The organism is Bradyrhizobium sp. 186 (assembly GCF_023101685.1).
Taxonomy (GTDB): domain Bacteria; phylum Pseudomonadota; class Alphaproteobacteria; order Rhizobiales; family Xanthobacteraceae; genus Bradyrhizobium.
Map to the genome: position 1 here is coordinate 115,343 of NZ_CP082165.1, position 115,343 is coordinate 230,685.

General features: G+C 59.9%; 95 protein-coding genes and 6 pseudogenes (2 of these 101 running past the window's edge). 73 read left to right on the top strand and 28 right to left on the bottom strand.

What is annotated here, in order from left to right; all coding sequences use genetic code 11:
• Positions 1-300 carry the 5' portion of a hypothetical protein gene (locus IVB18_RS50305; RefSeq protein ID WP_247992199.1) on the bottom strand. The gene continues 228 nt to the left of window position 1, outside the view, so the window shows 300 of its 528 coding nt (coding positions 1-300); its start codon is at positions 298-300; its stop codon lies beyond the left edge, outside the window.
• Positions 301-1,004: 704 nt separating this feature from the next.
• Here IVB18_RS50305 and IVB18_RS50310 point away from each other — a divergent pair.
• Positions 1,005-1,958 carry an integrase core domain-containing protein gene (locus tag IVB18_RS50310; protein ID WP_247992200.1) on the top strand — a complete coding sequence of 318 codons (954 nt, stop codon included), beginning with the start codon at positions 1,005-1,007 and terminating at the stop codon, positions 1,956-1,958.
• A 647-nt stretch (positions 1,959-2,605) separates the two neighbouring features.
• On the opposite strand, the gene IVB18_RS50315 is transcribed toward IVB18_RS50310, so the two are convergent.
• On the bottom strand, positions 2,606-3,670 hold the full coding sequence (locus tag IVB18_RS50315) for an IS110 family transposase (RefSeq protein ID WP_247992201.1): 1,065 nt from the start codon (positions 3,668-3,670) through the stop codon (positions 2,606-2,608).
• Positions 3,671-3,916: 246 nt separating this feature from the next.
• On the opposite strand from IVB18_RS50315, the gene IVB18_RS50320 reads away from it, so the two are divergent.
• On the top strand, positions 3,917-4,312 hold the full coding sequence (locus IVB18_RS50320) for a cupin domain-containing protein (protein WP_247992202.1): 396 nt from the start codon (positions 3,917-3,919) through the stop codon (positions 4,310-4,312).
• A gap of 415 nt (positions 4,313-4,727) precedes the next feature.
• Positions 4,728-5,569 (top strand): annotated as a pseudogene (locus IVB18_RS50325) (IS5 family transposase).
• Positions 5,570-5,740: 171 nt separating this feature from the next.
• Here the strand turns inward: IVB18_RS50325 and IVB18_RS50330 are convergent.
• Positions 5,741-6,976 carry an IS701 family transposase gene (locus tag IVB18_RS50330; protein WP_247983558.1) on the bottom strand — a complete coding sequence of 412 codons (1,236 nt, stop codon included), beginning with the start codon at positions 6,974-6,976 and terminating at the stop codon, positions 5,741-5,743.
• Positions 6,977-7,101: 125 nt separating this feature from the next.
• On the opposite strand from IVB18_RS50330, the pseudogene IVB18_RS50335 reads away from it, so the two are divergent.
• Positions 7,102-7,943 (top strand): annotated as a pseudogene (locus IVB18_RS50335) (IS5 family transposase).
• A 27-nt stretch (positions 7,944-7,970) separates the two neighbouring features.
• Here IVB18_RS50335 and IVB18_RS50340 read toward each other — a convergent pair.
• From IVB18_RS50340 to IVB18_RS50360, 5 genes are all read right to left on the bottom strand, one after another.
• Positions 7,971-9,422 (bottom strand): aldehyde dehydrogenase family protein, encoded by a 1,452-nt coding sequence (locus tag IVB18_RS50340; protein ID WP_247992203.1) that lies wholly within the window; start codon positions 9,420-9,422, stop codon positions 7,971-7,973.
• Complete coding sequence (locus IVB18_RS50345; RefSeq protein WP_247992204.1) at positions 9,371-9,799, bottom strand: nuclear transport factor 2 family protein; 429 nt, start codon at positions 9,797-9,799, stop codon at positions 9,371-9,373. The genes IVB18_RS50340 and IVB18_RS50345 overlap by 52 nt, the downstream gene beginning before the upstream one ends.
• 39 nt (positions 9,800-9,838) lie before the next feature.
• Positions 9,839-10,858 (bottom strand): alcohol dehydrogenase catalytic domain-containing protein, encoded by a 1,020-nt coding sequence (locus IVB18_RS50350; RefSeq protein ID WP_247992205.1) that lies wholly within the window; start codon positions 10,856-10,858, stop codon positions 9,839-9,841.
• 266 nt (positions 10,859-11,124) lie between these two features.
• Positions 11,125-12,048: an AraC family transcriptional regulator gene (locus IVB18_RS50355; protein ID WP_247992206.1), complete on the bottom strand. Its 924-nt coding sequence runs from the start codon at positions 12,046-12,048 to the stop codon at positions 11,125-11,127.
• 70 nt (positions 12,049-12,118) lie between these two features.
• The gene (locus IVB18_RS50360; protein ID WP_247992207.1) at positions 12,119-12,520 is read right to left on the bottom strand and encodes a hypothetical protein; all 402 of its coding nucleotides are present in this window, start codon (positions 12,518-12,520) and stop codon (positions 12,119-12,121) included.
• A 255-nt stretch (positions 12,521-12,775) separates the two neighbouring features.
• Between IVB18_RS50360 and IVB18_RS50365 the strand changes: the two genes are divergently transcribed.
• Positions 12,776-12,940, top strand: coding sequence for a hypothetical protein (locus tag IVB18_RS50365; RefSeq protein ID WP_247992208.1), 165 nt, complete (start codon positions 12,776-12,778; stop codon positions 12,938-12,940).
• A 62-nt stretch (positions 12,941-13,002) separates the two neighbouring features.
• The gene (locus IVB18_RS50370) at positions 13,003-13,329 is read left to right on the top strand and encodes a hypothetical protein (RefSeq protein WP_247992209.1); all 327 of its coding nucleotides are present in this window, start codon (positions 13,003-13,005) and stop codon (positions 13,327-13,329) included.
• A 182-nt stretch (positions 13,330-13,511) separates the two neighbouring features.
• On the opposite strand, the gene IVB18_RS50375 is transcribed toward IVB18_RS50370, so the two are convergent.
• A complete protein-coding gene (locus IVB18_RS50375; RefSeq protein ID WP_247992210.1) occupies positions 13,512-14,456 on the bottom strand; it encodes a GlxA family transcriptional regulator in 945 nt (314 codons plus the stop codon).
• Between the two features lie 111 nt (positions 14,457-14,567).
• Between IVB18_RS50375 and IVB18_RS50380 the strand changes: the two genes are divergently transcribed.
• The 5 genes from IVB18_RS50380 to IVB18_RS50400 all read left to right on the top strand — a co-directional run bounded on the left by IVB18_RS50380 (position 14,568) and on the right by IVB18_RS50400 (position 18,046).
• Positions 14,568-14,954, top strand: coding sequence for a hypothetical protein (locus IVB18_RS50380; protein ID WP_247992211.1), 387 nt, complete (start codon positions 14,568-14,570; stop codon positions 14,952-14,954).
• 39 nt (positions 14,955-14,993) lie between these two features.
• The gene (locus tag IVB18_RS50385) at positions 14,994-15,440 is read left to right on the top strand and encodes a nuclear transport factor 2 family protein (protein WP_247992212.1); all 447 of its coding nucleotides are present in this window, start codon (positions 14,994-14,996) and stop codon (positions 15,438-15,440) included.
• A gap of 111 nt (positions 15,441-15,551) precedes the next feature.
• Positions 15,552-16,136 (top strand): NAD(P)H-dependent oxidoreductase, encoded by a 585-nt coding sequence (locus IVB18_RS50390; RefSeq protein ID WP_247992213.1) that lies wholly within the window; start codon positions 15,552-15,554, stop codon positions 16,134-16,136.
• A 218-nt stretch (positions 16,137-16,354) separates the two neighbouring features.
• The gene (locus tag IVB18_RS50395) at positions 16,355-17,239 is read left to right on the top strand and encodes an enoyl-CoA hydratase/isomerase family protein (RefSeq protein WP_247992214.1); all 885 of its coding nucleotides are present in this window, start codon (positions 16,355-16,357) and stop codon (positions 17,237-17,239) included.
• 57 nt (positions 17,240-17,296) lie between these two features.
• Positions 17,297-18,046, top strand: coding sequence for an SDR family oxidoreductase (locus IVB18_RS50400; protein WP_247992215.1), 750 nt, complete (start codon positions 17,297-17,299; stop codon positions 18,044-18,046).
• 477 nt (positions 18,047-18,523) lie between these two features.
• Here IVB18_RS50400 and IVB18_RS50405 read toward each other — a convergent pair.
• Positions 18,524-18,782, bottom strand: a pseudogene (locus IVB18_RS50405) (ABC transporter substrate-binding protein); the annotation flags it as partial.
• Between the two features lie 352 nt (positions 18,783-19,134).
• On the bottom strand, positions 19,135-19,770 hold the full coding sequence (locus IVB18_RS50410) for a flavin reductase family protein (RefSeq protein ID WP_247992216.1): 636 nt from the start codon (positions 19,768-19,770) through the stop codon (positions 19,135-19,137).
• Between the two features lie 234 nt (positions 19,771-20,004).
• Here IVB18_RS50410 and IVB18_RS50415 point away from each other — a divergent pair, with 234 nt between their 5' ends.
• Positions 20,005-20,889, top strand: a complete 885-nt coding sequence (locus IVB18_RS50415; protein WP_247992217.1) for a LysR substrate-binding domain-containing protein — start codon at positions 20,005-20,007, stop codon at positions 20,887-20,889.
• Positions 20,890-21,124: 235 nt separating this feature from the next.
• Here IVB18_RS50415 and IVB18_RS50420 read toward each other — a convergent pair whose 3' ends face one another.
• Positions 21,125-23,515: a crotonase/enoyl-CoA hydratase family protein gene (locus IVB18_RS50420; RefSeq protein WP_247992218.1), complete on the bottom strand. Its 2,391-nt coding sequence runs from the start codon at positions 23,513-23,515 to the stop codon at positions 21,125-21,127.
• A 177-nt stretch (positions 23,516-23,692) separates the two neighbouring features.
• On the opposite strand from IVB18_RS50420, the gene IVB18_RS50425 reads away from it, so the two are divergent.
• From IVB18_RS50425 to IVB18_RS50445, 5 genes are all read left to right on the top strand, one after another.
• Complete coding sequence (locus IVB18_RS50425) at positions 23,693-24,091, top strand: LysR family transcriptional regulator (protein ID WP_247992219.1); 399 nt, start codon at positions 23,693-23,695, stop codon at positions 24,089-24,091.
• 4 nt (positions 24,092-24,095) lie between these two features.
• Complete coding sequence (locus IVB18_RS50430) at positions 24,096-24,467, top strand: VOC family protein (protein ID WP_247992220.1); 372 nt, start codon at positions 24,096-24,098, stop codon at positions 24,465-24,467.
• A gap of 114 nt (positions 24,468-24,581) precedes the next feature.
• Complete coding sequence (locus tag IVB18_RS50435; protein WP_247992221.1) at positions 24,582-25,241, top strand: LysR substrate-binding domain-containing protein; 660 nt, start codon at positions 24,582-24,584, stop codon at positions 25,239-25,241.
• Positions 25,242-25,992: 751 nt separating this feature from the next.
• A complete protein-coding gene (locus IVB18_RS50440; RefSeq protein WP_247992222.1) occupies positions 25,993-26,730 on the top strand; it encodes an SDR family NAD(P)-dependent oxidoreductase in 738 nt (245 codons plus the stop codon).
• Between the two features lie 606 nt (positions 26,731-27,336).
• Complete coding sequence (locus IVB18_RS50445) at positions 27,337-27,999, top strand: Fic family protein (protein ID WP_247992223.1); 663 nt, start codon at positions 27,337-27,339, stop codon at positions 27,997-27,999.
• A 448-nt stretch (positions 28,000-28,447) separates the two neighbouring features.
• On the opposite strand, the gene IVB18_RS50450 is transcribed toward IVB18_RS50445, so the two are convergent.
• On the bottom strand, positions 28,448-28,948 hold the full coding sequence (locus IVB18_RS50450; RefSeq protein ID WP_247992224.1) for a helix-turn-helix domain-containing protein: 501 nt from the start codon (positions 28,946-28,948) through the stop codon (positions 28,448-28,450).
• Between the two features lie 206 nt (positions 28,949-29,154).
• Here IVB18_RS50450 and IVB18_RS50455 point away from each other — a divergent pair, with 206 nt between their 5' ends.
• The 10 genes from IVB18_RS50455 (at position 29,155) to IVB18_RS50500 (ending at position 39,123) form a co-directional block, all read left to right on the top strand.
• Positions 29,155-29,793 (top strand): 2-hydroxychromene-2-carboxylate isomerase, encoded by a 639-nt coding sequence (locus IVB18_RS50455; protein ID WP_247992225.1) that lies wholly within the window; start codon positions 29,155-29,157, stop codon positions 29,791-29,793.
• 126 nt (positions 29,794-29,919) lie between these two features.
• Complete coding sequence (locus IVB18_RS50460; RefSeq protein ID WP_247992265.1) at positions 29,920-31,401, top strand: class I adenylate-forming enzyme family protein; 1,482 nt, start codon at positions 29,920-29,922, stop codon at positions 31,399-31,401.
• A gap of 45 nt (positions 31,402-31,446) precedes the next feature.
• Positions 31,447-32,184, top strand: a complete 738-nt coding sequence (locus tag IVB18_RS50465) for an SDR family oxidoreductase (RefSeq protein ID WP_247992226.1) — start codon at positions 31,447-31,449, stop codon at positions 32,182-32,184.
• 12 nt (positions 32,185-32,196) lie between these two features.
• Complete coding sequence (locus IVB18_RS50470) at positions 32,197-33,378, top strand: acyl-CoA dehydrogenase family protein (protein WP_247992227.1); 1,182 nt, start codon at positions 32,197-32,199, stop codon at positions 33,376-33,378.
• A 24-nt stretch (positions 33,379-33,402) separates the two neighbouring features.
• Positions 33,403-34,533: an acyl-CoA dehydrogenase family protein gene (locus IVB18_RS50475; protein ID WP_247992228.1), complete on the top strand. Its 1,131-nt coding sequence runs from the start codon at positions 33,403-33,405 to the stop codon at positions 34,531-34,533.
• Positions 34,534-34,548: 15 nt separating this feature from the next.
• The gene (locus IVB18_RS50480) at positions 34,549-35,739 is read left to right on the top strand and encodes an acetyl-CoA C-acyltransferase (protein ID WP_247992229.1); all 1,191 of its coding nucleotides are present in this window, start codon (positions 34,549-34,551) and stop codon (positions 35,737-35,739) included.
• Positions 35,740-35,760: 21 nt separating this feature from the next.
• Positions 35,761-36,774, top strand: coding sequence for a nitronate monooxygenase family protein (locus IVB18_RS50485; RefSeq protein WP_247992230.1), 1,014 nt, complete (start codon positions 35,761-35,763; stop codon positions 36,772-36,774).
• An 11-nt stretch (positions 36,775-36,785) separates the two neighbouring features.
• Positions 36,786-37,556, top strand: coding sequence for an enoyl-CoA hydratase (locus IVB18_RS50490; protein ID WP_247992231.1), 771 nt, complete (start codon positions 36,786-36,788; stop codon positions 37,554-37,556).
• A 38-nt stretch (positions 37,557-37,594) separates the two neighbouring features.
• Positions 37,595-38,392 (top strand): glutathione binding-like protein, encoded by a 798-nt coding sequence (locus IVB18_RS50495; protein ID WP_247992232.1) that lies wholly within the window; start codon positions 37,595-37,597, stop codon positions 38,390-38,392.
• Positions 38,393-38,412: 20 nt separating this feature from the next.
• A complete protein-coding gene (locus IVB18_RS50500) occupies positions 38,413-39,123 on the top strand; it encodes an SDR family NAD(P)-dependent oxidoreductase (protein ID WP_247992233.1) in 711 nt (236 codons plus the stop codon).
• Between the two features lie 533 nt (positions 39,124-39,656).
• Here IVB18_RS50500 and IVB18_RS50505 read toward each other — a convergent pair.
• Positions 39,657-40,034 carry a hypothetical protein gene (locus tag IVB18_RS50505; RefSeq protein ID WP_247992234.1) on the bottom strand — a complete coding sequence of 126 codons (378 nt, stop codon included), beginning with the start codon at positions 40,032-40,034 and terminating at the stop codon, positions 39,657-39,659.
• Positions 40,035-40,082: 48 nt separating this feature from the next.
• Between IVB18_RS50505 and IVB18_RS50510 the strand changes: the two genes are divergently transcribed.
• The 4 genes from IVB18_RS50510 to IVB18_RS50525 are packed head-to-tail and all read left to right on the top strand — an operon-like array spanning position 40,083 to position 42,576.
• The gene (locus IVB18_RS50510) at positions 40,083-40,616 is read left to right on the top strand and encodes a hypothetical protein (protein ID WP_247992235.1); all 534 of its coding nucleotides are present in this window, start codon (positions 40,083-40,085) and stop codon (positions 40,614-40,616) included.
• On the top strand, positions 40,613-41,629 hold the full coding sequence (locus tag IVB18_RS50515) for an integrase core domain-containing protein (protein ID WP_247992236.1): 1,017 nt from the start codon (positions 40,613-40,615) through the stop codon (positions 41,627-41,629). The genes IVB18_RS50510 and IVB18_RS50515 overlap by 4 nt, the downstream gene beginning before the upstream one ends.
• A 40-nt stretch (positions 41,630-41,669) precedes the next feature.
• Complete coding sequence (locus IVB18_RS50520; protein ID WP_247992237.1) at positions 41,670-42,182, top strand: hypothetical protein; 513 nt, start codon at positions 41,670-41,672, stop codon at positions 42,180-42,182.
• The gene (locus IVB18_RS50525; protein WP_247992238.1) at positions 42,124-42,576 is read left to right on the top strand and encodes an HlyD family efflux transporter periplasmic adaptor subunit; all 453 of its coding nucleotides are present in this window, start codon (positions 42,124-42,126) and stop codon (positions 42,574-42,576) included. The genes IVB18_RS50520 and IVB18_RS50525 overlap by 59 nt, the downstream gene beginning before the upstream one ends.
• 363 nt (positions 42,577-42,939) lie before the next feature.
• Here IVB18_RS50525 and IVB18_RS50530 read toward each other — a convergent pair whose 3' ends face one another.
• Positions 42,940-43,323: a hypothetical protein gene (locus IVB18_RS50530; RefSeq protein WP_247992239.1), complete on the bottom strand. Its 384-nt coding sequence runs from the start codon at positions 43,321-43,323 to the stop codon at positions 42,940-42,942.
• 179 nt (positions 43,324-43,502) lie between these two features.
• Between IVB18_RS50530 and IVB18_RS50535 the strand changes: the two genes are divergently transcribed.
• Positions 43,503-44,507, top strand: coding sequence for a transporter (locus IVB18_RS50535; protein ID WP_247992240.1), 1,005 nt, complete (start codon positions 43,503-43,505; stop codon positions 44,505-44,507).
• A 488-nt stretch (positions 44,508-44,995) separates the two neighbouring features.
• Here IVB18_RS50535 and IVB18_RS50540 read toward each other — a convergent pair whose 3' ends face one another.
• Entirely contained in the window at positions 44,996-45,784 is a 789-nt protein-coding gene (locus IVB18_RS50540) for a GntR family transcriptional regulator (RefSeq protein WP_247992241.1), read from the bottom strand.
• A gap of 124 nt (positions 45,785-45,908) precedes the next feature.
• Between IVB18_RS50540 and IVB18_RS50545 the strand changes: the two genes are divergently transcribed.
• The 11 genes from IVB18_RS50545 (at position 45,909) to IVB18_RS50595 (ending at position 56,084) form a co-directional block, all read left to right on the top strand.
• Entirely contained in the window at positions 45,909-46,340 is a 432-nt protein-coding gene (locus IVB18_RS50545) for a heme-binding protein (protein WP_247992242.1), read from the top strand.
• Positions 46,341-46,450: 110 nt separating this feature from the next.
• Complete coding sequence (locus IVB18_RS50550; protein ID WP_247992243.1) at positions 46,451-47,293, top strand: aldolase/citrate lyase family protein; 843 nt, start codon at positions 46,451-46,453, stop codon at positions 47,291-47,293.
• 35 nt (positions 47,294-47,328) lie between these two features.
• A complete protein-coding gene (locus IVB18_RS50555; RefSeq protein ID WP_247992244.1) occupies positions 47,329-47,862 on the top strand; it encodes a cupin domain-containing protein in 534 nt (177 codons plus the stop codon).
• 70 nt (positions 47,863-47,932) lie between these two features.
• Positions 47,933-49,303, top strand: a complete 1,371-nt coding sequence (locus IVB18_RS50560; protein WP_247992245.1) for an MFS transporter — start codon at positions 47,933-47,935, stop codon at positions 49,301-49,303.
• Positions 49,304-49,885: 582 nt separating this feature from the next.
• Positions 49,886-50,377, top strand: a complete 492-nt coding sequence (locus IVB18_RS50565; protein ID WP_247992246.1) for a MarR family winged helix-turn-helix transcriptional regulator — start codon at positions 49,886-49,888, stop codon at positions 50,375-50,377.
• A 148-nt stretch (positions 50,378-50,525) separates the two neighbouring features.
• Complete coding sequence (locus IVB18_RS50570; protein ID WP_247992247.1) at positions 50,526-51,692, top strand: LLM class flavin-dependent oxidoreductase; 1,167 nt, start codon at positions 50,526-50,528, stop codon at positions 51,690-51,692.
• A gap of 12 nt (positions 51,693-51,704) precedes the next feature.
• Positions 51,705-52,502 carry an alpha/beta hydrolase gene (locus IVB18_RS50575; protein ID WP_247992248.1) on the top strand — a complete coding sequence of 266 codons (798 nt, stop codon included), beginning with the start codon at positions 51,705-51,707 and terminating at the stop codon, positions 52,500-52,502.
• Between the two features lie 52 nt (positions 52,503-52,554).
• On the top strand, positions 52,555-53,772 hold the full coding sequence (locus IVB18_RS50580) for an ABC transporter substrate-binding protein (RefSeq protein WP_247992249.1): 1,218 nt from the start codon (positions 52,555-52,557) through the stop codon (positions 53,770-53,772).
• 10 nt (positions 53,773-53,782) lie between these two features.
• Positions 53,783-54,586 (top strand): SDR family NAD(P)-dependent oxidoreductase, encoded by an 804-nt coding sequence (locus IVB18_RS50585; protein WP_247992250.1) that lies wholly within the window; start codon positions 53,783-53,785, stop codon positions 54,584-54,586.
• 13 nt (positions 54,587-54,599) lie between these two features.
• Complete coding sequence (locus tag IVB18_RS50590; protein WP_247992251.1) at positions 54,600-55,418, top strand: SDR family NAD(P)-dependent oxidoreductase; 819 nt, start codon at positions 54,600-54,602, stop codon at positions 55,416-55,418.
• A 42-nt stretch (positions 55,419-55,460) separates the two neighbouring features.
• A complete protein-coding gene (locus IVB18_RS50595) occupies positions 55,461-56,084 on the top strand; it encodes an NAD(P)H-dependent oxidoreductase (protein ID WP_247992252.1) in 624 nt (207 codons plus the stop codon).
• Between the two features lie 269 nt (positions 56,085-56,353).
• Here the strand turns inward: IVB18_RS50595 and IVB18_RS50600 are convergent, their stop codons facing one another.
• Positions 56,354-57,304 carry a LysR substrate-binding domain-containing protein gene (locus IVB18_RS50600; protein WP_247992253.1) on the bottom strand — a complete coding sequence of 317 codons (951 nt, stop codon included), beginning with the start codon at positions 57,302-57,304 and terminating at the stop codon, positions 56,354-56,356.
• A gap of 265 nt (positions 57,305-57,569) precedes the next feature.
• Here IVB18_RS50600 and IVB18_RS50605 point away from each other — a divergent pair, with 265 nt between their 5' ends.
• The 12 genes and pseudogenes from IVB18_RS50605 to IVB18_RS50660 all read left to right on the top strand — a co-directional run bounded on the left by IVB18_RS50605 (position 57,570) and on the right by IVB18_RS50660 (position 71,533).
• Positions 57,570-58,718, top strand: a complete 1,149-nt coding sequence (locus IVB18_RS50605) for a spermidine/putrescine ABC transporter substrate-binding protein (RefSeq protein ID WP_247992254.1) — start codon at positions 57,570-57,572, stop codon at positions 58,716-58,718.
• Positions 58,719-58,782: 64 nt separating this feature from the next.
• Positions 58,783-59,658: an ABC transporter permease gene (locus IVB18_RS50610; RefSeq protein ID WP_247992255.1), complete on the top strand. Its 876-nt coding sequence runs from the start codon at positions 58,783-58,785 to the stop codon at positions 59,656-59,658.
• A gap of 56 nt (positions 59,659-59,714) precedes the next feature.
• Positions 59,715-60,449 (top strand): ABC transporter permease, encoded by a 735-nt coding sequence (locus IVB18_RS50615; protein WP_346732699.1) that lies wholly within the window; start codon positions 59,715-59,717, stop codon positions 60,447-60,449.
• Positions 60,450-60,477: 28 nt separating this feature from the next.
• On the top strand, positions 60,478-61,566 hold the full coding sequence (locus tag IVB18_RS50620) for an ABC transporter ATP-binding protein (protein ID WP_247992257.1): 1,089 nt from the start codon (positions 60,478-60,480) through the stop codon (positions 61,564-61,566).
• A gap of 201 nt (positions 61,567-61,767) precedes the next feature.
• Positions 61,768-63,092: pseudogene (locus IVB18_RS50625) on the top strand (amidohydrolase family protein).
• Positions 63,093-63,511: 419 nt separating this feature from the next.
• Positions 63,512-64,705: an ABC transporter substrate-binding protein gene (locus IVB18_RS50630; protein ID WP_247992266.1), complete on the top strand. Its 1,194-nt coding sequence runs from the start codon at positions 63,512-63,514 to the stop codon at positions 64,703-64,705.
• Positions 64,706-64,886: 181 nt separating this feature from the next.
• The gene (locus tag IVB18_RS50635) at positions 64,887-65,762 is read left to right on the top strand and encodes a branched-chain amino acid ABC transporter permease (RefSeq protein WP_247991982.1); all 876 of its coding nucleotides are present in this window, start codon (positions 64,887-64,889) and stop codon (positions 65,760-65,762) included.
• A complete protein-coding gene (locus IVB18_RS50640) occupies positions 65,759-67,552 on the top strand; it encodes a branched-chain amino acid ABC transporter ATP-binding protein/permease (protein ID WP_247991983.1) in 1,794 nt (597 codons plus the stop codon). The genes IVB18_RS50635 and IVB18_RS50640 overlap by 4 nt, the downstream gene beginning before the upstream one ends.
• The gene (locus IVB18_RS50645) at positions 67,549-68,307 is read left to right on the top strand and encodes an ABC transporter ATP-binding protein (protein ID WP_247991984.1); all 759 of its coding nucleotides are present in this window, start codon (positions 67,549-67,551) and stop codon (positions 68,305-68,307) included. The genes IVB18_RS50640 and IVB18_RS50645 overlap by 4 nt, the downstream gene beginning before the upstream one ends.
• Positions 68,308-68,309: 2 nt before the next feature.
• Complete coding sequence (locus tag IVB18_RS50650) at positions 68,310-69,008, top strand: cyclase family protein (protein WP_247991985.1); 699 nt, start codon at positions 68,310-68,312, stop codon at positions 69,006-69,008.
• Between the two features lie 104 nt (positions 69,009-69,112).
• Positions 69,113-70,519 (top strand): amidase family protein, encoded by a 1,407-nt coding sequence (locus tag IVB18_RS50655; protein WP_247991986.1) that lies wholly within the window; start codon positions 69,113-69,115, stop codon positions 70,517-70,519.
• A 525-nt stretch (positions 70,520-71,044) separates the two neighbouring features.
• The gene (locus tag IVB18_RS50660; protein ID WP_247991987.1) at positions 71,045-71,533 is read left to right on the top strand and encodes a GAF domain-containing protein; all 489 of its coding nucleotides are present in this window, start codon (positions 71,045-71,047) and stop codon (positions 71,531-71,533) included.
• Between the two features lie 425 nt (positions 71,534-71,958).
• Here IVB18_RS50660 and IVB18_RS50665 read toward each other — a convergent pair whose 3' ends face one another.
• Positions 71,959-72,312, bottom strand: a complete 354-nt coding sequence (locus IVB18_RS50665) for a cytochrome b/b6 domain-containing protein (protein WP_247992267.1) — start codon at positions 72,310-72,312, stop codon at positions 71,959-71,961.
• Between the two features lie 298 nt (positions 72,313-72,610).
• Here IVB18_RS50665 and IVB18_RS50670 point away from each other — a divergent pair, with 298 nt between their 5' ends.
• The gene (locus IVB18_RS50670; protein WP_247991988.1) at positions 72,611-73,180 is read left to right on the top strand and encodes an NAD(P)H-dependent oxidoreductase; all 570 of its coding nucleotides are present in this window, start codon (positions 72,611-72,613) and stop codon (positions 73,178-73,180) included.
• Between the two features lie 123 nt (positions 73,181-73,303).
• A complete protein-coding gene (locus IVB18_RS50675) occupies positions 73,304-73,702 on the top strand; it encodes a hypothetical protein (RefSeq protein ID WP_247991989.1) in 399 nt (132 codons plus the stop codon).
• A 687-nt stretch (positions 73,703-74,389) separates the two neighbouring features.
• Here IVB18_RS50675 and IVB18_RS50680 read toward each other — a convergent pair.
• Positions 74,390-75,487, bottom strand: a complete 1,098-nt coding sequence (locus tag IVB18_RS50680) for a helix-turn-helix transcriptional regulator (RefSeq protein ID WP_247991990.1) — start codon at positions 75,485-75,487, stop codon at positions 74,390-74,392.
• A 427-nt stretch (positions 75,488-75,914) separates the two neighbouring features.
• On the opposite strand from IVB18_RS50680, the gene IVB18_RS50685 reads away from it, so the two are divergent.
• The 12 genes and pseudogenes from IVB18_RS50685 (at position 75,915) to IVB18_RS50740 (ending at position 100,060) form a co-directional block, all read left to right on the top strand.
• On the top strand, positions 75,915-91,964 hold the full coding sequence (locus IVB18_RS50685; protein ID WP_247991991.1) for a cadherin domain-containing protein: 16,050 nt from the start codon (positions 75,915-75,917) through the stop codon (positions 91,962-91,964).
• Positions 91,965-92,482: 518 nt separating this feature from the next.
• Complete coding sequence (locus IVB18_RS50690; protein ID WP_188106852.1) at positions 92,483-92,827, top strand: transposase; 345 nt, start codon at positions 92,483-92,485, stop codon at positions 92,825-92,827.
• Positions 92,824-93,171, top strand: coding sequence for an IS66 family insertion sequence element accessory protein TnpB (tnpB, locus tag IVB18_RS50695; RefSeq protein WP_082758020.1), 348 nt, complete (start codon positions 92,824-92,826; stop codon positions 93,169-93,171). The genes IVB18_RS50690 and tnpB overlap by 4 nt, the downstream gene beginning before the upstream one ends.
• 44 nt (positions 93,172-93,215) lie before the next feature.
• Complete coding sequence (locus IVB18_RS50700) at positions 93,216-94,952, top strand: IS66 family transposase (protein WP_247991992.1); 1,737 nt, start codon at positions 93,216-93,218, stop codon at positions 94,950-94,952.
• 121 nt (positions 94,953-95,073) lie between these two features.
• Complete coding sequence (locus IVB18_RS50705; RefSeq protein ID WP_247991993.1) at positions 95,074-96,291, top strand: hypothetical protein; 1,218 nt, start codon at positions 95,074-95,076, stop codon at positions 96,289-96,291.
• Complete coding sequence (locus IVB18_RS50710) at positions 96,260-96,508, top strand: hypothetical protein (RefSeq protein WP_247991994.1); 249 nt, start codon at positions 96,260-96,262, stop codon at positions 96,506-96,508. The genes IVB18_RS50705 and IVB18_RS50710 overlap by 32 nt, the downstream gene beginning before the upstream one ends.
• A 94-nt stretch (positions 96,509-96,602) precedes the next feature.
• Positions 96,603-97,067, top strand: a complete 465-nt coding sequence (locus IVB18_RS50715) for a hypothetical protein (protein WP_247991995.1) — start codon at positions 96,603-96,605, stop codon at positions 97,065-97,067.
• Positions 97,068-97,175: 108 nt separating this feature from the next.
• A pseudogene (locus IVB18_RS50720) lies at positions 97,176-97,552 on the top strand (alanine racemase); the annotation flags it as partial.
• Between the two features lie 317 nt (positions 97,553-97,869).
• Positions 97,870-98,283 carry a WGR domain-containing protein gene (locus tag IVB18_RS52105; protein WP_346732694.1) on the top strand — a complete coding sequence of 138 codons (414 nt, stop codon included), beginning with the start codon at positions 97,870-97,872 and terminating at the stop codon, positions 98,281-98,283.
• 341 nt (positions 98,284-98,624) lie between these two features.
• Positions 98,625-99,083 (top strand): helix-turn-helix domain-containing protein, encoded by a 459-nt coding sequence (locus tag IVB18_RS50730; RefSeq protein ID WP_247320916.1) that lies wholly within the window; start codon positions 98,625-98,627, stop codon positions 99,081-99,083.
• Between the two features lie 2 nt (positions 99,084-99,085).
• Complete coding sequence (locus IVB18_RS50735) at positions 99,086-99,676, top strand: PIN domain-containing protein (protein WP_247991996.1); 591 nt, start codon at positions 99,086-99,088, stop codon at positions 99,674-99,676.
• Positions 99,677-99,832: 156 nt separating this feature from the next.
• The gene (locus IVB18_RS50740) at positions 99,833-100,060 is read left to right on the top strand and encodes a hypothetical protein (RefSeq protein WP_247992268.1); all 228 of its coding nucleotides are present in this window, start codon (positions 99,833-99,835) and stop codon (positions 100,058-100,060) included.
• A gap of 273 nt (positions 100,061-100,333) precedes the next feature.
• Here IVB18_RS50740 and IVB18_RS50745 read toward each other — a convergent pair whose 3' ends face one another.
• A complete protein-coding gene (locus IVB18_RS50745) occupies positions 100,334-100,744 on the bottom strand; it encodes a hypothetical protein (protein WP_247991997.1) in 411 nt (136 codons plus the stop codon).
• A 14-nt stretch (positions 100,745-100,758) separates the two neighbouring features.
• Positions 100,759-100,959 carry a hypothetical protein gene (locus tag IVB18_RS50750; protein ID WP_247991998.1) on the bottom strand — a complete coding sequence of 67 codons (201 nt, stop codon included), beginning with the start codon at positions 100,957-100,959 and terminating at the stop codon, positions 100,759-100,761.
• A 467-nt stretch (positions 100,960-101,426) separates the two neighbouring features.
• Between IVB18_RS50750 and IVB18_RS50755 the strand changes: the two genes are divergently transcribed.
• The 3 genes from IVB18_RS50755 (at position 101,427) to IVB18_RS50765 (ending at position 106,491) form a co-directional block, all read left to right on the top strand.
• The gene (locus IVB18_RS50755; RefSeq protein WP_247991999.1) at positions 101,427-103,061 is read left to right on the top strand and encodes an NAD(P)/FAD-dependent oxidoreductase; all 1,635 of its coding nucleotides are present in this window, start codon (positions 101,427-101,429) and stop codon (positions 103,059-103,061) included.
• Positions 103,062-103,137: 76 nt separating this feature from the next.
• Positions 103,138-104,331: a serine hydrolase domain-containing protein gene (locus IVB18_RS50760; RefSeq protein ID WP_247992000.1), complete on the top strand. Its 1,194-nt coding sequence runs from the start codon at positions 103,138-103,140 to the stop codon at positions 104,329-104,331.
• A gap of 189 nt (positions 104,332-104,520) precedes the next feature.
• Entirely contained in the window at positions 104,521-106,491 is a 1,971-nt protein-coding gene (locus tag IVB18_RS50765) for a sigma-54-dependent Fis family transcriptional regulator (RefSeq protein WP_247992001.1), read from the top strand.
• A 724-nt stretch (positions 106,492-107,215) separates the two neighbouring features.
• On the opposite strand, the gene IVB18_RS50770 is transcribed toward IVB18_RS50765, so the two are convergent.
• From IVB18_RS50770 to IVB18_RS50780, 3 genes and pseudogenes are all read right to left on the bottom strand, one after another.
• Positions 107,216-108,559 (bottom strand): HipA domain-containing protein, encoded by a 1,344-nt coding sequence (locus tag IVB18_RS50770; RefSeq protein WP_276581235.1) that lies wholly within the window; start codon positions 108,557-108,559, stop codon positions 107,216-107,218.
• Positions 108,549-108,869 (bottom strand): helix-turn-helix transcriptional regulator, encoded by a 321-nt coding sequence (locus IVB18_RS50775; protein ID WP_247992003.1) that lies wholly within the window; start codon positions 108,867-108,869, stop codon positions 108,549-108,551. The genes IVB18_RS50770 and IVB18_RS50775 overlap by 11 nt, the downstream gene beginning before the upstream one ends.
• A gap of 705 nt (positions 108,870-109,574) precedes the next feature.
• Positions 109,575-110,417: pseudogene (locus tag IVB18_RS50780) on the bottom strand (malate synthase G); the annotation flags it as partial.
• Between the two features lie 195 nt (positions 110,418-110,612).
• Between IVB18_RS50780 and IVB18_RS50785 the strand changes: the two are divergent.
• Entirely contained in the window at positions 110,613-110,789 is a 177-nt protein-coding gene (locus tag IVB18_RS50785) for a hypothetical protein (protein WP_247992004.1), read from the top strand.
• A gap of 534 nt (positions 110,790-111,323) precedes the next feature.
• Here the strand turns inward: IVB18_RS50785 and IVB18_RS50790 are convergent.
• The 4 genes in view from IVB18_RS50790 to IVB18_RS50805 are tightly spaced (at most 40 nt apart) and all read right to left on the bottom strand, a layout consistent with a single transcriptional unit that may run on beyond the window.
• Entirely contained in the window at positions 111,324-112,541 is a 1,218-nt protein-coding gene (locus IVB18_RS50790; protein WP_247992005.1) for a sugar ABC transporter substrate-binding protein, read from the bottom strand.
• A 40-nt stretch (positions 112,542-112,581) separates the two neighbouring features.
• Positions 112,582-113,595, bottom strand: coding sequence for an ABC transporter permease (locus tag IVB18_RS50795; RefSeq protein ID WP_247992006.1), 1,014 nt, complete (start codon positions 113,593-113,595; stop codon positions 112,582-112,584).
• Positions 113,595-114,536 carry an ABC transporter permease gene (locus IVB18_RS50800; protein WP_247992007.1) on the bottom strand — a complete coding sequence of 314 codons (942 nt, stop codon included), beginning with the start codon at positions 114,534-114,536 and terminating at the stop codon, positions 113,595-113,597. The genes IVB18_RS50795 and IVB18_RS50800 overlap by 1 nt, the downstream gene beginning before the upstream one ends.
• A 32-nt stretch (positions 114,537-114,568) precedes the next feature.
• Positions 114,569-115,343, bottom strand: partial view of a sugar ABC transporter ATP-binding protein gene (locus IVB18_RS50805; protein ID WP_247992008.1) — the 3' portion only. Its footprint extends 764 nt past the window's final position; only the last 775 of its 1,539 coding nucleotides appear in the window; the start codon falls outside the window, past its right edge — the gene reads right to left on this strand; the stop codon is at positions 114,569-114,571.

Consider the following 115,343-nt stretch of genomic DNA (forward strand, 5'->3'; position numbering starts at 1 on the left):
GAGTCTCCAAGTCGATCCCTGAGCAGGACGGCTAGGCAGATCGATGCCGATGTAGAAGCTGAAAGCTCCGTAGAGCATCATCAACAAGATGAACCAGCCGCTTCCAAACATTTCGTTTCCTAGGCGCATCAATGCTGCGGCCACGTAAAGGCCGCACGCCCCTCCAACCGCAGCGAGTCCAATCCTTTCAAGGAGATGCGCCGATTTGATGAGAGCAGACGGAGCTGCCCATATGGTAGCCGCGACATAAGTGTACTTTGCCACAGATAATGCATTGGGAACTACATTGCTCATTTTCATGTTGTTCCTCCTTTAACAGGTAGCCGACGGCGCGCGACGGGTCAGCAGACTGCGGGGATGGGTGCACTTCACATCTTTGGAACAGCAACTTTGGAAAGAGTTTGCCGATCAACGGCACTGGCTGCCATTTAAATGGAGGCGGTGACTTCGGTGCGTCGCCGTTTTGGGCAGCTATCAGGCAAGGAATCCGCTTGCCCGCTAAAGGAGTCCTACTCCGCTTCAGGTCCAACGCCTAATGAATAGTGACTGCTAATCGAGGCGGTGTGAAAATTCTGCCGGTGTAACGCCCCCTATCGACGAAACTCTATTCAAGGCATCGCGGCGCGAGTTCGTTCGCTTTGCACCCAGCGGCCGATCCGTAGGCTCGCTGCAATTCCCACGAGCGACATTGCTGCCCCCTTGGCTTGCGGAATGGTTTGAGGCGGCGCCGCCAATGCGTTGAGCTGCACCGGTTGTTAGCCACCGGACTGAAGCAAAAACGGATCCACGGACTGAGCTAATCGGGTCGCCAATTGGGTGGCGGCCGGCGTAGACTGCTGTTCAGCGGGCAGCGAACCGACAGAATAGACCGCCAGACCGGTCCCTGTCGGAAACCTAATCCGGCTGGCACGTGAGGCCGAAGCGCGCAATGCTTCTGTCTCATGAGAGAAGCTTACAGCCTAGTCTGTTCGATGCTGGTCTTATTGTTCCGGTCGCGAGTCTCGTTGGAAGCTGAGATCCTGATCCTTCGTCATCAACTTAACATCCAGCGACGGCACCTGCCGAAGAGAGTGGCCTTCAGTGCCATGGATCGCCTGATCTTTGTTGCGTTGTATCGTTTGGTGCCGAATACCATCAAGGCGCTGACGATTGTGAAGCCGGACACCGTGATCCGTTGGCACCGTGCTGGTTTCAGATTGTATTGGCGCTGGAAATCGCGGCATCGCTGCGGTCGACCGACTGTACCGTTGGAAATTCGCCGGCTGATCCGCGAGATGAGCATCGCCAACCCGTTGTGGGGAGCGCCGAGAATCCATGGAGAGCTTCTCAAGCTCGGCATCGAGATCGGCCAGACCAGCGTCGCCAAATATATGGCGCGGAGGAGGGGCCCTCCCTCGCAGGGATGGAAGACGTTCCTTCGCAACCATGCGGATGGCATTGTCGCAATCGACCTGTTCGTCGTGCCGACAATCTCGTTCCGGCTGCTCTACGGTTTGCTGATCATGGGCCATGGCCGGCGGCAGATCCTGTGGTTTGGGGTGACCGCGCACCCGACGACCGAATGGATCGCCAATCAGCTCACGGAAGCCTGCGGTTGGGAGCAAATCCCTCGTTACTTAGTCAGGGACCGCGATCAAGCCTATGGCGCGATCTTTGTCCGCCGGGTTCGGTCGATCGGCATTCGAGACCGCCCGACGTCTTTCCGCTCACCTTGGCACAACGCCTACGCAGAACGGTTGATCGGCTCAATCCGGAGGGAATGCATTGATCATGTCGTAGTCTTCGGCGAACGCCATCTGCGCCACGTTCTGCTGTCGTACCAAGACTACTACAACGACACGCGCACTCATTTGTCATTGAACAAGGATGCCCCAGTCCCTCGCGGCGTTGAGTGGGCCGGGAATGTCGTCTGCCGCCCGATCTTGGGCGGACTGCACCATCAATATGGCCGGATGTGATTTACGGCAGGCACAGGCGTTGAAAAGCGACGCAGCTGCGGAGAAGTCCAAAGATCAACTTTCGCGAGATTTTCCGGGTCGCTCGATTTTCGACTTTTGCAACAATATCGGCACATTTGAGACATGCCGGCGCAAGGTAACGATGTCTGTTTATAGGAGTAGAGCGGAAGTCGTCGGTACGCGGTCAGCCCGACGCGAATGCCCCAATGTATGGTCCGGCCGCGCGTTGCAAGAGGTTTCGTCAACCTGGCAGATGCGGTCTTGCATCAATGCATCCGGCCTCTGATTGGAGCGTGTTGTGCTCCGGGCCATCATGGATATCAGCGCGCATTCGAGCTAATTAGCGGACAGGCCTCGAAGGGGCCATTCGGGTCACCAGTGTTCGCATGCGCCGGGAAGACCGATCCTCCATCGTCGTCTCATCCTCTCGCAGACCTCGGCGGGGTAAGGGATGTTGGTTACGTCATCGATAGCTCCTCACTTCGCACTGTTCCTTTGTTCGTGCCTGGCGGTCGTTCCTTCGTCCCGGCCTGCGCGCGCAGACGCGCCGCGCGCAAGGGCCGTCAAGGCCGGCCGTCGTGCTGTCCTGACGGCTTGCTCGACCGCTGCCAGGCTGCGCCTTGACGGCCCCGAGCACGGCGCGAGGATCAAGCAGGTCGGGACGCCACCTCATCTGTCTTGACGCACTCGAAGGCGCGCCCCTTGTTGAGAACCGCCCAGGCGATGCGGGCGAGCTTGTTGGCGAGCGCAATCGCCAGCACGTTGTGGTGCAATCGTTTCTTGGCGGCTTCGATCCAAGATTTGAGGCCATAGCGCTCCCAACACTTGACCTTGACCAGCACAACCCACGCGGCTTGCACGAACAGAACGCGCAGGTAGCGATTGCCGCGCCTTGATATCTTGCCGAGGATCGTGCGGTCGCCTGTCGATATCTGCTTCGGCACCAGTCCAAGCCAGGCGCCGAAGTCGCGGCCTTTCGAGAACACGTCTCCAGTGCCGATCGCGGCTACCATCGCGCTCGAGATGATCGGGCCGATGCCCGGGACCGTCATCAGTCGCTCGCAGCCTTTGTCTTGACGAGCCAATGCTTCGATCTCGCTGGAGAGGTCCTCAATGCGCGCGTCCAGTCGGCGCCAGTCTCCTGCCAGGTCCTCGATGATGCGCAACATGCGAGGCGCGAGGACATCGGTGCGCGTCGCGAGGATACCCGGCAACTCGGACCGCAGCGAACGCAGGCCTTGCCGCACGGCGATGCCCCGCTCCAGCAGGAACGCACGGCTCTGATTGATGACGCCGGTACGCTGACCGACCAATCGCTCGCGCACGCGGTGCAGCCCCTGCAGGTCGAGCTGGTCGGCGGTCTTGGTCGCGACGAACTTCATGGTCGGGCGTTGGACAGCCTCGGCGATGGCTTCCGCATCACGGAAGTCATTCTTCTGCCCCTTCGAATAGGGGCGCACGTATTTCGCGGGCATCAGTCGGGCGTCGTGGCCGAGCATTTGGAGCTTGCGACTGAGATGATGCGCGCCGACGCAGGCCTCCATACCGATTAAGCACGCTGGCAGGTTGGCGAGCCGTGCTTCTACCTGGCCGCGTGACCACTTCTGCCGCAGCACGATTGCGCCGCGCTGATCGTGGCCCACGATGTGGAACGAGTTCTTGCCGATATCGATGCCTATCACGGCGATCGCTGAGCTGAGTTTCTGAGACATGGCGTGCTCCTTGTCTTGGGCGCCCCTTGCCAGCTTGTCGTGCTGGCAGGGCCGGAGCACGGCCGGACCATTCCATTAGCGGACGTCCGGTCCGGAAGATCCCGTTCCCGCACAAACTTTGACATGTTCGGGAGATGTTTTCTAAGATTTCTCGTATGTTCCTATGTCCGGGCGGGTACTGGCCTGTTTCCGACCTCAATGGCCTAAGTTGAAATAAGAGCTGGGCATGACAAAGGGAAGCCACTGATGGAAATCAAACGAAGCGGCTCACAGCCTTCAGGTAAAGGACCATCCCAATGGTTCACGGGCGCGGTACGAATCGATCCGCTCCTTAGTCCGCCAGAGCCGTCGCAAGTGATGGCGGCTCTCGTTACCTTTGAACCTGGCGCGCGCACCGTATGGCATACCCACCCCCTAGGACAGACGCTTTTTGTCACCGCCGGGTGCGGCTGGGTTCAACGTGAAGGTGGCCCGATTGAGGAAATCCGAACCGGGGATGTGGTTTGGTTTGCCCCTAACGAGAAGCATTGGCACGGGGCATCCCCTACCAATGGCATGAGCCACATTGCGATTCAGGAGAAGCTCAACGGAAGCCCTGTAACGTGGATGGAACAGGTCACCGAGGAGCAATACCGCAAATAATTAAAGGTTACCGCCCCGAGCCGCTTTCACCGTCTCGTCGGTGACGATCCCTCGCGCGAAGGACAGAAGGGCTGCGCCCTTTGGCCGTCAAGGGAACGGCGACGCCGCGCCCTGTGACGGCCTTAACCCGCTCATTGCCGCAGGGCTAGCCGGGGTGCATGGGCAACCCTCTTTTGAGGAGGGAGCAGGCCCTATCGCAAGATCGGCGAGTGTCACTTCCGGTCTGCCGCCAACACCGGCCACCGATTTCATGCGCACCAAGGCCATCGTGATTTTCCTTCTCTTGTTACGCCATTCATAAACTTCTCTTTTTCCGGCTCGCTCCGTGTGTTGTGTAAGTGTCTGTCCGGGAACATCTTGAATCATCGGAATCATTTGTGATTCAAGGGTGGCGGTCCGATTCGAAGGGGCGCCCATGTGGACGAAGGAGAACCGCGGTCGTTACGACCGAAGCCGGCTACGCTATCCAAGCGATTTGACTGATGAGGAATGGGCGTTGGTGGAGCCGCTGATTGCGCCAGCCAAGCGAGGCGGCAACAAGCGCACGGTCGATGTGCGCGAGGTGATCAATGGCCTGATGTATGTGCTGAGCACCGGTTGCCAATGGCGAGCGATCCCGAAGGACCTGCCGCCACGCAGCACGGTGCACGACTATTTTGACTTGTGGGCTTGGAACGGCACGCTCGATCGCATCCATCACGCGCTCTATGTACAATGTCGAGAATTGGCTAACCGAGAACCCAGCCCGAGCGCCGCCATCATCGACAGTCAAAGCGTCAAGAGCGCGGAAAAAGGGGGGCGTGGATCGACCCGCATGGCTACGATGCGGGCAAGAAGATCAAGGGCAAGAAGCGCCACATCCTAGTCGATACTCAAGGCTTGCTGCTCCACGCCCTCGTGCATTCGGCGGACATCCAGGATCGTGACGGTGGGGTGCTGGTGATGGCCACGCTGTTTGGCCTGCATCCATTCCTGCTGAAGCTCTATGCTGACGGCGGCTATCAGGGGCCGATCTTTCAGTCCGCCGTTCGCAAAATCCTCCGGCAAATCGACGTCGAGATCGTCAAGCGCTCCGATACAGCAAAGAGTTTTGCGATCTTGCCCAAGCGATGGATCGTCGAACGCACCATCGCCTGGCTCAACCGCTGCCGCCGTTTGGCCAAGGATTGGGAGTGCCTCAACCGAAAGGCATTGGCGTTCTTGCGCCTCGCCTCAATCCGCCTCATGCTGCGAAAGCTCTGCCAAAAAACAGCATGATCCCGGACAGACTCTAACATTACAGTTGCCGTTTTGCTTTGAGATGCGCGCGCTGAGCGGCAGCCTGGTGAGCTCTGCGCCAGAATGACCATGCGATGACATGCGCGGGTTGGATCCGCTTTCGAGCAAGCCTGATGGCGATGCGGCGGATTTCCTGGATTGACCAACGGATCAGCGGCGGCGTGGGTGTGCTTTGGCTTTTGCCGGGGGGCGGCGTTTGGTTTTTTTGGGCGGTGGCGGATTGGCGCGATGGCGGATCGCCGCCATCATGGCGAAGGCGAGCATCACCAGGGACACGTGGCGATGCCAGCCATGCCAGGACCTGCTCTCGTTGTGATCGAGCCCGAACTCGTTTTTCGCGGTTTCAAAGCTGTCCTCGATCGCCCATCGATGGCCTTCGACCGCGACCAGCGTTTCAATTGATGTTCCCGCTGGGCACCAGGTGGTGAAGAAGGCGAGATCGCCATCGGCGATATGGCGACGGATCAGCAGACCGCGCGTCCATAAACCATCATTTGCGCTGTTGAACTGCTCGACCTCGAGATCGGCCAGTTCGAGATAACACCAGTCATGCAGCCTCGGTCCTTTGGTTCCGGCTCCCGCCGACAAGCGCTTCCAGTCGGACGGGCGCCGCGTCCGGGCGATGTCTTCGGCCTTGCCGGCGACCGGCTGTCGCTTGCCCCAGGATCGGAAGACATGAGAGCTGCTGACCCCGAGCACATAGCCTTTGCCTGCCCGCCGTAGCTGCTGTTCGATATCGCCAACACCGTAGACCGTGTCACCGGCAACCCACTTGAATGGTACAGACGCGGCTATCGCACGTGCGATCATTCTCGTCGCAAGCTTTGGTTTGGTCGCAAAGCCGACATCGGCAGGCACATATGCGGCTTCCAGACGATCTGGATCGTCAGTCCATTCCTTCGGAAGATACAACGCGCGATCGATGAACGCATGACCATGACGCGAAACGTAGGTAGCGAAGACGCCGATCTGGCAGTTCGTAATCTTCCCTGCCGAACCAGTGTATTGCCGTGCCACTCCGCATGAGGCCTTACCCTGCTTGAGAAAGCCGGTCTCGTCGATCACCAGCACCGCATCGTCATCCGCCAAATGCTCGATGACATAGTCGCGGACGATATCGCGCAGGGCATCAGCGTCCCAATCTCCACGACCCAGAATTGCCTGCTGACGCCATGGGCCAGGATCGCCAGCCGCCTCCGCGCGCATCCAGCCGGTCTTGCGCTGCTCATCTCCGAGCAGACCTTCCAGGAACAAGCCTGCATTCGTCGCCACACGCTCTTGCGTGAACAACGGACGTATCCGTTGCTTGATCTCTCGAAGCGACGCCGCCCACAACGCAAGCGTCTCCTCAACCGACGCGGCCCGCGTCCACGACATTCGAATCATGGTTGCCCATGGATTCAGAAGCCCGCAAACAAAGCAACTGTAATGTTAGTGTCTGTCCGGGAACATCTTGAATCATCGGAATCATTTGTGATTCAAGGGTGGCGGTCCGATTCGAAGGGGCGCCCATGTGGACGAAGGAGAACCGCGGTCGTTACGACCGAAGCCGGCTACGCTATCCAAGCGATTTGACTGATGAGGAATGGGCGTTGGTGGAGCCGCTGATTGCGCCAGCCAAGCGAGGCGGCAACAAGCGCACGGTCGATGTGCGCGAGGTGATCAATGGCCTGATGTATGTGCTGAGCACCGGTTGCCAATGGCGAGCGATCCCGAAGGACCTGCCGCCACGCAGCACGGTGCACGACTATTTTGACTTGTGGGCTTGGAACGGCACGCTCGATCGCATCCATCACGCGCTCTATGTACAATGTCGAGAATTGGCTAACCGAGAACCCAGCCCGAGCGCCGCCATCATCGACAGTCAAAGCGTCAAGAGCGCGGAAAAAGGGGGGCGTGGATCGACCCGCATGGCTACGATGCGGGCAAGAAGATCAAGGGCAAGAAGCGCCACATCCTAGTCGATACTCAAGGCTTGCTGCTCCACGCCCTCGTGCATTCGGCGGACATCCAGGATCGTGACGGTGGGGTGCTGGTGATGGCCACGCTGTTTGGCCTGCATCCATTCCTGCTGAAGCTCTATGCTGACGGCGGCTATCAGGGGCCGATCTTTCAGTCCGCCGTTCGCAAAATCCTCCGGCAAATCGACGTCGAGATAGTCAAGCGCTCCGATACAGCAAAGAGTTTTGCGATCTTGCCCAAGCGATGGATCGTCGAACGCACCATCGCCTGGCTCAACCGCTGCCGCCGTTTGGCCAAGGATTGGGAGTGCCTCAACCGAAAGGCATTGGCGTTCTTGCGCCTCGCCTCAATCCGCCTCATGCTGCGAAAGCTCTGCCAAAAAACAGCATGATCCCGGACAGACTCTAAGAACTTCGTCTCAATACTCAAACCAGCCTTGAAGCGACCGGTTCTTTTCGTCGGTGAAGGGGGAGTAGAGGTGATCGATCGCAACGTCTGGCGGGGAGATCAGCATCGACTTGGCATGGGTGAGCGCATCGAAGCCGTATTTTCCGTAGTAGTGGCCCATCCCGGCGGATCCGGTACCTCCGAACGGCATCGTCTCGACGAACAGATGAACATTCACCAGATTCACGCCGCCTCCACCGTAGGATAGTTGGCCAATGAAGCGGTCGATGGTCTTCTGTTCACGGCTGAAGATGAAGCCGGCAAGCGCTCGCGGTGTCGTCGCCATCCTTGCCATCGCCTCGTCGAAGGACTTGTAGGTCAGGATCGGCAGTATCGGGCCGAAGATCTCGTCCTCCATGATCTTGTCATCCCAGGTGATGGGATAGAGAAGCGTCGGGTCGAGGTAGTGCGCTTCCCGATCCGACTTGCCGCCGGCGACCACCTTAGCGGGATCTATCAGCAATGCCAGCCGGTCCACCGTGCGCGCGTTGATGATGCGCGAGTAGTCGGAATTGGATTTCGGGTCGTTGCCAAACAGTTCGACCAGAGCCTTTTTCGCCTCGGCAACGAAGGCGTCCGCAACGGACTCGTGCACATAGGCGTAGCCCGGCGAGGTACACCATTGGCCGCCCCATGCCATAGCACCCCAAACAATCTTCTTCGCCGCGTCGGGGATGTTCGCGGTCTCGTCCACGACCGCCGGATTCATCCCGCCGAGTTCGAGCAGAACAGGCGTGAGGTTTTCCGCTGCCGCCCGGGCGACGATCTTGCCGACGTAGGTGCTACCGGTGAAGAAAATGAAGTCGAACGATAGCTTCAAGAGTTCAGTGTTCTGCTCCTTACCACCGGCCACTATAGTCACGGCGCCCGAATCGAAATATTTCGGGACAAGGTCGAGCAGCACTCCGGTCGTTGCCGGAAGCGCCTCACTCAGGGTGAGGATGCAGGTGTTGCCGGCCGCGAGCGCCGCTAGCGCCGGGCGGATCAGCAACAGCAAGGGCCCGTTGAACGGGCCAATGATCAGTGCCACGCCATATGGCTCGCGATAGATCATCCCCTTGTGACCGGTCTCAGCGAGGAAGCGCGGGATTGGCGCTTCGATCGGTTTCATCCACCCTCGCAGCTGGCTCTTCTGAACCTCTGTTTCGCCCGCCGACGCCTGGGTCTCGAAGATGTATTCCTGCGAGGCGGTCTTGAAGTCTTTGGCCATCGCCTTCTGGAAACGCTCCTCGTTCTCGCTGATCATCCGGGCCATACGGTCGAGCTGGTCGACACGCCATTCGTACGTACGCGTGACGCCCGTGGCGAACAGCGCCCTCTGCGCATCGAAGATATCCCGGAACTTGTTCATTGGGGTTTCTCCGGACATGCTTACAAAGCGCTCGCCTTGATGGCGTTGATGGAGGTGTTGTCCCAATAGCAATCCAAGCGCGTGATTTTGCCGTCCGCGTTGTAGCGGATGATATAGGCGTGCGCGATGCGATCGGACTTGCCTTTCGTTACAAGACCAGGGACATCCGCCGGCATGGCCCCACCGAGCTGCGCCTGTACTACGATGATGCTTCCTTCGGCCTGGATCATCTCGTCTACTTTGACACCGAAATCCGGCACGGCCCCCAGCAAGCCGCGCCAGATTTGTTCAAGGCCACCCCGGATCGGCATGAGACTCTTCTTGCCATAAGGAAGGTATCGTCCCTGTGCGCCGTCAGCGCAAAGAGCCAGCATGCCGTCGACATCATGAGCGTCATAGGCGGCGAAAAACTTTCTGGTGATCGCCTTCACGTCGTCGTTTTTATTCATTCTCGCCTCCCCTGGGCGTTATTGGTTGCAAAGTGCCGGCTACTCCATGGTCAGAACCATCCGGAACCGTGCCTTGCCGGACATCATCCGCGCGTAGGCTTCCGCGGCGCGTTCAAGCGGCATGGTTTCGATCATGGCGGCGACGTGGCTAAGGACACTGAATTTGAGCGTGGCGTCGCCCGCCTCGGGCGTACCCGTCAGCGCGCCGTCGACACTCAGCTGCTTGAAAAGTAGTTCGAACGCCGACAACTCGATCGGCTCATCGGTGGCCCCGAGCGAAATCATAACGCCGCCACGTCGCAAGCCGCCGAGTGCGGCTGCGACAGCCTTGCCGCCAGAGGCGGTGGCCAGCACCACCTGCGCGCCCCCGCGCTCCTGGAGTGCCCTGGCGACATCCGTCGTATCGCTGTCGATATAGTGATGAGCGCCCAGTTTCTTCGAAAGCTCGGCCCGATCGGCCCCGCGGTTGATTGCGACAACCTCGAACCCCATGCGCCGCGCGTATTGCACGCCGAGGTGGCCCAGTCCGCCGACCCCGAAGACCGCAACCAGATCTCCGGCTCGTGCCGGCGAGTTCCTGAGGGCGCTGAAGGTCGTTAGACCAGCGCATAACAGGGGCGCAGCATCGACCGAGGAGAGATCGTCCGGCACAGCGATCAAGCCGCTTGACTTGGCAATCATCATCTCGGCGTAGCCGCCATCGTGCTGCACCCCCGTGTAGCCCTGGTTGGTGCAGTTCACGAGATCGCCATCGCGGCAGTAGACACAGTATCCGCAGCTGCCGCCGAGGAAGCCGACGCCTACGCGTTGGTCCGGCTTCCAGCCCTGGACGCCTTCTCCGATTGCGTCGATCCGGCCGACCGCTTCGTGGCCGGGCACCCGCGGCCACTCGATCGGCAATATCCCCTCGACCGTCGCGGAATCGGAATGGCACACGCCGCAGGCTTCGACGCGGATGCGGACATGACCGGCAGGCGGATCGAGCAATGGCTTTTCGGTCAACTCCAACTTGCCTGGACTGACCGCCTGCACCGCGCGATAGGTCGCAGCACCCTGCATAATCTTCCTCCTTCATTGTCGTTGCTACCCACGTCCACAGCGGGCTTCCGATTGATGACCTACGCCATCGCCCCGAGGAGACAGGCGGCGCGCTCCTGCATCCGGAGTGCGGTTTTGGCATGCCCCACTCCGCCTACCTGACACTCGTGGAAGTTCGTAAAACTAGGGGATTCGGGGTGCGTGCTCTTGTAAAAACGAAACATCCTTGGTCTGTTCGATTCGAATCGAGCAGGAGCCAAGACTGCGCAATGCTCGGTTGCCCTCTTTCAGAACTTCCGAGTAATTTGCTGCTGTCGCCGCCAGGCGCCTGGCGTGATGCCACGCAGACGCGTATAGGCCTTCGTGAAGTGGCTTTGATCGGCAAAGCCGCAGGCGCATGCAATTTCGGCAAGCGAAAGCCTACGGTCGCGCAATAGTCCATGCGCCTCATCAATCCGATGTTGGAGCAGCCATTGGTGCGGCGACAGACCCGTCGAACGCCGGAACGCGCGAGCGAAATGCCCGGCCGATAGCGAGCATTCCGTCGCGACATCTGCAATCGAAACATCTCCCTGAAGGTTTGCGCTCATGAGCTCTTTGGCGCGCCGTTCCTGCCAAGTGGCGAGACCGCCTCGCGAGGGCGCGGCGACGCTTCTCATGCCTCCATACGCTTGGGCGATGTGAGTGCCCAAAGCCAGGCTGATATGGTCCGCAAAGAGCTGGGACACCTGGTCGGGGTTGTCGAACGCCGGCAAAAGCAGTCGCGTAAGTTCTCCTACGACGTGGTCCATGACGCCCACGCCCGGAGTGAACTTCAGATCGGAGATCCTCGGGGCGCTGGCGTCGTCCGCGATCGCATCCAGAGTCTTTCGCGGCAGATGAAAGTTCACGGAGTCAAGAGGGTCGTGGAAATAGAACCGTGGGCCTTGGCGCAAGTCATGAAACACGACGCCGCCCGCATGGAGCGGCTCGGTCTTTATCGGCCTACCGTCCAACCAAAGTTCGCGGGAATTTTTTCCGTGTATCTGTATGACGATCATATAGGCGTCGTCGCGAGGCGACGGGTTGGTCACGGTGTCAAAAGGCATGTCGAGTTGGCAACGGGTCGCCGCCAGGGAGTTCTTTTGAATAGTCTTGATGAGTGGAGTGTGCTCGTCGGACAGCCGCAATATATGCTGCATCCGCCTGTTGAAGATGTCTCGCTTTGCCATGACAAACTCTCGGTCAACTATCTGGCGTTCGTCAAACTCGCATCAATCCGAATTTGGTTGCGCCCACGCCCTAATCTGAATATTCCCAGAAATCGTCTGGAATAGAGCTTCCCATGGCAGCCCGCATGGCATCCCGAAAAAGCCTCGCTGCGGGCATTGGACGAAAAGCTATCGTGCGATCGACGATCAATCCCTCGTCGTTTTCTTCGATAAGATCGAAGCTTTCCAGCTCGTGACCCTGAATTTTTCCCTTCCATCTCAGCAGGGTTCTTCGGTCGTCTAGCTTCCATTCACCCGTATAGGCACCCTCCCGTAGCGTCGTCGAGGTCGCGAAAATCTTCGCAACTACCGCGCGGCCTTCTGCTGTTCGTATCAACACGGGGCTATGAAAAACAACATTTGGAGCGAGAAGCTTTTCGTAGTCAGCAACAGTGGCGTGGCCCGACTCACGCAGTTTTCGAATTGCATGCATGGTGGATGGCTCCTTGGATGGCTGCAACCCTATGCTTTTCTTGCTGATATTTGGCGAGTATAGCGGCAACGCCGCCCGCTTGAAAGCGGTGCGAGCCGCGCCGCTCCGGCCCCGCAGCCTGACGAAATCGCTCGAAGCCTTCCGCGTTTCGGAAGGACACCTCTCAGTTTTCCCGTCTGTTGAACGGACGGTTTTCACTCCACCTTCCAGCCAACGGCGCCGCCCGAGCGCGGCAACTTACAGATGGAGGCGAATATGGGTGAGGTTATCCGGTTTGTTCCAAAGGCCGAACGCGAACGGCTCCGCCTGATTCAAGAAGCCCGAGCGATCTATGACAGCGTTTTCCCGCCTGAAGACATCGGTGGGCGAAGCGACGGGGCATCAACCATAGATGCTCGTCGTGGCGATATCCGCCCCTAAGACGCAACACCGCAGCGCGTACCAGCATCTATTCAATTCGAACCGATCCCAAGGAGGTCACCATGTCAATCCGGAGCATTCTTTTCACGACTGCATTCCTCATGGCTGCCCTCGGTACAGCCCACGCCGAAAGCCTGCGTCCGATCCAAGCCAAGAGCATCGATCTCGGCGATGTATCGGGCGTCGCTTACTACACAATCGAGCGCGACGGTTTTCATGTCGTCACGACCCTGGCCCAGGGCGAGGCGGGAACGCCGATCCGCGTTGTGTCAGTTCTTGCACCTGGCCAGCACGTGGTGCTGTCGACCACAAGCCGGACGGGCGGGCTTGAAATCAGCCGGCAAGGCGATCGCGTACTCGTCCGCAACGCGAGTTCCGCCGTCGACTGAAGTTTGATTGGTCAGTGCATTCTGCCAGGCGCGCGATATCGCTGAGCACGGAGCAGATTGCGGCTTTCGCTGCATCACTTAGAGGCCGCCAACTGAGGCGGCCTCTTATTTGTCGATGCGAATTCCATGTCGCCTGTTGGCGCAAAGCGGTCGGCCCCGTGCGGCCTGACTTGGGGTTACGCTCACGCCGCCAGCTCCGCACGCGCGTTTCGTCGGATCACCTGCGGCGGCTGTCCAAAGGCACGCAAGAACGCGCGGCGCATGCGGTAGCGATCGGCAAAACCCGTTTGCTGGGCGATGACGTCGATCGAATGGCGGCTCTGCTCCATCATCAGGCGGGCGGTCTCGACGCGAAGGTTCTCGACCGCCTTGGCTGGCGACTGGCCGGTCTCGGCGCGGAACGCACGGCTGAACTGACGCGGGCTCAGATGCGCCGCGCTGGCAAGCTGTTTAACCGTCAGCTTCGAGGTGAGATTGCGCTTTGCATAGGCCAGCGCGCTCTGGATACGGTCGGATTTGGGCTCCAGCTCCAGCAGTGCAGAGAACTGCGACTGACCGCCGGCGCGGCGGTGATAAACCACCAATTGTCTCGCCACAGACCGGGCGACGTCCGCACCCAGATCCTGTTCGATCATCGCTAGTGCGAGGTCGATGCCCGCAGTCATCCCAGCCGAAGTCCACACCGGGCCATCGGTGATGAAAATGCGATCTTCCTCCACCTTCACCTTTGGAAACCGGGCCTGCAATTCTCGCGCGCGGTGCCAATGCGTCGTCGCGCGACGGCCGTCCAGCAAACCTGCTTCCGCCAGCACGAACGCGCCGGTGCACGTCGAAGCTACTCGCCGCGATCGCCGCAAACCCCGGCGCAGAAACTTGATCACGCCTAGTGTCAAGGCTCCAGCCACGGCGCTGCCGCCGACCATCAGGGTGTCGAAATTCCTGTTGTCGAACGGCTCGGTCGCAACGCTGATGCCGACCGAGCTGCGGATCGACCCGCCGGTTTCCGACAGCAGATGCACGTGATAGGCCGGCTCGCCGATCTCCCAGTTTGCGAGCTCGAAGACCGAGAGCGAACTCACACTCAGCATCTGAAAGCCCGGCAAAACGATGAAACCGATGCGCTGCATGGTCCGTCCCACATGTCCTAAAACGTCACATATATGACATTTGAGACGAGCGTCGGCAAGCCTAGATCTCCCACACAGAGTCAGGCATCCCCAGTCAGCCGGAGCAACAACATGACAAGCTTTGCAAAGACAGCCGGTCTCGCCGGCATCCTGGTCGCAATCTTCGCGACCGCTAACCCTGAACTAAGGGCCGCTCAGCCTGATCGCGCGGTACGCGAAGGCCACGCCGTGACGACCGACCTGGGCGCGAACGCTGCAGCCGTCACCTATTGGGTGAGCGGATCCGATGGCTGGCACGTCGTGACCACCGTCGACACCGTGATCGCGCAGAATGGCGATGCCGAAAAGCACGCCGTGGTGCGTTTCTCGTCGGTGCTTCTGCCCGGCCAGTTCCAGTTGATCTCCGTTCCCCTTGCCATCGGCGAGCGGCAGCACGTGCTGCGCATCCGCCGGCATGGCGACCAGGTCGAGGTTGCGCGGGTCGGCGGCCCTGTATGACGGCAAGCCGTAAATCACTCAGCCAAGAAGGACATGAAGATGAAAGACTCGAAAACTCTGCTGCTGAATTATCTCGCCTCGGTCCGTGATCCGGAACGCGCCGCGTCGCTGTTTGCGGAAGACGGGGTGTTCGAACTGCCGTTCCTGCGCTCGCTCGGGGTCGAAGCTCGCTACACCGGCCGCCGCGAGATCACAGCACTTGTGCGCAAGCTAATCGAAATCTATCCCAACTTCTCGTTCGCGCCTGATGATACCCGCATCCTGATCGAGACGCCGGACAAGACCTTCGCCGAATATGTAGGACGCGGGCGCGCCGCGGCGACCGGGCGAACCGCCCATCATCTGTTCACCGGGTACCTGGTGGCAAAGGCTGGTGAGATCAAGCTGCTGCGCGAATCCTTCAACCCGTTGACGATGGCGCAGGCGCAATTGCCGAATGGTGTAGCCGACATCGGACCACCCGGCGATGAGGTGCACTCGTTCTGATCGAGCACGAAATGACAAGCGCAGACCGTCAACCCCGCCTGGGCCGCAAGACGGTCTGTTCCTCTTATCAACTGACCTTTGTTCTTTCGGCAAAAAGGAAGAAGTAAAAATATGACCGTCATCTCGGTAATCGTTGGGAGTACCCGCGAGGGCCGTTTCTCGGAAAAACCCGCGAAGTGGATTCTGCAACATCTGAAGCTGCGCGAACGGGTCGACGCTCGGCTTCTCGATCTTCGCGACTTTCCGATGCCGTTCTTCGATCAGGTCGCAACGCCGGCTACGCCCGGCCGTCCACCCTTCGCGCATGAGGTGGTTCAGAGATGGACGGCGGCGGTCGCGCAGTCCGACGGTTTCGTCTTCGTCACTCCCGAATACAACTACGGACCCTCCGCGGTGCTCAAGAATGCGATCGATTGGGTCTATCCGGAGTGGAACCGCAAGGCGATTGGCTTCGTGAGCTATGGCTCCGCGATGGGCGCCCGCAGCGTCCAGCAGCTCCGTGAAACCGCGATCGAGCTTCAACTCGCCCCGATTCGCTCATCGGTGCACATCCCGGTCGCAACCCTGTGGGCGCACTACCAGGGCGGCGATGTCGACGCGGGACTGGCCGAGCTGGAGGCACCCGCCGGGATGCTGATCGACGATCTGCTGTGGTGGACCGCAGCCTTGAAGACGGCGCGCGCAAGCGCGTCCTGATCGCAACTACGCGGCGGCTCTATTGCTGCGCAATTTTCACAGCCATCCAGATGTCCCTTGCCCTGCCAAATCACCATCACCGAGCCAAAACGCAGGTAATCGCGTCGCATATCCGCAACGGACAGTTCTGTCACCAGGTCCTCCGCGACGGAAATTGGACTGGAGACTGGACACCCGACGAGGCCGTTACGGGCTGACGGCGCACAAAGGAAACGAGCATGAGTAACTCCCCCTCGAAGGGCACTTCCCACCTGGCATACACGGGCTTCAGTCTGGACAGATCGACACCGTCGCTATGGCGCGTGACCTTCGACACCCCGCCGATCAACCTCATCGACCCGGTGATGATCGTCGCGCTGCATGATCTGCTCGCCGAGATCGAGCAGGACAACCGGGTGGCCGTCGTGGTGTTCGACAGTGCGGACGCGGACTTCTTCCTGGCGCACTACGACATCGTGGCCGATCAGTCCGCGTTCAACGCGTTGCCTGCGGCGCGCACCCCGTTCCACCATTGGGCGAACCTGCTGATCAGACTCAGTAGGTCGCGGGCGGTGACGATCAGCGCCCTTCGGGGCAGAGCTCGCGGTGCGGGCAGCGAGTTCGTCCTCGCCACCGACATCCGCTTCGCCAGTCGGGAGCGGGCTGTACTGGGGCAATTCGAGGTCGGGTTCGCCGCCGTGCCTGGAGGCGGCCCGTCGACCCGTCTGCCGGGCATGGTTGGTCGCGGGCGGGCATTCGAAATCCTGCTCGGTGGCGAGGACTTCGACGGGGGCCTCGCCGAGCGGTATGGCTACGTCAACCGCGCCGTTCCCGACGCGGAGTTCGTTGGCTTCGTCAATGCCTTTGCGGAGCGGGTCTCGCGGTTCGACCTGCTCGCGCTGGCCGACATCAAGCGCTTCGTCAATGCTGCGTCGCTTCCCGCCGCTGCGGCTCTGATCGCCGAAATGGACGCCTTTGCGGAGGCCGCCGCCCGCCCGGCCGCGCCCTCCATCATCGGGCAGGCGTTCGAGCACGGCTTCCAGCAGCGCAGCGACGTCGAACTGAACCTAGGCGCTTACGTAGGCATGGTCGCCCGCAAGCCACGCACGGCCACATCAGGTTGATGCGGGGTGACCAGGGTCGTCCTCGCAATTTGACAGTTTTGATCAGGGGAGTGAAAAATGAACAGGCTTGAAGGAAAAATCGCACTCATTACCGGTGGTAATAGCGGCATTGGTCTTGCGACGGCAAAGCAGTTTGTGAACGAAGGCGCGCATGTCTTCATCACGGGCCGTCGTGATCCCGAATTGGCCGCGGCAGTCAAAAAGATCGGACGAAATGTAACCGCCGTGCAAGGAGACGTATCGAACCTTGGCGATCTTGATCGCCTGTTCGCACAGATCAAGCGGGAGAAGGGCAAGCTCGATATCGTATTCGCCAATGCCGGTATGGCGAAGTATGCCGCCCTCGGCAAGATAACCGAGGAGCTCTATGACTTGACCTTCGGCATCAATGTAAAAGGTCTGCTTTTCACGGTGCAGAAGGCGCTTCCGCTGCTGTCGGACGGCGCCTCGATTATCCTGAACGCTTCGATCGTTGCCAGCAAAGGGTTGGCGTCGAATAGTGTTTATAGCGCCACAAAGGCCGCTGTGCGCTCCTTCGCACGGACATGGACGACGGATTTGAAGGGGCGTCGCATTCGCGTGAACGCGGTAAGCCCGGGCTCTACCGACACGCCAGGACTAAGCGATCTGCTAGCTTCCGGCGAAGCGGGCCAGGAACGCTTGAAGATGATTTCCAACACTGTCCCGCTCGGCAGGCTCGGCACGCCCGACGAGGTCGCCAAAGCCGTGGTGTTTCTCGCATCCGATGACAGCAGCTACATCACGGGAACGGAATTATTTGTGGATGGCGGCTTCGCACAGGTATAGGCAATTGCGGAGAATTCCTGCAAATCCACCTGATCTAAACACCCAGGTCTTCACGGCAAGATTCGCTAAACGCAGGAAGCAGATCGACGGCGAACGCCGTTTTTCGACGAATGAGCGGTTAGGCGGACGATCGGAGGAAATATCGCAGATTTGCGTCGTGTGGGGAAAGGCGGTAGCGGTCTCTCGCTACCAAATTTCTACGATTTTGCCCGCTTTCCTTTGATCTTCTGCGATCCCTTGCGCTCAATGGTAGCGCCTCGTCAGTGCCAACGTTCGAATTCGTCCCATGAACTCGGACATAGGGTTTGAGGAAAAGCTCAGCTGGCGCGTGATGCCGATCCTCCGCACATCAACTCAAATGCTATTTGCTTTACCAGTAGCGAGCGCTTAGCCAGGTGCGGGCGAGAACACAAAACGCGACCTGATGACCTCTTACGGCGCTGTCTGAATGTCCGCTTGCGCCAAAAAGCGGCGTTCGGTGGCCGCCGCAAACGTGAATGGCGCATCGCCCGACCAGGCCGGTCTCGATCGCTCCGGCAGATAGCGCTTCAAGCAGCGGCGCCGCCGCCGGAAACTCCTTCCACTCGATCTTGTAGGGAAGATCCTTGAGAACGCCGGCGGCTTCCATCACAGCCTGCGAATTGCTCTTCTGGTCGCCGACGCGCAGCGTGGTTTGCGCGAGGGTTGGATGAATGGCTGCGACGATAATCGCGACGCAAAGCGACAGGACTCTCATTCTGCCGCAACGCCTCGGCTGTTCTGAAACTCCGCGATCAGGCGGCGCGTCGCCGGAATCAACTCACGGCCATAATCATTGCGTCCGAGTAAAGCCATGCGCTTGAAAGCGACTCTTTGCCCTGCGCAGTTTCCGGCTTCCACCACCCGTGCGGAACGCGTATCAAATTTTTTGGCATGTAAGGGCGCAGCTCAAAGATTGAATGCATCTGCCCCCCGCTCGTTTCGATACGCGCCCACGCTCCCTCTTCCAGACCATACTCCTGGGCCGTTTCAGGATTTACAAACAGCTTTGGTTCGGGGTTTGGCAAGGCAAGACACGCCTCGCAACTGGCGCTAATTTCACTGGCAAATCATTGTCCGCCGTGCTTCGCCAGAAGCATTTGAGCTAAATCGATGTTCGGTTCGAACTTGTCGCGGGTGCGCGTGTACAAGGCGCCCTCCATGCGGCCTATAAGGTCCATATTCTCAGCATCAATATGAAGACGATCGGCGTCGAGAACCGCTTCGTCGCGAACATGCAACATAACAATGCGGCCCAGGATTAAACTGAAATTTCCGAGCCGAATTTCCTGCATAAACTTGCATTCGAAGGACGCTGGGCTTTCGGCGATCCGTGGTGGCGCCACTCGTTCACTCGGCGATGTCGAAAGGCCTACGGCTGAAATCTCACTCACATGCGATGGAAATGGCATAGAGCTCGCCCGCATCTTCTCCGCAGCAGAAAACTGAACCAAACTAACGACAAATTCCTCCGTTGCGCGGATGTTGAGACAGGTGTCTTTTGGCTTCGATCCCCCATTCCGGCCTACACCGATTCCGACCGTCGCGGGCTCCGTACCAAACACATTGAAGAATGAAAATGGGGCAGCGTTTACAAGTCCATTCTTGTCTTGAGAGGTTACCCATGCAATTGGGCGCGGTAATACCGTCGCCAGCATCAACTTGTACCGCATATCTTCTGTAAGCGTTTCGAAGTCAAATTTCATAGGATTCTCCTCGTGAGTGCATGCACTTCGATACTAAGCTTTTCTCCCAACCGATCACCGACGAAAGCAACTGTATCGTTTGAAGCTGCGCCTAGAATGTAACTTGAAAAAGAAACAAGCTTCGTTCTCCAGCCTGACCTGCCGACTCTGAGAAGCTATTTGCTGCTGAGGAATGATCAAAACAAACGAAATAAAGCACTGGAAATGTGACTTTGTGTCACCTATTTGTGGCCTATGAGCACAATAGCTTCAATCCGCCACTTATCGGCCCTCCGCGCCTTCGAGGTAGCTGCGCGTTTACTGTCGTTTCACAAGGCCGCTCAGGAACTGAATCTGACGCCATCCGCCGTGAGCCATCAAATTAGAAGGCTGGAGCTCGAACTCGGACAACGACTGTTTGTGCGCGAATCTCGGTCCGTACGGCTGACCCCTGCGGGAGAAACACTTCGAGGTTATACACTGCGGGGCTTTTCAGAACTTTCCCGAGGCGTAAGTGCGATCGTTGATACGGCGGCCTCGTCGGAACTACGCGTAAGCGTCGCTCCCGCCTTCGCTGCTCGTTATCTTACGGCACGCGTCGCTGAATTTGAGCGATCAAACCCGAAACTCAAACTTAATCTTGATGTGAGCCAACCTCTTATCGATCTGACCGACGGAGAATTCCACGCGGCTGTTCGACTTGGCTACGGTGGCGGTCCAGGGCTCCATTCGGAAATCCTAGCACGCGTTACATCGGCGCTTGTATGCTCTGAGGCGCTGGCGTCTAAAATCGCCAATGTGGACGATCTGAGAAATTTTACGCGAATCGTGGTGACCCAATTGAGTCACGAATGGGACACTTGGTACGAGGCAATGGGAAAGAATCCCATTAAGCCAAACCGTTCCCTCCGCTTCACACCAATGTTAGATGGAATCCAAGCCGCCATCGATGGGATTGGCGTCACTATAGCTCCGATTATCATCATCGAAAAACATTTGCGCGATGGGCGCCTCGTTATGCCATTCGAGCAAACATTCGACTCTAAGGCATCGTATCTCCTCTTATGCAGAAAAGGAGAGGAAACGTCACATCGAATTATGCGGTTGCGCAGCTGGATAAATCGGATGATGCAAGAGTAAATTACTCTCATCTGCTTTCTCCAAATCCTTAACGCTCCCAATCTTTGTCAGGTTGAGGAACGTCTTGCACTCGGGCCATAATCGCTCAATATGCGAATCGGCGGCTTGAGCTGTCTCGCGCTTACCTAGTATGGCTTGCGCGCGGTGCGAATCGAGGGAATTAAGTTCCCCCGAAACGCCCAATCGCAGAGGTTAATCCGACGGGGCGATTGGATGTCCGTTCCAATTGCCCGCGCTATCGTCCCTTAAAGTCCGGTGCACGCTTTTCCATGAAGGCTTGAACGCCTTCTTTGAAATCTTCCGACGAAGTTAATCGAATTACTTCTGCAGGCAAGTCTGCCAGCGCAGCGCGTGGTCCTTCCTCCCTCATTTTGCGCACCGATGCGAGGGCGGCAACGACGCCGAGCGGAGAATTTCTGGCAATACGTTGCGCTATCTCCATTGCGTGTTTGAAAACGTCTTCCGCCGGCACCACCTCTTGCACTAGGCCCATCTGAAGAGCTTTTGTCGCTGAGAAATCATCGGCGGTGAGAATATAGTAAAGCGCGTTCCCAAGACCAATCTTGGGTGGGAGATTAACTGTACCGCTGCCGAACGGGAATAGCCCACGCGCAACTTCTTTTTGGCCGAATACGGTGTCGTCCGCTGCTACGGCGATGTCACTGGCAGCGACAAGCTCAACTCCCAGATTGAGGCATTTGCCATGCACGGCCGCCACGACTGGCTTTGTACGTCTTCGTGCGTCAGGTTGAACCTCGATAAAGTCAACAAGCGTAGGGTCGAATCTCAAGTCCCCGCGCGCGGCCAGCGGCCCGGCGCTCACCGTGTCCAATCCCGAACTAAAGACAATTCCATTGGCGTGCAGCACGCCAACCTTTAATGTTGGATCATCTTCCAGCATTGTCAGAGCCCGGCCGAGACCCCTGAACATATCCATATCGAACGCGTTCATCTTTCTTGGGCGATCAAGGCAGATCGATAGAACGGCGCCGTGCCGGGCGACGACGACCCGATCTTCCAACCTATTCGATGAAGCGCTGCTAACTGCGCGTTGCTCTCGCTCTCGAAGAACCAAGATGCGTCGCAGGATTTTCCCCGCGGGTGTCTTTGGAATTGCGTCGATAAATTCGATCTCACGTATTTTCTTATAGGGTGCTACGCGCTCGGCCACATAATCGAAGAGTTCCTGTTCGGTTACATTGGCGCGCTTCACGACAAATGCTTTGGGAACCTCGCCGGCCTCTGAGTCCGGACTCGCGACCACGCCCGAATCGGCTACCGCCGGGTGCGTTAGCAAAACTCCTTCGAGTTCAGCAGGGCTAATTTGGAAACCTTTGAACTTAATAAATTCCTTTGCCCGGTCGAGTATGAAAATATGACCGTCCGGGTCAATGCGGCCGACATCGCCGGTCCGAAGCCAGCCATCTTTATCGATAGCCTCTTCCGTGGCGGTGGCATTTTTAAAATAGCCCTTCATGATGTTAGGACCGCGCAACAGAAGCTCGCCTTCTTCTCCTGGAGGCAGGGGCTTGCCGGTGCCTAACTCTACAATTCGCGCTTCCATTCCGCGGTAAAGCGTCCCAACGGAGCCGAACGCGCTATCCGGCGCGTCGATCTCGGATATCGTGCCGACTGTCGTGGTCTCTGTTAAGCCCCAGGCGTTGATAATGGGTACGTTCATGCGCTTAGAGGCTTGCTTCATAACCTCCGGATTGATTGGCGATGCCCCCGTGATCACGAGCCGCAGACTGCTCAAATCAAAATGATCGACGAGTGGATGTTTGGCGAACATCTGAACGATGGGTGATACAACCGGGGCGAGTTTGATGCGTTTTGTTTCGATAAGCTTGAGGACGACCTCAAAATCAAAACCCGGCAAAACAATCAATGTGCAGCCGTTGCTCAGGCTGCATCCAACAAAAACAACAAGTCCGTAGATGTGGAAAAAGGGAAGTGCGGCGAGAACGATTTCGTCTTTCTGAAATTGTTGCTCCCTTGCCCGCAATTGCTCCACGCCGGCGACAAAATTTCGACCGGTCAAAATTACTGCTTTTGGCAGGCCGCTTGTTCCGCTGGAAAACAGCAATCCGAGTGGATCGTTGGTAAAATCTCTCGTTCGCTCTTCAAGAAGTGGTGTTGCTTTGAGCATCGTTTCAAACGACGATGGTCCTTCTGCACCGCCGATAACGATCGTTTCCTTCAGATTCAGATTTTCGATGGTTTTATCAAGTTTCTGAAGTACTTGTGGTGTCGTGATTAGGCGGGTCACGTCGGTTAGCTTCAGCAGCTTTTCGACCTCGTTCGGATCAGCAAGAGGATTGAGGGTGGTAAAAACGCCGCCAGCGTGCGCAATGCCCTGAACCACGACTGGATACCAGATAGTGTTCGGCATGATGACGGCGGTGACTTCGCCGAGTTTGAGCCCCCGCTCAACGAGCGCGCCCGCAAAAGCGCGGATATGCTGTGCAAGCTCCTTATACGTGATTTTTTCTTCCGAAAGGCCGTCAACGAGAGCGACCCTATCGCCGTACTGCTCAATGGCGGTCAAAAAATACTCGGAAAACGACGTCTCGGCTGGCTCAAATTGTTGTTTTGCGGCAACGTTGAATGCGACGCGATCGGACATGGCGACTCCTTGAGAGCGATAGGCGCTCGCGGCGACGCTAAGGTTCGAGGCCTCATCAGAGTTTGCGCCGCCTATCTCTTGTGACGGCCGATAAATACTTTCAACGACGAGGCGGCAACTGAATAAAACGATAGTCAGTTGACTCGCTGTCATCTATTTTTCGCATCATGGTAGCACTTGAACCCATTCGCCAGTTTTCTGGCTTTACGCTCGTTCGAAGCAGCAGCGCGCTTAAGTTCGTTTCAGCAGGCTGCCAACGAGCTAAATCTGACGTCATCTGCGATCAGCCACCAGATCAAACGTCTGGAAGACGAACTCGGTCAAAAGTTGTTTGTTCGCATGCAACGCAAGGTTTATCTCACCCCATCGGGCGAGACTCTTTACGCATCTGTTTCGGGGGCATTCTTGGAGATATCGCGAGGGCTTCGGGCGATTAATGCGGATGTTGATCCGGCTGAACTCCGCGCTAGCGCGGCGCCCTTGTTTGCCGCTACATATCTAACATCATGCATCGGTCAATTTGAGCGCGAGAACCCCCGCGCGCGGCTCGCGCGTGGCTACCGAAGCATCAGTTGAAAAGATGGATCTCGTGGTCATATCGACGGCCAATCCCGAGCGCGCGGCAGCGCTTTATGGCGCACGCCTGGGTCTTGATCTTTCCTTCGACAGGACCAATCGAGAGACTGGCGGACGCCTGATGCAATTCGGTGTGGGTGATATGCTGATCGAGGTGATGTCCAATCCCAGTCGCGAGGCCGATGGCAAGCCGGACGCGTTGTGGGGGATTGCGTGGTCGGTCGTTGACGCGGACGCCGCTCGTGCTCGTCTGGCCGCGGGCGGCCGCAACGTGTCGGACGTCAAAACCGGTGCAAAACCCGGCACGCGCGTGTTCACCCTGCGCGATGGGACCTGCAATGTGCCGACGTTGTTCGTGCAATACGTCGCCGAATAGTATCCTTCGTCCCAGCGCCGAAGCGAGAAATTACTCGTTTTTTGCGGGATATGAATCCGGGACGCATTGTCCCGCCGGGTCGTACGGGTCGTAATAGGATCAAGATCGCTGCTTGTGCTAAGCACGACCGAAGGACTGATAGAGCATTGGCTACTACCGCGCGTAGCAAAACTTCGTCAATTGAACGGTCGTTTGAATCTGGAGGTTATTTCCTCTCTCCAGCAGCAAAGCATCGCGACCAACGATCTAGATTTTGTAATCCGGATGGGAGATCCCGGCGAGAATGAGCTTGTTGGCAAGAGAGTCGCGACGGCGGCGTTTGGGATATTTGCATCGGAACGATATCTAGCGACCCACAGACCGCTGAGATCGCTGGACGATATGCAAGATCATGACATCATCGGTCACACGTCGGATTTTTCTGGATTTCAAAGTGAGCGCAGGGGCCAGTTACCACTCTTTACGCAGTTTTCTGCTGCGGCCGCGAAACGAAGCGTTCTTCGGGTAACGCCGCTCGCTAATCATTTTGCGGCGGCGGCGCACGATTTGGGGCTGGCATTCCTTGCGGTCCCCTTTGCGTTAGCCGAGGGGCTTGTTCGAGTATTGCCGCAGGAAAATGCAACGCTAAATGTCTGGCTGCTGCGCCGGAAGGAGAGCGATCTGCGAAAATTGACAAAGGAAGTTCGCCGTTTTCTGGAGGGCGAGTTTGCGAATTCACAGGAATGGCTCGCAGGTGAAACGCAATTACGGAAGGCAAGCCGCCGGAAGCCATAAAGGCGGTCCGTGCTGTTTTGCTGAACCGCAACCCCCTCTGTACGTTTCTTCCCATCGAAGCAGATCAAATCGTGGGAGAAATGCTCAAGCGTGCCAAGAGCGTCGGGCAGCCTGCACCCCTGTCGGAAGTCGTTTATGCTCATCTTAAGGCTTACGAGGCACGTCGTGCGCGCGAGCAGCAGGCGCGGTCCGGCCAAGCTTAGTCGATGTATCGGCGGTGATCACGCAGGCGCGGCCTCTGCGGGAGTTGAGGCCGCACCCACTCTTAATCTCAGGCGATAAGAAAAGCGTGTGCGTTATGGACGTGAGGGTGCTGTAAACTTGGTTTGATCGGGGAACCCTCGCTCATTGCTAAGAATAAGATTTCCGGTGTTCCGAATTTAAAGCCTTGCTCGACGTCAACCGAAAGCGCCGATGAGGGGATGCATTTCATCGCGCCAAGATATTTCAATCTGACGCCCGAATTGATGCACCGTCTTGGGTCGGTCCGCATGTTGAGACTGGGCCTGTTTTGTTTTCAGAGGAGTTCTCTCGATTGCACGCTCAATTGGGGAGGTAGGTGACTAAAAGTCACGCCGCCAGGGCTTATTTCGTTTGCCACCATTGTTGGTCGCGCGGCATTGTCAGCAACAAATCCGTTTCAAGTTAACGCTGGCGACGGTATTGCCTCGGCCGATTGCTTGGGTGACCTCTCAAGACAAATACGAATGCTGGTCTGAGTCTCATTGGTAGCGCAGGGAAATTCTCAATCATGAAAATAGCTGGATCTGTCGCGCTCGTAACGGGTGCCAATGGCGGCATTGGCCGCGAGTTCGTGAGCGAACTTCTCAAGCGCGAAGCCAGGAAGATCTACGTTGCCGTCCGAAATGAAAAGTCTCTGGCGGATGTTCTCCGATCGGGTGACCCGAGACTTATCCCGCTGATACTCGACGTGACGAACCAAGATCAGGTCAATGGAGCTGCTGCGTCCGCCGGCGATATATCATTACTGATCAACAATGCCGGCTATGCAGGCATGACTGGTGCCATGTCTTCTGATGCCCTGGAGCAGGGCCTTCGTGAAATGGAAGTGAACTACTTCGGACCGCTTCGGATGTCGCGGGCCTTTGCGCCTATACTGGCAAAGAGCGGCGGAGGCGCAATTGTGAATGTCCTCTCGTTTCTGTCTCTCGTCACATTGCCCCTTCTCGGCACATATTCTGCTTCGAAAGCTGCTGCGTTGTCTCTAACTAAGTCCCTGCGAGCCGAACTTGCAAAGCAAGGGACCACGGTGATCGCATCGATGCCTGTGGCGGTCGATACGGCAATGGGCGCGTGGAGCCAGCAGCCGAAAGTATCTGCATTTGATGCAGCATGGGACACGCTGAACGCAGTGGAGTCTGGCGAGCTTGATGTGCATCCGGGCGAAATTTCGCGAAATGCCGCGAATTCGTTTGTCGCTGATCCCAAAGCGGTGCAGGCGCGCTTTTCGGCCTTACTGCCTAACTGATTGGGTGAGTTTCGAGATAAGTTGGGAACGTTAAGAGCTGAGAGGGGCAAAATGATAACTCGCGGACAAGCTCAAAGTCAGCGTGGCTGACTTGGTTGGAGAAAACCCGACTGGCAAATCCGAGGATGCGCGTGTCGTTGGAATGTTTCGCGAATTGAAAGAGCTATCGACAACCGATCTGGACATGATTCAGCAGATGGTCGAGCGTCTGAAGCAGAGCAGGGACTAGGCCGCCATGGTCACGCGGCGCGATTCTCGAAGGTACAGGCTCACCGGAAGGTCTTGTGGCCCGAATCCTGAAAGCTGAGCCGAATCTGAAATATCCTGTGCCGATAGAGAGTTTGGCGGAGCAACTTGGCATAACGGAAATCGGTGAGCTAGAGACCGATGGTTTTGAAGGTTGCCTTTACGCGCTGGAGGATAAGCAGAAAGGCTTTATCCTCTTGAATAGGGCTTCTAAGGGCGGGCGTCGCCGATTCACTATCGGGCACGAGCGTGGCCACCTCTGCATCCCGGCGCACCGCCGATCAAAGCGGACCGCTTTCTTTGTTCTCGTGAAGATTTGCGTACTTGGACTGCGTCGGAGCAAGATGCTTAAACCCCGCGATGCGCGCCTCGGTGGGCGATCTTGTCCGCTCGATGAACTGCTACTATTCCAACCTCATCGAAGGTCACAATACCTTTCCGATTGATATTGATCGAGCGCTGAAAGACGAGCTCGCTCCTGAGCCGGAGCGCCGCAATCTCCAGCTTGAAGCGCGTGCGCACATCGACGTCCAGCGAATGATTGATCGGGGCGAGGCGCCGACGCCAGTGATGGCGCTAGAGTTTATCACTTGGACCCACCTCAATTTTTGCGAACGTCTACCCAACGAGATGTTGTGGGTCGAAAATCCGGAAACCAAAGAACGCCTAAAGGTCGTCCCCGGCAAGCTGCGCGATCGACAAGTAAAGGTCGGCAGGCACGTGCCGCCGGCACCGGATGAACTCGGCGCATTCCTCAAGCGGTTCGTCGAAGGCTACAGTTCGCCCCATCTCTCGCGACTTCGTAAGGTGATCGGCGTGGCCGCATCTCATCATCGCCTCGCCTGGATTCACCCTTTTCTCGACGGCAACGGCCGCGTGACCCGACTGTTCTCGCACGCTCTGTTGCGTGAGCTCGACGTCGGTTCGGAGCTCTGGTCAGTTTCGCGTGGTTTGGCACGACGGGTGGCCGTTGTTGCGCGAGGCAGTGATTGCCGGTCAATTTTCGCGCGGAAAAGCCGCTGAGCTCACCGGGTATGAAACAAGGCAGGCCCGAACGGCTCTAAATAAGCTCATCGATCTCGGATATTTGGCAGCGCCAACATCAAAAAGTCTCGGCTTCCCAGCCGAAGTCGTCGATCGATGGTTTCCTCGACTGTATCAGCCGCCGGGGGCCAACTAACGAAATTGGTCTCGCTGCAATTCTCGCCCACATAGCCGCCACCGCAGCAGGCACATTTGGTCAGTCCCGAGGAGAGGTATTTGGGTCGCCGACGTTCCCGGAAATGGTTCTCGGTCTCGCCGTCGTCGCTGCGGCTGGCCTCGATGGCGAACCTCTGATCGAAATCACGCAGCCTCGGATGACGGTCAAGGACTGTGCTCTTAACGGAAAATAGTGGCACTGCCCTGCTCATGCTGAAGAGCAGCCGCTACATCGAAATCTATCAGGCCGCTGATGCATTTGTTCGGTCGGCTATCGTTTCGTCTCGTTCTCGACGGCCTTCGCACGCGCAGGTGAGGATTTTCGCGCGCCGGGGCCCGGATGAACATGGACCTCCTTCGCGGTCAGCGGCTCACCGCATTCGGAGCAGACCATGACGGGGTTGAACATCTTGTGGCAGTTCTTGTGTTCGTGCAGCAACGGCCGTCCGCGCGAATCGACCATGTGGATATTGCCCCAGTGCACGATCGACATGATGATCGGATAGAGGTCGAGACCCTTCTGCGTCAGGATATACTCGTAGCGCTTGGGCGCGTCCTGATAGGGAATTTTGCGAAGGACGCCAAAGCGGACGAGCTTCTTCAGCCGGTCGGCCAAGAGGTGCCGGGTCACGCCAAGCGACCCCTGGAACTCGTCGAATCTGCGGATCCGAAGAAAACATTCACGCAGGATAAGCAGGCTCCAGCGGTCGCCGATGACCGCCACCGTGCGGGCCAGCGAGCACGGCTCCTCCTCGAGAGCATCCCATTTCATCAACGTCTCCAGTCGATCTGCGGCATCTAAGAAAATAAATGCTAAATCAGAACTCACTACATTTCAATAGGATGCCTCATTCTGCGCAGAAACGTCGGCATTGAATGATGATGATCATATTGACAGTTCTAAAAGAGAACGTTAGGACTCGTGCCACGATCAATCAGGTGGCGAACCATTGCCGCCATCGAAGGGAAGGGCGTTCCATGGCAGCTCCGCTCAGGGTCGAATTTCACTTCGATTTCGGCAGCCCCAACGCCTACCTCGCCGAGCTTGCGCTGCCCGCCATCGAGCAGCGAACGGGAGTCAAGTTCGACTACGTGCCGGTGCTGCTCGGCGGTGTCTACAAGGCGACCGGCAACATGTCGCCCGCGGAGTCGCTGCGCGGCATCAAGAACAAGCCGGAATACAATGCGCTCGAGACCGAGCGTTTCCTGCGCCGTCACAGCATCACCAAATTCAAGACGAATCCGTTCTTCCCGGTGAATACGCTGATGCTGATGCGCGGCGTTGTCGCGGCCGAGTTCGAAGGGATGTTCGAGCCCTACTTCCGTGCCGCCTATCACCACATGTGGGTCGAGCCCAAGAAGATGGACGATCCGCAGGTGTTCCGCGAGGCGTTCCTGTCATCCGGGCTGGACATCGATCGCATCATCGCTCGCGCCCAGCAGGACGACGTCAAGAAAAAGCTGATCGAGAACACAGGCGGCGCGGTGGCGCGCGGCACGTTCGGCTCTCCAACGTTCTTCGTCGGCAACGAGATCTACTTTGGCAAGGACAGTCTGCGCGATGTCGAGGAAGAAATCCTTGCGCAATTGAGCTCGGCGCTGCGCAAGAGCGCCTGACCGCGCGGAGCCATCCGGAACGAACCGAGCCCGCAAAGGGCCTTTCAACGGGAGGTGTCATTGGCGAACTGGCAGCAGGCTGCAGCCGAAATCACGAATGCGTTGCCGCAGCGCATCCATGAGGTCATGGACCCCTATGTTGCCGCCACTCCCGACCGGACGGCGCTGATCGAAGACAATGCCAGCCTGACCTATCGCGAACTCGATCGGGCGGTTGGTGCTACGGCGGAGGCGCTGCGCGCGCTAGACATCCGCGCCGGCGATCGCATGATGATCGTCAGCGAGAACTCGATCGCGCTCGCCTGCCTCCTGTTCGCTGCAAGCCGCCTCGATGCCTGGGCGATTGTCGCCAACCCGCGGCTGTCGCCGCGTGAGCTCGATCAGATCAGGGATCATAGTGGCGCCCGGCGCATGTTCTTCACGGCAAAGGTCTCCGAAGAGGCGGCCGCGCACGCGACGCGTTACGACGCTGCGGTGCAGGATGTCGGACCGCTCCACGGTATCGGCGTGTCTGCCCTGAACCAGGACACGCAGGCCGAGCCGGTCGAGGCCGACGGCACACGTCAGGTAGCGGTTCTCATCTACACCTCCGGCACGACCGGAACGCCGAAAGGCGTCATGCTCACGCATCGGAACCTGCTGTTTTCGGCGAGGACCACGGCGAATTTGCGCAGCATGACGGCGCACGACGTGCAGTATTGCGTGCTGCCGATCTCGCATATTGTCGGCATCTCGCTGCTGACGATGACGCTGATGGTCGGCGGCATCACCCGGCTGGTCACCAAATACAACCCGGCTGCGCTTGCCAGGGCGCTGACCGAGGAAGGCATCACGCTTCTGAACGGCGTGCCCGCTACCTACCAGCGGCTGCTTGAATACAAGCAGATGGCGGGTTTACAGAGGCTGGAGCGCGGGGCGCTGCGCCTGATGAGCGTCGCCGGTGCCCCGCTCGATCTCGAGCTCAAGGCAAGGGTCGAGAAGGAGCTTGGTCTGCCGCTTGGCAACGCCTTTGGCATCACCGAATGCTCGCCAGGTATTTCCGGCGTGCGGCCCGAGGCGCCGCGCAGCGACAATTCTGTCGGCACCCTCGTGCCGGGTATCGAGGCCCGGATCGTGGCGCGCGACGGCACCATCGTGACGAACGGCGACATCGGCGAGCTGCATGTCCGCGGACCGAATGTGATGCGCGGCTATTATCGCGCGCCCGACCTCACGGCGAAGGCGATCGACCCGGACGGGTGGTTCAACACGGGAGATCTCGCGCGCTTCGAGGGCGATGCGATGTTTATCGTTGGCCGCACCAAGGAGATGATCATTCGGTCCGGCTTCAACGTCTATCCGGCCGAGATCGAGGCGGTGCTCAGCACCCATCCCGACGTGGTGCAATGCGCCGTGGTCGGGCGGCCGGTCGTGGGCAACGAAGAGATCGTCGCATTCGTCCAGCTCCTCAAAGGCTCCTCGGCCACCGCGCAGGATGTGATGGCGCATGTCGCGCCGGAGCTCACGTCCTACAAGCGGCCGTCCGAGATCATCCTCATGGACGCGCTGCCGGCCACGTCGACCGGCAAGCTCCTGAAGCACAAGCTGGCGGAATCGCTACGCAGCTGAAGCGGGCGAGATCGCTTCAACATCTCACAAGGCTGGAGAAGTCCCGTGCAGAAGAGAAACAGGACGGTTGCGGTAATCGGCGCCGGTGACTTCATCGGCGGCGAGATTGCAAAGAAATTTGCCTCGGAAGGCTTCACGGTCTTCGCCGGTCGCCGCAATGGCGACAAGCTCGCGCCCCTGGTCAAGGACATCGAGGCCGCCGGCGGCGAGGTCCACGCCCGCTCGCTCGATGCGCGCAAAGAGGAGGAGATCACCGCCTTCCTGAACGACGCCGATAAGCACGCGCCGCTCGAGGTCTGTATCTTCAACATCGGCGCCAACGTCAATTTTCCGATTCTCGAGACCACCGAGCGGGTGTTCAGCAAGGTCTGGGAGATGGCGTGCTACTCCGGCTTTCTCGCCGGCCGTGAAGCGGCGCGGCTGATGCTGCCGCGCAGTGCCGGCAACATCTTCTTTACCGGCGCGACCGCGTCGCTGCGCGGCGGTAGTGGCTATGCCGCCTTCGCCAGCGCCAAGTTCGGCCTGCGGGCCGTCGCGCAGGCGATGGCGCGCGAACTCGGGCCGAAGAACATCCATGTCGCGCACCTCATTATTGACTCCGGCGTCGATACCGAATGGGTGCGGCAGCGCCGACTGGAAGCGCTCGGCCCCAATGCGCTCCATAATCCGGACCTGCTGATGCCGCCCGCGTCGGTGGCGGCGTCCTATTGGCAGCTCTACCAGCAGCCCAAGAGCGCCTGGACGTCCGAGCTCGAGATCCGTCCGTTCGGCGAGAAGTGGTAGGGAGTGCGTCCCATGGAGCTCGCGCTATCCCCGGAAGACGCGGCGTTTCGCGACGAAGTCCGCGCATTCATCAAGGACAATTATCCGGCTGCGATGCGCGTCCCCAATCCGGAGACCGATCTTTCCAAGGAGCAGATGCTGCTGTGGCATCGCATCCTTCATAAGAAGGGTTGGATCGCGCCGCTCTGGCCCAAGGAATATGGCGGGCCCGGCTGGTCGATCACCCGCCGTTTTCTGTTCGAGCAGGAGACCAGCCGTGCCGGCACGCTGCCGCCTCTGGCGTTCAGCGTCACCATGGTCGGCCCGGTGATCTACACCTTCGGCAATGAGGGGCAGAAGAAGAAGTTCCTGCCGCGCATCTTGTCGGGCGAGGACTGGTGGTGCCAGGGCTATTCCGAGCCGGGCTCGGGCTCGGATCTCGCCACCGTTCGCACCAAGGCGGTACGCGACGGCGACCACTACATCGTGAACGGCCACAAGACTTGGACCACGCTGGCCCAGCACGCCGACTGGATCTTCTGCCTGGTCCGCACTGATCCGACGGCCAAGCCGCAATCCGGCATTTCGTTCCTCCTGATCGACATGAAGTCGCCGGGCGTCACCGTGCGTCCGATCATCACCATCGACGGCTCGCACGAGGTCAACGATGTCTTCCTGGAGAACGTCCGCGTCCCCGTCGAGAACCTGATCGGCGAGGAAAACAAAGGCTGGACCTACGCAAAATTCCTGCTCGGCAATGAGCGCACCAGCATGGCCGGGATCGGCCGCTCGACGCGCTACATCGAGCGGTTGAAGAAGATCGTGAAGGCCGAGATTCCGGAAGACGATCCGGCGCATCTCGAATTCATCCGGGACATCGCCCGCGTCGAGCTCGACGTGCTGGCGCTGGAGGCGACCGAGCTACGCGTCGTGGCGCAGATGGCGCGCGGCATCGATCCTGGGCCGGCGGCCTCTCTGTTCAAAATCCGCGGCACAGAGATCTTCCAGGATATCACCGAGCTGACCCATCGCGCGATTGGCAATGATGGCCTTGCGATCCGCGAGCATCCGGTCAGCGCCAACCGCTTCATGCCGGGGCCGGACTACGGCCACACGGCCTCGGAGAAATACCTCAACTCGCGCAAGCTATCGATCTATGGCGGGTCGAACGAGATCCAGCGCAACATCATCGCGAAAGCAGTGCTCGGTCTGTAGCAACAGCGCCAGGAAGAGGGTCGGATGGATATCCAGTTCACGGAAGAGCAGGAATTGTTGCGATCGAGCGTTCAGCGACTGCTGCGCGACAAGTATGATTTCGATGCGCGCCGCAAGATCGTCGCGAGCGAGGAAGGCATTAGCCGCAAGCAATGGGCGGAATTCGCCGAGCTCGGCCTGCTCGCCGCGCCGTTCTCGGAAGCCGTCGGCGGGCTCGGCGGCGGGCCGCTGTCGACCATGATCATCATGCAGGAGTTCGGCCGCCGTCTCGTCGTCGAGCCCTTTGTCGAGACGGTCGTGGTGGCCGGCGGCTTGATCGAGCAGGCGGGTTCCGACACGCAGAAGCAGGCCTACATCGCCGACATTATTGCGGGAGCTAAGCTCTGGGCACTGGCCTGGACCGAGAAGGGCTCGCGCTTCGATCTCGCCACCGTGACCACGACGGCGCGCCGGGACGGCAACGACTATGTCCTCACCGGCGAGAAGACCGCGGTGTTGGCCGCACCCTGGGCGGATTATCTCATCGTCTCCGCCCGCACCTCGGGCCATCGTCATGATCGCGGCGGCGTCAGCCTGTTCGTGGTCGATCGCCGCGCCGCCAACCTCGATCTGCAGAGTTTTAGGACCATCGATGGCCGCAAGGCAGCCGAGCTTAGCCTTCGGGGCGTGCGCGGGGAGTTGCTGGGCAAGGAGGGCGAGGGCGTTGCCGCGCTGGAGGCCTGCCGCGACCGGGCGATCGGCGCGCTCTGTGCCGAGGCGGTCGGTGCGATCGGTGAGCTGAACGCATCGACGCTGGACTATTCCAAGACACGAAAGCAGTTCGGCGTCACGATCGGCAGCTTCCAGGTCCTGCAACACCGGATGGTCGACATGTTCATCGCGCATCAGGAAGCGCTGTCCCTGATGCAGCATCTCAGCCTCAGTCTTGGCGAGGATGAGGCCGGCGTCTCGCGGCTCGCCTCGGGCGCCAAGTCCAAGATCGGCTATGCCGCAAAATTCGTGGCCGATCAGGCCGTGCAGTTGCACGGCGGCATGGGCATGACCGACGAGCTCAATGTCGGTCATTACTTCAAGCGGATCTCTTCCATCAATATCCAGTTCGGCGATCCCGCCTACCACGTGTTGCGTTACGCGCAGCTCGACGCGGCCGCCTGAGACAGAGAGGCAAGCATGTCGTCACCCGAAGCAGTCATCGTCTCCACCGCACGCACCGGCGTCGGCAAGGCCTATCGCGGCGCGCTCAACAACACCGACGGGCCGACCCTCGCCGGCCATGTCATGGCCGAGGCGGTGAAGCGCGCCCGCATTGCGCCCGGCGAGGTTGAGGACGTGGTGATGGGCTGCGCGATGCAGCAGGGCACCATGGTGATGAACGTTGCGCGCAAGGGCGCGATCCGCGCCGGGCTTCCGGTGACCGTTGCCGGCACCACGATCGACCGCCAATGCGCCTCCGGCCTGCAGGCGATCGCGGTGGCGGCGCGCTCGGTGATGCTCGACGGCGTCGAGATCGCGATCGGTGGCGGCATCGAGTCAATCAGCCTGGTTCAGAACGATCACATGAACAAGTTCCACGCGGTCGACCAGGATCTCATGGCGATGAAGCCTGAGATGTACATGTCGATGCTCGAGACGGCCGAGGTCGTTGCCGAACGCTACAAGATCGGCCGCGACAAGCAGGACGAATACAGCCTCGAATGCCAGCGCCGGGTCGGCGCCGCGTTGCAGGGCGGCCGCTTCAGCGACGAGATCGTGCCGATCACGACGAAGATGGCGGTGGTCGACAAGGACACCAAGGAGGCCATCTATCAGCAGGTGACGCTGGCCAGGGACGAGGGCCCGCGGCCGGATACCACGGCGGAAGGCCTCGCCAAGATCAAGCCGGTGTTCGAGGGCAAGACCATCAGCGCCGGCAATGCCAGCCAGCTATCGGATGGCGCCTCGGCCTGCGTGGTCATGAGCGACAGGATCGCCGCGCAAAAGGGACTAAAGCCGCTCGGCATCTTCCGCGGCTTTGTCGCCGCCGGCGTCGAGCCCGATGAGATGGGCGTCGGCCCGGTCGCCGCGATCCCGCGGCTTCTCAAGCGTCACAATCTGAAGATCGACGACATCGATCTTTGGGAGCTCAACGAAGCCTATGCGGTGCAGGTGATCTATTGCCGCGACAAGCTCGGCATCGATCCGGACAGGCTCAACGTCAACGGCGGCTCGATCGCGATCGGCCATCCCTACGGCATGACCGGGTCGCGGCTGACGGGCCACCTCTTGATCGAGGGTCGGCGGCGCAAGGCGAAGTACGGCGTCGTGACCATGTGTATCGGCGGCGGCATGGGCGCAGCCGGCCTTTTTGAAATCGTCCACTGATCGGAAACGCGGGAGAAATTCGTGAAGACAGCAATCACCGAACTGTTCGGCATCCAGCATCCGATTATCCAGGGCGGCATGCACTATGTCGGCTTTGCCGAGATGGCGGCCGCGGTGTCCAACGCCGGAGGCCTCGGCATCATCACCGGCTTGACGCAGCGGACGCCTGAGCTATTGGCAAAGGAAATCGCGCGCTGCCGCGACATGACCGACAAGCCGATCGGCGTCAATCTCACCTTCCTGCCGAGCTTCACCGCGCCGCCCTATCCGGAGTATATCGCGGCGATCCGCGAGGGCGGCGTCAAGGCGGTGGAGACCGCCGGCCGCAGCCCGGAGCAGTACATGCCGGCGCTGAAGGCTGCCGGCATCAAGGTGATCCACAAATGCACCTCGGTGCGGCATTCGCTAAAGGCCGAGAAGATCGGCTGCGACGCGGTCAGCGTCGATGGTTTTGAGTGCGGCGGCCATCCCGGCGAGGACGACATCCCTAACATGATCCTGCTGCCGCGCGCGGCCGACGAGCTCAAGATTCCGTTCGTGGCCTCCGGCGGCATGGCCGATGCGCGCAGCCTGGTCGCGGCGCTGTCGATGGGCGCTGCCGGCATGAACATGGGTACGCGCTTCATCGCCACCAAGGAGGCACCGGTCCATCCCAATGTGAAGCAGGCGCTGCTTGACGCCACCGAGCTCGATACGCGCCTCGTAATGCGCGCGTTGCGCAACACCGAGCGGGTGCTGAAGAACAAAGGCGTCGACGAACTGCTCGAGATCGAGCGCGAGAAGGGCGCCACGTTGAAGATCGACGACATCCACGAGCAGGTCGCGGGCGTCTATCCGAAGGTGATGATCGACGGCGACATGGACGCCGGAGCCTGGAGCTGCGGCATGGTGGTCGGCTTGATCAATGACGTCCCGACGGTCAAGGAACTGATCGATCGTATCATGGCTGAGGCCGAGCAGATCATCCGGCAGCGGTTGACTGGCTTCCTTGATGGTACCGTTGCAACAACCAAGCCGGCGCGCGAGGTCGCCTGAGGGAGAGTGCCATGACCGAACATGTGAAGACCGAGATATCAGACGGCGTGCTGACATTAACGTTGCAGCGGCCGGAGAAGAAGAACGCGCTGACCGGGGCCATGTATAACGCTCTGTCCGACGCGCTCAACCAGGCCAAAGTCGATCCGTCGGTGCGAGTCATCCTGTTCCAGGGCGACGGCGACAGCTTTACCGCCGGCAATGACTTGGCGGACTTCGCCAGCCAGGCCCGCGGCGAAAGCGCGGTCGATAGCCCCGCCCATCACTTCATCCAGACCATCAGCGAGGTCGACAAGCCGATTATAGCCGCTGTCCAGGGCAATGCCGTTGGGATCGGCACGACCATGCTGCTGCACTGCGACCTGGTCTATCTCGCCGAGAACGCGCGCCTGATGACACCCTTTGCCAATCTCGCCTTGGTGCCGGAGGCGGCGTCAAGCTGGCTGCTGCCGTTGCGGATCGGGCACGTCCGTGCTTACGCCATGTTTGCGTTGGGCGAGCCGATGGAGGCGTCCGCTGCGGTCGCCTGTGGCCTTGGCAACGCCGTCGTGCCGCAGGCTGAACTGCGCAAGAAAGCGCATGATGCGGCCATCACGCTGACCAAGCGTCCCGCCGGCGCGCTGAAGTCGACCAAGAAGCTGATGCGTGATCACGAGCGTATCGAGGCGCAAATCAGCGAAGAATCGCAATTGTTCAAGCAACGCTTGATGACGCCGGAGGCCCGCGAGGCCTTTACCGCATTCGCCGAGCGACGGCCGCCGGATTTCTCGAAGGTCGCCTGACCTTCGTAAATTCTTGGGGGCGCTGGGAGTTCTCACAGATGGCCGACTTGCGGATATTCTCCTATCTGCCGAACCCGCGCGTCTGGAAGGCGACCATCGCCGCACGTTTCTGCGGCGTGGACGTCGAGGTCAGGGGTGCTCCGCCCAAGGAGTTGCGAGACTGGCTGTGGGACTACGATGCGCGGCCGCTGGCGGAGCAGGAGCGCCAATCGTTGTCTTCCCTTGCCCGGACCGGGCGGGTCGGGCTGACCGGCGTGAAGCTGTTGAAGACCGATGCGTTCCTCCAAGCCCAGCCGTTCGGCAACGTTCCAGCGGCATTCGGCCCAGACGGAAAGATCGGAATCTTTGAATCGAACAGCATCATGCGGGCCGTGGCGCGGCTGGGAGAGGCGACATTTTCGCTCTACGGACGTGACGCCTGGGAAGCCTCCAGGATCGACAGCTTTCTCGATGTCAGCCTGCTCTTTGCCCGAGACTCGCAGATCTATCTCCTTTCGTTATTGGACGGCGCCGTCGATGCGGCGATCCACGCCCGCGCCAAGCAGGCGTTCGCAATCTATGCCTCCGGGCTCGAGCAGGCTTTGTCCGCGCAACGGAAAACGCTTGTCGGAGAGCAAATCTCGCTGGCCGACATCTGCTTTGCCGCCGAGCTCGCCTTGTTCATGAACGAGCAGGCGCGTGCGGCGCAATTGAACGAGCGCGGCCTGGACAGGATCCTGCATGACGGCGTCCGAAACGAATATCCGCTCGTCTTTGCCCATTTTGATCGGCTGATAGACCACGAGCACTTCAGGCCGGATCTCAAGCCATATGTCGAAAAGCTGTTATCGAAGTGACAGGTTCCGGAGGAAAGCCAATGCATAAGGCCGTGATCATCGGAGTCGGCCCGGATCGAGGGCTGGGCGCACAACTCTGCAAGCGTTTCGCCAAGGAAGGGCTGCATGTTGTCGCGGTCGGACGCACGCCGGCTTCGCTGGATGCCGTCGTCGCCGACATCCGAAAGGCCGGAGGCGAAGCTTCGTCCGTCGTCGCCGACGCGACGAAGGAGGCGGACGTGGCGGCGCTCTTTTCAGACGTGGGCACCGACGTCGATGTCGCGATCTACAACGCGGGCAACAACACTCCCGGTCGAATTCTCGAGATGGAATCGAGCTATTTCGAGAAAAGCTGGCGGGTCGCCTGCTACGGCGGATTCCTGTTCGGACGGGAGGCGCTTCGCCACATGGTCCCGCGCAAGCGGGGCACCATTCTGTTTACCGGAGCGAGCGCTTCACTCCGCGGCCGGGCAGGGTACGGGGCCTTCAATTCAGCGAAGGCCGGCCTGCGTACGCTCGCCCAGGCGATGGCAAAGGAATACGGGCCCGAGGGCATCCATGTCGGCCACGTCGTCGTCGACGGTGCCATCTACGGCGAGAAGATACGCAGACACTTCCCCGACGCTGACCAGCGCCAGGACCGCCTGATCGATATCGAGGGCATCGTGGAGTGCTACGCCTTTCTCTACCGGCAGCCCCCCAAGGCGTGGTCCTTCGAGATAGACGTGCGTACCTCCCTGGAAAACTGGTGAGTTCGTAGTGGCAGGGAAGGGCAGCAAAGCGCTTTCGAGAAAGTTAAGTCGCGTTGCGCGGTCCCGCTACTTCCGCCGATCCGGGTCCGGGAACGTCGACACCAGGTGCTTAGGGCACGCAGTGGCGCCGCGGCCGCGCGACGGATTGCGGAAGCACTCGCCGCTGTAGCCGAACGCCATGTCCTAACGCCACGCTAGCGTCTAAAAGCTGCACACTGGCACAAAGGATGTGATCGCCGCGGCGTTGCGCGCGGTCTTTCGCCACGCTCGGTCGGACCGTGCCGAAGAACGCTGCGCTCCCCGCTGCTCCGGCACCCATGCTCAAAAGCTTACTCACGCCCGCATCTCCCTGTTCCCTACAATCGGAGGCCGCCTGGGCGGCGACGAACTGGCCGAAGAGTTTGGCCGGGCTCAACAGGGCCGCCGATCCGCAGACCGGGGGTACGACAAAATTGTTGTGGAGAAGCTCGCTCACGGGAAGCTAACTCGCTTACCGCGCCTCTCCCGACATCACGTTCTCCCTTCGAACTATTCTAGTGCGAGGCCGGCGTCCATTCGGACGCACCGGGGTTCTTGAACTCCACCGAATCGCGCAGCGCCTCCAGATCCGTGGTCACGTCGTCGATGGTTCCGTCGGCGCCGCAACCGATCAGCAAGCTCCGGCCGGCGAAAACCAGGCCGTCCTTGCGCCAGCACCATGCCCGAGGGTCGTATCCAGCTCTCACGAAGACTCCATCCGCCCCGCTGATCTTCGTAAAGAAGCGCGATCGGCCGCCGACCGCACGATCGATAGCCTCCAGGTCGCGCCGCAAATAGACTTGCGCGATGACACTGATCTCCGGATCAATGACGACTGCGGAGATGGGCTGGGCCTCATCCTGTTCCGTCGGTGCCGGCCTTGCGAGGGGCATCCAGCGCACCAGCTTTGCGATCGTCTCGACGTCGGATTTTGGAGGCGTGTGGTCTCCGACATCGTCCTTGTGGCCGACGACGAGACCGACGCCGGCAACAATACGCGAGCCGCCGATCGAAAAGCCCTTGGCGCCGATGTCGTCCTTTGCGGAAATCAGCCGATCCCCGTTCGGAAATTTGGCCCAGACGCAGGGCTTGGATCCGAGCAGGTGGGTGAAACCCGAGATGACGTTTCCTTGAAGTCACGGTCTCGGCTTCGGGGTCGATCAGAAGGAGCTTCATGGAGATACGCCCGATCCGGGTTTCAGATCGCAATTCCGCTCGCGAAGGAGGAGCATCGCATATCTGTGCGGTGGTTCCCCCATATCCAAGCTCGCTATCTCGGGCATGGCCTTGCCGGCGATCGCCTGGAGATCGCCGACCATGCCGACCGTCGACTCGATGACGGCAAGGATTTGCATGTCGCGCTTCGCCCACTGCCGGCTCACGAATTTGCGCTCTCTGTCGAGATCGTCCCTGTGTGTACCGAAAACCTTATCCGAGTTGATGACGTGATCGAATCGCATAAGCTGGCGGAATGATCGGGCTGCTCTGTTTCGTGCTGACCGTCCTGGCGTTGCCATTCAAGTCGAAGTTGCGGCTTGAAGCTGAGAACGCGGTGCTTCGACATCAGTTGAATGTCTTAAAGCGTAGGCTGCCTGGTCGCGTCCGGCTCACGAACAATGATCGCTGGTTCTTTATCCAGCTGTATCGCTGGTTTCCGTCAATCCTGCAGGTTCTCACCATCATCCGGCCCGAGACGCTCGAGCGTTGGCACAGCGCCGGCTTTCGCCGCTACTGGCGTTGGAAGTCGCGCCCACAGGGAGGGCGACCGCAGATCGACACGGAACTGCGCGTGTTGATCCGGCGGATGAGCGTCGAAAATCCACTTTGGGGCGCGCCACGCATCCACGGCGAACTGCTCAAGCTCGGGTTTGAGATCGCGCAGTCGAGCGTCGCCAAGTACATGGTCAAGCGACGGGGACCACCCAGCCAGGGATGGCGAACCTTCTTGCGCAACCACGCGCCGGACATTGCCGCCATGGACCTGTTCGTTGTTCCAACCATCGGTTTCGATCTGCTCTATGCCTTCGTCATCGTCCGGCTCGGCCGCAGAGAGCTCGTCTGGACCAACGTCACAGCAAATCCGACGGCAGAATGGGTTGCACGTCAGATCACCGAGGCATTTCCTTGGGATGGGGCTCCGCGTTATATGATCCGGGACCGCGATCGGATCTACGGCGCCATTGTCACGCGCCGACTTCGCGCCATGGGCATCCGAGATAAGCCAGTTGCCCCAGCCTCGCCCTGGCAGAATGGCGTTGTCGAACGGCTGATCGGATCGATCCGGCGTGAGTGTCTCGATCATGTCATCATCCGGAGCGAAGCGCATTTGCGTCGGATTCTAAAATCCTATGCCGACTACTACAACGGCGTCAGAACGCATCGGTCACTGAACAAAGATGCGCCGATCTCCCGCCCGCTTCAACTGACTGGAATCATTCGTTCACACCCGATACTCGGCGGGCTTCACCACTATTACGTCCGGGTTTGAGTTTTCGGTACACACAACCGGACAGTTCCTGATCGGTCAGATGTCGCAGTATCGCAGCAAGCTCGCAAGCCTCGCCGGCGATGAAGCGCAGAAGCGGGCGGAACTGGAGAGTCAGAAGGTTTCGATCAGCAAGATCCAGGCGGTGCTGCCGCTGATGGAAGAACGCGCCGAGATGCGCAAGACGCTGTTCGATCATCAGACCGGTACGAAGCTCGCCTATCTGGAAAATCTGCAGGAGTTGCTGTCGAACCAGAAAGACCTCGAGTTACAGACAATCCATCTCAAGGAAGCCGATGCCGCCGTTGTCGCGGCGAAGGCCAAGCTGGAAGAAACGCGGGCCGACTTCCACCGGGGTATTCTGAGCGATCTAGCCGAAGCGACCCGCAAGGCCAACGGTCTGGCGCAGGATGTTGCCAAGTCAGAACAGCGGACAAAGTTATCAGGCCTTGACTGCGCCCATCGACGGTGCGGTTCAGCAATTGGCGATTATTCGATTGGCGGCGTCGTCACCCCGGCCGAAGCCCTTTCTGACAATCGCGCCCGCCGACAGTAAAATGGAGATCGAGGCCATGGTCGACAACCAGGACATAGGTTTCGTCCATCCCGGCCAGGACGCCGAAATCAAGATAGATACCTTCAATTTCACCCGCTATGGTCTACGGCACGGCAAGGTCGTCTCCCTGTCTCAGGATGCGATTCCACGCGACAATTCCGGTAAATTGGATCCATCATCAAGACCGAGTGCTGGCGACAGCGGCGCGGCGGATCCGGCCTACGCGGCACGCGTGTCGCTCGATCAAACCCGAATGCAGGTCGACGACAAGCTGCTCAATCTCTCGCCCGGCATGGCTGTTACCGTCGAAATCAAGACCGGCAAGCGGCGGATCATCGACTATCTGCTTTTGCCCATATCGCGTCATCGCCAAGAGAGTCTGCGCGAGCGTTGATTGGGCGATCACGAGCTGCGGGGCAGCGACGGCCAAAGCGGCATCCCTAACTTGCGGGAGCGACAGCCCGCGGTCGACGCGCAGTCGCCGGATATGTTCTGGCCACCAACGCTCGCATTTCTTCGAGCCGCCTTTTGTGGCAGCCGGCTTTTGGCGCCGCGATTGCCGATCTGCTGGATCTCGCCGACCGCTACGGGGCGTACTCTGCATCGACGACGCGCAGATTCGAATGATGTCGTCAGCAACGAGATGCGTTGGGATCGGGTCCTGTCCCCGCAACCAAGGATTAGCCCATGGGCTTTCTGACTCCGAAATCACCCGGGAGAGAAGTTCGGCGTGCTGAGCCCTCGGCGATCGAGCCCGTTATTTGGTTGTCCGACTCAGGTTAAGGATCGCGAGAAGTTGCAGAATGGCCAACAATAGTGGCCCTATCGTCTTGCCGACATCGTGCTGAAAGAGGCCGACGCCAGCGTCGAGTAGCTGCACGAGTCCAGCAAGCGTTCCCAACGGCAATATCCAGGACCTTCGACCAAGTGTCGACAAAGTAATCAAGGCGAGCGTCACTGTTCGCGCTGCTGCATACATCGCAAAAATTTGCGAGGCCACCGTCGGCGACGAGCCCGAGGGCAAGATCGCGCTGGGACTGACAAGTCCAGCAATCGAAAATCCGCATGCGACGATGACGTTAGTCGCCGTGACCAGAGATGCGATGCGCAGGGCAAGTTTATCCGAACCGTCGGTTGTCATGCTTCCGTCCTGTGTGTGGGTGCATTCGACCTAGGGTTCAAGTTGCCTCTTGACAAGGTCACTAGGTGACCTAGTGTTTGGCATAACAAGTATGTGATCGGGTCTCGAGATGCAGCTTCCCGCTCTTCCTGGCGGAGGCGGGCGCTTCATCGAGCTGGAAGTCACCAATTGGGGGGAAAATGCGTATTGATCTTAAGAAGATGTGCTTTGCCTTGACCGTTGCAGGAGCACTGGCTCCGTTGCAGCAGGCGGACGCCTATGAATCAGGCTCACCCGGCACGCAAGTGCCCCCTGGCATCGCGATCGGTAACACGACCGCTGCTGCGCCGGGTCCAGGCATCTACATGTTCGACCAGTTCTGGACCTATCAGGCCAAGATCGTCGGCCCCGGAGCGCCGAATGTGGGCGGCGCTGCTACCGCTGTGAACGTCAACGCGGCGACGCCCGGCTTCGTTTTCGTTCCTGGCTGGACTTTTCTCGGGGCGACCTACGATGCGGTGCTCGTTCAGCCCTTCGCCAATGCTGACACTGGCGCTCCGGTGAGCACGACGAAAACTGGGGTGCACAACACCTTCGTGGTGCCGGTCGAACTCAGTTGGAAGCTTGGTCAGTCTGGCTTCTTCGTCAAGACGGGGCTCGGCATCGGCGTGTCCGACGGCACTATCTCAGGTGTCAACGGTTTGGGTAACGTCGGCAACCCCTGGTGGACGTTTAGGCCTGAATTCATCGTCTCATATCTGAACGAAGGCTGGAATCTCACCGCGGCCTTCTACTACGAAACCAACACTCGAAATACCATTACCAACTACCGTAGCGGCGACGTGCTTGATTCCGAGTTTGCCGTAACGAAGCAGTTCGGGAGGTGGACCCTCGGCGTCCTTGGGTACTACGTGGCTCAGGTTGGAGACGATACGTCGAGTGCCTTCTATGGCAATGCCATCGCAGCGAACCGCTTTCACGAAGGAGCCGTGGGAGGCCTTGTCGGATACAACTTTGGTCCGGTGCAATTGAACGTCTATGGCTTCCGCGAAGTAAGCGCTGGCGCGTCCGGCGGCTCGCCGACCCCGTTTGTTACCGACCGGGCGGCGGTCACCAAAGGGTACAAGTTGTTCGCCAATGTGAGCTATCGCTTGTGGGCGCCTGATCCACCGGCGACGCCAGTGAAGCCCCAAATTTTCAAGTAGCGGACTGGACCACCGCTAACTGGTGGCGCCGAAAGGCGCCACTTCTTTTGAAGAGCGTGCAGAATCGTACATCTCTCCGGGATGGCCTAGCTCTGCACGCGGGTCGATTGCCACAGGATAAGTCTGGCGGCCCCCGGCGCTCCTGCCCAGATCCCAGTATACAGATTCACGGACGTGCGGCTTGTGCCGTCTGCCGAGACATCCATCTCCAGCTTACCCCGTACGATTGCGACTGAATCATAGATGCGGATCGCAACTTCGGAATGGTCCAGGCGATGGCAACGGAGACTTCCGTTGGCAAACTTTTCGATCAAAGACTTCTTTGTGTCCGACTTGGAGGATGCATGTATCCAGACCAGGTCGTCGGCGAATAAGCGGTCGAGACCAGCCAGATCGGCTGCCAGCATAGCACTGCGCCGAGCCTGTCCAGTTCGTCAATATCGTTCTTCTGCATGTGCGGTATCTCTCACAGGGCGCGGCGCGTGGAATCATCCAACCCGCAACAGCAATGTTGACAGCAATTGGCGAAGCTTGGGGTCGTTCAGTCGAATTTCCTTCGCCTTTGGCAAGGCGGTGATCAAAGCGACCGCCTTCGTATGGAACTGTTGTGCTGCAGCGACCGCCTTCGTTCGATTTCTCGCGATGACTGACTCGACCAATTGCGTGCGAATTGGCTTGAGCTTCGCGAGAATGGCGCGCCATTGTGTGACGGAATCACAAAGCTGATGACCGAGCTCGGTCTGCAGTTCGGCTAGAAAACCGCAGAGCGCGGCGAGCAGGGGATTGTGCGCTGCGGCCGCCATCGCGTTGTGGAAGGCGAGAACAGCTTGCGCGGCCTGCTCGGCCGTGGCGATGTCATCGAGCGCGGCGAGGGTGGTGCGCAGACGTCCGTGGTCCTCGCGTGTCGAGACCTCGGCGGCCAATGTGGCCACATGTTCGTTCAACGCCCCCCACACGCCGAGGACATCGGCCACCCCCAGCTTGCCCAGCTGGATCACGGCACTCAAAGAGGTGGCGACCAACTGATCCGGATTGGCAATAACGTAGGCGCCACTGCCATGTCGCACGTCGGCAAATCCCAAAAGACTAAGGCCGCGGATCGCCTCACGGACTGTGGGTCCACTGACGCCATAGCGCTGCGCCAAATCCTTTTCTGAAGGCAGTTTCGTGCCCCGCGGGATGGTACCGAGAATGATGTCGTTCCGCAGATCCTTGAAGATCTGATCGGCGATGCGTTCGCGATCAATGACCTGCGACCCGCTTCGGAATGTTGCCATTTTTGATTGTCCAGCGGTACGATTTGATAGTAGGTGACCTAGTGACTAGCAATTTGTTCGGCTCCGATCAATCCGCAGTGGCATGCGCAATTGCTCGAGAGCACAACTTTAAGGGAGTTTCGCAATGCTGTCCTTGTCAGATGCGTCACGTGTCGTGGAGGAAGCCCTCAAGACTGCGCGCGAGATGAATTTACCGCCGATGACCGTTGCGGTCCTCGACGCGAGGGGATGCCTTGTTTCCTTCAAAATGGAGGACGGATCGAGCTTGTTGCGGGAGCAGATTGCAAGGGCGAAGGCCTGGTCCGCACTGGGCATGGGAATGGGCACCCGGACGCTAATGTCTCGGGCGGCTCACCATCCTTCATTTTTCGTGGCCCTGTCTTCACTTGCGGAAGGATCCATGGTCCCGGTCCCGGGCGGTGTGCTTGTCAGATCGCAAGAAGGAGCCGTCATAGGTGCCGTTGGTGTGAGCGGCGACGTGCCGGACAAAGATGAAGCCTGCGCGCTGGCCGGAATCCGCTCGGTCAATCTTGTTGCTGATCCGGGAGCCGCGTGAGCCCCGGCAGGGGCGCGCTCGAAAATCTTTGCAAGTTGCTTCTTCCCAAGCAGAGAAACTTGTGTCACAAAGACACCAAGTGACTTTATGTCTTCAAGGGAGGATGCGTTTTGTTCAAGCCCAACCGGCTGATCGAGATGCTTGAGCGCGGCGAAATTCCGCTCGGCATGCAGTGCTTCACTGGTGATCCGGCGCTCGTGGAAGTGCTTGGACTGACCGGGTTCGACTTCGTGATGTTGGATTGCGAACACTCCGGCAACAATGCGCGGGGGCTCGAAGGCCTCATTCGCGTGTCGGAACAAGCCGGCCTTGCGCCATTCGTGCGCGTCCCCGATCGCGCCAACGAGGCTGATATTCGACGTGCGCTTGAAGCCGGGGCGAGCGGGATCTTTCTTCCGATGGTGCGCTCGGCGGAGGACGTCAAGCGTGCTGCTGATGCTGCGTTTTTTCCGCCGCTAGGATCGCGCGGAATTTGTCCCGCGATCCGCGCGGCAGGCTATTCCTTGCGGACATTTGAGGAATATGCCGCGTGGAATAACCGCGAAGTCATCCTGATCCCGATGATCGAGCATCCGACCGCCGTCGAGAATATCGACGAGATTTGTGCGATGGAGGAGGTAAAGGTCATCGTCTTCGGAGGAGGCGACCTGTCGTATGCGATGGGTGAGGGCACTTCGATGATGAAGAGTCCGCGCGTTCAAGATGCCTACCGGAAGGTGCTGTCGACGGCCAAGCGGCATGGTGTTGCGGTGGTCGGAGGTCCGATCCTGGATCCAACGCCGGAGTCGTGCCGCAAGTCGCTGGACGACGGGATCACTGTGTTCTGCCTCGGTCTCGATACGCTCGGCTTTCGACACTTTTGCGAGCAAACCGTCGAGGCGCTCAACGTCGGTATCGAGGGGACAAATTACAGGCGCGCTCCAGCGCCGGACAGCGGATTTCCGGGGCGCTAATTCCAATCCAACAAGCAAGCTATCGAGAGAAAAAAATGGCTAAGTGGAAAAGATACGTGGTCGGCCCGAATGCTGCCGGAAAATCTGCCGTCCTGATGGACGAAGCTACCAACTTGCAGGAAAATCCCGGAATCTTCTACCGTGCAACGCTGTGGGGTACAAAGGAAGTCCCGGTCGACAACAGCATCGATGCGGACCGGTCGCTCGATATCACGACCCGCGAGCCGTTTCCCGGTGGCATGCTCTGCCGCGCCCTCGAGATTCCGCCTGACACCGGTGACAAGACCGGGCATATCGAGGCGCTCAAGCAATTGAATGTCGAAGTGAAGCAGAAACACACGCCTACTGCTGAAGACATGGCGCGCCATCCGAGCATGCACCGGACCGATACGCTGGATTGCATCACTTGCGTGAAGGGTGAGATCTATATGGTGACCGACGTCGACGAGGTGTTGATGCGGCCGGGCGATACCGTCATCATTCGTGGCACCAACCACGCCTGGAGCAACCGTTCGAAAGAACCTTGCTTGTTGGTCGGCTGCATGATTGATGCAAAGCCGCTGACATAACGAAGCAAACGATCAGCAAGAAGAAGACCGGGTAACCGGCGCCTCGGGAAACGCTCGCAATGGAGTGCGCATGGATTCGAGTGAAGCCGTCGACTTGGAAACAGTCGTAAATTCAGGTCGCCTGGGACCTTCCCAGTACCTTATCATCTCGATCTGTGCGCTCGTTGCCATGATAGATGGCTTCGACACGCAATGCGTCGCGTTTGTCGCGCCAGAAATAGCCAGCAGTTGGCACGTCGAGCCTTCCCAATTTGGTCCCGTTTTTGGGGCGGGTCTGCTCGGCGGCATGCTGGGAGCCATGGCGCTCGGGCTTGCCGGCGATCGCTTTGGCCGCAAGCCTGTGCTGATGTTTTCGGTCGCATTATTTGCGATATGCTCTTTGCTCACACCCTTCGCCACATCCATCAGTAATCTGGCCGCCCTGCGTTTTGTCACAGGCCTTGGTCTCGGAGGAGCTCTCCCAACGGCAATCTCGCTGACGTCGGAGTATACGCCGACGCGCTTGCGGGCCACGGTCGTCGCGCTCATGTTTTGTGGTTTCCCCCTGGGAGCGGTCATTGGCGGCTTCGCAATGGCGAAACTGCTTCCAATGCTGGGATGGACCAGCGCCTTCTACGTTGGCGGCGTGATCCCGCTTCTCTTGCTCCCGCTCGTAGCCATCTGGGTGCCGGAATCGATCCAGTTTCTTGCGCTCAAGGGGGATAGCCTCGCGATCACTTCCATCCTGGATCGGATGAAGCTGGGAAAGAAGTGGAACGTCAAACTGACGGTCGAGACGCCGGCGCCGCTTTTCAGTCTATTTGCCAATGGCACCGCGCTCGGTACGATCCTACTTTGGATCACCTTTTTCTTCAGTTTGATGTTGTCCTATTTCCTTCTCAACTGGATCCCCATGCTTGCTCGGCAAGAGGGGCGCAGTGTCGAGGAGGCCGTCGTCGCCGTGGCCGTGATCAATTTGGGTGCGATCATTGGCTGCCTTACGCTCGGACAGTTGGCGGGACGCTACGGGCAGGCAACGGTTATTGGGGCCGGGTATGGTCTTGGTGCCTTCGCCATCGTGGCTATCGGCTATGTCGGCACGTCAAGCGCGCTCTTATTGATCTTCTCAGTTCTTGCCGGGATCCTGACCATCGGCGCGCAGATGTGCACCGTAGCTCTGTGCGCGGGCTTCTACGATACGCGTCTGCGCGCGACGGGTGTTGGTTGGACGATGGGCATAGGACGTATAGGCGCAATCCTTGGTCCTGTTCTTGGTGGCGTCTTGATCGGAGCGGGCTTCACGGCGCCAACGTTCTTTTTTATTGCTGGTTTGACGTCACTCGGCGCGGCGGCGACGGTCTTCGCAATGGGATGCTTCGTGCTTCGCGGCCGCTCATCTAGCGCTCAAAAAAGTGACCTCCCTGCTCAGGTTGACGCCCTCGAGGGCGTCGTCTCGGGATAGAGAGCGGCCGCACCGGCGGCAACGGAAGCTGTTGGTGCCGCGCGGCGCTTGCGCGGCCTGGTGATTGCTCGCTGTGCATTCACCGTATCGCGTTCGCCGGTCTCTTTCTCTCGAAGAGGAGTAGCTCGCACTAAGGGCCTCTCGTCTTGAGCCAATAGGTAGCCCTGCGGCCTCCTAATCGTTGACAGCTGTTGTCATTCTTGCCGTGCACGCATCGCAACAGCGAGCTCGGTATACGGAAGCAATCGTTCGTGCCGCGGGTTCTGTCGAACGCGGGTGCAACCAGCGAGTTCTATCGCTGCCACCTCCAACGACGTATGCGCTCGAACAGCGGTGAAGTTATCAGCGCCGTTGGTGCGATACGAGCCTGCAGAGCACGAAATTCCTGACCTGGCAGACGCTGCACCCCTCTGGCCGCATTCTGCCCGGCGGAAGGAAGCAGTGTAGCCAAAGCCAAAGCTATTGAATCTCTTGGCAAAAGACTGCACATGGCTTCCCCTGTAGCCTGTGGCAAGATGGTGGTATCCAGCAACAGCATCTTGGCCACGACTTGGCAGTTCGAGACCTCATTGAAAGCATTGGATGACCAGGCCCAGCAAAGTTGAAGGCGAGCGCAGTGAAACTCAGCCGTCCAGTGATCGTGAACGAATTCTCGGCCTTACCGTAAACACCCTCGGCCGGAATATCACTTGGAGCTTGGCGCAGCGAACGGCCCGCCACGGTTTCCTTCCTGGCGTAAATCCTGTCATTGCGCGGTTGATGCAGCTGACGGAATCGACCCAGGGAGAGCTTTCACGCCTCATTGGTATCGAGCAGCCAACGATGGCTGTGACGTTGAAGCGAATGGAAAGGGACGGGCTAATCTCCAGATCGCCCGATCCTGCGCATGGGCGGCGAACTACAATAAGGCTTACCGCGAAAGGTCGCGCGCTCAGTCAACTCATGTCCAAGGCAGCTCGGGAGGTCGAAAAGATGGCCACCAAGGGACTTAACGCGCATGAGGTCGCCGAGTTTTTCCGCATTGCAAACATAATGACGCAGAACCTGAACGCGGAGCGTTACGGCGACAAATAGGTCTCGTCCACATCCCTAAGTCTTTCGGCCGACAGATCGCCGCGATTCAAATTCGCGCAACAAGCCTTGACGTCTCGATAATAATCATAGCATACTATGATTATAAGAGAGCTTCGATGCTCTCGGTCAATGATCCAGGGAGGTTACGATGGCGGGATTAGGTGCTCCGCAGTTCTACTTGATGCACTTCATGCCGTATCCGGATGTCGTGCCGAATCGCCCGCAGGGACAGTGGGTCGACATTCCCAACACGCACTTCGATCCGAAGGTCGGCTACAAGCTCTACAAGGAATACATCGACGAGCTTGTACTGGGTGACAAGCTTGGGTTTGACGGTCTCGTGGTCAACGAGCACCACGCCACCTTCTACAGCCTGATGCCTTCCTGCCAACTGATCGCCAGTGCGCTGGCAGTGCTTACCGAGCGAGCGAAGATCTGTGTGATGGGGACGCCGATCGGGCTGACCTATCCGCATCGCTTGGCGGAAGAGTATGCAATGCTCGACGTCATGTCTGGCGGCCGCCTTGAATGCGCGTTTCCTCTCGGCACCGGCATGGAGTACTGGGTCAATCCGCTCAGCCCTGCCACCGCGCGCGAGCGTTTCCGAGAGGGCATGGACATCCTGATGCAAGCATGGACCAAGCCCGGCCCAAGCCGCTACGACGGCGACTTCTATCAATACAAGTATCTGAATTGCTTCCCGTTGCCGTACCAAAAGCCGCACCCAAAGATCTATGTGGTCGGTTCGGGTACGGAAGATACCGTAAACTATGCGGCCGAACGGGGTTACGGCTATTCTCAAGTGTTCACGCCCATACCGGCGCAATTGAAGTCCTTCGAGAACTATCGCGCCGTCGCTGCCAAGCACAACCAGCCGACCGATTCAGAATCGATCATCATTTCGGCGATGGTGTTCGTGGCTGAATCGGAAGAGAAGGCAATTGAAGAGGGGCGCGATCACATTCTCTTCTACTTCAAGAACTTGCTGAAGACCGACTCCCACCTGAACTCGCCTCCCGGCTATCTCCCGGTCGAGCGTCTTCGCAAGCGGCTCGAATCTGGTGTCTCTGAACTCGATGTGACCTGGGAAGGGCTGACCACGGTGTATCGCACCGCTCTCGGCACGCCTGATCACGTCGCTGAGCGCATCGCCTTCTGGTGCGAACAAGCTCAGAGCACCAAGATCATCTTGCATCTTCACGTTGGCGACATGCCGCACTGGAAGGCGGTCAAGAACATCACTCTGTTCGCCGAAGAAGTCATTCCGCGTGTGCGGAAGCTGATGTCGTCCTCGGTTCAAGTAGCGGCAGAATAGTTGGAGGGATCAATGACCAGCTTCACACAGCGTGACATCACCGTCGACGGAATTCGCGTTCAGGTACTCGAAGCGGGCGAGGGTGAGCCTCTTGTCTTCTTCCATGGTGCCGGCACGACGAGCGGATTCCAGGATCTGTTGCCGCTTGCCCAAGGTCGCCGGCTCATCGTGCCGATCCACCCGGGATTCGGTGCGTCTGACGATGATCCGGCCGTCAACTCCGTGCTGGACTATGCCGTCCACTACGCCGCGCTTTTCGATCAGTTGAAATTGTCCGCGCCGGTCGACCTCGTGGGCCACTCACTGGGCGGCTGGATCGCTAGTCTCTTTACGGTATTCAACCAACATCGCGTTCGCCGCCTCGCTCTTGCCTGTCCGGCGGGACTGCGGGTGAAGGAGCATCCGACAACGGACCTGTTTACGATCCGCGCGGAACATGTCCCATCGCGGATCGTGTCCTCTCCCGAGGCTCTCGCCCGGATCCCGGCGGTCAACCTTACCAATGATCTCAAGATCGAGCGGTATCGCGAGATGACCTCGCTTGCCCGCATCATTTGGGAGCGCAACTATGAGCCGAAACTCATGCGCTGGCTCGGGCACATCAAGGTGCCGACGCTGGTGCTCTGGGGCGACAAAGACCAGATCATTCCAGTTGAGCAGGCGAACTATTGGTCCAAACGGCTAACTTCCAGCGAAGTTGCGCTGTTCGAAGGAGCCGGGCACCTCGTCTTCTTCGAGGCGCCGGCGGCGGTAGCGCGGGTGAAGGCATTCTTCACTGAGCGCGAGATTCCCCGACGACAGTCAGCCTAATTAGCCAGAACACTGGCATCCAAGACAACAAATGACGGGGAGGTGCGTGCCAATGAGACTCGACATGCGTTCGTTGAGTGTCGTCCTGCTGTCGGGCTTGCTCGTGTCGTTCGCCAATGGCGTTGCGATGGCCCAGAAGAAATACGACGTGGGAGTGACCGACACGACCATCAAGATTGGCAACATAATGCCTTATAGCGGCCCGGCATCAGCATATGCTGCCATCGGCAAAACCGAGGCCGCTTATTTCAAAATGATGAACGACCAGGGCGGCATTAACGGTCGAAAGATCGATTTTGTCACCTATGACGACGGTTTCAGTCCACCCAAAACAGTCGAGCAAGCTCGCAAGCTGATCGAATCTGACGAGGTGTTTGCTCTCTTCAACGTTGTCGGGACGGCTGGAAACGCCGCGATCCAGAAGTACGTCAATTCCAAGAAAGTACCGCACCTCTTCATCTCGAGCGGCGGCGCCAGGTTCGATGATCCGGAACACTCGCCCTGGAGCATGGCCTGGTGGCCCGGATACATCAGCGAAGCGACAATCTACGCGAAATACATCCAGCAGAACTATCCGACGAAGACGGTCGGTATTCTTTATCAAAATGACGACTCCGGCAAAGACTACATAGCGGGATTCCGTCAGGCCTTCGGAGCCGAGGCCGACAAGAAAATCGTCATCGCCCTTCCGTACGAGGTAACAACACCATCGGTCGATTCACAGGTGGTGCAGATCAGATCTGCCAACGTCGAAATCTTCGTCAATCTCTCCACGCCGAAGTTCGCTGCGCAGGCGATCAAGAAGATCGGCGAACTTGGATGGAAGCCGATCCAGTTCCTGGGCAATGCGTCGGCATCTACCCAGACGACGATGTCAGCAGCAGGGATCGACGCTTCGCGGGGAATTATCAGTGCCGTGTACCTGAAAGACCCTGCGGATCCTCGGTGGGCCAATGACGAGGGCGTCCGGCAGTTCCGCGCCTTCATGACGAAATACTACCCGGATGGTGACCAGGAAAACGGCACGACCGTGTTCGGTTATGGCGCGGCCAAAGCATTCACCGAAGTTCTCAAGAAGTGCGGCGATGATCTCACGCGAGGGAATCTTATGAAGCAGATGACGAGCCTCGACATGGAGATCGATGTCTATCTTCCCGGCATCAAGATCCGCACCAGCAAGACCGACTACTCGCCGATCGACCAGCTGCAGCCCGTTAAGTTCAACGGTCAGCGCTTCGAGCCCTTCGGCGACGTGATCGGCAGCAAGTAGGAGACAAGACATGACCTCACTCCAAGGACAAACAGCGTTGGTGACAGGCGGTGCCGGCGGAATCGGCTCGGCAATCTGTCGACGCCTTTCGGTGGACGGCGCACTGGTCGTGGTTGCCGACCTCGATGGTGAGAAGGCGGATCGTGTAGCGCGCGGCATCGTATCCGATGGCGGTCGCGCGGTCGGGATCGGACTCGATATCACGGACCGCGATCAATGGAGAGCGGCCATTGCTGAGACGACGCGGATCGCCGGCGGATTGAACATTCTCGTGAACAACGCCGGCGGCGCAAGAATCAAGCCGTTCGAAGCCCTCTCAGCCGAGGATTGGAAGCACGACATCGATGTGAATCTGAACGGCGCGTTCCTGGGCATCAAGGAGGCATTCGACGTTATGCGTCAGACTGCAAGCGAGTCCGCCTCTGGGGGCGCCATCATCAACATTGCGTCTGTCTCTGCGCTGAAGGGATCGCCCGGCATGCCTGCTTATTCGGCGGGCAAGGGCGGCTTGCGATTATTCACAAAGGCTATTGCGGTCGATTTCGCACGCCGCGGCTATCGGATACGAGTGAACTCTGTCTATCCGGGCCTGATCGATACGCCACTAACGAAGCCCCTGTTTGAGAGCCAACTTAAGCCCGGCTCAGAAGAGAGCCTCGAAGCGGCTCGTTCGCGGATCCTTCAGCAATACCCAATCGGTCGTATTGGCAGGCCGGACGAAATAGCAAGCGTGGTCAGATTTCTGGCCGGAGACGACTCTTCGTACATGGTGGGAGCCGAATTGGTCGTCGATGGCGGTCTAACGGCGGCATGATGAAAGCTTCGCGATGAAAGCCGAACAGTTATTTGACGTAAAGGACAATATCGTCGCCATTACCGGCGCCGCGAGTGGAATTGGCCTAGCTATAGCGGAGGTCTTGGCGGCCAATCAAGCGAGACTGGTACTTTTTGATATCGACAAGGCGTCGCTCGCCGTCGCTTCCGACCGTCTTACGCAGAATGGCGCCGAAGTCTTCGTAAGGGCGGCCGATGTACGTGATCGCGAGGCCTTGAGGCAGGCATTTGATGAGGCGGTCGCTCACTACGGAGCCCTCGACACTGTATTCGCCAACGCTGGCATTGGTGCAGGCCCAGGCTTTGTTGGCGTTGAGGGGGCCCGCTATCCGGGAGGCGCATTTGAAGCGATCACTGACAACCATTGGGACGATGTTATCGCGGTGAACTTAAGTGGAGTGTTTGTGACAATTCAAGCTGCCGCCCGACATATGAAGCCACGTCGTAAGGGGCGCATTATCGTCACCACGTCGATTGCTTCGTTCCGTAACCAAGGCTGGATTGGCACACCATACATGCCGGCAAAGGCGGGTGCGGCTCATTTGGTCAGGCAGGCCGCTCTGGAGCTCGCTGAGTTTAACATCACGGTAAATGCCATCGCGCCAGGGGCTTTCGCCACCAACATCGGCGGTGGTCGATTAAGGTCCGCGGAAGTCGCTGCAGCTGTCAGCAGAGGAATTCCATTGGGGCGGGTCGCCGAACCTCGAGATGTCCAAGGGCTCGCCCTATTTCTCGCGTCCAGAGCCGCAAGTTTCGTAACCGGCGTCGAGATTCCCATCGATGGCGGAGCTTCGCTTGGGAGGGGCTCTTGAGGCCATCAAGATCAAGCGTGGTTCGGTATGTGAGGTGACGCTATGAAAAAACCATACATCGTGGCTCTGGGAGGCACTACACGGTCGGGCTCGTCGACCCAGAAGGCGCTCGCGCTTTGTCTCCGTGAAGTGGCATTAATGGGGGGAGAAACGCACCTGGTCAGCGGCGCCGATCTCGACCTGCCGCCATACACACCGGGCGCCAAACTCGCCGTTGGAGCGCAAAATATCGTAGCCGAACTTCGTCGCGCCGACGGAGTGATCGTAGGGACGCCAGGCTATCACGGCGGGATTTCAGGCCTTGTCAAAAACGCGCTCGACTACGTCGAGGAACTCAGATCGGACACAAGGCCCTATTTGGAAGGACGAGCCGTCGGTTGTGTTGTGACCGCCGCAGGCGAGCAAGGTGCCGTCTCGACGCTGCTGGCACTTCGTTCGGTCGTCCATGCTCTAAGAGGATGGCCAACCCCATTGGGAGCGGCGATCGTCACTGTTGGAGAAACATTCGATGCAGCGGGACAATGCCTGTCCGAAAAAGTCGATGTGCAGCTAAGGACTCTGTCCCAACAGGTGCTGCTCTATGCGAAGCGACAAAGTTGTGAGGCTCAGCTCAACCTTGCCGGCCCAAAATCTCCCGAGATATCGAGCGATAGATATTGCTCGTGATGTTCTAGGCACCAAGGAACTTAAGCGGGAGGTTCTGAATCGTGTTCAGACGACCGATAGTTGATGGCGGGCTCAAGAAAGGATGCACTGAGCGCGTGCCAAGGGCACCAGACCCGGTGGACACGGCTTTGAACGCGGTGGTGGGAGATTAGCGCTCTTAGTGTTACAACACAATCCAACAACATAAGAGTCCGCGGTTTGGTCCCGAATGGCGCACGATTACCATCGCCCTTTTCCCAAAGTTCTCTACCGAGTTCCGCAAGAGTCCGTCAGGCCATCGTCTCCCTGCTAAACTTCTCACCTCGGAGCTTTGCGCGCCAAGTACCTTGCTCTACCAAGTCTGCGATTAGATCCGCTAACACGTGGGCCACGGCTTCGCTACCACGCATATTCATGGTTCGTTGAGAAACCACAACTGCGAGCGTCCATGATGGTACCGGATCTACGATCGGGATCGCCGCCATCTCGCCACGCGCCATCTCATCGACAAACGCAAAGTGCGGCATGATCGCCATGTAATTAGAACTACAGATCAACTTGGCGATGGCAGGCAGACTGTCGCAGTCCTTGACCGCAGGCGTTATGTCATGACGGGCGGCCAGTTGTTCTATCACGGTTCGAAGCACGTTCGGACGCCCCGGGAGGACGATGGGGAAATCAAACACTTTCTTGAAGGGCACGGATTTCCGTTTAGCTATCAAGCTGTTCTTGGGCACGAATAGCATCAAGTCTTCCGTCATCATCTCAGTCCACGCGACGTGCTCGAAAGCCTTGTGATCGTAGAGAAGCGCCACATCGAGACGACCCGCTTGTATGAATTCGTCAAGATATCCCGTCATTGCTTCGACGAGATGCAGCGTCACGTTTGGCAGGCGCTCGGCCATCACCCGAAACAGAGGCAGCGACAATCCGCGGCAGGCAGATGTCGGCAGCCCGACCGACACCCGACCTGATGGATCGGATGTCTGCGAACGCATGCTATCCTTGGCGTGGTCGAGTTCTTGAAGGATCCGGCGGGCGTGGTCGAATAGCTGCTGTCCGTGTTCGGTTGCGGTCACGCCTCTTGCGTGGCGTACCAGAAGTTTGACGCCGAGTTCTTCCTCAAGGCTTTTGATTTGCTGACTGAGCGAAGGCTGCGCAATGCGAAGCACTTCAGCGGCGCGCGAGAAATTTCCACTTTCCGCGATCTGTACGAAGTACTTGAGCTGACGCAGATCCATTGGCGTTCGTTCCTGATCGATACATTTGTGTGTCTGGGCAGCGGCTTCTGTCAATCTGCTTTCAAAATGTGCATTTGTAAAAACTATTGCCTAGACTAAAAAATAAGACTTAAAAATCCGGTAGTTACGCCAAGATCATCTGCATCTAATGCGAGCATTCTAAACGCAATAGGTTTTGCCTATGCCTTTCATTGGAATTTGGTCTTTGTTCCACGAATTCCTTTGCCGTTAGCTCGCCGGCGGAGATGGATGGGGAAACATAACGATGACCGAATTCAAAGTTGCTGATCCGCGAGGGCTTCTTCGCACGACCCGACGCAATTTCGTGAAAGGTGCTGGTGCCGTTGCCGCGGCGGTCGCCACCGGCGTCGCCGGGACGGGCACTGCGTATGCGGACGACAGGGTGCTCAATCTCCTGTCCTGGCCCGGTCACGGTGACCCCGCCTTCGTGAAGCCGTTCGAGGACAAATACGGCGTCAAGGTCGTGGCCAAGGAGTATGTCGGCGGAGAGCCGATGCTCGCGCTGATGAACCAGTCTCCGCCCGGCACGTTTGACGTGGTCCTGGCCGACGCCGAATATATCCACATGCTGCAGGAAGGCAGCCTGATCGACGCCTTGAACCCGGCGGACTTCCCACTTGCCGATTATTGGCCCGAGTTTCAGCATTTCCCGCTGCATTGGGCCGGTGACAAGCTCTATTCGGTGATGATCCGGTTTGGCTATCTCGGCATGGCCTACCGGAGCGACGCGCTGACGGCCGACGACGTCAAGTCCTACAAGGCGCTCTGGAATCCCAAAGCGAAAGGCAAGGTTGGCTTCTTCGACTGGTACCTGCCCACTATGGGCTGCCTCAGTCTCCACGACGGCAACAAGCCGCCCTTCGACATCACTGATCCCGCCTTCGGTAAGCTCAAGAAGACATTGTTCTCGTTGAAGCCGCAGGAAAGCGGATTTTACAGCATGGCCGATCAGTTCGCGATGCTAACAAATGGCTCGGCGGCCGTCATTCCCGGCATCGGAGACTGGGTCGTTCTGCTGCTGCAGAAGAACGGCGTTCCGGTTGAGGCAGTGGTGCCAGAGGAGGGCGGTATCCAGTGGACCGAGTCGATGTCGGTCGTGTCGAGTTCGACCAAGAAGGATTTGGCGAAGGCTTTCATCCAATATGCGAGTTCGCCCGAGGGCCAGTTCCGCTCGGCGCGCCTGCCGGCCTACTGGGCATCCATCCCTAACAAGAAGGGATGGGAGCAGATGAACAAGGAAGCTCCCACTGACGCCGTTAAGCTCCGTCACACCTTCGACAAGCGCAATGTCATGGACGAGTATAAAGACGGCAAGATTTTCATCCGGCAAACGCCCGTGAAGCAAAGCATCGAGGCCTGGAACGACGCCTGGTCTGAATTCAAGGCGATGTGATCGAACTGCTCCGAACCCGGCGTTTGCGGCTCTACGTCGTACTCCACGCTACTGCGGGTGCCCGATGACCGACCAAGCCATATCCGAGCGATCGAAGGCGGCGGTGCGTCGCTTCGCTGTCGTGCTCGGCGCGCCGCCTTTGGTTTGGCAACTCCTGTTCTTCGTCGTGCCGCTCGGCTTCCTGCTCGCCATGAGTTTCTGGTCAGTGCGCAATTTCCGGCTGCAGCCAGATTTCACGTTTGCGAACTGGGTGACGATCTTCAAGGCGGACTTCTTCGCCAAGGCCTTCGTCCACACTTTGACGCTGTCGCTCCTGGCTGCCGTGCTATGCAGCCTGATTGCCTTTCCGACCGCCTACGCGATCGTATTCCGGGCCAAGGCCGCCACCCGCCGCCTGCTCATCTTCGCGTTGATCGTCCCGTTCTTCACCAGCTTCCCGGTTCGCATCTACTCCATGCAGGTGTTCTTTAGCCCGCCTGGCATTATCAACCATCTGATCGAACCCTTCGGATGGGGGCCTGTCCATGTGCTCAACACCTCGGCCGGGACGATGATCGGATTTCTCACCCTGACGTTGCCGCTCGTGGTGCTGCTCCAGACGCTGGCGCTCGGTGGTATTGATAAGACTCTGATCGAGGCCTCCCATAATTTGCGCTGCGGCCGCTTCCGCACGATCCTCACCGTGATCCTCCCTTCGGCTCGCGTCGGCCTGGTGTTGGCGGCGGCCTTCGCCTTCGTGCTGTGCTTTGGCGATTACATCTCACCGCAGCTGCTGGGCGGTTCGAGGCCGCCGACGCTCAGCATCCTGATCGCCGATCAGGTGAAATCCGGCAACAACTGGCCGCGGGCCTCGGTGGTTGCCGTCTCCATGATCGTCACCCTGATGGTGGTGCTCGGCGTCCTCATGCGTATTGCCTATGGTGGGAGGAGGGCGTCTTGAAGGCTCATGACCTTCGCGAGAGGACGCGCGCGACCGCGCTCGGCGGCTGGACTGCGCTGGTGTTTCTGTTTGTGTTCGCTCCGATCGTGTCCACGGTCGTTTTTTCGTTCAACGCCGATCGCTTCCCCAGCCTGCCTTGGGGCGGGTTCAGCCTGGCTTGGTACGCCGCCGTTCTTAGCGATGACAGCGTGCGCCGCAGCCTGGTGAATAGCCTGATCGTGGCGGCGGCGACCGCCGCTATCGCGACCGTGCTTGGTTTCGCGGCGGCCTATGTGGATTACCGATTTCGCTTTTTCGGCAAGCCGGCCTACATGGCGCTCGCCTCGCTTCCACCAACGGTCCCGGTCGTCATCCTGGGTGTCGCCATGCTGACGTTCGAGGGAAGGATAGGACTGTCCGGCACCTTGGCAGGCGTGGTGGCGGGTCACGTGGTGCTCTGCTCGCCTTTCGCTATGGCGCTGGTGCGGATGCGGCTCGCCGATCTTGACCGTGACCTCGAGCCGGCTGCCTGGAATCTTGGCGCGACCGCCTGGACGAGCTTGCGCGAGATCGTGATCCCGTTCGCGCTGCCTTCCATCCTGGCCTCCCTCTTCATTACGGCCGCGGTCTCGTTCGACGAGTACATGATCGCCTGGTTCGTGTCCGGGCTTAACGAGACGCTGCCAGTGCGCGTGCTGGCGATGCTGCAGGGACAGGTAAGCCCGCGCATCAACGCGGTCGGCTCCCTGGTGTTCGCGGTCAGCGCGATCCTGGTCGTGCTCGCGCAAATTCTGACGAGACGGAAGGTCTGATGTCGGGCTGTTTCGAGGATCCGCCGCTATGGCCGTGACCATGTTCGAGCTCCTGGACGTGGCCAAGCGCTTCGATGACCACGTCGCGGTCGCGGACGTGTCGTTGACCATCGACAAAGGCGAGTTCGTCGCCCTCATGGGCCCGTCCGGCTGCGGCAAGACCACCACGCTGCGCATGATCGCCGGACTGGATCGCCCAAGCGCGGGTGACATCCGCATGTGGGGCCGCAGTCTGATCGACGATCCGCCATGGGCGCGCGACACGCCGCTGGTGTGGCAGAGCTATGCGCTGTTTCCCTTCCTGTCGGTCCGCCGGAACGTTGAGTTCGGGCTCAAGCAGCGCGGGGCGCCGGCCGCAGTGCGGCGCGCCAAGGCGGACGACTGGATGGGCCGCATGGGAATCACACAGCTGGCGGATCGCTCGCCCGCCCAATTGTCCGGAGGCCAACGCCAACGCGTGGCCCTGGCGCGGGCACTGGCCACCGAACCAGAGGTTCTTTTGCTCGACGAGCCATTGAGCGCGCTCGACCCCCATCTCAAGGTTAAGATGCAGGCCGAATTGGTGCGATTGCACCGGGAGCTCGGCATCACTTTCATCTGCGTGACCCACAGCCATTCCGAGGCCTTCGCCATGGCGGACCGTGTGGTCATCATGAACGAGGGCCGGGTGCAGCAGGTCGGAACGCCGCGCGATATCTACCGGCGGGCCGGCAACCGGTTCGTGGCGGAATTCATCGGCGGCAACAACATCCTGTTGGGGGCGGTGCGGTCGGTCGAGGGCGGCCAAGTCGTGATCGAGACCGGCGCCGGCCTGATCGCGGCTGAGCCGCAACAATCAATTACGGTCTCAGTGGGCCAATCCACCACCCTGGTGGTGGCGGTCGACCGGATCGCAATTACTCGATCCCGGCCGCCGGAGTCCGCCAATACCATCGCGGCGCGGGTCGCGACGCTGGAATTCATCGGCTCGACTGTCATGGTCTTCCTGGACGCTGCCAATGGCTTTGTGCTGCAGGCGCAGACCAGCCTGCGCGAGCTCGAAGCCGCGCCGCTTGCCGTCGGCGATGAGGTGCTGGCGCACTGGTCGCCGCGCGACGGCTACTTTCTCGATTCTTGAATCCGCAAACCGGAGACCAGCATGACCACGTTCATCAAGGGTGCCACGATCCTCGCCATGGGAAGACAGCATGGCGCTGAGCCGTTCACGGGCGACATTCTGATCGAGGGCGATCGAGTCGCGGGGATCGGCACGGCCGTCCAGGCGCCCGCTGGTGCGACGGTGATCAACGGCGCCGGAAAGCTGGTCATGCCCGGCCTCATGAACGCGCATCTCCATTCCAACGAGGCGCTGTTCAAGGGCCGCTACGACAACATGCCGCTCGAAGTTTGGATGCTGTACTCGTATCCGATCCTCGCGGCCAAGCGGCTGCCCGAGCGGCTCGTCTATCTGCGCAGCATGCTGGTCGCGATCGAGTCGCTGAAGACCGGTGTGACCTGTTTGGCGGATGACCTCTATGAGAGCCCGAAGGCCGAGATGGAGCTCTTGGGCGCGGCCTTCCAAGCCTATGACGACATTGGTATCCGGGCCACCGTCTCGGCCCATGTGGTCGACAAGAACTTTCTCGACACGATCCCGTTCACCCGCGAAATGGTGCCGCAACATCTGCAGGACGAGGTCAACAAGCTGTCGCCGCCAACCGTCGACGAGTATGTGGGTTTCGTCAAACAGGCGCATGATCGCTATCATGGCCGCTCGGGCCGCCTGCGCTTCATGCTCGCCCCCTCGGCACCACAGCGCTGCTCCCCCGAACTCATGCTGGCGGCCAATGATCTCGCCAAGCAATGGGGGTTCCGTTCCACACGCATATCGTGGAGACCAAGGTGCAGGGCGTCACCGGACCGGCACTTTATGGCAAATCGCTGATGCGCTACATGCATGAGCTTGGCCTGCTGAACCCCTGGACCACGATCGCCCATTCGATCTGGGTCAGCGCGGACGATATTGCGCTGATGGGCGCGGCTGGGGTCTCGATCGTACACAACACCATCTCGAACCAGAAACTCGGCGCGGGCATCGCGCCCATCCGCAGGCTGCTCGAGGCCGGCGTTAATGTGGCGCTCGGCTCGGACGGCATCTGCTCGAACGACACGCCGCGCATGTTCGATGTCATGAAGGCGGCCGGGCTGGCTCAGAAGATCAACAACCCGGAATGGTCGCGCTGGCTGACTGCGTCCGAGGTGCTCCACGCCTGCACGCTCGGCGGCGCGCGCTCGGCCCTCATCGAGAAGGAGATCGGCTCGCTAGAGGTGGGCAAGAAGGCCGACCTGCTCATCCTCGACATGCACACGGTGAACTTCGCTCCGCTCAACGATATCCGCAACCACCTCGTGTATTGCGAGAACGGATCGTCCATCGAGACCGTGATGGTCGATGGCGAGGTTGTAGTGCAGGGCGGCCGGCTGACCAAGGTGGATGAAAACGCGCTCCTCGGTGAGTTGCGCGCTCTGATGCCGGAATTCCAAGCGTATACCCGCGGCGTTGAAGCCGCGAACCGGCCGTTCGAGGCTGCCTTCGGGGACATCATCCGCCGCTGCTATGGCACCGATCTCGGCTTTACGCGCTGGGCGTCCGACGCCGGGTGAGCCCCGTCGCTTCGACGAGACATAACGTTTGGCGGCTGGCTGAGCCAAGGCTGCGCAACGCTGAACAATCAGCACGTGCGAAATTGCCGCTGTCAGTGCACGCCGTCTTGAGCTGAGCCAGATCCATGCGGCGCTGTTCCGGATCTGAACAGTTGGGCCAAGCGATGCACGCTGCTATCTGCTTTCAAAATATGCATTTGCAAAAACTATTGCCTATGATCTAAAAATAACGAATTAATATCAGATAGATAATTCATTTATGCTCTGCATCAAATGCGAGCATGCCAGACACAATAGGTTTTGCCTATATCGTTCATTGGAATTTGGTCTTTGTTTCACGAATTCGTTTGCCGTTAGCTCGGTGGCAGGGACACGCCGGAAAGGCGAGTACTGGCCACCGAAGAAGCGGGAGATTCAATATGTTTTCGCAGAATACGTTCCGCAGCGGAATCGTTGCTGGAGCATTGCTTGGATTGTGTTCGACGGCTGCCTACGCTCAGCAGGAGCCTTGCATTGGCAATTCATCAGCAATCACTGGTCCCGCCGCGTTTGGCGGTCAGGCGATCAAGATGGGCGCGGAGATCGCTATCGACGAAATTAATGCCAAGGGCGGCGTGCTCGGCAAGCCGCTTCGCTTCGTCCAATATGACGATGCCGGAGCTCCTCCGCGCGGCGTGGACAATACGCGCCGGATTGCTCTCTCCGACAAATGCGTTGCCCTTCTCGGTGGCTATCATTCCACGGTCGCGGTCGCACAGGCCGACCCTGTGAACGAGATCGGCATTCCCTATGTCGGCGTGTTAGCTGCCAACACCAAGGCCATCGAAAACGGCCACAATCCGAACTTCATGTTCCGCGTATCTGCGAAGGACAAATGGGTCGCCCGGTTCCTCGTGGATCAAGCGCTGAAGTCTTCAAAATCCGGAAAGGTCGCCTTTCTGTATGAGAACACCGGTTGGGGCAATGGAGCGTTGCCCGACGTGAAAGACGCGATGGCCAAGGCGGCCAAGGATCTCGTCGCTGCGGAGACATTCAACTGGGGCGATCAAGACATGACGCCTCAGATCATCCGCGCTCGTGACGCCGGCGCCGACCTGGTGTTGTTGTGGGCACTGGATCGCGAAGGCAATCAGATCCTGCGATCGATGGACAAGGTCGGCTGGAAGCCGCCGATCATCGGCGCATGGGGGATCGCCGGCAACCTCGGTGAGTTGGCCGGACCGCTCGCCAACGGCATGCAGGTGATCCAGACCTATACGTTCATGGGTGCCATGGATCCGAAGAAGCAGGCGCTGTGGGACAAGCTCAAGGCCAAATACGGCCTGAAGGAGCCGTCAGATATCAAAATGGGATCGGGTGTCGCCAATTCTTATGACGCTGTTTATATCACCGCGAAGGCCATCGAAAAGGCTGGCTCCTACGATTGGAAGAAAGTCCGCGAGGCCCTTTACAGCGTAAATTACGAGGGTCTGGTAGCCGATTATAAGCCAGCCTTCGATGCTTCCGATCCGGAACGTCAGGACGCTATCCTGCCCAAATATTACAAGCTGACGGTCTGGACCGACAGCAAGCTGCTGCCGCTAGACCAGACCACGTACGGCAAAACCAACTAACACGCTTTAGTCCGGGGTGACGGGGGTGAATTCGGCCGTCATCAAGTACGGCGCAGCGCCGATCAGGCGCTCGCGTTGCCCGGCCAGCACGCCGAACTCCGGACGCGCGTTTCGCGCCGTGGGATAGACCGTCGGCCGACATTATCCTGATTCTTGATTTTTCGAGTGACGGACTGAGAACGTGACAGCGCCAATTCAATACATCCTGTCGGGCCTTGCCATCGGCGGCATCTACGCGCTGGTAGCGCTGGGGTTTCACATCATGTGGTCGGCTGCCAAGGCGGTGAATTTTGCGCATGGCGACACTTTGATGCTCGGCGCCGTTCTCGCCGTGCTTGGCGTGGATGCGGGAATGCCGCTACCGGTCGCTTGTCTGTTAGGGATAATCGCAGGTGGAGTCTTCGGGGTGTTGCTTGAGCGCTTTGCGATCCGGCCATTCGCAGCGACGGCAACCTCGATCGGCTGGATGCTAACCACGATCGCGGTTGGCGTGATGATCGAGGCATTGGCGACGCTGCAATTTGGGGGCTTTTCGCGGCCCCTGCCATCGCCCGGCGTGCAGAGCGCCGTCCACATCTTCGGAGCCGGCGTCTATCCGCAGGAACTCGCCATCCCCGTTGTGGCGATCTTGGTCATGATCGGCCTGAAGCGCATGCAGCAGCATACGCTGATCGGCCGCGCCATGCGGGCGGTTGCCCATGATAAGCGAGCCGCGGCTCTGATGGGTATCAACGTCAATCGCGTTGTCGCCTTTTCCTACGGCCTGGCGTCGCTGTTCGGTGCGGCTGCCGGCGTGCTGGTAGCGCCGGTGATCCAGGTTTCCGCGAGCATGGGTGCGCTTTTGGGCCTCAAGGGGTTCGCGGTTGCGATCATCGGTGGCATCACCAGTGCACCCGGGGTCGTCATCGTCGGGCTCGGCTTCGGAATCATGGAGAAATTCGTCGAAGGCTATATCTCGACGGCCTCCCGCGAAATCGTCGGCTTCGGTGTCATGATCCTGGCGCTGTTGGTGTTTCCACAGGGCCTGTTCGGCCACCGCGAGGTCGTCAAGGTATGAGATACCTCGTTCCTGTCGGCTTTCTGGTCTTTGCTCTCATCCTTGTCGCCGTTCCGCTGACGGCCAGCAACGAATATACGCTGCGGCTTTTCATGCTGTTTCTGATCTACGGCATGATTGCCGTAGGTCTGAATGCCCTGGTGGGTTTGACGGGGCTGGTTTCGCTCGGGCAGGCGGGCCTGTTCGCACTGGGATCTTATGCAGGAGCGATCCTCGCCACGCGGCTCGGCTTTGACATCGTCGCATGCTGTATCGGCGCAGCCATCGTATCCGGTGTGTTCGGCGTGTTGCTGGCCTATCCGACGGTGCGGGTCAAAGGCGTGTATCTCGCCGTCGTCACGATCGCTTTCGGCATCATCGTCGAGAACGTCGCCATCGAATGGCAATCGCTGACCGGCGGCACCACCGGTCTCAGTTCAATTCCGCGGCCGAATGTGTTGGGCATCAGGCTCTCGGGCTATGCCTTTTACGGCGTGCTGGCGGTCACCCTGTTTATTCTCACACTGCTCATCCACAATCTGAAAATATCGCGTTACGGCCGGGCGATGCTCGCGGTCTCGCAAAGCGAGACTGCGTCGCGCGCGCTCGGCATCAACCCTACCGCCATGCGAACACTGGCCTTCGTGGTGGCGTCCGTCACCGCCGGCATCGCGGGCACCTTTTTCGCTTTTCTGAATTCCTACATATCGCCGGACATCTTCACGTTCTCCGATAGCGTGCGGTTTTTGCTGATGGTGATCCTGGGAGGCGCCGGATCGACCTTCGGGCCCGTCGTCGGCGCCTATATCTTGACCTACCTGCCGGAATATCTGCAGCAATTTCAGCTCTGGCAAAAGTTTGCCTATGGTGCGCTGCTGCTGCTGGTTATGTTCGTGCTGCCGCGCGGCGTGCTCGGCACCCTGCGGCTGGCATTCGATCGGTTGCGGCCTCCTGACCCGGTCCCGGACGTTGCCGAAGGCCTGCCGGTCGAGACGACGCTGCGCCATGACAAGGAAATGACGGCCGAGCTGGTCGCCAATGCTCTCACCGTGCGCTTCGGCGGGTTGAGCGCCCTGTCGAATGTCTCATTGCGCGTGAAGGGCGGCGAGATCCACGCCTTGATCGGTCCGAACGGCGCCGGCAAGTCCACTTTCGTCAACGCCATTTCGGGTTTTTATCAGCCGGATGAAGGCCGTTGCGAAATCGACGGCGTCGAACTTACAGGTCGGCGTTCGCTTGAGATCGCGCGGCTTGGGCTCGCGCGCACGTTTCAGAACACCGAACTGTTCGGCGAGCTGAGCGTGCTTGAAAACGTCATGGCCGGCTATGACCAGCGCCTGTCCTATGGCCTCTTTCACGCTCTGCTGCGAACCCCGCGCATGCTGCGCGAGGAATTCGAATGCCGTCGGGTCGCGATCGGTCTGCTCGGCTTCGTCGGTCTTTCCCAATATGCCAACGAGGCCGCGCGTTTTCTCCCCTTCGGTCTGCAACGCCGTCTCGAAATTGCACGCGCGCTGGCGGGAAAGCCGCGCCTTCTGTTGCTCGATGAGCCGGCGGCCGGGCTGACCACCCTGGAAATCGACGATCTCGAAGCCATGGTTCGCCAGATCGCAGGGCTCGGCATCTCCGTGCTGCTGATCGAGCACCATGTCGATCTGATCATGGCGCTGGCGGACACGGTCACGGTGCTAGATTACGGCCAGGTGATTGCCAGCGATAAACCTGCGGCGATCCAGAACGATCCGCGCGTTATCGAGGCTTATTTCGGAACTTCGCTGGAGCGCGCCGAGGCGGCGGAGTCCGCCGCATGAGTGAAATCCTACTCGATATCCGCAATCTCGAACTGCGCTACGGCGCTGCGATTGCGGTGCGGGACATCTCGCTGAGCGTCAAACGCGGGCAACTTGTTGCCGTCATCGGCAACAATGGCGCCGGCAAGTCCTCGATGGTGCGCGGCGCTACCGGTCTTGTGCCCCCTTCAGGCGGACAGGTCTATTTTCGCGGCGAAGACACGACGCGCCTGAGCGCCGATCGGAAGGTGTCGCGCGGGCTGGTCATGGTGCCCGAGGGACGTCTATTGTTTCCGGATCAGACGGTCGAAGACAATCTGATCCTTGGCGCTTACGTGCATGGCGGCCTTAAGCATCAGGCGTCCCAATCTGCGCTCGAAAAAATTCTCGTCTTGTTTCCGCGCCTTAAGGAGCGCCTGCATCAACAGGCGGGCAGCATGTCGGGCGGCGAGCAGCAGATGCTCGCCATTGCACGCGGACTGATGGCTCAGCCGGAGTTGCTCATCGTTGACGAGCTCTCGCTTGGACTGGCGCCGAAGATCGTCGATCAATTAATCGGGGCGCTGGCCACTCTCAACAAGGAGGGCCTTACCATTCTGCTCGTTGAGCAGCTTGCGTCCTATGCGCTGGCGATCGCCGATTACGGGTTCGTCATCGCCAACGGACGAATTGCGCGTGAGGGACCGAGCTCGATGCTGTCTCGCGACGCTGAGGTAATGGAAGCGTTTCTCGGCAAGACGAAAACAACTACTTCAACCCCGAAGCCACAGGAGTAACCATGGCTCAACGCGTAATCGATCTCAGCCTAACTATCGAAGATAACATGCCGGCTCACAAGCTCTTCCAGCGGCCCGTGGTCGCGCTGCACATGAGCCATGAAAGCACCAGGGCGCAAAGTCTTGGCGTCCCCGGCGATCCCATGACATTCCAGACCAATTTCATCGCCATGCTCGACCATGTCGGAACACATGTCGACGCTTATCGACATGTGAATCCAAAGGGAGCCCCGGTCGATGAAATGCCGCTGGAGACCTTCATGGGTAAGGCAATTTGCTTTGACATGCAGCACATTCCCGATCTTGGCGACATCACCGTCGCGGATATGGAAGCCGCAGAGAAGAAGGCCGGCGTGAAAGTCGATGGCCACATCGTTCTGTTATGCACCGGTTTTCACAAGCGCAACTATCCGGGATTGGATTCGGTCTGGAAAAATCCGCTGCTTACGGTCGAGGCGACCAAGTGGCTCCACGATCGCGGATCGAAGATGCACGGCGTGGAGGGACCGTCTACCGATAAGCCCACCGACAACATCTTTGCGCAGCATCGGCTGTGCCGTGACCTCGGTATCAGCCATTGGGAATGGTTGGTCAATCTCGAGGAACTGCTGGGAAAGGGTGAATTCCAGTTCTTCGGCGTGCCGCTCAAGTTCAAGGGCGGTTCCGGTTCACCTGTTCGGGCTTTCGCCCTCGTAAACTAGCGTCAGAGCACTAATAGCGCTGCTGATCGCCTCAAACGCTGTTCCGGCCAGTCTTGCACGAAGGCTGTCCGGAATTTTCTCTTCCCGGTCAAAGAGGTGATCCGATGTCGGCCGAATTCGATACCATGAGCGCGATGGAGATGCGCCTACGCGTTGCGGCCAAGGAAATATCGCCAGTCGAACTCACCCGGCGTGCGTTGACCAAGGCCGAGGCAACGCAGTCGACGCTCAACGCGTTTTATCTTCTCATGCCGGAAGAAGCTCTCGCCGCGGCAAGGATTGCCGAAGATGCCGTTATGAAAGGAGCCCCGCTCGGCGCTATCCACGGAATTCCGTTTTCAGCCAAAGATCTCATGGCGGTCAAAGGCGTTGGTTACGCCTCCGGCTCGCGCACGATGCAATCCAATGTTGCGACGGTCAATGCACCCGCAGTGGAGCGCGCCAAAGCCGCCGGCGGTATTTTGATCGGCAAGACCACGACGAGTGAGTTCGGGTGCAAGCCAGTCGGAGACAGTCCGCTCACAGGCATCACCCGCAATCCATGGAATCTGACCAAAACACCAGGCGGTTCGAGTGCAGGAGCGGCGGCGTCGGTAGCAGCTGGTATCACGCCTTTCGCACTCGGTACGGATGGGGGAGGATCGATCCGTATTCCGGCTGCATTCACAGGATTGGCAGGGCTAAAAGGACAATTCGGTCGGGTGCCTGTCTGGCCGACGTCCGCAACGCCGACGCTCGCCCACGTCGGCCCCCTCGCCAGATCGGTGAAGGACGCTGCGTTGCTCTTCTCAGTCGTCGCCGGTCTGGACCACCGGGACCCGTTCAGCATTGCCGGGCCCGTGCCCGATGTGTTAGGCGCTGCGCGCGCATCCGTGGCCGGTATGAGAATCGCGTATAGCACGACGTTGGGGTACGCGCGGCCGGATCCCGAAGTGGTGAAGCTCACCGATCGTGCGGCACGTGCATTTGAGGATCTGGGTTGCCACGTCGAACTCGTCGAGAGCGTTTTTGAGACCGACCCCGCCGACCTTTGGACGGCGGAATTCTACGCTGGAGTTGGCATTCGGTTGCGATCCTTCATGGAGAACCAGCGCGAATTGCTGGACCCGGCGGTTGCCAATGTGCTTGAACCGGCCCTGTCTCAGGATATGCGTGACTACTATACCAAGGTATTTGCCCGCTACGCTTTGCGTGAGAGTATTCGAAAGTTCTTCGAGCGCTACGATCTTCTGATTTCACCGGTCATTCCGGTGACGTCGCTGAACACGGGAAAAAACATCCCTGACGGGCTAAGCGATAGAAATCTTGTGTCTTGGGTCTACTATACGTATCCGTTCAATCTCACAGGTCAGCCCGCCGCTTCGGTCTGCGCCGGCCTTGCCCCGGATGGGATGCCGGTTGGTTTGCAGGTCGTCGGCAGATCTTGTTGTGAAGACGACGTGATACGCGCCGCAGCTGCATTCGAACGTACCCAGTCCGCCGGATACAATGTGCGGGCGGTTGGCATTTAGATCTTTGCCGGAATTGCAATTAGGAACTTTAAACTTGGAAATCCCGCTAAACCGAATTCGGCTCTGCGGGTCGTGCTTGCAGGGAAATGGCCCGTGAGATTAATTTTGATCTTGCCCAAGTGACCTGCCGCTCGTGGTTTGACGAACGGAACATGCTGCGTTGCTGACGGAAGCACTCATGGACAAGTCGCCACTTGCCTTGGAAGGGGACAAAGTTCCGGCCGACCTCACGGAGGCCGCGGATGCGGTCCGAGATCGGCCTTATGACGAGAAGGATACCAACAAGGCCTGGGAGTCCTTTTTAAGGTTCGGGGAAATCCAGCGTGACAACGCGCTGGTGCGTGGCGTTATCGAGAAATCATGGCAGCGCAGCGCTCGGTCAGGCGTTGATGCGCGTTGCTATGGAAGCAATCTCACAACTCGCCGGACGACCTCTACAAGCTGCGTCTCAAGAACGAAGATCTGCTTGGTTCGAGCGCGGAAACCTGCCGCCGTGTAGTTCGGGCCCTGGGAGATGCCGCCACGATGGTGGTTATCACCGATAGAAACGGCATCGTGCTCGACGTCGACGGCGATCGGCGAACTATCGATTCCGGACATGATATTCGTTTGGAGGTCGGCGCCGCGTGGGGTGAGACTGTAACCGGCACAAACGGCATTGGCACCGCGCTTGTTACCGGCAAGCCGGTTCAGGTCCACGCAGCCGAGCATTTTGGCGAAGGCATCAAGGCATGGACGTGCGTTGGCAGCCCAATCCGCAGCCCAATTGACGGGAGCATTATCGGCATCATCGATTTTTCCGGTCCTCAAGCGATTTTCCATCGGCACAACGTCGCCCTGGCCGTGATCGCCGCCAATCACATCGCAGCAACCGCATTGTTGCTTTTCGAGCCGATCGGGGCGGAGGTCGGGAAGTTGCGGCGTTTTGCCCTCGTTAGATGGATGCGCCGTCTAAGTGCGGATTTCGACCGGCCTTCACAACCAAGCGCGTTTTGCCGCGGGAAACCAAATTGAGGTCATGCCTGGCTGCGCGAGTTCGAGGATTTCCGCCGCACCGGAAACAGGCCCCAGTGAGAATAGCTGATCCATTCATCGTGAGCGACCGCGGACGGAGAGCGTGATGCGTTTACCGTCGACTTCATGGTTGTCTCCTTGTTATGCAAACATTTCTCGGGCAAGAGACGACCAAACCGTCACCATTAAAATCTTGTTTAGCAAGGGAAAAAAGTACCAGCTCGTTCAGCAACTGCGTCTCATCAAGAGGGCCAATGTCCCGGTTGGGGCCAAAAGTCGCTGTTAGCCGAGAGTAACGGTTGGCGTGAAATCGGAAGCATTCGACGCAACGTATTATCTCGAAGGACCTAATGATGTAGAATCGCAGCGCTCGCATGCAGTGCAGCCAAGATCGGAATGCAATGTGCAATCCATTCGTGGACATCCTACAAGGATCGGGCAAGGCTTTGATCGGCCGATAAAGGGGAAGCGATTTCGAACAGTCCAAAGATCGGCAATGGGTGCCCGCGAATAAATTGCGTCAGGATGCCGAGAATAGGCACTGCGAAAAGCAAGACATAGAGCGCGTAATGCGCGATTGTCGATGCCCGCTTCTCGCATACTCCGAGATGCGTTTGTTCAGGAATGGGTTGTTGGTCGATTAGCCGCCATGCCAGACGCGGTAGCAAAATCATGAGAACGGTCAGCCCCATGCACATGTGAACTGTGGAGCCAACTTCACCAAGCGCACCTCGCAGCAACAAATCGCCATAGGTTCCCAGAAGCCAAGAGGCAAGCACGAGCAAGGCCGTCATCCAATTTGGCGCAAGCGCCAATGCCCATACCGGCCGCTGTTATTGCACCTTTGCATTTCAATCCAATTCCGATTGCATCCGCGCCTGGAGGCCATTTGGCACTTTCGAAACCTCAAGAGCTGTGCGCCACAACGTCCATTAAGATTGTGCAATCGTGAATTAAGCAAATCGTCGGAACTGAGAGCCCATAAGTCGAACATTAAACTCGAATTTAGTTGAGCTGACGGAGGTTGGGTGATGTTCGTCGTGGCGCGAAATCCAAGCCAATCTGGAACTGCGCCCGATGACCCAACCCCGCCTTCTTGGCCTCTCCGGTAGCCTGCGCCGGGCTTCCAACAGCACCGCTGTGCTTCGCGGTCTCCAGGACGCGCTTGCGCCCAAGGCTCGGCTCGACATTTTTTCCTTGCACGGGCTGCCGCTCTACAACGAGGATGACGATGGCGAGCACGCGCCGGAATCGGTGCGCGCCCTGCGTTCGGCCATCGAGACAACGGATGGCGTGGTCATGGTCTCGCCCGAGTACAATCACGGCATGTCCGGCGTCCTGAAGAACTCGCTCGACTGGGCCTCCCGGCCTTATGGACGTTCGGTGCTGAGGGGCAAGCCGGTACTGACGATCACGGCCTCGCCCGCCTTCACTGGTGGCGTGCGTGCACAGCAGCAGATGAACGAGACACTCGCATCGATTCCGGTACGCCCTGTGCTTCGGCCCCAGATCGTGATCGGGAGCGTGCATGAGAAGGTTCGCGACGGGCGCCTCGTCGACGAAGCCACGCTGCGCTTTGCGCTGGCGGGCGTCGATGACCTCCTCGAGGAGATCCGGGCTGCGCGCTTTGTTCGAGCGGCAGCCTGAACGTGACGGCCATTACGCCGCTGCCTGGTGGCGATGTGCGTGTCGCCTATTGGCACGTAGTGTTGCAAACTCCTAAAATGTCGGGGCACAGGCTATACGGCGCCGGCTTGAGGAAGATCCGAAATGGAGATACACCGCACGATTTTGTCGATCGCGGCGGCGGCACTCGCCGTCACTATGGGCGCGGACGCGCAGGAGAGAAGCTCAAATCTCTCGCCTCAGGTGCTGCAGGAAATTGCGAAGGTCGAGGCCGAGATTGACCTCATCGAAGCGCAAGCGATCGAACGGCTTGCGGCGCCGCCGGACAATCAGATCCAGCGAGTGCCGGCGATCATCTGGATTTCTACGGATATGGCACCCTGGCCACTGGCGCGACAATACAGCACGTCGGAACGACCGATTTCTACAAAATTACTCCCGACGCGGCTCATGGCGGAGCGACGGCAGCCGAAACCGTCGAGATTCTGGGTGTGTTTAACCTCAACACGAGCGCGGGATCGAACGCCGACGGCTGCCGTCTAGCCCGGGCTCGTTTCATGAAGGCGAGCACGTCCTTGTTCGTTTGTGCGCGTGCTCCGCTGCTTGAGGGCGCCGCCGGCTTCAAGACAGTCCCGGCGGCTTGGTCATCATTGATCTGCGGGGATGCCGGGCGCTTGCCGCGTGGGGGCTGCCCGGCCGGCGAGGGTTTCGCTCCTTGCGGTGACTTCGGCCGGGGCTTGATCGGCAGCCGTGGGGCAGGCCTTGCCCGGGGGCCGGGACGGTCAATTCCCCGTTCCACCTCAGCGCGCTTGCGCCAGACCGTCGACGACAGTGTGACGCTCAGTGGTTTTCCGCCTCTGGCGGTCAGCCCGGCGGCGGTCAATACCCTGATCATGTCTCGCCAGCCCATGCCACGCCGTTCGGCAGCATCGAACCAGACCAAGTGTCCGGCCACCAATTGCGACAGCTTCTTCCGGCCTCCGCCAGGAAGATGAAAGTCCTCCATCACGGCTTTCAGGCCGGATTCCAGTTCTCTGTTACTCGCCATTTTGATCTCTCCCATGCCGACGAGAGATAGGAAGCCAGATTGTCCTCTGCAAAACTCTTCTTTTTTATGCAGCTGAAAGCAGAGGATTGCAGAACTCACACCTGTGCATCTGCCTTGATGCTGTAGGAAACACTCCCAATTTGAAGCCATCAGCGAGATTGTTTATCCCGTGCGCGAAACCTCTATTTGCGCCGTCCCAATAGCGGAGCGAGCAGTGCCACGAGTTCGGCTTGCCGATGCACGCCGGTCTTTGCAAAAATGCTCTTGAGTTGGCTTCTGCCGGTTTCCTTGGCGATGCCCAACTGCTCTGTAACCATTTCGAGCGATTCGCCCGAAGCCAGTCGCGCCGCGAGGCGGGCCTTGGCCTCGCTCAGTCCGAAGGCTGCCCGTAGCGCTGCCTGTGGCGGCTGGGAGGTATCGTCTGGATCAATCAGAATAACGACGGCCTGGCAATCCGCGAGTGCGTTTGCAGTCATGCTTGCAAGCTTTGTTGGGTATGCAAACAGGGGTCTTCGGCCAGTCCGGGGTAGAGGCACTGGCGGTGAGAGACCGCCGCCAATACGTCGCCACAGCAAATCATGAAGGGCGCGCTCCAATGCGGTGGTGGCACCCCTGTCTTTCGCGACCAATTTCCTTTTCGTGATCCGAATGTCTCCGGTAAGAAGCCGCTCTGCTGAGGGATTAGCCTTGAAGGCTTCGCCCATCCGATTGATCAACACCACGGCGGTACCGCTGACTTCGAATGCGTCAAGTGCTCCATTTGTTGCGGCGCACCCCATAGCGCGAGCAAGAGCTGCACTTCCCGCAAGACGGCTCGACAACAGTGCAAGTTGGCCTTTTTCCGTTTCCGAGAATGGGCCTTGCTCGATCGTGCGCTGGAGTGACAGACACCACAAGTCGTCCCCACAAGCGACCCCGACGCCCGCAAACCACCGCAAGCCGTGTGGGGCCAGAAACTCCTGGTAATACGGATGGCGTTTTATTTGATTAGCGCTTGAAATATCGAGATCGTCAGCCACGCCTCGTTGCATCATGATGTCGATGCCCCGATTGCGCTCATCCCGCAGATACCATTGTTGCCCAAAATACGTGTCGGCCGACTCACTCATTCGTTCTGTGAAGGGTACGTTGGGAATCAAGCCGCCTTTGATGGGAAGAAGAATAGCTCCGAAACTCTCAGTGAGAGCAGTTGCGGTATCCAGAGCCTTCACCCATGAGGCGGGATCGAGAGCAGCATCGGCGAAAGCCCGCTCAACAGGCTCAAGATTCCAGTCCGGCATCCGTATTTCCCCGGTACTCCCGGCCGAGGAACTGAAGTCAGCATCCCGCCAGACCGAAAGCTACTTGCGGACGAGTTTAGCGATAAATCATAGGCTGTCTAACCCAAACGGGTCGAGACGCCGGAAATCAAAGCTGGTTTAATACGCTATGGTCTATTTTTCATTTCGCATTGATTTTAGGGGGAGGCCAAGGGCGACGTCCCGAGCCGATACAGTAGCGGATGCGAGAATGGCACGCTCTCGTGCTTGAACGGTTGGACGCAAGCCTAGTCTACTTCGTAGCGGGAGTTCTTGAGCAATTTAGGCGCTCGACGCGAGTTGCGCCTGCCATCACTGCGATGGCAGACAAGATTTTTAAACAATAAGAGGGCGACGGCAAACCCCCAAGGACACCACGTTTTGTCTGAGCCAATTTTTGGAGGGGATTATGTCTGTCAAAAAAGCCGCGCTCACCGGATTAGCAACTGACTCCGGCACGGCAGGTGATTTTATCACCAACGATAATACGCTTGTTTTCAGTGGCACTGATAAGGATACCGGTGCGAGCGTTCTCGGCATCTGGATTATCGGCGGAACTTACGTTTCGCGCACATTAATCGGGACGGTAAATCTCGCGTCGGGACAAACGAGCTGGACCTTTGATTTCTCCGGGACCGCTCTCGCCGACGGCAACTACACAATCACTTTGACGGACGGAGCGACAAGCGGCTCAACCATCCTGAACACGAAGGCTGTTACAGTCGACAACACCGCGCCAACCATTTCCACGATAACAACGTCCGGTTCTGGAATTGCAAGCGGAAACGGCACGCTGAAAGTGGGTGACATCGTTTCGTTTACGGTCACTTTCGGTGAGACCGTGATAGTGAACACTTCGGGCGGAACTCCAACGCTTGCCTTGAATGACGGCGGGATCGCGGCTTATACGAGCGGGTCTGGTAGCAATACGTTGACTTTCAAATACACGGTTGCGGCCGGCCAGAACGCCTCCGACCTCAGTTTGGCGGTCACCAGCGCACTCAACCTCAATGGTTCGACCATCAAGGACACGGCCGGTAATAACGCCGTACTGACCGGCGCAAATAGTTTTAATCCGGTTGGGACCCTTGTTATCGACACGGCCGCGCCAGCCGTTTCTTCGGTCGCCGCCTCGGGTCCCGGAATCACTAGCGGCAACGGAGACCTGAACGCTGGGAAGATCGTCACGTTGACGGTCAATTTCAGCGAGACAGTTACGGTCAGCGGTCCTGGCAGCAAAGTTCCCAGCCTGTCGCTGAACGACGGCGGGATTGCGACCTTCGTCGGCGGTTCTGGCACAAATGCGCTGACCTTTAGCTATACAGTTGCCGCCGGACAGGACACGGCTGACTTGACGGTGACAGCGTTCAATTTGAACGGCTCGAGCGTTCGAGATAGGGTCGGGAACAACGCCAATACGAGCGGAGCTGTCAACAACCCTTCGGGTATATTGCATATTGACACGTCTGCGCCTGCAGCGCAGGCGACATCCGATCTGGCTGCGGCATCCGACTCCGGCTTTTCGAGCACTGATAATATCACGAAGCAAACAACGCCGACGTTCACGGGCACGGCTGAAAGCGGCAGCACCGTAACCATCTTCAGCGACGGCGTTGCGGTCGGAACGGGGGTCGCCGTTGGCGGCACCTACACGATTGCAACGGCGACATTGTCGAACGGGACGCACAACATCACAACCAGGGCGACTGACGCAGCAGGAAATACGAGCGCGGCTTCGAGCGCGTTGTCTGTGACAATCGATTCGGTTGCTCCAAATGCACCGGCAATCACTCAGGTCACGGACAACGTTTTGCCAGTGACTGGTACCGTGGCGAATGGCGGAAGCACTGACGACACCACTCCGACGGTACACGTTGTACTGACCGGCACCAATGCCGTAGCGGGCGACGCTTTACAGCTCTTCAACGGTGCCACTGCCTTGGGTGCCGCTGTGACGTTGTTGGACGCCGACATCACCAATGGTTTTGTGGATATTACGACGTCGCCTTTGAGCGCGGGCAACTACAGCTTAAATGCAAAAATTACTGACATCGCGGGCAATGTGAGCAATGTCTCGAGCAACTACGCAGTGACGGTGGCGACTAATGCCTCGCCCACTGGGTCGGTAACGGTCTCCGGCACGCCGACGGAAGATCAGACGCTGACGGCATCGAACACGCTGGCGGACGCCGATGGTCTGGGATCGATCAGCTACCAATGGCAGAGCGACGGTGTCGATATTGGTGGGGCGACGGGTACGACTTACATGTTGGGCGATGCCGATGTCGGGCACACGGTCGACGTTGTGGCGACCTACACCGACGGGCATGGCATGCTGGAAAGCGTGAGCAGTGCTCCGACTTCAACGGTGGCAAACGTCAACGATGCGCCGACGGGCGGGGTAACGATCACCGGGACGATTGCAGAGGATCAAGTTATTACGGCCGACACCTCTACGTTGGCGGATGCGGACGGGCTTGGGCCACTGCACTACGTCTGGCAGCGCTCGATGGGCGGCGGCTGGACGCCCAGCAATATCGGCTCCGACCAGGCGACCTATACGCTCGGCGATGTCGACGTTGGCGCGCAAATTCGTGTACTTGTCTTTTATACGGACGGCCATGGTACGCCGGAGCAGCTGGTCGGTGGACCGACGGCCGCGGTTGCCAACGTCAACGACAACCCGGTGCTGACGAATGTCGGGCCGACGGCGTCGAGCACCGAGCAGGTTCTGGCACTGCTCGACATCGACGCGACGGCTTTCGACGCTGATTTTGCTGCTCTCAATGGCGGTGCCGGAAACTACGCAGGCGGCAATTTATCGATTGTTCGAAACGGTGGGGTCAACACGGAGGATTCTTTCAGTTTCGACACCACCGGTGCAAATTTTACGGTGAACGGCAATCCGTTTCAATCGGGCACGCTTCAGTCTGCTGGGTTAACCTTTGCGACCTTCAATAATACGACCGTGGGTGTTCCAGGCGGTCATTTTTTCGTTCAGTTCACAAGCACGGAGACTGCCGCAACGACGGCACTCGTCAACGATGTGCTGCGTCACATTACCTATGCAAACAAGAGCGATAGCCCGCTGTCCAGCGTTGAACTCCTCTACGTATTTCAGGATGCTCAGTTCGGCGCAGGCCAGACGATCACAGTCAATATCGCGCCGGTCAATGATGCGCCGGTGGCGACGCCAGTCACCTTGGCGTCGGGAACGGAAGACACGGTCTACACCATCAACGCGGCGACGCTGCTGGCCAATGTCACCGACGTCGATGGACCGCCGCTGTCGATCTCCGCGGTGAGCGTGGCAACCGGCGGCGGAGCGATTGTCGACAACCACGACGGCACCTGGACCTATACACCGGCGGCCGGGTACACCGGTTCGGTAACATTCAGTTACACCGCTTCGGATGGCTCGCTGTCGGCGAGTTCGACCGCCAGCCTCAACCTCGTAGCCGGCGCCAACCATCCGCCTGTCATCAGTTCGAACGGTGGCGGCGCCACGGCTGCGGCCAGCGTGGCGGAGAACTCGACGGCGGTAACGACGGTTGCGGCGAGCGACCCGGACGCGGGGGCGACGCTAAGCTATACCATCGTCGGCGGAGCGGATGCCGGCAAGTTCACGATCAATAGCACGACCGGCGCGCTCGCCTTCCTTGCGGCGCCGAACTTCGAGGCGCCGACCGATGCCGGCGGCAACAACGTCTATGACGTGACGGTGCAGGCTTCCGACGGTCTCGGCGGCACCGACAGCCAGGCGATCGCGGTGACGGTGACCAACGTCAACGAGGCGCCGGTCGTCGCGGCCGGCCAGACCTTCAGCGTTCCGGAGAATACCACAGCGGTAGGTACTGTTGCGGCGAGCGACCAAGATGTCGGGTTGTTTCACTCGATCGTCTATTCGCTCGATGCGGACACGGTCGACAACAATCTCTTCTCGATCGATGCCCCGACGGGTGCGTTGTCGTTCAGGTCGGCGCCCGATTTTGAAACCGACACGCACATGCTACCGACGCACCTGCCATACCCCGGATACACCGTGATCGTTCGGGTTTCGGATGGGACGAACGCCACACTGACGACGACCCAGAATGTCGTGGTTACGGTCACGGACGTCAACGAGGCGCCTGTCATCAGCTCGAACGGCGGCGGCGCCACGGCCACGCTCAGCGCGGCGGAGAACAGCACGGTGGTAACGAGCGTGGTGGCGAGCGACCCGGATGCGGGGGCGGCGCTGAGCTATACCATTGTGGGCGGGGCGGATGCCGGCAAGTTCACCATCGACAGCACGACGGGGGCGCTGGCCTTTGCTACCGCGCCGAACTTCGAGGCGCCGACCGACGCCGGCGGCAACAACGTCTACGACGTGACGGTGCAGGCCTCCGACGGCCTCGGCGGCACCGACAGTCAGGCGATCGCGGTGAGCGTGACGAACGTCACGGGCAATGTTGTGGGTGACGCCGGCGACAACGTTCTCACAGGAACCGCTGAGGAAGATACGGTCAGTGGGCTTGGGGGCAATGACACGCTGATCGGGCTGGCTGGCAGCGATACGCTTGATGGCGGCGCTGACAACGATCTGCTGCGTGGCGGGGCCGGGGTTGACACGTTTATCGGCGGCAGCGGGATCGATACAGTAGATTTTTCCCAGGATTCTGCTGAGGGCGGCACTTTCCGTGCTGTTGTTGATCTCGGGCAGGGATTGGCCCGGGACGGCTTCGACAATCTTGAGACGCTGTCCGGCATCGAGAACGCTATCGGCACCAACTTCAATGACAGTTTCACGGGTGATGCCGGTGCGAACACCTTTACGGGCCTCGACGGCAACGACCAGTTTTCCGGCCGTGACGGCAACGACACGTTGCTCGGCGGTGCCGGCGCCGACCAATTCTTTGAAGGCCGGTTCGGTGGCGGCTCTGATGGAGACGATTTCATCGATGGCGGAGCTGGACAGGATACGCTTCAGATAGGCAACGATATAGGCGAAAACGTTTTTGTTGACCTTGCAGCGGGGGTTGCGACTGGAACGACTGTTGGTAACGACACGCTGATCTCAATCGAGAACGTCCTCACCAATGCGGGCAATGACACGATCCTCGGAAATGGCGCCGACAACATCCTGTTTGCAGGCTTTGGGGCCGATCAGCTCGATGGACGGGGCGGCAACGACCAGCTGCTTGGGTATCTTGGAACAGATACGCTTATCGGCGGTGCTGGCAATGACATCATCGACGGCGGAGCGGATGCGGACACGGCGGTTTATTCCGGCAATCGATCGAACTACAACGTCTCGCTAAACGCGGACGGCAGCTATTCCATTATTGATACGCGGCCTAGCTCCCCTGATGGCAACGACACAGTTTCTAATGTGGAGTTGTTTCAGTTCGCGGACCAAACAGTTGCAGTCGCTCAGATCCTCAATCACGATCCGGCGATCAGCTCGAACGGTGGCGGCTCCACGGCCACGGCCAGCGTGGCGGAGAACGGTACCGCGGTGACCACGGTGGTGGCGAGCGACCCCGATGCCGGGGCGACGCTGAGCTATTCGATCGTCGGCGGGGCGGATGCTGCCAAGTTCACCATCGACAGCGCGACCGGCGCGCTCGCCTTTGCAACGGCACCGAACTTCGAGGCGCCGACCGATGCCGGCGGCAACAATGTCTACGACGTGACGGTACAGGCCTCCGACGGCCTCGGCGGCACCGACAGCCAGGCGATCGCGGTGACGGTGACCAACGTCAACGAGGCGCCTGTGATCAGCTCGAACGGCGGCGGCGCCACGGCTGCGGTCAGCGTGGCGGAGAACGGTACCGCGGTGATCACGGTGGTGGCGAGCGACCCGGATGTCGGGGCGACGCTGAGCTATTCGATCGTCGGTGGGGCGGATGCCGCCAAGTTCACCATCGACAGCACGACCGGCGCGCTCGCCTTTGCCACCGCGCCGAACTTCGAGGCGCCGAGCGATGCCGGCGGCAACAACGTCTATGACGTGACGGTGCAGGCTTCCGACGGCCTCGGCGGCACCGACAGCCAGGCGATCGCGGTGACGGTGACCAACGTTAACGAGGCGCCGGTTGTGACGGCGGGCAACACGCTTAGCTATGCAGAGAATCAGGCGGCGGTGGCTATTTCCGCTGCAGCTACCGTGACCGATACTGATTCTGCGGATTTTAACGGCGGCTCGTTAACGGTCACCTTTGCGGCAAATGGGACCGCGGCGGATCAGCTGACGATCCAGAATCAGGGTGCAGGCGTCGGTCAGATCGGCGTCAGCGGCAGCAATGTGACGTATGGTGGCGCAGTGATCGGTACCCTAGCGGGTGGCGCTAACGGTGCCGATCTGGTCGTCACGTTCGATAGTCCAAGCGCCACGCCTACGGCGGTCTCAGCTCTTCTCGAGCACATCCTCTATTCGAACAGCTCTGACACTCCGTCGACCCTAGCGCGCGCAGTAACTTACACCTTGAACGATGGCGACGGCGGGACTTCAACTGGCACCGCCACCGCGACCATCAACGTGACGGCAGTTGATGATGCGCCGGTACTGACGAATGTCGATCTCACAGTGTCTAGCGTCGAACAGACCCTGGCCCTGCTCGATACGGATGTAACGGTTTTTGATGCTGAATATTCGGCGCTCAACGGCGGTGCAGGAGATTATGCAGGATCACTGGTTTCCATCGTCCGATGGGGTGGGGTAAATCCCGAAGATTCGTTCAGCTTCGATACCTCCGGGGCAAGTTTCACGGTGAACGGCGATCCGCTTCGGTCCGGTACACTTCTTTCCAATGGTTTAGTCTTCGCGACTTTCAACAACACGATTGTGGGTGTTCCGGGCGGCCGTTTATTTGTGCAGTTTACAAGCGCAGAGACTCCAGCGACGACGGCGCTCGTCAATGACGTGCTGCATCATATTACCTATGCTGACAAAAGTGATACACCACCGCCGAGTGTCCAGCTTCTCTACGCCTTCCAGGATGCTCATACTGGCGTCGGTAACATCGTTACGGTCAACATAACGCCTGTGAACGATGCGCCGGTGGCGGCGCCAGTCACCCTGGTGCCGGGGACGGAAGACACGGTCTACACCATCAACGCGGTGACGCTGCTTGCCAACGTCACCGATGTCGATGGACCGTCGCTGTCAATCTCCGCGGTGAGCGTGGCAACCGGTGGCGGAGCGATCGTCGACAATCATGACGGCACTTGGACCTATACACCGACGGCCGGGTACACCGGTCCGGTAACGTTCAATTACACCGCTTCGGATGGATCGCTGTCGGCGAGTTCGACCGCCAGCCTCAACCTCGTAGCCGGCGCCAACCATCCGCCGGTCATTACCTCAAACGGTGGCGGCGACACGGCCACGGCCAGCGTGGCGGAGAACTCGACGGCGGTGACGACGGTTGCGGCGAGCGACCCGGATGCGGGATCGACGCTGAGCTATGCCATCGTCGGCGGCGCCGACGCCGCCAAGTTCACCATCGACAGCGCGACCGGTGCGCTGGCCTTTGCCACGGCGCCGAACTTCGAGGCGCCGAGCGACGCCGGCGGCAACAACGTCTATGACGTGACGGTGCAGGCTTCCGACGGCCTCGGCGGCACCGACAGCCAGGCGATCGCGGTGACGGCGACCAACGCCAACGAGGCGCCGGGGATCAGCTCGAACGGCGGCGGTGCCACGGCTGCGGTCAGCGTGGCGGAGAACGGTACCGCGGTGACCACGGTGGTGGCGAGCGACCCCGATGGGGGGGCGACGCTGAGCTATTCGATCGTCGGCGGGGCGGATGCCGCCAAGTTCACCATCGACAGCACGACCGGGGCCCTGGCCTTCCTTGCGGCACCGAACTTCGAGGCGCCGAGCGATGCCGGCGGCAACAACGTCTATGACGTAACGGTGCAGGCCTCCGACGGCCTCGGCGGCACCGACAGCCAGGCGATCGCGGTGACGGTGACCAACGCCAACGAGGCGCCGGTCATCACCTCCGGCCCGCAGACTGGAAATGTTCAGGAAGATGGCACTATTACGGCGTCGGGCCAACTGACGGCGCAGGACCTCGATAACGACAGCATCATTTGGCAGGTGGAGGGCGGCAGCTTCAGCCATCCGGCCGATTTTCATTTCCAGGTGGACGAGTTCAAGATCACGAAGAATGGCGCTGCGTTCTTCGACGATACGTTCAGCGACGGTAATCCCCCGCCGTCGGCGCCCGGCAACCCCGCCTCGTACGGCACGGTCGGTACCTTCACGGAATCGAATGGACGTTTGAATGTGGACGGCGGTGGTGCTGCGCCGCTTTTTGGGGCCGGGACGCCTGATCCCTTCGTCGGATCCGCTGCTCGGCTGCTTTCAAATATCGACCCTGCAAATACGGTGAACGGGCTGAAGAGCAATGCGAGCTTCGTGGTCGAAGGCCGTTTCGACCTGATCCTGCCGGCGAACTCCCGCGAGGCGTATGGAATCCGGCTGACCGACCGAAGTGCCACGCAATCGGGGGACGATGCACCTGCCTTGGTTGTCCAGCAAGGCTCGGATGGGATTGTCTGCGTGCAACTCTGGAACTTCGATTTCGATGCCGATACTTCGCAACTACTGCAGAGCATCCGGCTGTCGCCGGCGACCGGTGACGACCAAATCGCCTTGCGGCTTTCCCATCAGGCCTCCAATCCCGGCATCATTTATGCCTCGTTCGACTTGCTGCACGGCGGAGGTGTGACGTCGACCCACAGCTTCTCGGTCACTGGCAATATTTTCGGCTCGGATACCCTGACTACAGCCGATGACGAGAACTGGACGCGTGCTGAAATCGTTTCGTGGGCGCCGGCGGAAGCCGATTCGACCTTGGAGGGGACCTACGGCGCGCTCACGATTAGCCAGACTGGCCATTGGGATTACACGCTGGCGAACGACCAGGCGAACGTTCAGCGGCTGGCGGCGGACCAGATCGTCACCGACACGTTCAATGTCGACGTCGTCGACATTCACGGCCTGTCGGCGACGCAGCCGATCACGATCACCGTGACCGGCAACAACGATCTGCCGGTGATCGCGATCGGAGCGACGGACTCTGCTTTGGGTTCGGTGACGGAGGATCCGGCCGCCACCACGCTGACGACTAGCGGGACGCTATCGTTCTCGGATGTCGATCTGACCGATGTGCATTCCGCCTCGGCTGTGCCGCAGGCGGGCAATCTAGGAATGCTGACGGTCGCACTGTCGCACGACGCGACGGGGAGCGGTACTGGCGGCGTACTGATCTGGAACTACGAGGTCAGCGAAGCGGCGGCGCAGATCATCACGGCGGGGCAGAGCCACAGTGACACGTTCACGGTATCCGTCAACGACAGCCATGGTGGAACGGCCATGCAGACGGTCACGGTGACGATCAACAGCAGCAATCATGCACCCGCAATTACATCGAACGGTGGCGGCGCCACGGCCACGGTCAGCGTGGCGGAGAACTCGACGGCGGTGACCACGGTGGTGGCGAGCGACCTGGATGCGGGATCGACGTTGAGCTATGCCATCGTCGGCGGGGCGGATGCCGCCAAGTTCACCATCGACAGCACGACGGGCGCGCTGGCCTTTGCCACGGCGCCGAACTTCGAGGCGCCGACCGATGCCGGCGGCAACAATGTCTATGACGTGACGGTGCAGGCCTCGGACGGCCTCGGCGGGATCGACAGCCAGGCGATCGCGGTGACGGTGACCAACGCCAACGAGGCGCCGGTGGCGGCGCCAGTCACCCTGGCCCAAGGGACGGAAGACACGGTCTACACCATCAACGCGGCGACGCTGCTGGCCAATGTCACCGACGTCGATGGACCGCCGCTGTCGATCTCCGCAGTGAGCGTGGCAACCGGCGGCGGAGCGATTGTCGACAACCACGACGGCACCTGGACCTATACACCGGCGGCCGGGTACACCGGTCCGGTAACGTTCAATTACACCGCTTCGGATGGCTCGCTGTCGGCGAGTTCGACCGCCAGCTTCAACCTCGTAGCCGGCGTCAACGAGGCGCCGGTCATCAGCTCGAACGGCGGTGGCGCCACGGCTGCGGTCAGCGTGGCGGAGAACGCGACCGCGGTGACCACGGTGGTGGCGGGCGACCCGGATGCGGGATCGACGTTGAGCTATGCCATCGTCGGCGGCGCCGACGCCGCCAAGTTCACCATCGACAGCGCGACCGGTGCGCTGGCCTTTGCAACGGCACCGAACTTCGAGGCGCCGACCGATGCCGGCGGCAACAACGTCTACGACGTGACGGTGCAGGCCTCCGACGGCCTCGGCGGCACCGACAGCCAGGCGATCGCGGTGACGGTGACCAACGTCAACGAGGCGCCTGTGATCAGCTCGAACGGCGGCGGCGCCACGGCTGCGGTCAGCGTGGCGGAGAACGGTACCGCGGTGACCACGGTGGTGGCGAGCGACCCGGATGTCGGGGCGACGCTGAGCTATTCGATCGTCGGTGGGGCGGATGCCGCCAAGTTCACCATCGACAGCACGACCGGCGCGCTCGCCTTTGCCACCGCGCCGAACTTCGAGGCGCCGAGCGATGCCGGCGGCAACAACGTCTATGACGTGACGGTGCAGGCTTCCGACGGCCTCGGCGGCACCGACAGCCAGGCGATCGCGGTGACGGTGACCAACGTCAACGAGGCGCCTGTGATCAGCTCGAACGGCGGCGGCGCCACGGCTGCGGTCAGCGTGGCGGAGAACGGTACCGCGGTGACCACGGTGGTGGCGAGCGACCCGGATGTCGGGGCGACGCTGAGCTATTCGATCGTCGGCGGGGCGGATGCCGCCAAGTTCACCATCGACAGCACGACGGGCGCGCTGGCCTTTGCCACGGCGCCGAACTTCGAGGCGCCGACCGATGCCGGCGGCAACAATGTCTATGACGTGACGGTGCAGGCCTCGGACGGCCTCGGCGGGATCGACAGCCAGGCGATCGCGGTGACGGTGACCAACGCCAACGAGGCGCCTGTCATCAGCTCGAACGGTGGCGGCGCCACGGCCACGGTCAGCGTGGCGGAGAACTCGACGGCGGTGACCACGGTGGTGGCGAGCGACCTGGATGCGGGATCGACGTTGAGCTATGCCATCGTCGGCGGGGCGGATGCCGCCAAGTTCACCATCGACAGCACGACCGGGGCGCTGGCCTTCCTTGCGGCACCGAACTTCGAGGCGCCGAGCGATGCCGGCGGCAACAACGTCTATGACGTGACGGTGCAGGCGTCCGACGGCCTCGGCGGCACCGACAGCCAGGCGATCGCGGTGACGGTGACCAACGCCAACGAGGCGCCTGTCATCAGCTCGAACGGCGGCGGCGCCACCGCCGCGGTCAGCGTGGCGGAGAACTCGACCGCGGTGACCACGGTGGTGGCGAGCGACCCCGATGCCGGCGCGACGCTGAGCTATTCGATCGTCGGTGGGGCGGATGCCGCCAAGTTCACCATCAACAGCACGACCGGCGCGCTCGCCTTTGCCACCGCGCCGAACTTCGAGGCGCCGACCGATGCCGGCGGCAACAATGTCTACGACGTGACGGTACAGGCCTCCGACGGCCTCGGCGGCACCGACAGTCAGGCGATCGCGGTGACGGTGACCAACGTCAACGAGGCGCCTGTCATCAGCTCGAACGGCGGTGGCGCCACGGCTGCGGTCAGCGTGGCGGAGAACGCGACCGCGGTGACCACGGTGGTGGCGGGCGACCCGGATGCGGGATCGACGTTGAGCTATGCCATCGTCGGCGGCGCCGACGCCGCCAAGTTCACCATCGACAGCGCGACCGGTGCGCTGGCCTTTGCAACGGCACCGAACTTCGAGGCGCCGACCGATGCCGGCGGCAACAACGTCTACGACGTGACGGTGCAGGCCTCCGACGGCCTCGGCGGCACCGACAGCCAGGCGATCGCGGTGACGGTGACCAACGTCAACGAGGCGCCTGTGATCAGCTCGAACGGCGGCGGCGCCACGGCTGCGGTCAGCGTGGCGGAGAACGGTACCGCGGTGACCACGGTGGTGGCGAGCGACCCGGATGTCGGGGCGACGCTGAGCTATTCGATCGTCGGTGGGGCGGATGCCGCCAAGTTCACCATCGACAGCACGACCGGCGCGCTCGCCTTTGCCACCGCGCCGAACTTCGAGGCGCCGAGCGATGCCGGCGGCAACAACGTCTATGACGTGACGGTGCAGGCTTCCGACGGCCTCGGCGGCACCGACAGCCAGGCGATCGCGGTGACGGTGACCAACGTCAACGAGGCGCCTGTGATCAGCTCGAACGGCGGCGGCGCCACGGCTGCGGTCAGCGTGGCGGAGAACGGTACCGCGGTGACCACGGTGGTGGCGAGCGACCCGGATGTCGGGGCGACGCTGAGCTATTCGATCGTCGGCGGGGCGGATGCCGCCAAGTTCACCATCGACAGCACGACGGGCGCGCTGGCCTTTGCCACGGCGCCGAACTTCGAGGCGCCGACCGATGCCGGCGGCAACAATGTCTATGACGTGACGGTGCAGGCCTCGGACGGCCTCGGCGGGATCGACAGCCAGGCGATCGCGGTGACGGTGACGACGAGCATCAGCTCCGTGCAGTGGATCGCAGGTGATGGCAACTGGAATGTTCCGGGAAATTGGAGCACCAATTCTTTGCCGGGAGCACAGGATGTTGCATTGATTAACCTGCCAGTGGAGGTGTCACATACCACGGGCAGCGACACAGTCGGCAGATTGTATGCCATGGCCGGGGTGCTGTCGCTCAGCGGGGGGGCACTTACAGTAAATGGGATATCGGTCATCAACAGTCTTGCCGAAACGGGCGGCACAGTGACCCTGGCCGATACGGCAAGTATGGGTTCGCTTACGCAGTCTGGCGGTCAGCTCAACGGCAGCGGCACGCTGACGGCGACGGGACTGTCGGCTTTCTCCGGCGGCACGGAGAGCGGGTCGGGAACGACGCAGGCGTCGGGCGGAGCTACGTTCACGAATTCATATTTTGGGCTGGATGGCGGGCGGACGCTGCAGCTTGGCGGCAGCAGCACGGCGACGGGAGCATATGCTCAGATCGATCTGAATGGCAGCGATCCGAACACCGGCATCAGCGACATCGGCTCCGGCGTCCTGACGATTGCGGCCGGCGCGACATTCGACGACCAGACCACGAGCGGAATGTACGTCTTCGCCAGCAACCGTGGCGGCAGTGATGACGGCAGCACGGCGGCGGTCAACAATCTCGGTACCTTCACGAAGAGCGGCAGCGCGGCCGACTCGACGATCAGCACGGCATTCAACAACAAGGGAGTGGTGAACGTTAGCAGCGGCACGCTGCACCTCAGCAACGGTGGCACGGATGTTGGTGGCAGCTACACCGGCGCGGGTACGGTCGATTTTGGCAGCGGTACTCACACGCTCGATGCGGCCTCCAGCGTCGCGATCGCAAATGTCACGTTCAGCAATGGCTCCACCACGATCAATGGCAGCTACAATGTGTCTGGGACGACCACGGTCAGTGGTGGCACGGCGACCCTTGCCGGGGCGGTGTCAAGTTTGGGTAGCGCGCTGTCCGTGACATCTGGAACGCTGAATGTCAGCAGCGCCAACGCGACTGTGGGGACCATTACGCAGTCTGGCGGTCAGCTCAACGGCAGCGGCACGCTGACGGCGACGGGACTGTCGGCTTTCTCCGGCGGCACGGAGAGCGGGTCGGGAACGACGCAGGCGTCGGGCGGAGCTACGTTTACGAATTCATATTTTGGGCTGGATGGCGGGCGGACGCTGCAGCTTGGCGGCAGCAGCACGGCGACGGGAGCATATGCTCAGATCGATCTGAATGGCAGCGATCCGAACACCGGCATCAGCGACATCGGCTCCGGCGTCCTGACGATTGCGGCCGGCGCGACATTCGACGACCAGACCACGAGCGGAATGTACGTCTTCGCCAGCAACCGTGGCGGCAGTGATGACGGCAGCACGGCGGCGGTCAACAATCTCGGTACCTTCACGAAGAGCGGCAGCGCGGCCGACTCGACGATCAGCACGGCATTCAACAACAAGGGAGTGGTGAACGTTAGCAGCGGCACGCTGCACCTCAGCAACGGTGGCACGGATGTTGGTGGCAGCTACACCGGCGCGGGTACGGTCGATTTTGGCAGCGGTACTCACACGCTCGATGCGGCCTCCAGCGTCGCGATCGCAAATGTCACGTTCAGCAATGGCTCCACCACGATCAATGGCAGCTACAATGTGTCTGGGACGACCACGGTCAGTGGTGGCACGGCGACCCTTGCCGGGGCGGTGTCAAGTTTGGGTAGCGCGCTGTCCGTGACATCTGGAACGCTGAATGTCAGCAGCGCCAACGCGACTGTGGGGACCATTACGCAGTCTGGCGGTCAGCTCAACGGCAGCGGCACGCTGACGGCGACGGGACTGTCGGCTTTCTCCGGCGGCACGGAGAGCGGGTCGGGAACGACGCAGGCGTCGGGCGGAGCTACGTTTACGAATTCATATTTTGGGCTGGATGGCGGGCGGACGCTGCAGCTTGGCGGCAGCAGCACGGCGACGGGAGCATATGCTCAGATCGATCTGAATGGCAGCGATCCGAACACCGGCATCAGCGACATCGGCTCCGGCGTCCTGACGATTGCGGCCGGCGCGACATTCGACGACCAGACCACGAGCGGAATGTACGTCTTCGCCAGCAACCGTGGCGGCAGTGATGACGGCAGCACGGCGGCGGTCAACAATCTCGGTACCTTCACGAAGAGCGGCAGCGCGGCCGACTCGACGATCAGCACGGCATTCAACAACAAGGGAGTGGTGAACGTTAGCAGCGGCACGCTGCACCTCAGCAACGGTGGCACGGATGTTGGTGGCAGCTACACCGGCGCGGGTACGGTCGATTTTGGCGGCGGCACTCACACGCTCGATGCGACCTCCAGTATTGTCGGTAATGCGACTTTCAGCGGCGGACAGACGACGATCAACGGCACATATAGTGGGACAGGTACGACCACGGTCAGTGGCGGCACGGTGACGTTTGCCGGGGCGGCTACAACAGGTTCGCTGGCGCAGTCGGGAGGCGAGCTCGACGGTACCGGCACACTAACGGCGACGGGATTGTCGACGTTCTCTGGCGGCACGGAGAGCGGGTCGGGAACGACGCAGGCGTCGGGCGGAGCTACGTTCACGAATTCATATTTTGGGCTGGATGGCGGGCGGACGCTGCAGCTTGGCGGCAGCAGCACGGCGACGGGAGCATATGCTCAGATCGATCTGAATGGCAGCGATCCGAACACCGGCATCAGCGACATCGGCTCCGGCGTCCTGACGATTGCGGCCGGCGCGACATTCGACGACCAGACCACGAGCGGAATGTACGTCTTCGCCAGCAACCGTGGCGGCAGTGATGACGGCAGCACGGCGGCGGTCAACAATCTCGGTACCTTCACGAAGAGCGGCAGCGCGGCCGACTCGACGATCAGCGCAGCATTCAACAACAATGGAACGGTGACGGTAACGGGTGGAACTCTCGATTTCACGGGCACTCTAGCCAATAGCGGGACTATCAATGCTCATGGAGGAGACATCGTAATCTCATCTGCCGAAACCAGCGGCGGCAATGCAGTAATCTATGGGACCTCGCACATTCAATACAACCAGGCATCTAATGACCATGTTACTTTCGCGAGCGGGGCGACGGGTGAACTCACACTTCTAAACTCTTCTGCATTTGCAGGGACGATTGCTGGGTTCACGGGTACCGGCACCGGAGAACCCGCGACTTCTGATAAGTTAGATCTAAGGGACATCGATTTTGCATCTTCGCAATTTGCGAAGAGCTATGAGAATAACGTTCTTACGGTAACCGATGGATCGCATACCGCTCATATCAACATGGTAGGGAACTATACGCTTGAGAATTTTCACTTTACTGGCGATGGCAGCGGGGGAACTTTAGTAACTGATCCGCCTGTCCCGCTCGATCAGAGCAGTGAGGCGCCGAATGCCACATCCACCGGCACTATCGACACTATCGTCGGGGAAGCAGGCAATGACACCATAAACGGGGGGGCAGGAAATGATTTCCTGAGCGGAGGTGCCGGCAAAGACATCCTCACCGGTGGTGCGGGGAACGATACTTTTATCTACACTGCGGCCTCTGATTCCGCCCCTGGTGTAAGCAACTATGACGTGATCACCGATTTCACACATGCGTCAGATCACTTCGATTTCACGTCCTTCGCCGGCGTAGCGTCAGTCAATAGTACTCCCCTTGCATCGGCAACCAGCCAAGTCTCAGCTCACTCGGTAGCTTGGTTCTTCGATGCGGCCCACAATGAAACCATCGTATACGCGAATTCGAGCGGAATCGCCGAGCTAGGCGGAGCAACAAACTTGGAAGTTCATCTCACCGGCATCGTTCCCCTTTCGAACCAGGATTTTTTTCTGCATCTATAAACAGAGTGTATGAACCGCACTGCACGCGATCTCGCTGTCGCGCGATTCGTCACGTGGCGCGCCCCTTGTTTGTCCGTCGCGACAGCATCGCATGTCGCTCAAGTGAAAGCTTCCTTGTAAGGGCAAACCAAGGCGTGCATTGAATCCGATTGGGTTGCCCGCCCTCGCTGCACTTGTCGCCGCGCTCGGCCCCTTGTGGCGACTTTCAGATGCCGGTCGCAGTGCAACAGCAGCGGCCGGGTTTTCGGGGCTGCGCCGCCGAATTATAAAGTTATTTCAATGATATACGAGTTCGTGGTTATAGCACGGTGAATATTACCGGCGGGACCAATACTGCGTTGGGCGTTGGCCCCAACGTCAATGCCACCGCGACCAGCGGCAATGTCTTCGTCAATATGACGAACGGCATCCTTCAGGGAGGCGCAAGCGGGGTACGCCCACGATGAAGGCCGCCTTGTTCTGAGAGGCGGATTGAGCACTCATAAGCACGTGTTTAAGAGCGAGCTTAAGAGCGATTGATGGGTCAGATTTCGGTGCTGACGGGGCCGGAACGCCGGCGGCGTTGGAGCGAGGATGAGCGGTGCCGGATCGTTGCGGAGGCCTTTGCGCCGGGATCGTGTGTGGCGCAGGTTGCGCGGGATCACGATATTTCAACGGGGCTGATTTACACCTGGCGGCGTCGGCTTCGCCAGGACCTTGCTGACCAGGGCTTTGTGGAAGCGGCGATGGAAGCGGAGCCGATCAAGGAAGCGGCACCGTCCGGTGAAGTGATCGTGGTGGAATTGACGGGGAGCGGACGGATCAGGATTTGCGGGTCGGCGCCGCCCTTGCTGGTGTCGGCGGTGTTGAAGGCGCTGCGATGATTCCGATCCCCTCTGGCGTGCGGGTATGGCTGGCGACGGGCCATACCGATATGCGGCGCGGCTTTCCGAGCCTGGCTTTGCAGGTGCAGGAGGTCTTGAAGCATGACCCACTGGGGGGTCATTTGTTTTGCTTCAGGGGGCGCCGTTCAGATCTGATAAAAATCATCTGGCACGATTCTCAGGGAGCGTGCCTGTTTACAAAAAGACTCGAAAGAGGAAGATTCATCTGGCCTTCGGCTGCCGGTGAAGCCGTGACGATCTCTCCGGCGCAGCTTTCTTACCTGCTATCTGGGATCGACTGGCGGAATCCTCAAGAAACTTTGCGTCCAACGCGAGTTGGATAGCATTCTGCGATTGAACCTACCGGGAAATCTGATTCACTGGCTTCATGAGTTTGAAGCCGGATGACCTTCCTTCGGATCTCGCCAGCGCCCAGGCGGCGCTGTTGATCGAACGTGAGGCGTTGCGGGCTGAACGCGACGCGCGGCTGAGGGTCGAGGTCGAACGCGATGCGGCCGCGGCGAAGGTCAGCCGGATACAGGCCGAAGCCATCAATTGGCAAGCCGAAGCGGCCAACGCGCGGGCGAAGCTGTCGGACAATGAGGCGCTGATCGCGCATCTCGAGCTGCGGATCGAGAAGCTCAAACGCGAACTGTACGGGCCGCGTTCCGAGCGCACGGCGCGGCTGATCGAGCAGTTGGAATTGGAACTTGAAGAACTCGTCACCACGGCGAGCGAGGATGAGCTCGCCGCGCAGGCCGCGGCGGCAAAGGCGCAGAGCGTACGCGCCTTCACGCGCAAGCGGCCGGTGCGCAAGCCATGGCCGGATGACATCGAACGCGAGCGCGTCGTCATTGAGGCTCCAACGAGCTGCGCCTGCTGCGGTGGATCGCGGCTGGCGAAGATCGGTGAGGATGTGACCAAGACGCTGGAGGAGATCCCGCGCTGCTTCAAGGTCATCGAGACGGTACGCGAGAAGTTCACCTGCCGCGATTGCGAGAAGATCAGCCAGCCGCCCGCGCCGTTCCATGCCACGCCGCGCGGCTTCATCGGCCCACAATTGCTGGCGACGATCCTGTTCGACAAGTTCGGCATGCATATCCCGCTCAACCGCCAGAGCGCGCGCTTTAAGGCCGAGGGGATCGACCTGCCGTTGTCGACCCTGGCCGACCAGGTCGGCCACGGGACCTTTGCCGTCATGCCGCTCTTCCACTTGATCGAACGCCATGTACTCGCTGCCGAGCGCCTGCATGGCGACGACACCACCATCCGTATCCTGGCGAAGGGCAAGTGCACGACCGGGCGGATCTGGACTTATGTGCGGGATGACCGGCCCTTCGCCGGGCCTGCGCCGCCGGCGGCGGTCTATTACGCCTCGAGCGACCGACGAGGCGAGCACCCCCAGAAGCATCTGGCCGCCTTCGCCGGTATCCTGCAAGCCGATTGCTACAACGGCTTCGAGCCGCTGTTCGACCCGCAAAAGAAAGCGATGCCGATCACACCGGCGTTTTGCCTGGCCCATGCGCGGCGGGGCTTCTTCGAGTTGGCTGACATCGAGAAAAATGCTCGGGAAGGTAAGAAGGGCAAACCGGTCTCTCCGATCGCGCTGGAGGCGGTCAGACGCCTCGATGCGTTGTTCGAGATCGAGCGTGCCATCAACGGCCGCGGCGCCGACGAGCGGCGCGCCGTGCGCCAGGAAAAGAGCAAGCCGCTTCTCGAGGACATGCACGCCTGGTTGCTGCGTGAGCGCGAAACCCTCTCGCGCTCCTCCGAGGTCCTGAAGCCTATGAACTACATGCTCAGGCGCTGGGACGACTTCGCCCGCTTCCTCGACGATGGCAGGATCTGCTTGACCAACAATTGCGCTGAGCGCGCATTGAGGGGCATCGCCTTGGGAAGGCGCAACTGGACCTTCGCCGGCAGCCAGCGTGGCGCCGACCGTGCCGCCATCATGCTGACGATGATCACGACCTGTCGCCTCAACGACGTCGATCCCAAGGCCTGGCTCGCCGACGTCCTCGCCCGTATCGCCGATCTTCCCGCGTCGCGTCTGCACGAACTGCTGCCCTGGGAATGGAAGCTCCTGCGCCAAGCCGACAAGCCCGCCGGTCAGCAGGCCGCCTGACCTTCACGCAACGCCATCATAGAGCTCGCCGTGCCCGCGCGCATGCGTCAATCAGGCGGTCCTCGTCGTATGCGTACCAAGCGGGGGCGGGATCGACGCGAGCACGACCAGCGGCAATATCGTGGTCAATGCAACCGGCGGCCAACTCGGCACTTCTGGTGCGCGGCTGAGCAGCGGCGTGGTGGCGACTACGTCGACCGGCGCCATCAACATCACGGCGACGCCGATTTTTGCGGTCAATGACGGCATCAACGCCCAGGTGGCGGGCGGCGGCAGTGGCGGCATCACCATCGTGGCGGGGGAGATCAACGTCCCCGGCAATGTGGGCATCCTTTCCAGCATCACCGGTGGGACCGGCAATACGTCGATCACGTTCAACGGCGCCATTACCGCGCCCGGCTTTGGCGGAATCCGCGCGACCTCCAGCAGCACTGGCAGCATGAGCGTCGGTGGCATTGGCAGCATCAGCACATCAAGCGTCGGTCCGGCCATTAGTGTGACCAATAGCGCCACCAGCACCAGCGGCGACATCACGATCAATCCGAGCGGGACCCTCAATGGCGGTGCCGCACCTGGTATCGCAGCGCAGATCACCAATGCAGCCAACAACGGCAACATCGTTGTGACGCCGACGGGTGCGGTTACGGGCGGCAACTCTGGCGGTCTCGGCGCGATCGCGGCGACGACCGCGGGCGGCGGCAACGTCACGGTGACGACCTCTAACAATGTGACGGCGGGCATTGACCGCCTTGACGCCGCCACCAATCAAATTGACGCCGACGGTATCAGGCCGCCCCCCCACCGGAGGAGCTTTTCCGCCCGCCCGGGTTGCGATACGCTTCCCATTTTGAGGGGGTATTTCATGACCCGGTCGCTTTGGGCAATTGTTGCCCTCGGCTTTGTAGCCGGTGTGGCGTTGCTGTTCTTTCTTCCCCCTCTCTTCAAATCTCCGCCGTCGGAAAGCTTGCAGTTGGCGGCGGCTAAAGCAATCGGCGCGGCAACAGCCGTGCCACGGCCAGCTACGAAGGCGCCAGCAATGAAACAGGCGAATGATCAATCGCAGGAGTCGTTTCCGAAAGCGCGGCGAGCGATCGTGCGCATGCTCAAAGATCCCGACGCCGCTCGCTTCGGTCGGATATTCGAAGGCCGGGGCGTAATCGGCAGGGCCACCATTTGCGGAGAGGTAAACGCGAAGAATGGCTTTGGCGGTTACACCGGCATGACGCCTTTCGTTTACTTTCCCGACGATGACAGAGCCGAGCTGATAACCGACCCAGTAACATTGCAGATGACACGGGAGGGCATTGATGCGTACTTCAAAGATTGCCGTAGATCGTGAGGCGCGGGCGCAAACTACAGTCAAACAGCTATTGAGGAAGGCTGGCAAGCGCAGCCTTCATGGTCAGGTCTTTACGGCTGTCCCCCACGGCCGCGAGACAGACGCGAACCGCGAGTTTGCGCCGGATCGCGACTCGGGCGCCATTGTATGGTTCCTCATCGCCCTCCCGATATTCATGGTCGCCCATGCACTCTGCGTGAAGATTGGCGCCATCTGACGCAAGTCGCGACGGCGGACCCGAAGGAAGTAGGCCAATCGTATCAAGGCCTCCCCTTGCCGTCGACCTGCGGTTGCGATTTGATGGAAACCCCATGACTGATCTACGCCCCTACGCACCACCGCTTAAGCCCCCGCTCACGGCCGGCGCGCGATTCATCAGAGGCTTCAAACGCATTGGCATTGTACTCGGCGTCATCGCGTTGGTCGGTGGCTTCGCGATCACAATTCCGATTGCCATAGGCCAGCAAAACAGTGCGCAGGGTCGCTACGAGCAGGCCGTCTGCATGAATGATAGAGTGCGGAACAACTGGCCGATCAAGATGAAAAGCTATGATCAGACGAAGATCGATTTTGATGCGACCGGCTGCCCGTCAGGCCCGTTCTATTATGAAGGCCTTCCTACGGTCCTCTCCTACGCGAAAGAAAAGCCGGCGCCTTTGGAATATGCGATTGAGCCATTCGCATATGGTGCCGTAGCGTCGACCGTCTCCGCAGCGGCTCTGTTCTATGGCTTTTGGCTAATCGGCTGGCTCTGCGCCGGCTTTACGCGCGACTGATAGGTCGAACGGGCACCTCCGCTAACGCGGAATTGCGCTGTGGAAGCGCGCGCCTGAGTCAAGGCCGCGCGGTGACGGTCCACCACTTGCTGCACAGTCCCCCCTTGCGTATTCGTCCAGGTCAACACCTCCGGTGAGGTGAGCAAATACGGTCTCGCGCCGAACGAAGTGGGTGACTTTGTGCGTCGGCTTCCCGACTATCCGGGCCTGATTCCTCGCGGCTTTATGACTCTCGCCATCTTCAGTGGTGACGCCGACAAGGTTCGCGGGTGTTTCAAGTTGCTGCGGCGGCTGCGAGACGCGTTAACGATAGGACATCGCCGCGACTTAGCCTGCTCTCTATGGGCATGACAAGCGACTTCGAGATAGCAATCGAAGAGGGGGCTGACGTCATTAGAGTTGGCCAAGCGATTTTTGGGCCACGACCGACGAAAGACGGACACTACTGGCCCGGGCTCCTTCGAGGGAACGAAGGATCGTCTTAATGCATAGTGCTTCGCGCGGCGCTAAAACGCGAGCGCGGCCTCCCTTGAAGCGGTCCGCCGCTCCATGAGCAGAATCCGAGCCGCAATGGGTGCGACGACGATCAATCCAGAGATGGCAGCCCGTTAAAGGGAAGACCCGCTTGCGGGGCTTCAGCGCAGCCGTAAGCTGGGTCCCACAGGGGCAACGCCAATTCTCGCTCGGTGAGCGGCTGGAAAATAGCCGGGAAGCTCGCTGGCATAAAAATTTTGAATCGTTCGTCCTGATCGATTCAGTAATTTAATTGGACGGCCGTTTCGGCAGCATGCGATTCTGGCGCATGTCCGAACTCACGGTGCAATACGTCGTGCTCGAACGCTGCGATCCGGCCCGTAACATGGCCCGGTTCTATGTGCTCACGATCGAGTCGACCCTCTTTGGCGATACTGCATTGGTGCGCGAATGGGGGCGTCTCGGCCAGCGCGGCCGGCGGCGCCTCGATCTGTTCGCAGGGCGGGTGCAGGCCGTCGAGGCACTCGAGGCCTGGCTCGTGCGCAAAGCCCGTCGTGGCTACGTCCGGCGAAATTCCACAGCTTCAATGAACCATCCCGTCCACCGTGACATCGCCAGACTGGAAGAGCGACAGCAACCAGATGAAGCTTCGCAAAACATTAGCGCGATATTGGTGGCATGCTCGATCAGGTCCAGGCCGATTTGCCCAGCCGGTTGCAACGGCGCGATGAATACTGCATAATACTAAGTTGTTGATATTGTTCGCATAGCATAGATTTTGGGATATATTCCTAGAATGGGAACAACCAGAACGGTCCTTGCGAAGGATCGCGCTGAACCTGCACGTGCTGCAGAATTGGCCAGGAGCCCTTTGAGAGGCGGTTTGCGCCAATTTTTTCCTGGTCCAGATCTCCTCCCATCCGGTTCATGAGCTCGGATGGCTCTAAAAGCCGTCCCATGAAGTCGACCTGCTTGAAGGAGGGCCGGGGCTGACTAGGAACTTTAGGGCGTTTCGTTTATTTCACTTGTTGCGTTTATTTCGAATATGGCGTACATACAAAGCCGTACAGGGGAGAAGATACGATGACCATGCCAGCCTACGCCGAAGAGCTGGGGGGTACTCGCCTGCCTTCCGCGAGCGAGAAGGCGGCAGCCAACCAGCTTCGTCAGATTCTCGCGTCGCATGCGACGGGAGACGCCAAACTGCGCGTGCTCGACGATGCGCAACAGGCTGCTGAGATAACCTTGTCGCCGGCCCTGTCGAGCCTCTTGATGGAATTGCTTCGGCATATCGGTCGCGGCGATGCGGTGACGCTCGTGCCTGTGCATGAGATGTTGACCACGCAGCAAGCTGCCGACATCCTGAATGTCTCACGTCCGTTTCTAGTCTCGCTGCTTGAGAAGAACGAAATTCAGCATGTGACAGTGGGGCGTCATCGCAGGATTAGGGCAGAGGACCTATTCGCCTATAAGCGCACGCGTGATGAGAAGCGAGGCAACGCGCTTGCGAATCTCGCCGAGCTGGACGCGGAGCATCTGTAGGCTTGTTTGCAAACCGTTTCACCGCGTTCGTCGATGCGTGCTCGCTTGCGAGCGCGCTCAAAAGGAACCTGCTGCTCTCCCTGGCGGAGGCGGAATTTTTTCGTCTCCGCTGGTCGAGCCGCGTCCTGGACGAGACCGAAGCAGCTATCGAGGAAATCTTGAGCGGCAAAGGCTTTGACGATGCAACGGCGCGCGCGGAGCGGGCGCGCGCCAGCATGGAAGCTGCCTTCGAAGATGCCATGGTTACAGATTTTGACAACTTCTTGCCGGTTGCGGCGGGTCTCCCCGATCCCGGCGATCACCACGTTGTTGCTGCGGCGGCCAAGACGCAAGCCGCAATGATCGTAACGGAAAACCTTAAGGACTTTCCGGCGACAGTTCTTTCCGACCTGAACATGGAGGCGAAATCCGCCGACGCTTTCATTGCGGATACCATTGCACTCGACGAAGCTCGCGCCGTTGCAGCCATTCGGCGTATGCGCGAACGGTTCAAAAAACCGGAAATGACGCCAGCGGAGCTATTGCTCGTGATGGAGGCTGCGGGACTGATCGAAACGGTTGACCTGCTAAGGCCACACGTCGAATCGCTCTAGTCGATTCGACAGCGACGCTCGCAACCTGACGATTCAGTAATTTAATTGGACGGCCCTTTCGGCAGCTACGATTCTGACGTTTGTCCGAACTCACTGCAATACCTCGTGCTCGAACGCCGCGATCCGGCCCGGAACATGTCCCGCTTCTATGTGCTCATGATCGAGCCAGCCCTGTTTGGCGACACTGCATTGCTGCGGGAATGGGGCCGTCTCGGAAAGCGCGGCCGCCGGCGCCTCGATCTGTCCGCTGGGCCGGGTGCAGGCCGTCGAGGCGCTCGAGGCTTGGCTCGTGCGCAAAGCCCGTCGTGGCTACGTCCGGCGAAGCCCCACAGCTGCAGTGAACGGTCCCGTCCACCGCGACTTCGCCCTTCGGATATTCCATAATGAAACTTATGCGAATCACTAAAGTTGCAGTAGATCAATAACTTAGCCGCATGATTCCAAATATGACGCTGTGGATGGTCCAAAAAAATTGGGAGCGGATTGAAGGCGGCGAGGCTGAAGCGGCCCGCTCGCGCGGTGACTGAAGTTCAAAACAACGCCTGGATGGTTTGCACCTGCTGCTGTCCCTGGTGATAAGGACTCGGCCTTGAGGTGGGTCTCTTCTGAAGCAGCGAAGGGGTGCTCGGATTCCTTGCTCGCGAATGTAGAGCCTTCCTAGGAGGCGTTCGCCCTCGATCGTTCGCGAGCCGCGCGGCGGCGCTGCCGGCGTTCGCGCCGGCGCGGGTCCGACTCCGCCGGAAGCCGCTGCGGAGGCACGGCTGGTTTGGGCGGCGCGGGTCGAACCTCTTCGACGCGCTGCGGCTCGTTGGCGCCGGGCCGAGCCTCCATGAGGTCGAGCACGGAGCGCCCTTTGTCCGTGATACGCCAGCCGCCATTCAGGCGTTCGATGAGGCCTTGCGAAAAGATATCAAGATCAGGCACGCGGGAAGCTAGGCGTTTGGTGCGTTCGGCCCAGTCCTTCCCGCTAGTCGCAAGGATCGCCATATCGCGTTTGAGGTCCGCGATCGAAGCGAACCCGCCCGGGTAGCTCACGAGGATCTTCAGGACTGTGACCTGGAAATTCACCGGACTAGCGTCCACTACCGCCACATGGATGGCGTTTCGGAGAGGACTCTGCGGCCGATAGATTTCAGGCTGTCGGGCGAGGTCGCGCCTTTGGCGGCCGCTTCCAGGATTGCGGAAGCGACATGTGCCTTGGCGCCCGTCTCGTGGCCGGAAACGCTCTCGCAGATCTCGTCGAGGATCGCGCGCGAAAGCGCGGCAGTTGCAGTATCGAACATGGGAAAACCCCATCTGAAAAACCCATCTTAGCGCAATTCTTGCGAATAGGGATTCAGAAATGCTCAGGCGCGAAGACCTGTCGGCCGCGGAGCGCAGACCATCGTTCTCTCGGACCGCGGGTTCGGGCCCCTTCCCTCCATCGATCACCAATATCCTCGGGGCTTTCGGCAGCGCGCCTGCCCAGCCTTGTGTACGCCGGCGCGGAGGTCGAACGATTGAAGGATCCAAGATATGGCAGCGTCCTCGGCACCGGAATGCAGGGGGCACTTCGATCGAAATTCGGTCGATCCAACCTCGTCCCGTTTGAATTTCGAACGCATTTGACATCGCCCCCCAACCGACAACCCAGTCACCGCAAGCGCTTAAGCCCAGATCCCGGTCCTGGCACGCAATCTGCGTAGCTCCCCTTGCGTCCCTCACCTCGCGACGAGGGACAGAACAAAGTTTTCACAATGGGAGGGAATGCATGAGTGAGCACGGGACGAATGGCGCGCGCCAACATGAAAGCCTGGACGCGGTCGTGATCGGCACAGGGGTTGCCGGCCTTTACCAGCTCTACAAACTGCGCGACGAGCAGGGCCTCAAGGTCAAGGCCGTCGATACGGCCACCGGCGTGGGCGGCACCTGGTACTGGAATCGCTATCCGGGAGCACGCTTCGACTCCGAGGCCTATATCTACCAGTACCTGTTCTCGGAGGAGCTCTACAAAGGCTGGAGCTGGAGCGAGCGCTTCCCCGGTCAGCCCGAGATCGAAAAGTGGCTCAACTACGTCGCCGACAAGCTCGACCTGCGCAAAGATATCCGCTTCAGCACGACGGTTGCGAGCGCGGTCTTCAACGAGGCGACACAGCGCTGGACGATCACGACCGACAAGGGCGACACCATCGACGCCCAGTTCCTGATCACCTGCTGCGGCATGCTGTCGGCGCCGCTGACGTCGGTGTTTCCTGGACAGGAGACATTCAAGGGCACCCTCGTCCACACCGGCCGCTATCCTAAGGACAAGCTCGATCTCGCCGGCAAGCGCGTCGGCGTGGTCGGCAACGGTGCCACCGGCATCCAGGTGATTCAGACGATCGCCGGCGAGGTCGGCAGCATGAAGGTGTTCGTGCGCACGCCGCAATACATCATCCCGATGAAGAACCCGAAATACGGGTCGAAGGAGGTCGAGGGTTACAAGGCGCGGTTCGAGGAATTCCGCAAAACCCTGCCCCACTCGTTCACCGGGTTCGAATACGACTTCACCAACGGCAATTGGAAGGATCTCAGCCCGGAGCAACGTCACGCCGTTCTGGAGAAGATCTGGGATGAAGGCTCGCTGCGGCTGTGGCTCGCCTCATTCGTGGAGATGTTCTTCGAGGAGGACGTCAGCGAGGAGATCTCCGAGTTCGTCCGCAAGAAGATGCGGGCACGCCTCAAGGATCCCAAGCTCTGCGAGACGCTGATCCCGACCGATTACGGATTCGGCACGCATCGCGTCCCGCTCGAGACCAACTACCTGGAGGCCTACCACCAGGCGAATGTCGAGCTGGTCAGCGTCAAGAACAACCCGATCAAGCGCATCACGCCCCAGGGTATCGAGCTCACCGACGGAACGGCGTACGACCTGGATGTGATCATCCTGGCGACCGGCTTCGACGCCGGCTCGGGTGCGCTGACCCGCATCGATATCCGGGGCCGCGACGGTCGCTCGCTGAAGGACGAGTGGAGCCGCGACATCAGGACCACGATGGGGCTTCAGGTCCACGGCTACCCGAACCTCTTCACCACAGGCGCGCCGCTGGCGCCGTCGACGGCGCTCTGCAACATGACGACATGCCTTCAGCAGCAGGTCGAGTGGATCAGCGATTGCATCGCTTATCTCAAGAAGAACCATCTGAGCGTCATCGAGCCGACCAAGGATACGCAGGACGCCTGGATCGCGCATCACGATGAGATCGCGAACACGACCCTCGTGACCAAAACGAACTCCTGGTACATGGGCTCGAACGTCGAGGGCAAGCCGCGCCGTCTGCTCTCCTATATCGGCGGCGTCGGAACCTATCGCCAGAAGTGCGATGAGGTCGCCTCTTCGGCCTATCCCGGCTTTGCCAAGCAGTAACGACGGGGCCGCGCAACCATTTTATTGGTGGGCGCGGCCCTGCGTCCCGCATCATCACGACAATTCGGAGGAACACATGACCAAGGACTTCAAGGCGGCGGCTGATGCCGTCCTCAATGAAACCGTCACGACCGGCCAGGGCGTCCCGGGCGTGGTGGCGATGGTGACAGATCGCACCGGCAACATCTACGAGGGGGCCGTGGGCAAGCGTCGCATCGACCAGTCGGCGGCGATGACGACCGATAGCAGCTTTGCCATCTTCTCGACGACCAAGGCGATCACCGGCACGGCCGCCCTTCAACTCATCGAGGAAGGCAAGCTCGACCTCGATGCGCCGGCAAGGACCTACGCGCCTGATATCGGCAAGCTGCAGGTGATCGACGGCTTCGATGCCAAGGGCCAGCCCAGGCTTCGCGCCCCGAAGCGTGAGGTGACCACGCGCATGCTGCTGCTGCACACCGGCGGGTTCGGCTACGACTTCTTCAACGAGAACTATCTGCGCCTGGCGACCGACCACGGACAGCCGAGCGTGATCACCTCGTCGAAGGCCGCCATCATGACCCCGCTGCTGTTCGATCCCGGCTCGAAATGGGAATATGGGACGAACATTGATTGGGTCGGGCAAGTCGTCGAAGGCATCACCGGCAAGCGGCTGGGCGAGGTCTTCGCCGAGCGCATCTTCAAACCACTCGGCATGACCAACACGACATTCGAGATCAACGATGCGGTACGCAGCAAGCTGGCCGGCGTGCACGCGCGCAACGCCGACGGCTCACTGACCTCGATGGACTTCGAATTGCCTGCCAATCCCGAGGTCCATATGGGAGGCCACGGCCTCTACAGCACGGTCGGCGACTACATGCGCTTCATCCGCATGTGGCTGAACGACGGAGCCGGCCCGCACGGCCGGGTGCTGAAGCCGGAGACCGTCATGATGGCCGAGAAGAACCAGCTCGGCGATCTCAAGGTGACGGCGCTGCCGGGCGTTATCAAATCGCTCTCGAACGATGCGGAGTTCTTCCCTGGCCTGTCGAAATCCTGGGCGTTCACTTTCATGGTCAATGACGAGACGGCTCCGACCGGACGGCCGGCCGGCGCGCTCGGCTGGGCTGGGCTGGCGAACCTGTTCTATTGGATCGACCGTCAGAACGGCTTTGGCGGCTATTGGGCCACCCAGATCCTGCCCTTTGCCGACGTGGCCTCGTTCACCGGCTACATGCGTTTCGAAACCGCCTTCTACGACAGCCTGAGCCAGCGCAAGGCCGCGTAGGTTTTGCTGGCTTGAGGCCTTCAATCCGCCTCCGACCTCGCCGTGTTGCGGTGCGGTCGGAGGCGAGCCGGATAGCACCAAGGTCGGGATACCCGGTTGCGCGTTTCGATGGATGGCTTCACAATCAGGAGATAAAGCTCGGGGTCCGGCAGTTCAATTCGGACCACTCAGCGCGTCAAAGGAGGGAACGTGTTGGGTCAGACGCCAGAGGATGCTTTCGCCAATCCAGGTATCGAACGCGACGTTCTGACCAGCTGGGAACGCTTCCTGTCCGGAAGCAGCAGCTCGCGTCGGCAGGTCGTGCGATCAGCCATTACCGATTCCTGGCAGCGTTGCCAGCAATCGGATGTCGACTATCGGCGTGGCCAGGCTCCGGTGCCGATCAGGGATGACCGGCTGCAGCGTCTGCTCGACAAGCGCAGTCGTCTCGTCCAGGCCGGCGCGTCGACGATGGCGCTGGCGCGCGACTACATGCTGGAAACCGGCACCGTGATGGTGCTGACCGATGCCGACGGCATTGTCTTGCGCCTGGAGGGCGACACCAAGCTCGCGCTACGCGATGCCGTCGAGAAGACGCACTTGCTGCCCGGCAGCAACTGGAGCGAGACGACCTGCGGGACGAATGCGATCGGCACGGCCTTACAATCCGGGCAACCGATCCAGGTGCATGCCACCGAGCATTTCTGCTCCGGCATCCACCGCTGGACCTGCTCGGCCTCCGTCATTCGCGATCCCATCGACGGCGCCGTGATCGGCGCGATCGATATCTCCGGATTATCGTCTTCCTACGGGCGGCCGGCGCTCGCGCTGGCGATTTCGGCAGCGGCGCGCATCGAGGCTCAGCTGCTGCAGATGGAGCTGGACGCCCGCTATCGGCTGCTCGACCAGTGCTTCTGGATGCTGCCGTCTTCGGATCGGCATCATGCCGTATTGTTCGACAGCGCCGGACGTCCATTCAAGGCCAGCGGAGAGATGTCGCAGATCATGCGCGATCTCGGCGCGCCGGGAGGCCAGTCCGGCTTTCCCCAGCTCGGCAGCCGCGACGATCAGCTGCTTGGCGCCTCGCGTCCGGCGTGGATCAAGGAGGAATGGCTGAAGCCGGTGGTGCATCAGGGTGAGCACCTCGGCACGGTGATGGTGGCGCCGAAGCCGGCGGCTTCCAGCAAGCTCTTGTCGTCAGCGCGAGGCGAGGCCCAGGCTTTTGCCAATACAGTCTACGCCAGCCCAAAGATGCACAGCGTGGTCGAGAAGTGCCGTCGCGTCGGCATATCGGCGGCTCCGGTGCTGCTGCTCGGCGAGACCGGCGTCGGGAAAGAGGTGTTCGCACACGGAATCCATGCCGTGTCACCGCGTCGGAGCGGCCCGTTCATTGCCGTCAATTGCGGCTGCGCCTCGCGCGAGCTGCTGGCCAGCGAACTGTTCGGCTATGTCGACGGCGCGTTCACCGGGGCGCGGCGCGGCGGCATGGCCGGAAAGATCGAGGCCGCGGCGCGCGGCACCCTGTTCCTCGACGAGATCGGTGAATTGCCGCTCGAGCTCCAGCCCATGTTGCTGCGAGCTCTCGAGAATGGCGAGATCAGCAGGATCGGGGAGACTGAGGTGCGCAAGGTGGACTTCCGCCTCGTCGCCGCGACCAACCGCGATCTGCAAGCGGAGGTGGACGCCCAGCGCTTCCGCAGGGACCTGTTCTACCGGCTGGCCGTCGTTCCCGTCGACATACCGCCGCTGCGGGAGCGCTGCGACGACATTCCGCTGCTGGTCGATCACTTCGTCGCCCAGACAAGGGCGCGCTACGGTCTTGCCGATCGCCGTTTTGCGCCAGAGACGCTCGCGCACCTTCGGCACCATGATTGGCCCGGCAACGTCCGCGAACTGCGCAATCTGGTCGAGAGTCTCATGCTGACAGGCAACGGCGACCCGATCGAACCGTCGGACCTGCCCGATACCATCCGGAGGACCGAACGACCATGCGAGCGCAAGCCCGGTCTGTCTCTCGCCGAGTCTTCCGAACGTGACTTAATCTCGCGCACGCTCAGGTCGTGCAACGGAAACGTGACGGCCACCGCGGCCGCACTCGGACTTGCCAAGAGTACTGTCTATGCGAAGCTGCATCGTTATGACATTCGCTTCGACCCGGGCTCCGCAAAATTTTCTAGTTGAGACACGGGCCGTCCCTCTCCAGCGCCGAAGGATGGGCCGGATTGTTGCAGTTGATTTCTCTTAGATGAAGCTTCGATGTTCAGGAATTCCAGGCATCTCTGATCCTTACCGATTTCTTTTCCATTGCTCCCCTGCGGTCGCTGTCACTCAGCTGCATGTTTGAGTATGGAGCGCAAAGCAACATAAGGAAGAGCGCTGTATTTGCTTTGTATCTGGCAAAGGTTCTGCGGCTTTCCGTGCCGAGCATGACGACCCGGCCTTCGGTCGTGCAAACGCTCCAACTCCATACACGGCCACTCTTTTTCAGCAGTGTTTCAAAGACTGGCAAATGATTCGGCATTGGGTGCTCTACCCGGACTCCAAATCGAAATCAAAATCGGACGACGAAGGTCGAAGAGAGATCGAAATTATCATGGCTCAGCAAAGGAATAACTGGATACGCCGGTCGGATGAAGAGCGTATTGAATGTCTCAGCCAGTTGCAACGGCGCGATGAATGTTGCATAATGCTAACCTGTTGATATTGTTTGCATAACATAGATTATGGAATATATTCCTAAGACGGCGCCGGCAGAAAAGCTGCGTGCGGCGCACCCGGTTGAGCTTAATCCTGAAACGCGGTCCTGAGCAATCGTCGCGCCGACGGCTGATCGCCGGGGTGCCGATCCCGATCTGCTGATGCCGATGATGATCATCATCCGGCTTCCAGATAGTTCGGGCCGACCTTAACTGGGGCGCATGGTAGGCAATTCGTCGACGTCGTCTGTCGCTATTGTGGGATCGTTCAAGTCGTAGCCAAATCCCTCGTAGACGAATGCGCCGCGGATCAGTTCACAATCGCGTTCGCTGACGCCTGCGTGTCGACAGACCCGATACCACGCCGCCTCGATGGTCGAGGTCATGCCGTCGACGATCGCGGTGGCCTCCTCCTTGGAAAGCAGAAAGCGCTCGCACTGTGACAACAGGTTGGCCCGATTGGCGTACCGCCCCCAGTTGCCGAACGCCATCGCGAGATCGCGTCGCTCCAGCGCGATCATGGGATTGGGAGTTAGGTCGTAAGCGGGCGACAATGACCAAGCATGCTCTTTGGCGAGGATCGCGTGGTTGCGCGGATGATCGTCCGTGTTGGAGATGAGCGCGTTGAAGCAGACGCGGCGGAAAAGTTCGGGCAGATCCTTGGCCTGGCTACCCGATGCCGCTCGCCGTATCTCGTCAGCAAGTAGCAGATAAGACCATTTCTGGTGCTTATTGACGGTATCGGGGGTATCGTCCGCGTCGAGTAGTGTCAGTGCGCTTGCCATCCTGCTTCGGAAATATCCTTTCTCAGCCTTATGACGGTCGAACCGCCTCACCAGCACTACATCCTTGTCTCCGACGGTAGTCATCCGGCTTTCGGCGCATGAGATCCCGCACTCGTGGGCAAGCGTCAGCATGGCGTGTTCGACACGCGGATTGTTCCATCTGTCCTCGCGGTGAGGGAATTTCGCCAGCCAGAGCGCGCCTTCGTCCTCTACGGTGGCCTTGGGTCGCGCGCCCCCCATGGAAGTGCCGGCGCGCATCAGCGCCTCGGCCTGTTCGGCGTCTGAGCCCGCCGGTGCTGGCGCTTTCGGATCCTTCTCGGCGGCGACGATCTGGTCGGCAAGCGCAATTAAACGTGCCAGATCGAGGGTTTTGTTGAACGTGCGAACCGGCGCTGGAGGTTGCACACTGAGACCGAAGCCCAGCGCGCCGGCACGATCGTCGGGCGAGTTGAGCAGGTATTGAATCTCGGTCGGCGAGGGATTGCCCAGGCGAGTCTCGATCAGCTTGCGTCCCCACGCGTCCGGAGAGCTGTCGCGCAACGCACCGAAGTTGCCGCGGAGCTTTGTCGTCCGGAACGGGGGAATTTGGAGCTTCAGTTCGACCGGGTCGAACTCGACACGATCCTTCCGCTCGATATAGCTAAGGCCGTAGACAAACTGTCCCACTGCGACGCCTTGGCGATTGATGTCGAGCTGGTAGCGGCCTGCGGTCACCGGCTCGGTTTGGCCGGGCAGTGTGATGTAGACGAAGCATTCCTCAGAAGGCATTGCTCGGCCCCCTTCCCGGTCGCGCGCGCTCGCGCTCATCGAGGCCGCTGAGCGCTAATCCCTCCTCATCATTCTTCGGATCGGCGACTTCGGCCAGCGAGGGGAGCAGGTTCATCGCCCAGAGCATACCGATGTACACGCCAGCGCTCGTGCTGAGCTTTCCGCTCTCGGCATCGGCAATGACGTGTCGGTCCACGCCCAGCTTGGCCGCCAGTTCGGCATGGCTAAGGTTGCGACGCAGGCGCGCGGTTCGGAGATTATTCCCTAGACGCCTAATTGCCTCCTGGATCGCAGAAGGCGGCGCGATCATGAGTTGGCTACGGGGGGGCATGGCGTCTTAAGGCTCCCTTACCTGATTTTATGGCGTCTTATGACACCATCTATACCCCGACGCGTCCCCAAAAGTCAAGCACTCTATGGCGTCTTAAGGCTCCACAAACATGGATTACGGCGCCTTATGGCGCCATCCCTAGGGTCGAAGGTAGGGTAAGACGGATCGGAGCTATTCTTATTCGAGAGTCTTGGCGCCTTCCTCTACGAGATAAGCGACAAGGACAGCGTTGTAGCGGCGTGCCTTCGTAGAAATCGCGGACACACCACCGGCAACCGAATGCCGCAATGACGAGCTCGGCCCCACTGCAGCACCTGGGCATAGTTCGTCCTCTACAGGTTTGTCCCCCTTTCGGGGCAAAGTAGGTCCCCTAATAAAAACCCCGCCAGCGACGGCGGGGTTTTTCGCAGCCCAACGAGTTTTTCGGTCTGTCTTGTAATTCGCGCGCGGCCGGTCTGCGACAAGCAAGGAAAGCCGAGTCCCGAATGTTGTTCGCGATGGTGCGCGTCGGCGGAGCCGTATTGGCGGAATGAAATACATACTTGTCAGTGGAGGATGACCCTCAAGGTTTATGCTCTGTCGATCCAGAACAAGCGTACCTGCCATCGCTCGCGAGTCCTCCTCGGTACAATCGCGAGTAAAAAACCCCGGCGCGAACCGGGGCTTTTTGCATCTCCCCGCGCCTCAGCGGGCTGCCTTGGATTCCTTCCGGCGGGCGTGAAGGATGAATTCGGTATAGCCGTTGGGCTGCTCACGCCCCTTGAAGATCAGATCGCACGCGGTCTGGAAAGCGATGCCATCGAACCCGGGGGCCATCGGCTTGTATAGCGGATCACCGGCGTTCTGCCGGTCGACCACGACAGCCATGCGCTTCAGTGCGTCCATCACCTGGCCCTTGCTAACGACGTCGTGGTGTAGCCAGTTGGCGAGATGCTGGCTGGAGATACGCAGTGTCGCACGGTCTTCCATCAGGCCGACGTCGTGAATGTCAGGCACCTTGGAGCAGCCGACACCCTGGTCGATCCAGCGCACCACGTAGCCGAGGATGCCCTGGCAGTTATTGTCGATCTCCTGCTTGACGTCGTCGGGCGCCCAGTTCGACCCCGAGACCGGAATGGTGAGGATGTCGGAGAGCCTTGCGCGCGGCACCGACTGCTTGATCTCGGCCTGGCGCTTCGCCACGTCGACCAGATGGTAGTGCAGCGCGTGCAGCGTGGCGGCCGTCGGCGATGGCACCCAAGCGGTGCTGGCACCAGCCTGCGGATGGCTGATCTTCTGGGTCAGCATATCGGCCATCTTGTCGGGCGCGGCCCACATGCCCTTGCCGATCTGGGCGCGGCCGGGCAGGCCACCGATCAGGCCCTTGTCGACGTTCCAGTCCTCATAAGACTTGATCCAGGGTTGCGCCTTCATGTCGTTCTTGCGGATCATCGGGCCGGCTTCGATCGAGGTGTGGATCTCGTCGCCCGTGCGGTCGAGGAAGCCGGTGTTGATGAAGACCACACGCTCGGAGGCGGCCTGGATGCACAAGCCCCGCCACACAGGCGGAAAACCGAACCCCACAGCTTTGCCCTTGAAGATCCATCCCAGCCCCCGCATGCTGAAAAAACGAATCCTCTCAAACTACCTGAGTCCGGCTGCGCAAACTCTGCGGCTTTCTGACTCAGTAAGACTAATGCGTCGACAGGGATGGGCCGAAGCTCCAGACGAGAGCTTCGCGGAATGAACGCGATTGCCGCTCCTATTTTTGCGAGCGGCTCTTATTTCGAAGGCAGCATAGGGATCGTCGGCCCGTCAGCGATCGTAAATCCAACCCTTAATATGGCTCAGGCTGCTGCTGTAGTTTCTGCTGCTCATCGGGTCTCGTTGGCGCTGGGCGAAGCGCACAAGCGCGGCTAAGCGCCCAGCGCGGACGAAATACAGAAACCGCCACGGGAATACGCCGCGACATCATCGTCCTTGCCGACAACTGCGAAGCTGAGGCGGCTGCCATCTTGCGCCTTTAGCGCGGCAACAAAGCCGATCACCCCTTCCGGAACGCGTACATCCGGCCTGGATACGTGGACCAGCTTTACGCCGGGAAGGAGCTTTGCAACCTCAAGGGCCTTCTCCAGATGTCGAGTTGAGGATGCGGACCAAGCGCCACCAGCACCCGCGCAGCCGCAGCACACACCAGATCCTCCAACGGACTCGATTTCGAAATAATTTCAAGGATTGAACGTTCACCGCCGAACCGCCAGCATTCTCCCTGTTGAAGAATTGGCGATTCCTATGATGAGCAAAGTGAGCCTTTCGGATATTGCGGTGTGGCGCGCATGCGCGCCGCAAATCCTCTTCACCCGCCACCGACCCGGTCAAGTTGACAGTGCCCGTTCAGATCATTCGTTGGGTCGACATGCGGGACCGAAGCCCCGCTTGTCTTCATTTCATCGATCAGGGAACCGGGATCGGCTTCACCTTGTTCGGCTCAAGCCAGTCCTTCGCCGTCTCGCAGGTGCCGCAGTTGATGCCGGCCAGGTTGTCGGCGATGTGCACGTCCGGCAGCGCCTGAATGGTGGCGCCAGGCGTGGGTATGCCGTCCTGAACGGACTTCAGGCTGAGTTCGGGCAGAAGATCGCCATTGAGGGCGGTGTCGATGAACAGCGGGGGCACCCTGTCGGCCGGGAAGGTGTTGCAGCCATCCACGAAGCTTTCGCCCTTGCACATCTTAACATCCTGCGGCTCGACCCAGGGCAGAGGATATTCGATATTGTTGCCGCCGAGCTTCTTCTTGCCGGTAACTACTTCCATCATCAGCTTGAAGGCATAGCCGCCAACCGCCGGGCCGGCGCTTGAAGAGAGGCCTTTCAACTCCTTGGCCTGCATGGCGGGATCGGCCATGGCCAGACGATAGCCGTTGTTGGACTGGCCCGCGATCGTGACCAGGCGATCAGGCCGCTTGTTGATTACGGCCTGGAGCGAGCCATGAGTGCCGTCGACGGTCCAAATGCCATCGACGTTGGGGTGCGCCGCCAGGATCTTGGCAACTTCTTCCTGCGAGGTCGCGTCGTTCCAGTTGCCGTAGAAATCGCCGACGATCTTGATGCCAGGATACTTCTTGAAGACGCCGTAGGCCTGCTCGTCGTAGACCTTGGTCACCGTGGTACCGGCAACGCCGTGATTGAAGATCACCTCACCCTTGCCGCCCATCTGGTTGACCATCCACTGGGCCGAATTGGCGCCGTAGCGGGCGGTGATGTTGCTGACATTGTGCGCGCAGGGCTCAGTGACCGTGCTATCATATGTAAACACCTCGACACCCTTGGCGCAGGCCTGCTTGATGACCCGATTGAGCGCCGTGGGTGAAAGTGGATAGAGGATGATGGCATTTGCGCCGGATGCGACCATGCTTTGCAGGTCAGATATCTGGTGCTGGACATCGGTGCCCGAAATGACCGTCTTGAACTCGACGGTCTTGTCGTAAGGTGGCGTCGCGGCAAGCGCCTTGATGCCATTGGCGGCAGCGGCCTGCCATGTGTTGCCGCTATAGCTCATGTTCAGAAAGACTTTGTAGCGATCCGCGGCGCTGGCTGGCGCGGCTGCGAACACGGCTCCTGCCAGGACGACCGGAGCGAGTCCGGTAAGCAGGTTCTTGTGCCAATCTGTCTTCATATCGCATTTCCTCTCTGATTTTCATGAATGCCCGCCATGATCAGCGGTTTCGCACGGTCAGCCGCCCACTCTGGAGCAGCAGAGCGATTAGGATAATCCCGCCCTGGACGAGGTCCCGGAACCCCTGTGAAAGGCTGAGGGCAGTGATGACTGTCGAAAGCGTACTGAGAAACAGCGCGCCGGCAAGCGTGCCGAGATAAATGCCGGAGCCGCCCGTCACCCGGGCTCCCCCGATCACCACCGCCGCGATGCTCGGCATCAACAGCGCATTGCCCATGTCCAACGTAGCGCTTGACGAATAGCCCGCCAGGAGGATGCCCGTAATGCCGGCGCACAGGCCGCCAATGGTGTAGACCGCAATCGTCAAGCCCGTGATCGGCAAGCCGAGAATCCGGGCGGCGCCCGGGCTGCTGCCGAGGGCATAGAGCTTGCGCCCTTCGGCGGTACGGTTCTGAAATAGCCAGGCCACCACCACGAACAGGATGATGAACAGAATCGGATAGGGTATTTCCAGCAGGCTGGTGTTCATGAACTTTTGCAGGGCCGGGGCCACCGGCTGCTGCGAACTGCCGGCCGTTAGGCCCAGGGCCAAACCGAAAAAGGTTATTCCCGATGAAAGAGTGATGATGAACGGTGGAAGCTTGGCAACCGCGACGCCGATGCCGTTGATCAACCCGATTCCGGCGCAGCAAAACAACGTCACCGGTATGGCCATGAGCAAGGCATCGTCGCTTCCCCGCGTCAATCCGGAGATCATCATGCCGCCGATTCCGATCACCACCCCTAGCGATAGATCGATGCCACCGAGCAGAATGACTAGGCCCTGCCCGAAGGAGGCTACAACCAGGAAGATCGCGGTCACCAGAATGGCGATAAGCTGATTGAACGAGCCGAAGGCGGGGTTGGCGATCTTCATGCCCGCCACCAGTATCACCGTGGCGGCCAACACCATGATGGCCGGCAGGAGTTCGGCGCCGATCAGGGCTCGGCGAGCGGGGGGTGCCTCGCTGACGGCCGCGGATACGGCTGAGATTGGAGGCTCTTGCATCTGCATCAGGCTTTCCTCACGCGTTGTACACGCGCCAGCAACGCCGAAAACTGCCCGAAGAAGATCGCCAGGATCATGATGATTCCGTTGAAAATGTTCGTGTAGAAATCGGCGACGCCAAGCGCGAACAGCATTTTCTGCAGCACGGTGAGAATTCCCGCACCCGCAAGGGTACCGAAGACCCCTCCCCGTCCCCCGTTCAGTGAAGTGCCGCCGATGGCGACGGCCGCATACATGAAGAGCAGAAAGGAATCGCTGATGCGTGGGTCGCCCGAGCCGATCTCCGCGCAATAGACATAACCGGCCATCGCGTAACACAGGCCCGACGAGACGAAGGCAAACAGCTTCGTCGACCGCACATTCAGGCCCGACAAGCGCGAAGCCTGCTGGTCCGTTCCCACGGCATAGAGCCATATGCCCATGCGCGAATGCTTCAACAGAAGCCACAGGCCGGCCGCCAAGGCCAACACGATCGCCGGAGCTGGAATGCCGTAGAAATCGCCAGTCAGGGTGTTGACGATCGCGTCCGTCACCTCGCCGCCGGGTGCCGGCAGAACCAGAAGGGCGACGCCCTGGCAGGCGATCAGCGTGCCCAGACTCACGGCAAGGGATTGCAGATTGAGATAGGCGACCATGAACCCGTTCAAGAAGCCGACCGCCGCACCGATCGCAAGAACCGCCACCAGGCTGCCTACGCTTCCGAAGCTGCCGGTGCTGGTTGTGGCAACAACCACATTCGCAATGGCGATGACCCCAGGGCCGGACAGATCGAGTTCTCCACAGAGCACGACAAGTGTGAGGCCAATGGACGCCAGCGCGAGCACGACCGTGTTGTTTAAAAGGTTGCCGATCCCAAACAGGGACAGTGCCGAAGGTTCATGCAGAGCATAGATCACGAGCATCACGCAGAGCAGCACGAAAGCCGCCGTAGCGCCGTTGCTGGCCATTTTCCGGAGGAAGGATGTCGATCGAACCATCGTCACGCTCCGTTCGAGGATACTAGGGATCGTTCTCCGCCGGCATAGCCCGAGGCAAAGGAGAGGATCCTGTCCTGGGACAATTCTTCACGCTTAAGTTCGCCGGCGATAGCGTTGCGGTAGAGGATCAGGCAGCGGTCACACAGATGGACCAGTTCGTCGAGCTCAGTCGTGTAGAACAGGATCGCTCCGCCCTCGCTCACGAAATCGCGCATCATGGCGTAGATGTTCTGCTTGGCACCGACATCGACGCCACGTGTCGGATCGAACAGGAGCAGGCAGCGGGGCCCGGAGAGAAGTGCGCGGGCGAGGATAGCCTTTTGCTGGTTGCCGCCGGATAAAGCGCTGATGCTCAGGGGCAGATAGCGCTCGGGCAGGTTCACCATCGGCGTCACCTTTTCAACCAGGCGTCGTTCGGCCGCCCCGTTAAGGAAATGGAACGGGCTCGCTTGGTTGATGACGGGCAGCGAAATATTGGCCTGGGTGCTGAGATCGTTGAACAGGCCTTCGGTCTTGCGCTCCTCGGGCACCAGCACCAGGCCGAGCCGGCGAGCGGCGCGCGGCGAGCGGATCGTGCCTTGTGCGCCTTCGATGGCGATCGTGCCTTCCTGCAACGGTGAAAGGCCGACCAGTGCCTTGAAGAGGTTCGACTGGCCGTGCCCTTCCAGCCCGGCGACACCGAGGATTTCGCCGGGCGCCAGCGTAAAGCTGACATCGTCGATGCCTGGCCCCTTCAACCGGCTGACCTCCAGCACAGGCGGCGCCCCCGCGCGGATG

Bases quoted from the DNA above. Each gene is read 5' to 3' on its own strand.
- IVB18_RS50315 (WP_247992201.1), bottom strand. From the start codon at position 3,670: ATGTCTCAGAAACTCAGCTCAGCGATCGCCGTGATAGGCATCGATATC.
- IVB18_RS50320 (WP_247992202.1), top strand. From the start codon at position 3,917: ATGGAAATCAAACGAAGCGGCTCACAGCCTTCAGGTAAAGGACCATCC.
- IVB18_RS50330 (WP_247983558.1), bottom strand. From the start codon at position 6,976: ATGATTCGAATGTCGTGGACGCGGGCCGCGTCGGTTGAGGAGACGCTT.
- IVB18_RS50345 (WP_247992204.1), bottom strand. From the start codon at position 9,799: ATGAATAAAAACGACGACGTGAAGGCGATCACCAGAAAGTTTTTCGCC.
- IVB18_RS50350 (WP_247992205.1), bottom strand. From the start codon at position 10,858: ATGCAGGGTGCTGCGACCTATCGCGCGGTGCAGGCGGTCAGTCCAGGC.
- IVB18_RS50355 (WP_247992206.1), bottom strand. From the start codon at position 12,048: ATGGCAAAGCGAGACATCTTCAACAGGCGGATGCAGCATATATTGCGG.
- IVB18_RS50360 (WP_247992207.1), bottom strand. From the start codon at position 12,520: ATGCATGCAATTCGAAAACTGCGTGAGTCGGGCCACGCCACTGTTGCT.
- IVB18_RS50365 (WP_247992208.1), top strand. From the start codon at position 12,776: ATGGGTGAGGTTATCCGGTTTGTTCCAAAGGCCGAACGCGAACGGCTC.
- IVB18_RS50370 (WP_247992209.1), top strand. From the start codon at position 13,003: ATGTCAATCCGGAGCATTCTTTTCACGACTGCATTCCTCATGGCTGCC.
- IVB18_RS50375 (WP_247992210.1), bottom strand. From the start codon at position 14,456: ATGCAGCGCATCGGTTTCATCGTTTTGCCGGGCTTTCAGATGCTGAGT.
- IVB18_RS50380 (WP_247992211.1), top strand. From the start codon at position 14,568: ATGACAAGCTTTGCAAAGACAGCCGGTCTCGCCGGCATCCTGGTCGCA.
- IVB18_RS50385 (WP_247992212.1), top strand. From the start codon at position 14,994: ATGAAAGACTCGAAAACTCTGCTGCTGAATTATCTCGCCTCGGTCCGT.
- IVB18_RS50390 (WP_247992213.1), top strand. From the start codon at position 15,552: ATGACCGTCATCTCGGTAATCGTTGGGAGTACCCGCGAGGGCCGTTTC.
- IVB18_RS50395 (WP_247992214.1), top strand. From the start codon at position 16,355: ATGAGTAACTCCCCCTCGAAGGGCACTTCCCACCTGGCATACACGGGC.
- IVB18_RS50400 (WP_247992215.1), top strand. From the start codon at position 17,297: ATGAACAGGCTTGAAGGAAAAATCGCACTCATTACCGGTGGTAATAGC.
- IVB18_RS50410 (WP_247992216.1), bottom strand. From the start codon at position 19,770: ATGAAATTTGACTTCGAAACGCTTACAGAAGATATGCGGTACAAGTTG.
- IVB18_RS50415 (WP_247992217.1), top strand. From the start codon at position 20,005: ATGAGCACAATAGCTTCAATCCGCCACTTATCGGCCCTCCGCGCCTTC.
- IVB18_RS50420 (WP_247992218.1), bottom strand. From the start codon at position 23,515: ATGTCCGATCGCGTCGCATTCAACGTTGCCGCAAAACAACAATTTGAG.
- IVB18_RS50430 (WP_247992220.1), top strand. From the start codon at position 24,096: ATGGATCTCGTGGTCATATCGACGGCCAATCCCGAGCGCGCGGCAGCG.
- IVB18_RS50440 (WP_247992222.1), top strand. From the start codon at position 25,993: ATGAAAATAGCTGGATCTGTCGCGCTCGTAACGGGTGCCAATGGCGGC.
- IVB18_RS50445 (WP_247992223.1), top strand. From the start codon at position 27,337: ATGCGCGCCTCGGTGGGCGATCTTGTCCGCTCGATGAACTGCTACTAT.
- IVB18_RS50450 (WP_247992224.1), bottom strand. From the start codon at position 28,948: ATGAAATGGGATGCTCTCGAGGAGGAGCCGTGCTCGCTGGCCCGCACG.
- IVB18_RS50455 (WP_247992225.1), top strand. From the start codon at position 29,155: ATGGCAGCTCCGCTCAGGGTCGAATTTCACTTCGATTTCGGCAGCCCC.
- IVB18_RS50460 (WP_247992265.1), top strand. From the start codon at position 29,920: ATGGACCCCTATGTTGCCGCCACTCCCGACCGGACGGCGCTGATCGAA.
- IVB18_RS50470 (WP_247992227.1), top strand. From the start codon at position 32,197: ATGGAGCTCGCGCTATCCCCGGAAGACGCGGCGTTTCGCGACGAAGTC.
- IVB18_RS50475 (WP_247992228.1), top strand. From the start codon at position 33,403: ATGGATATCCAGTTCACGGAAGAGCAGGAATTGTTGCGATCGAGCGTT.
- IVB18_RS50480 (WP_247992229.1), top strand. From the start codon at position 34,549: ATGTCGTCACCCGAAGCAGTCATCGTCTCCACCGCACGCACCGGCGTC.
- IVB18_RS50490 (WP_247992231.1), top strand. From the start codon at position 36,786: ATGACCGAACATGTGAAGACCGAGATATCAGACGGCGTGCTGACATTA.
- IVB18_RS50495 (WP_247992232.1), top strand. From the start codon at position 37,595: ATGGCCGACTTGCGGATATTCTCCTATCTGCCGAACCCGCGCGTCTGG.
- IVB18_RS50500 (WP_247992233.1), top strand. From the start codon at position 38,413: ATGCATAAGGCCGTGATCATCGGAGTCGGCCCGGATCGAGGGCTGGGC.
- IVB18_RS50505 (WP_247992234.1), bottom strand. From the start codon at position 40,034: ATGCCCCTCGCAAGGCCGGCACCGACGGAACAGGATGAGGCCCAGCCC.
- IVB18_RS50515 (WP_247992236.1), top strand. From the start codon at position 40,613: ATGATCGGGCTGCTCTGTTTCGTGCTGACCGTCCTGGCGTTGCCATTC.
- IVB18_RS50520 (WP_247992237.1), top strand. From the start codon at position 41,670: ATGTCGCAGTATCGCAGCAAGCTCGCAAGCCTCGCCGGCGATGAAGCG.
- IVB18_RS50530 (WP_247992239.1), bottom strand. From the start codon at position 43,323: ATGACAACCGACGGTTCGGATAAACTTGCCCTGCGCATCGCATCTCTG.
- IVB18_RS50535 (WP_247992240.1), top strand. From the start codon at position 43,503: ATGCGTATTGATCTTAAGAAGATGTGCTTTGCCTTGACCGTTGCAGGA.
- IVB18_RS50540 (WP_247992241.1), bottom strand. From the start codon at position 45,784: ATGGCAACATTCCGAAGCGGGTCGCAGGTCATTGATCGCGAACGCATC.
- IVB18_RS50545 (WP_247992242.1), top strand. From the start codon at position 45,909: ATGCTGTCCTTGTCAGATGCGTCACGTGTCGTGGAGGAAGCCCTCAAG.
- IVB18_RS50555 (WP_247992244.1), top strand. From the start codon at position 47,329: ATGGCTAAGTGGAAAAGATACGTGGTCGGCCCGAATGCTGCCGGAAAA.
- IVB18_RS50560 (WP_247992245.1), top strand. From the start codon at position 47,933: ATGGATTCGAGTGAAGCCGTCGACTTGGAAACAGTCGTAAATTCAGGT.
- IVB18_RS50565 (WP_247992246.1), top strand. From the start codon at position 49,886: ATGACCAGGCCCAGCAAAGTTGAAGGCGAGCGCAGTGAAACTCAGCCG.
- IVB18_RS50570 (WP_247992247.1), top strand. From the start codon at position 50,526: ATGGCGGGATTAGGTGCTCCGCAGTTCTACTTGATGCACTTCATGCCG.
- IVB18_RS50575 (WP_247992248.1), top strand. From the start codon at position 51,705: ATGACCAGCTTCACACAGCGTGACATCACCGTCGACGGAATTCGCGTT.
- IVB18_RS50580 (WP_247992249.1), top strand. From the start codon at position 52,555: ATGAGACTCGACATGCGTTCGTTGAGTGTCGTCCTGCTGTCGGGCTTG.
- IVB18_RS50585 (WP_247992250.1), top strand. From the start codon at position 53,783: ATGACCTCACTCCAAGGACAAACAGCGTTGGTGACAGGCGGTGCCGGC.
- IVB18_RS50590 (WP_247992251.1), top strand. From the start codon at position 54,600: ATGAAAGCCGAACAGTTATTTGACGTAAAGGACAATATCGTCGCCATT.
- IVB18_RS50595 (WP_247992252.1), top strand. From the start codon at position 55,461: ATGAAAAAACCATACATCGTGGCTCTGGGAGGCACTACACGGTCGGGC.
- IVB18_RS50600 (WP_247992253.1), bottom strand. From the start codon at position 57,304: ATGGATCTGCGTCAGCTCAAGTACTTCGTACAGATCGCGGAAAGTGGA.
- IVB18_RS50605 (WP_247992254.1), top strand. From the start codon at position 57,570: ATGACCGAATTCAAAGTTGCTGATCCGCGAGGGCTTCTTCGCACGACC.
- IVB18_RS50610 (WP_247992255.1), top strand. From the start codon at position 58,783: ATGACCGACCAAGCCATATCCGAGCGATCGAAGGCGGCGGTGCGTCGC.
- IVB18_RS50620 (WP_247992257.1), top strand. From the start codon at position 60,478: ATGGCCGTGACCATGTTCGAGCTCCTGGACGTGGCCAAGCGCTTCGAT.
- IVB18_RS50630 (WP_247992266.1), top strand. From the start codon at position 63,512: ATGTTTTCGCAGAATACGTTCCGCAGCGGAATCGTTGCTGGAGCATTG.
- IVB18_RS50640 (WP_247991983.1), top strand. From the start codon at position 65,759: ATGAGATACCTCGTTCCTGTCGGCTTTCTGGTCTTTGCTCTCATCCTT.
- IVB18_RS50645 (WP_247991984.1), top strand. From the start codon at position 67,549: ATGAGTGAAATCCTACTCGATATCCGCAATCTCGAACTGCGCTACGGC.
- IVB18_RS50650 (WP_247991985.1), top strand. From the start codon at position 68,310: ATGGCTCAACGCGTAATCGATCTCAGCCTAACTATCGAAGATAACATG.
- IVB18_RS50655 (WP_247991986.1), top strand. From the start codon at position 69,113: ATGTCGGCCGAATTCGATACCATGAGCGCGATGGAGATGCGCCTACGC.
- IVB18_RS50660 (WP_247991987.1), top strand. From the start codon at position 71,045: ATGGTGGTTATCACCGATAGAAACGGCATCGTGCTCGACGTCGACGGC.
- IVB18_RS50670 (WP_247991988.1), top strand. From the start codon at position 72,611: ATGACCCAACCCCGCCTTCTTGGCCTCTCCGGTAGCCTGCGCCGGGCT.
- IVB18_RS50675 (WP_247991989.1), top strand. From the start codon at position 73,304: ATGGAGATACACCGCACGATTTTGTCGATCGCGGCGGCGGCACTCGCC.
- IVB18_RS50680 (WP_247991990.1), bottom strand. From the start codon at position 75,487: ATGCCGGACTGGAATCTTGAGCCTGTTGAGCGGGCTTTCGCCGATGCT.
- IVB18_RS50685 (WP_247991991.1), top strand. From the start codon at position 75,915: ATGTCTGTCAAAAAAGCCGCGCTCACCGGATTAGCAACTGACTCCGGC.
- IVB18_RS50690 (WP_188106852.1), top strand. From the start codon at position 92,483: ATGGGTCAGATTTCGGTGCTGACGGGGCCGGAACGCCGGCGGCGTTGG.
- tnpB (WP_082758020.1), top strand. From the start codon at position 92,824: ATGATTCCGATCCCCTCTGGCGTGCGGGTATGGCTGGCGACGGGCCAT.
- IVB18_RS50700 (WP_247991992.1), top strand. From the start codon at position 93,216: ATGAGTTTGAAGCCGGATGACCTTCCTTCGGATCTCGCCAGCGCCCAG.
- IVB18_RS50710 (WP_247991994.1), top strand. From the start codon at position 96,260: ATGCGTACTTCAAAGATTGCCGTAGATCGTGAGGCGCGGGCGCAAACT.
- IVB18_RS50715 (WP_247991995.1), top strand. From the start codon at position 96,603: ATGACTGATCTACGCCCCTACGCACCACCGCTTAAGCCCCCGCTCACG.
- IVB18_RS52105 (WP_346732694.1), top strand. From the start codon at position 97,870: ATGTCCGAACTCACGGTGCAATACGTCGTGCTCGAACGCTGCGATCCG.
- IVB18_RS50730 (WP_247320916.1), top strand. From the start codon at position 98,625: ATGACCATGCCAGCCTACGCCGAAGAGCTGGGGGGTACTCGCCTGCCT.
- IVB18_RS50740 (WP_247992268.1), top strand. From the start codon at position 99,833: ATGATCGAGCCAGCCCTGTTTGGCGACACTGCATTGCTGCGGGAATGG.
- IVB18_RS50750 (WP_247991998.1), bottom strand. From the start codon at position 100,959: ATGTTCGATACTGCAACTGCCGCGCTTTCGCGCGCGATCCTCGACGAG.
- IVB18_RS50755 (WP_247991999.1), top strand. From the start codon at position 101,427: ATGAGTGAGCACGGGACGAATGGCGCGCGCCAACATGAAAGCCTGGAC.
- IVB18_RS50760 (WP_247992000.1), top strand. From the start codon at position 103,138: ATGACCAAGGACTTCAAGGCGGCGGCTGATGCCGTCCTCAATGAAACC.
- IVB18_RS50770 (WP_276581235.1), bottom strand. From the start codon at position 108,559: ATGCCTTCTGAGGAATGCTTCGTCTACATCACACTGCCCGGCCAAACC.
- IVB18_RS50775 (WP_247992003.1), bottom strand. From the start codon at position 108,869: ATGATCGCGCCGCCTTCTGCGATCCAGGAGGCAATTAGGCGTCTAGGG.
- IVB18_RS50785 (WP_247992004.1), top strand. From the start codon at position 110,613: ATGAACGCGATTGCCGCTCCTATTTTTGCGAGCGGCTCTTATTTCGAA.
- IVB18_RS50790 (WP_247992005.1), bottom strand. From the start codon at position 112,541: ATGAAGACAGATTGGCACAAGAACCTGCTTACCGGACTCGCTCCGGTC.
- IVB18_RS50795 (WP_247992006.1), bottom strand. From the start codon at position 113,595: ATGCAGATGCAAGAGCCTCCAATCTCAGCCGTATCCGCGGCCGTCAGC.
- IVB18_RS50800 (WP_247992007.1), bottom strand. From the start codon at position 114,536: ATGGCCAGCAACGGCGCTACGGCGGCTTTCGTGCTGCTCTGCGTGATG.